Genomic DNA, 111,729 nt, shown 5'->3' with positions numbered 1-111,729 from the left:
CACACCCCGGCTCCAGAAACCGCTGCCGACACGGTCGATGCATCCACCACCACGGATGCCAAGGCGCCTGTCCCGGCCTTTGCCTTCCCGTTCAAGCCTGCTGACTTTGCTCAGTCCAAGGACAAGCAGCCCTGGTATCAGAAGTCCAACAAGTCCAACCACGACAGCCGCCCCGGTGCCGCTCCGTCGGGGACTCGTCGGTCCATGGGCAAGCGCTAACCCTGCTGAAAGCGCTCTCGGTACTGAGTTGGCGTCACGCCCAGACGCTGGCTGAAAATCACCCGCATGCGGCTGGCACTGCCGAATCCGCAATGCCAGGCCACGGCCTTGATCGCCATTTCACTGCCTTCCAGCAGGCTGCGTGCCGCATCGATGCGGGCGCGCAGGACGAATTCAGCCGGTGTCACCCCAGCCTCCCGGGCAAAGACGCGGGCAAAGGTGCGCGGGCTCATGGCCACGACCTCGGCCAGACGTTCGACGGAAAACGCCTCGGCAATATGCTCCAGCACATAGCGCTGAATTTTCGCTACCGGTGAAGTGTCGTCGCTGGGGGCGTTGAGGTAGGGGCTGAATTGCGACTGGCCGCCCTGGCGCTGGGCCACCACCAACAGACGCTTCGCCACCTTCAGCGCAATCGCCGCGCCGTGATCCTCCGTCACCAGTGCCAGGGCCATATCGATCCCGGCTGTGACACCTGCTGATGTCATCAGCGATCCATCGCGCACGTAGATCCGGTCCGGCTCGACCAGTGCCTTGGGAAACTGCTCGGCCAGTTCCCCGGCATGACTCCAATGGGTGGTGGCCTGCCTGCCATCGAGCAGCCCGGCATGGCCGAGGATGAATGCGCCGGTGCAGATCGAGCCATAGCGCCCGGCCAGTGCCGTCGCTTTGTGCAGCCACACAGTAAGATTTGGGTCGGGCGGGCTGTAGGGCAGTTCCGGGCCGCCGGGCACTAGTACGATATCGAATTGTGCCGCAGCGCTATCGAGATCGAAATGCGCGCCAAGGGGCATGCCGTTGGAGGCGTTGACGGGGTAGGGCGTGCTGCTCAGGGTGACGATATGGTAGCCGCTGCCTTCGGCAACAAAGCGATTGGCCTCGGCGAACACATCCAGTGGCCCGGCGACGTCCAGAGCCTGGACGCCGGGGAAAATAACGATGGCGACACTCTTCAAGTGCGCGGCTCAACCGGCTTGCAGGGGAATGAACAGGTAGCGGGTTGGCGCTTCCCAGGCAAGGCTCGCGCCGGCGTGTTGCAGGGTCTGCTGGACGCTGTCGCCGGCGACATGGAAGGTCCAGTCCGCAGTGATGCTGCTGGCCTGAGTGTCATCGACCACCTGGGCAAGCGCCGAGGCAAAGGCGGCCATTTCCGGCAGATAGGCGACAAAACCGTTGCCTTTGAGGGCGGTGGTGTTGATCCCCAGCAACTGGCAGATCGACTCTTTGGCGGCGATATCATCGCGATCAGCCTGGCGCGACTGTTCGATCAGTTCCATGAGCTGCATGTCTACCAGCTTGTCGCCGACGATCAGGTCCGGGCCCTGGTCCCAGGACTCAGGCGGGCAGCCTTTGTTTTCCGGGCGCAGGGGAATATGCGGATTGATTTCCATGGGGTAGATACGGCACACCAACGGGCGGCGTTCGTAGATGCGACAGAGCTTTTCTTCGTCAAGATTCCGGCAAGGACCGACGTTGTAGGCGGCAAATGTAATGGCCACATGAGCTCGGGTCTGGCCGCTGTTGACCATGATTGAGCGCCGCGTGGCGTGGGTCGTCTGTTCGACGGGCAGGCCGTAGCCATTGTCGAGAAAGGCTTCGGTGAGCACGATCACATTGCCACCGTCCTCGGCCCATTGCCGGGCTTCGCCCAGGGTCAGGGGGACATGGTGGTCGGTGCAGCAGCTGCCGCAGCCTACGCAGGAAAATCGAGTGTTCATGAATGCGCCAATACCCTGACTAAGGCGAGTGTTCAAGCAAGTTATGCGCCATGGACCTGTTATGCGTCGTCAGTAGGAGCGGCTTTAGCCGCGAGGGCGCCCTCCCAGCTAAAGCCGGTCCTGCGGCGTTGGGTTCGCAGCCTCCGGCAGCTCCTGCAAGGTCTCAAATTGGTGTTATTTCTTCGGCAGCGTCGTGACTTTATCCCACTCGGTCACGGTCGCTTTCTTGCTCTGGCGCTGATACAGACACAGCTCGGTGCCCGCCAGGTTTTTCATGTGCGGTTGCGGGTAGCGGCCCTTGAGCAGCAGTGCGGTGTAGCCGACGCTGTCGTCGAACATCGCGGGGCTGCCTGCGGGTTTGGTGTTTTTCAGTTGGCTGGCCTTGAGACAGCTGTCGATCATGGCCTTGTCCATCGTATTCCAGGCTTCGCTGGTAGAGGCATTGGCGTGGGTGGTGATGGCGGCCAGGGTGATCAGCAGCACGGTGGATGCTTTCATGGGCGTTCTCCGGTGACATGAAGTCGGCCGGTGATTATGCCAGATCAGTTGCGGACCAGCGCCGAGCGGCTGATGTAACGCATGCCTGCCTGTTCATAGAGATGGCGGGCGGGCAGGTTGTTTTCCATCACCTTGAGGTCCAGCCAGCCTTCGCTGCGGCGGGCGAAAGTGGCCAGAGCCTGTTGCAGCAGCAGGCGGCCGATGCCTTGGCGCCGGGCTCGGGGATGGACGCCCAAGTGACGGATGAAAGCACTGGTCCAGCATTGCGCCACGCCGACGATGCCGTCATGATCGGCGACGATGATGCACAGATTGACGTCATATTCTGGATCGCGTTCGAGCGCCTGCAGCCAACTGGCGAAATCGCCGACGCCTGGGTCGGTCAATATCAGCAGTTCATGGACGTTGGCCGCAATTTCATGATTGAAGTCGACCAGTTTCAGGTGTTTTGGCCAGACTGGCGCAATGGCGGGCAAGCACTCACGACGCATCAGCCAATAGTGCTCGGCTGAAGTGTCGCGAGGGCTTAAATGCCCCTCGCGCTCACGTCTCTGGCAGCTGCGATCAAGCATTTGGTCAGTTCAGGCGAGGAGAATTTGGTCAGCACTGCGTTGGCCCCCGCAGCCTGGGCTTTTTCGCTGTTCATGGCGCTGTCCAGAGAGGTGTGCAGCAGGATGTACAGCTCCTGGAAGTCCGGGGTTTCGCGCAAGGTGCGGGTCAGGGCGTAGCCGTCCATTTCCGACATCTCGATATCGGAAACGATTACGTTGATTTGCCGCGCCGTGCCCTGCAATTCCAGCAGTACATCGATGGCTTCCTTGGCACTGCGTGCGGTATGGGCTTCGATGCCCAAGGCGCGCAAGGTGTGCAGGGATTGTTGCAGGGCGACCTGGCTGTCATCGACCACGAGGATACGCGCGGCGCCCAGCAGGTCGGCTTCCTCCATGGTCAGTTCTTCTTCCAGGACTTCAACGTTCGGCGGCGCGATGAAGTGGATGACCTTTTCGATATCCAGGACCTGCACCAGCGTGCCGTCAACCTGGGTTACCCCAGTGATATAGGACTTATTACCCCCGGCACCAAAGGGCGGCGGACGAATATCGGTGGTCAGGCAATGCACGATCTTGCTCACCGCCTGTACGTGCAGGCCCTGTTTCGAGCGGCTGACGTCAGTGACGATCAGGCAGCCGCCGTCCGGGTCGGCCAATGGTCGCTCGCCAATCGCCCGGCTCAGGTCAATAACCGACAGCGAGGCGCCGCGCAGGGTGGCGACACCTTTGACGTGGGGGTGGGATTCCGGCAGGTGGGTCAAGGGCGGGCAGGGAATGATCTCGCTGACCTTGAGCAGGTTGATGGCCATCAGCTTGCCGCTGCGCAATGTGAACAGCAGCAGCGAGAGTGAATCTGCTCGAGCGTTCTTGGAGGACATAGAAACCTTCTGGCAGGAGGTGCTGCATTGCATCAGGCAAGTGCAAACAGCTTTCGATAACGGGTTATCGACTCAGTGGGGGCAGGCTTTAGATTTTTCATCTGACGAACGGAAAAAACAACTGCATACAGAATTTTTGGCTTGCTAGTCAAAAAGACTCTTTGTAGTCGAAATAACACCTTGCACACCTGTGTCATTTCGACTCTGTTATTTTAACTATATGATTCTAAACAAAAAAATAACTGGCATGGTTCCTGATAAATACAGGTTGATTGTAAATAACCTGATGCAGGAGATACCCCATGCTCAATGCCGACGACCGTGCCATCGTCAAAGCCACTGTACCCCTGCTGGAAAGCGGTGGCGAGGCGCTGACCACCCACTTCTACCAGAAAATGCTCAGCGAGTATCCGCAAGTGCGGCCGCTGTTCAACCCCGCGCACCAGTCCAGCGGTGCCCAGCCTCGAGCACTGGCCAACGGCCTGCTGATGTACGCCCGGCACATCGATGAGCTGGAGCAACTGGGCGACCTGCTGGCCAAGATCATCAACAAACACGTCGCCCTGCAGATTCTTCCCGAGCATTACCCGATTGTCGGCACCTGCCTGTTGCAGGCGATTGTCGAGGTGCTGGGCGCGGACATTGCCACGCCTGAAGTGATCGCTGCCTGGGGCAATGCCTATCAGCAACTGGCCGATATCCTGATTGGCGCCGAGGCTGAGGTTTACACCGCCAAGGCCGAGGCTCCGGGTGGCTGGCGCGGCGTGCGTGAATTCAAGCTGGTCAACAAGGTGCAGGAAAGCGCCGAGATCGTCTCCTTCTACCTGGCTCCGGCCGACGGCGGCGCGATTCTGGATTTCGCCCCAGGGCAGTACATCGGTTTGCAGTTGATGATCGACGGCGTCGAGATGCGTCGCAATTATTCGCTGTCGGCGGCGGCGAACGGCAGCCAGTACCGCATCAGCGTCAAGCGCGAGCCATTGGGCAAGGCGTCGAACTACTTGCATGACCGGGTTCAGGTCGGCGACAGCCTGCAGCTGTTCCCGCCGTCAGGGGAGTTCACCCTGACCCATAGCGACAAGCCGCTGGTATTGATCAGCGGCGGCGTGGGCATCACGCCGACCCTGGCGATGCTGAGCCACGCCCTGCAGTCGCAGCGTCCGGTGCATTTCATTCATTGTGCGCGTAACGGCCAAGTGCATGCGTTCCGCGACTGGATCGATGCCCTGGCCGCCGAGCATCCCCGGCTCAAGCGTTTTTATCTGTATGGCGAAGAGGACGGGGTCAGCCGGGCCGCCCATGCCATCGGCCTGCTTGATCAGGCGCAACTGGAGCGGTGGTTGCCTGAGGATCGCGACCTGGATGCGTACTTCCTCGGGCCGAAAGGCTTCATGGCAGCAGTCAAGCGTCAGCTCAAGGCGGCCGGCGTGCCCGAGGCGCAAAGCCGTTACGAGTTCTTCGGTCCGGCATCCGCGCTGGAATGATCCGCTGCGACAAATGGCCGCATCCCTTCTATATATAGAAGAGGTGTGTGCGACAAATGGCCGCATCCTTCCATATATATAGAAGGGTGTGGTTTTCGGCTGCCCGGCGATTGGCAGGCGCAGGCGAACTGAGACGGTGTTTGTGCCGGGACAGTTCCCCTCGCGGCGGGCGGCATGCCATCGAGCGACCAAATGTATCCGTATGGCGGTTTCGTCCTTGAGTTGTCGGCAGGTGCGCCTGATCATGACCGGCTGTCGGGCGCCGGGTGCGTCTGCCGTCACCCTCAACGGGAAACCTTCGGAAGGTATGGGAATGAGCAACAACACGTTGTACCTAAAACGCGAGAAACGCTTTCTGGTCCTGCTGGGGCTGATCTGCCTGGCCCTGATCGGCGGCGCGTTGTACATGCAGGTGGTGCTGGCTGAAGCGCCGTGCCCGCTTTGCATCCTGCAGCGCTACGCCTTGCTGCTCATCGCCATCTTCGCGTTCATCGGCGCCGCCATGCCGGGCAGCCGCAGCGTCACGCTGTTTGAAACTTTGGTCGTACTCAGTGCTTTGGGCGGTATCGCGGCGGCGGGCAACCATGCCTGGATTCTTGCCCATCCGAGCGAAAGCTGTGGCATCGATGTGCTGCAACCGATCGTCGATGGTCTGCCCCTGGCCAACCTGCTGCCGATGGTGTTTCAGGTGAGTGGTTTCTGCACGACTCCCTATCCGCCGATTCTCGGTCTATCCTTGGCGCAGTGGGCGCTGGTCGCATTCGTTCTGACCGCTGTGCTGGTTCCGCTGGGGGTTATTCGCAATCGTCTAAAACCACGCGGCTTGCAAGGGCTTTAACTGCGAAAAAAACCCGCTGCACGTTAAAAAAAGCGGGTTTTTTTCAAGGGTTGAACCAAGATTATTTTCTTATTGTTGCCAATCCTGTAAATTACTGTTGCAAAATAAGGCATAGTCAACAAAATCTTACGTATCTACAATCGCCAGCACTTATCGGCCAGCCTGGCTTGGCGATCAGCAATTTTCGAGGTTTCAGGCGTTTCTGCATACGCCCGCAACCCCCGGTAGACAGCGGCTTCAGCGGATATTTTCGATGTCTGCGCCAAATGGAATTGGCCCCTCAGACAGGCTCGTTGCCCACCAATCGAATAAGAAATCATCGCAATAACCGGATTTGTCGTAACGCCCGAGTGTGTGTCGGCAGGCCCCTGTTCAATTCAAAAAAACATGCCAACACGGCAGGGTGAAGTGTTGGCGGTCGAAACCCAACTGCACTGCGCGAGCTGCTTTAGAGGTTGTGAGATGAGTAAAAAAAGGTACCCCAGATTGTTTGGCTTCTTGGCCCTTTTCAGCATGCTTTTGCTTAGTGGTTGCGGGATGACCCTGCTTGAACCGAAAGGGCAGGTCGGTATGGCCGAAAAGGATCTGATCATCACGGCAACTTTGCTGATGCTGGTCGTGGTCGTTCCGGTCATCCTGATGACTATCGCGTTCGCGTGGAAATATCGCGCATCCAACACCAAGGCCACTTACCTGCCTGACTGGTCGCACTCCACCAAGATCGAAGTTGCGGTCTGGGGCGTGCCACTGATCCTGCTGATCTTCCTGGGCATCATCACCTACAAGTCGACCCACGCACTGGACCCTTATCGTCCGCTTGAGTCCGACGTCAAGCCGGTTACCATCCAGGTTGTCTCGCTGGACTGGAAATGGCTGTTCATCTACCCGGAACAAGGGATCGCCACGGTCAACAAGATCGTCTTCCCGGCCAACACTCCGGTCAACTTCCAGATCACTTCCGACTCGGTGATGAACTCGTTCTTCATCCCGGCGCTGGGCGGCCAGATCTACGCGATGGCGGGCATGCAGACCAAACTGCACCTGATCGCCAACGAGAAGGGTGAATTCGACGGTATCTCCGCCAACTACAGCGGCGAAGGTTTCACCGGCATGAAGTTCACGGCCACCGCCACTTCCCAGGCTGATTTCGACGCCTGGGTCGCTGATGTCAAGAAATCACCAAAACGGCTTGAAACGGCTGAATACGCCGCACTGGCCAAACCAAGCGAACGCAATCCTGTCGAGCTCTATTCTTCGTACACGCCAGACCTGTTCAAGATCATCGTCGATAAGTACGAAGGCATGAAACGGGGCACGCCGCACCACGAAGGCAAAGAAGTCGCCGGGATGGAAGGGATGGACATGGGTAAGCATTCAGCTGCTGGGGCAGAGGAGTAAACGATGTTTGGTAAATTAACGCTCGACGCGGTACCGTTTCACGTACCGATCGTCATGATCACGCTATCGGTGGTCGCGCTTCTCGGCATATCGCTGGTTGCTGCCATCACCTATTTCAAGAAGTGGAATTACCTCTGGTCCGAGTGGCTGACGTCCGTCGACCACAAGAAAATCGGCGTGATGTACATCGTCGTTGCCATGGTCATGCTGCTGCGCGGTTTTGCCGACGCCATCATGATGCGTGCCCAGCTCGCCGTGGCTACCAACGGTAACGAAGGCTACCTGCCGCCTGAACACTATGACCAGATCTTCACCGCTCACGGTGTGATCATGATCATCTTCATGGCGATGCCTTTCTTCACCGGCCTGATGAACATCGTTCTGCCGCTGCAGATCGGTGCCCGTGACGTGGCATTCCCGTTCCTCAACTCGTTGAGCTTCTGGCTGCTGGTTTCCGGCGTCGTGCTGATCAACCTGTCCCTGGGCGTTGGCGAATTCGCCCGTACCGGCTGGGTTGCCTATCCGCCGCTGTCGGGTCTGGCCTATAGCCCTGGCGTGGGTGTCGACTACTACATCTGGGCTCTACAGATATCCGGTATCGGGACAACGCTGACGGGGGTCAACTTCCTGGCCACCGTGCTGAAAATGCGTACCCCTGGCATGAAAATGATGGACATGCCGATCTTCACCTGGACCTGCACCTGGGCAAACGTCCTGATCGTGGCTTCGTTCCCGATCCTGGCTGCAACCATGGTTCTGCTGACCCTTGACCGTTATCTGGGCTTCCACATCTTCACGAATGAATTGGGCGGTAACCCAATGATGTACGTGAACCTGTTCTGGGCCTGGGGTCACCCTGAGGTTTACATCCTGGTACTGCCTGCGTTCGGTGTCTTCTCTGAAGTCATCTCGACGTTCACCGGCAAGCGCCTGTTCGGTCATACCTCCATGGTCGTGGCCAGTGGTGTCATCACTGTCCTGGGCTTCATGGTCTGGCTGCACCACTTCTTCACCATGGGTTCGGGTGCCAACGTCAACGCCTTCTTCGGTCTGGCGACGATGCTGATTGCGATCCCGACGGGTGTGAAGCTGTTCAACTGGCTGTTCACCATCTACCACGGTCGCCTGCGCTTCACCGCGCCAGTGTTCTGGACCCTGGGCTTCATGATCACCTTCTCCATCGGTGGTATGACCGGCGTACTGCTGGCTATCCCGGGTGCTGACTTCGTTCTGCACAACAGCCTGTTCGTAATCGCTCACTTCCACAACGTCATCATCGGCGGTGCGGTCTTCGGTTACATCGCTGGCTTCGCGTTCTGGTTCCCGAAAGCGTTCGGCTTCAAGCTGCACGAAGGCTGGGGCAAGGCTGCGTTCGGTTTCTGGTTCGTCGGCTTCTTCGTCGCGTTCATGCCGCTCTACGCTCTGGGCTTCATGGGCATGACCCGTCGCCTGAACATGACTGACAACCCACTGTGGACCCCGTACCTGCACGTTGCCTTCTTCGGTGCGTTGCTGATCGCCTGTGGTATTGCCTGCCAGCTGATCCAGCTGTACGTCAGTATCCGTGACCGCGAGCAGAACCGTGACCTGACCGGTGACCCATGGAATGGCCACACCCTGGAATGGTCCACTTCGTCGCCACCGCCGTTCTACAACTTCGCTGAATTGCCGAAAGCTACCGATATCGACGCTTTCACCGCAATCAAGCGTGCTGGCGAGGCGTACAAGGTTCCAGCCCAGTACAAGCCGATCCACATGCCGCACAACACCGCCACTGGCCTGGTGATGGGCGCGCTGATCACCGTCTTCGGTTTTGCCATGATCTGGCACATCTGGTGGCTGGCTGGCGTAAGCCTGGTCGGTACCCTTGTCTACTTCGTAATTCATGCTGCACGTGATGACCAGGGCTACATGGTTCCTGCTTCCGAAGTGGCGCGTATTGAAGGTGAGCAACAGAAAGTGCTGGCGTCGGTTGGCGCAATCACTCCTGTCAAATCCTCGCTGGGGCAGGTGTAAAACATGTCGAACTTAGTAATGAATGCTGACGCCCACGGTCACGATCATGACCATGATCACGATGAGCACCACGACAGTGGTCCAATGACCGTATTCGGTTTCTGGCTCTACCTGATGACCGACTGCGTGTTGTTCGCGTCGATCTTCGCAACTTACGCGGTGCTGGCGAATAACTTCGCCGGCGGCCCGTCGGGTCATGACATCTTCGAACTGCCGTATGTACTGGGCGAAACAGCGTTCCTGCTGTTGAGTAGTATCACCTACGGCTTCGCCATGCTGGCGTTGTTCAAAGGCAAGAAGAGCCAGGTGCTGGGTTGGTTGTTCATCACCTTCCTGTTCGGCCTGGGCTTCATCGTCATGGAGGTCAACGAGTTCCACAAGCTGATCTCCGAAGGCTTTGGTCCTCAGCGCAGCGGCTTCCTGTCGGGCTTCTTCACCCTGATCGGTACCCACGGTCTGCACGTGACCAGCGGTCTGATCTGGATGGCAGTCATGATGTATCAGGTCTGGAAAAACGGCCTGACCCCAACCAACACCACGCGTCTGAGCTGCCTGAGCCTGTTCTGGCACTTCCTGGACGTGGTCTGGATCTGTGTATTCACCGTTGTTTATCTGATGGGGACCTTGTAAATGGCGAACCATGACGCTCATCACGACGACGCCAGCCACGGCAGCGTCAAGTCGTACGTAATCGGCTTCGTACTGTCGATTATCCTGACCGCCATTCCTTTCGGCCTGGTGATGTACCCGTCGCTGTCCAAGGCTGCGACCCTGTGGATCGTGCTGATCTTCGCAGTGGTTCAGGTTATGGTCCACCTGGTTTACTTCCTGCACCTGGACCGCTCGGCAGCTCAGCGTAACAATGTCACGGCGCTGGCTTTTGCCGCGCTGGTGATTGTCCTGCTGGTCGGTCTGTCGCTGTGGATCATGTTCAGCATCCACACCGAAATGATGGCGCACTGAGGAAAACCGCATGTCCCTGAAGCACTTTATCCAAATCACCAAACCGGGGATCATTTTCGGTAACGTGCTTTCGGTGGCGGGTGGCTTTTTTCTGGCTTCCAAAGGGCATATCGACTTCGTCGTGTTCCTGGCGGCAGTCATAGGCACTTCTCTGGTTGTGGCGTCCGGTTGTGTTTTCAACAACTGCATCGACCGCGACATCGACGTGAAGATGGAGCGCACGCGTAATCGTGTTCTGGTTCAGGGCCTGGTTTCAGTGAAACTGGCCCTGCTCTATGCCACGGTGCTCGGCCTTGGCGGCGTCGGCCTGCTGTACACCTACGCAACGCCCCTGGCGGCGTTGTTTGCGGTGATCGGTTTTGTCATCTACGTGGGCTTGTACAGCCTGTGGCTGAAGCGCAAATCCGTGCACGGCACCCTCGTCGGCAGCCTGTCGGGGGCCATGCCTCCGGTAATCGGCTATGTCGCGGTGAGCAATCACTTCGACCTCGCGGCGCTGACCCTGCTGGTGATGTTCAGTCTGTGGCAGATGCCGCATTCCTACGCCATCGCGATCTTCCGCTTCAATGACTACCTGGCTGCCAAGATTCCGGTTCTTCCGGTTGAACGCGGCATCCCGGTGGCCAAGCGTCATATCCTGATCTACATCCTGGCGTTCCTAATTGCCACACTGATGTTGACCTTCGGCGGCTATGCCGGCCTTAACTACCTGGCCGTTGCGGCAGGCATGGGCATGTACTGGTTGTACATGGCCTGGAAAGGCTACAAGGCTGTCGATGACACCGTCTGGGCACGCAAGCTGTTCGTGTTTTCCATCTTCACCATCACTGCCCTGAGCGTGATGATGTCGGTGGACTTTCAGGTAACCAAAGAGTTGTTGCTGACGTACGCACCGTAACCTGAAGCAGAAAGACCCGGGCCCCGTTCCTTGTTGAGGAGCGGGGCTTTTTTGTGGGCCTTGTTTTTAATATCCGCGATCTCCCTGTGGGACCGGCTTCAGCCGGGAAGGCGTATTCCCGGCTGAAGCCGGTCCCACAGGAGGGTCTGTGTATTCGAAATGAAAGCGAGCCCGCGGTACCTCCCGCTCATACGCCTGCATCACGCTCTTGAGTATGCCCGCCGAGGTCTGATCGGTGGCATAGAACGCTACGGTGTCACCGGCTGCAGCGATCTTCGGTGTGCTCATCTTCAGTTCCCCGACCTTGATCCAGTTGGCCGGTCGCTGCGGGAACCACTCTTCATAGACCATCGCGTAATGCACGCCCTTGCGTGTCATCAGCGCCTCGATCCAGCCCGGACCCTGTTCCGTTTTACGCAGCCTCAACGCTTCCAGGCTGCCCAGGCCCCACAGATCGAGCACGTAATGGCGGTTGTTCAGTGCCACCAAGCCAAGGTCGTTGACCGCGACCGGGGCGTCCAGCCGGTGCGCGACCTGAGCCATCGGGTATTGCTGGTTGTAGATCGCCGCCGACGCCAGAGGCGTAGCCAGGGTGGTGTAGACCAACTGGACGAAGGCTACAGGCAACAGGCCGAAGATCAGGGCGACGCTGCGCACCGATAGATGACGCAGACCCAAGTGGAGGAAGAACACGCCGAGAAAGCTCAGCCAATAGATCTCGTAGCGGCCGAACCAGCCGAACTTGCCGAACAGCAGGTGCAGGCCCGTGACTGTCAGCAGCAGTAAGGCCAAAGGCTTGCGCCGCGACAGCAGAGCGCAGGTGACCAGCAGTGTGAGGATCACCCAGCCGTATTTGTCGAACTGGCTGATCAGGTTACGCAGGATCGAGGCGATTCCCGTGGTGTCCGACTTGGCAATGACCGAGGAGGGCAGGTAACCCAGACCAAGGTGTGCCAGAAACAGCGAGAACGCTCCCACAAGCCCGATCAGCAGTGCGCCACAGCGCAGCGACCGCAGGTATTCACCGCGATAGAACAGGTACAGCAGCACTGGCAGTGAAACGGCCATGCCTTCGTAGCGCACCAGAGGCAGTATCAGCAGCGCCGCATACAGGCCGTGGCTGCTGACTTCGAGTTGTTCGTATTCCTTGCGCAGCACGCCACAGGCAATCACCACGACCAGATAGACCTGCAGGCAGTGTTCCATGCCATTGAAGATCAGGCCGTAGAAGTTGGTAGCCAGAAGCCAGCCGCCAAGGATAATCAGTCGATGGACGAAGCCCAGTTCCTGCAGACGTTGGCTGAGCAACGAGAATGTCAGCCAGGAGAACAGCAGGTTAAGGAGTAAAGGCACCCAGAGCTGCACGTTGCCCAGTGGCGTGAAGGGCGCCAATAGCAAGGGCCACAGCACACTGGATGATGGCGCGGAGAACTCGTCCGGGTTAATTCCGTAATGACCACTGAAGATCTGCCGGGCCAGGTCGATATGAATGTAGGGATCGTCCAGCGTATAGATCAACTGGCCATGATTGATGACCAGTGCTGCCAGCAACAGCAGGCCGACCGGCAGAATGAACAGCAATACGGTCAGCCGTCGGTCGATAACGGTGGCAACGAGGGGGGATGAACTGGGAATGCCTGCTTCCATGGCGTACTGACTCATCTACGATGAAGTAACAGTGTGTGCCGTCAGGGACGAGCACATGAATCTTCACCTTAATAGAGTAATCCCTGTAGTCAAATTAATGACTTTAATGGCGGTTTGTTAGAGCGACTTATTCTCCCCTGTCAATTAAATATCGCCCACGCTTTACCATTACTCCAACCCGCGTGGACTATGGCGTCCAGACATCCGATTGAATGTCGAATGTAGATTTTTTTAGCTTTTGCATGGGATACAAACCATGACAAGAGATAGGTGCTTGCCTCATCATGTGTTTGGTTTGTAGGCAAATGGTAAGCAGATTCTGCCTTGGCCGGCCCTTTGGAAGGTTTTGATAACACTGAACTATGACTGAAGAACTCACTTCTCTAAGAACGCGGGCTGATATACCGCCCTTGGTCTCGATCATTGCCCCTTGTTACAACGCCGAGAAATTTCTTGAGGGGGCGATTGCCAGCATCTTTGCGCAGAACTACGAAAACTTCGAAGTGATCATCGTCGATGATGGTTCCACCGATAACAGTTTTGCGATGCTCGAAGACCTGCAAAAACACTATGCCTTCCAGCTCTACCGCCAGGAAAACCAGGGTGTCAGCGCGACCCTCAATCACGGCCTGCGCTACGCCAAGGGCGTCTATGTCGCCACGCCTGACCTGGATGACCTGATGCTGCCGGATTCGGTGCGGCTGCGCGCCGAGTATCTGGACAACCATCCGGATGTCGGTTGTGTTGGCGCGCTGATCATTTACATGGACAGCGAAGGCAACACCACCAAGCATCAGAAACTCGACCAGATCAAGCATCTGCACTTCGACGAAATCCTCAGCGACGCGGTGGTAGTCGGTGCGCCGGTGTCGCTGTATCGCATGGATGCCCTGAAGGCTGCGGGGTTCTATGACCCGAATATCAAGGTCCAGGATTTCCAGATCACCCTGAAGATTGCCCATCAGGGCTATGGCATCGATGTGCTGCCGGTCAGCGTCACGCGCTATCGGCGCCACCCCAACAACCTTTCGCGTAAATACAAGGTTCTGCTCGACGCCGACTTGCAGACCATCGCCCCTTACAGCAGCCATCCGTCGTATCAGAGCGGACGCACGGCGATCCTCAACAAGGCGCTCAAGTACGCCGTGGTGGTGGACAAAAAGCATGCATGGAGCCTGTTGCGTTCCATTCCCATGCGCCAGTTCAACATGACCACTTTCCGCCGCTTCAAGCGCTTTCTGCTGCACCGCCAGGAAGGCTGACGCCTGCGGCGACTGATACGGGCATCCCATGAAATTCCTCGAAATGCTGAAAAATCGTGCCACCCGCAAACGTCTGCGGCGCATGGACAAACTGGAGCGGGCACCGGAAAAGATCCGCCTGCAATACCCGCGCTACACCGTGGGCGTGGGCACGTATGGCATTCCGGAGGTATTCGAATTCGGTGATGACACGGTGCTGCGTATCGGCTCCTACACCTCGATCGCGGCGGGTGTACGCATCCTGCTTGGCGGCGAGCACCGTACCGACTGGCTCACTACCTATCCGTTCCCCGCCATGATGAAAGGCCTGGAAGACATCAAGGACTACGCGCCAAGCAAGGGCGATGTGGTCATCGGCAGCGACTGCTGGATCTGTGCCGGGGCCATGATTCTCTCCGGCGTGACCATCGGCCATGGCTCGATTGTAGCGGCCAGCGCCGTAGTCACCCGGGACGTTGCGCCGTTCTCGGTGGTCGGCGGCAATCCCTGCAAGTTCATTCGCTTTCGCTTCGATGAACACATACGCCAGCAACTGCTCGACGCCGCCTGGTGGGATTGGCCCATGGACGAGGTCAAGTCCATCGCCCGCACCCTGAGCAGCAATGACCTGCCTGCGCTGCTGGAATATATCCAGGTTCGCCAGGGCGGGCAGGCAGCTTCACCGGCTTGATCCCCTTCCCCCGGCGGGAGCGCCTCTGCTCCCGCTGCACACTTGTATTCGAATCATTTCAATAACGACACAATTCATCTGTATGTTTCAGATGAAATGATGGCTATTTGATGTCATGTCCATTTAAGAAAAAACGATTCCCGCGTATATTTCGTGCTCTCAAAGCAAAAATAGGTCGCTTCTCATGAATCTGAGATCGCTGAACATCGCCCCACGTGCACTGGTCTGTTTCGGTTTCTTCGCGCTGCTGGTAGTCGCTCAAGGGCTGTTTTCGCTGCAGCAGTCAACCGACCTCAAAAGAAGTCAGGAGCGTGTCGAGAGCAATGTGCTGCCTTCGGTGTCGGGTATTGATGATATTCGTGCCGACTTGATCAGCATGCGCCTCTACAACACCTCCTTACGTCTGGCCAAGACGCCGGAAAGTGACAAGGCTGTCAGTGCCAAAATCAGTCAGGCAAGGGCCGATCTGCAAACTCATATCGATGTGATGAAGCCCTTGCTGGACTCCGACGAAGGCAGATCCATCTTCAGTGAAATGCAGGCCGCAGCGAACAGTTACCTGGGGGTTCACAGCCGCTTTGTCGACGCTGCAAGGCAGAACCGCGATGACGTGGTCAACGCCCTGAGCGCTCCCGACGGCGAGCAGACTCAGGCAGCCAACCGTCTGGCCAAGGTCATCGAACGGGCCAGTAACCTGACCGATGCCAAGGCCGCCCAGGCTACGGCGGCCTCAACTGCCACTTATGAGCAGGCGCGCACCATCACCATCATTGCGATTATTGCCTCGCTGATAGCCACCTTGCTGCTTGCGGCAATGTTTACCCGCAGTCTCACCGCACCCATCGCCAAGGCCTTGGCCGTGGCCGAAGCGATTGCCGACAACGACTTCAGCCGCCCGGTCGCATCGGATGGCAAGGACGAGGCAGGGCGCCTGTTGACCGCCCTAAGCGTGATGCAGGAAAACCTGCGCACGACTATCTCCCACCTCGGCCACTCCTCCAATCAACTGGCTTCGACCTCCGAGGAAATGACCGCGGTTACCGAAGACTCTCTGCGCGGCATTCAGCGTCAGAACGACGAAATCAATCAGGCCGCCACCGCCATCAATCAGATGAGCGCGGCCGTTGAAGAAGTGGCCCGCAATGCCGCCGAAGCCTCCACTGCTGCCAAGGAATCCAGCCAGTCGGCCGAAAAGGGCCATTTGCGGGTGGCCGAGACGGTCACGGTGATCAACGAACTGCACAGCGCAGTCGGTGTGACGGCGACGGAAATCGACGGCCTGGCGGTACAGGTGCAAGGCATCAGCGGCGTGCTCGATGTGATTCGCGGTATTGCCGAGCAGACCAACCTGCTGGCCCTGAACGCGGCCATCGAAGCGGCGCGTGCAGGCGAGGCCGGGCGCGGTTTTGCCGTGGTCGCCGATGAAGTGCGCGCACTGGCCCATCGCACCCAGCAGTCCACAGCGGAAATCGAGCAGATGATCACCTCGATCCAGGCTGGCACCGGCAAGGCCGTCAACGCCATGAGCAGCAGCAGCGAACGGGCCAAGGCCAGCCTGCAAGTCGCCGAAGCCGCTGGCCAGGCCCTGGTGGAAATCAACGCGGCCATCGTGCTGATCAACGAACGCAACCTGGGCATCGCCTCGGCCACTGAAGAGCAGGCTCAGGTCGCCCGTGAAGTGGATCGAAACCTGACCAGCATCCGTGATCTGTCGATGCAAAGTTCGGCAGCCGCCAACCAGACCTCCGCCGCCAGCAGCGAGCTGTCGCAACTGGCTGTGGGGCTTAATCAGGTGGTGTTGAAATTCCGGGTGTGACAGTAGGCACTGTACACATCTTGTGGGACCGGCTTTAGCCGGGAAGAGGCCAGTGACATTCAATGCCTGTTTATGGCGTTGAATACCGTCTTCCCGGCTGAAGCCGGTCCCACATTTGTAAAAGCCTGTTCCGCTGAGTATCAGAGGATCTTATTTTTCCCGACCTTTGAGTCGTCTGTGTGCAGCGATTTTTTTCGTTACAGGTTATCTTGCTTGCTTGCGACTACGCCGATGTCGGGTCGATCTGGCAGAATCGGTTCCTGGCCTGACTCAAGCAGGCGATGGCTAAATCAACGAGGGTGTTATGGGTCACGAAAGCATCAACTGGGACACATTGGGTTTCGATTACATCAAGACAGACAAGCGTTATCTGTCGCACTGGCGTGATGGCGCCTGGCAGGAAGGCACCCTGACCGAAGACAACGTCCTGCACATCAGTGAAGGGTCGACCGCGTTGCACTACGGCCAGCAGTGCTTCGAGGGCCTGAAGGCCTACCGCTGCAAGGATGGTTCGATCAACCTGTTCCGTCCCGACCAGAACGCCCAGCGCATGCAGCGCAGCTGTTCACGCCTGTTGATGCCCCATGTGCCTACCGAGCAGTTCATCGAAGCCTGCAAGCAGGTGGTCAAGGCCAACGAACATTTCATCCCGCCATATGGTTCGGGTGGCGCGCTGTACCTGCGTCCGTTCGTGATTGGCGTCGGTGACAACATCGGCGTGCGGACTGCGCCTGAGTTCATCTTCTCGATCTTCTGCATTCCGGTCGGCGCTTACTTCAAGGGCGGCCTGAAGCCGAACAATTTCGTGATCTCCAGCTACGACCGCGCCGCGCCCAACGGCACGGGTGCCGCCAAGGTCGGTGGCAACTACGCGGCCAGCCTGATGCCAGGTTCCGAAGCCAAGAAAAACAGCTTCGCCGATTGCATCTATCTGGATCCGCAGACCCACTCGAAAATCGAGGAAGTCGGTTCGGCCAACTTCTTTGCGATCACGGCTGATGGCAAGTTCGTTACACCGAAGTCGCCATCCGTGCTGCCAGGCATCACTCGCCTGTCGCTGATCGAACTGGCACAAAGCCGCTTGGGTCTTGAAGTGGTCGAAGGCGATGTGTTCATCGACAAGATCGACGAATTCAAGGAAGCCGGTGCCTGCGGTACTGCTGCTGTGATCACCCCGATTGGCGGCATTTCCTACAAGGACAAGCTGCACGTCTTCCACAGCCAGACGGAAGTCGGCCCGGTCACTCAGCGCTTGTACAAAGAGCTGACCGGCGTGCAGTCCGGTGACGTTGAAGCGCCGGCGGGCTGGATCGTCAAGGTCTAACAACGGCCTTGGTTGCTTGACAGTGGGACCGGCTTTAGCCGGGAAGGCGCCTTCCCGGCTAAAGCCGGTCCTACTTGTTTATTGCGTCGCCATTCAACTTTTATAGTCACTCCCGATCCGCTCCAGCTTGCGCAGCAGCGCCGGCCATACGAATTCCCCGCCCTGACCTTCGGTCTGCACCTTCATGACGTGGGCCACGCCCTCGACAATCGCATCATGCACATGAGTCAGCTCGCCACCGGCCTGGGCCGATAGCTGAATCTGACAGGTGCTCTCAAACAGATACATCGCCAGAAATGCCTCGGCAATCGAACGCCCAACCGTCAACAGGCCGTGATTGCGCAGCATCAGGAAATTCGCCGTACCCAGATCGGCTTGCAGGCTGACGCGCTCCTCATCACGAATCGCCACGCCTTCGTAATCGTGATAACCCAAAGACGCCAGGACAAAGGTGGACTGTTGGGAAATCGGCAGCACGCCGCACTTCTGCGCGCTCACGGCAATCCCGGCGCGGGTGTGGGTGTGTAGCACGCACTGGGCATCTTCCCGGGCCGCGTGAATGGCGCTGTGAATGACGAAACCGGCGCGATTGACGTTGAACGGCGAGTCATTGAGCTTGTTGCCTTGTTGATCGACCACAATCAGTGACGAGGCAGTGACCTCTTCGAAGAGCATGCCGTAGGGGTTGATCAGAAAGCGATGATCATCACCGGGCAGGCGCGCGCTGATATGGGTGAAGATCAGATCGGTCCAACCGTGCAGCGCAACCAGCCGATAACAGGCGGCGAGATCGCAACGGATTTTCCACTCTTCGGGGCTGACCTGGTCTTTGAGCGAGGGGATATTCATCAGGGGTTCCTTTTTATTGTTATTGGCGGAGCACATCCCTGTAGGAGCTGCCGAAGGCTGCGAATGGGTTTATCTGACGGACCGATTTCGCAGCCTTCGGCAGCTCCTACAGAGGACGGCGTTGTTAATGGCAAGCCTAGCCTTTTGTATCCCCCCACACTGCAAGGTATCTTGCATTTCCCGGTCAGGAGACAGCGTGAGCATGGATATCCAGCAACAGATGAACCGTCATTCCTGGTTCGCCGGATTGGGCGCCAATCTTCAGGGCGAGCTATTGGCCAACAGTCGCGTGCAACGCCTTGGGGCGGGCGAGTTCCTGTCGCGTCAGGGTGATGTATCAGGCTGTTTCTATGGCCTGGTCCAGGGCACGCTGAAGGTCTCGACTCTGCGCGAGGACGGGCGCGAGGCGATCCTGACCCTGTTCGAAGCCGGTAATTGGTTTGGCGAAACGTCGCTGCTCGATGGCCTGCCGCGCATCCACGACGTCAGTGCGATCACTGCGGCCGAGGTGTTGTGCGTCGATCCGCCGGTATTTGATCGTTTGATGCTCGACGCCGGTTTTGCCCGCGCCGTGGCCCTGTTGCAGGCCATTCATACCCGGCTGGTCTACACCATGCTTGAAGACGCCATGCTGCGCTCGACCCGCGTACGGATTGCCCGGCGTCTTGAGCACCTGGCCAGGGGCGATGCGACCCTGGCGACCAGCGAGCGTCAGATCCTCAACGTCACTCAGGACGATCTGGCCATGATGCTTGGCATCACACGCCAGACACTCGCGCTTGAGCTCAAGGCCATGGCCGCTGAAGGCGCGGTGGTGCTCAAGTACGGCAAGGTGGAAATCGCTTCGTTGAGTGCACTCAAGGCGATTGAGTCGGCTCGCTAGTATCGCCTGACGCTTTTTCCGGCCCCAGCACGATCGCCAGATGACGCAGGTCTTGCACTTCTACGCTGACGCTCTTGCCCGATGGGCTCTGCACCAGTTTGCCCAAGGCATACAGGGTGAAGAACTTCACCTCGTCGGCATGGCTGAGCAGCTCGCCGAGGTAGCGACTGGAACGGTAGGCCTGCATCTGCGCCGGTGACACATAGAGCGTCACCTGCTTGCCGTTCAGGCGGTCGAAGAACTTGAACTTGAAGCCCGCCCCATAACGCTCGACCAAGCCGCCGCCGTAGACGATCCGCCCGCTGTCGCCCACCTGCGCGTACTTGATATGCCGAAAGTATGAACGCAGGGTCATCTCGCCCTGACCGGGTACCCGTAGCTTCAGCAGATTGAAATCTTGCGCCTCAAGCTGCGCCTTGGCCTGGCGGTAGGCATCCACCAGACGCTCGAGATTGCTGGTGCGGGTTTCACTGCGCACCGGCGTTGCGCTTGGCACTTTTTCTTCGGCTGCCCGTTCGGGGCCGGGTTTGGCTTCGACGATTGCTTGCGTGGCTGTGGCTGTTTCCTTGTCCTTGGCAGGCGTGCGAAGGGTCGGGTCGAACACGTCGATATAGTCATCGAGCTTGCGCCGGGCCTTGCGTAGACGGGCTTCGCCTTCGGTCTCGTTGGCAGGGGCGGTGGCTTCTTTTTCGGCATCGACTTCGACCCACTCGCAACCGGGGTCATGCTCATAGTGTGGGTTGGCGCGGAAATGCGCGGCGACGAAGGTCGGGTTGTCCTGAGGTTTGACGTCGTAGCGCACCCCGGTAATCTTCGCGCCCAATGCCCGGCAAGCTTCGCTGGAACAGAGAAACTCAAAGCGCTGGCGCGGCGGCTCCAGGGAAAAGTACTCGCGCCGCGCGGCGGTGATAGACAACTCTCGTTGCAGCTCGACGCAGAAGGCGCGGGTGATGGTTTTACTGGTTTTCACAATGGGCTCCGTTCCCTGGCGGGTGTAGGAAGAACCTTATCACCGGCTAGAGAGTCAGTGCACGACGCGTATGAATGATCCGCAGCACCTGTAGACGACCTTGGCGCACGCGGTAGGGAATAAGGTAAGGCCGGTCGATCACCGTCCACTCCCGGGTGCCGACGATGCGGCCTTCACGGCCTTGCTCGGGCAAGCGCGCCAGTTGCTCGACCCGGTACTTGATGGCTGCAATGAACTCCGCCGCCGCCCGGGGGTTGTCCCGGGCCAGGTAGGTGGCTTCTTCCTGGAGATTGTTCAGCGCGTTTTTCAGCCATTCAACGCGCATTGTCCAGCCACTTTTCCATGACCGTGTTGACCTCGGCCTCGCTGGCGAAGTCCCCGGCATCGGCTTCCTTGACGGCTTTCTCGATCTGCGCCACCTGCCAGGCTTCCCTGGCCAGGTACTCGCGCAGCGCCTCTACGGCATGAAACGACTTGCTGCGGCCGGTGGCCTTGGCCAGGGCCGTCAGCAGCTCGGACAGATCATCCGGCAGGCGCAGGGAGAGCATTGTCATACCTCATCCTCCAGTGTAATCAGATGTAATACACCGTAGTACAAGGTCACACAATGTGCGACACGCCGGGGTTTATTCCCCCGGCACCGCCAGCCATTCACCGACCACTTTCTGGTACGCGCCGTTGGCTTTGCTCAGGTGCAGCCATTGATCGACGTAGCTTTTCCAGGCCATGTCGTCCCGTGGTAGCAGGTAAGCCTTTTCGCCGTACTGCATGTATTTGCTCGGATTTACCGCACACAGGCCGGGCAGGCGCTTTTGCTGATAGAGCGCTTCGGAAGCGTCGGTGATCATCACGTCGGCCTTCTTGTCGAGCAACTGCTGAAAGATGGTCACGTTGTCATGCAGGGCCAATTGCGCCTTGGGTGCATAAGCGTGAACAAAGGCTTCGTTGGTGCCGCCCGCCGGTTCGACCAGACGTACTTCGGGGCGATTGATCTGTTCCAGGGTCTGGTACTGCGCCTGTTCTTCACAGCGCACCAAGGGGATCTTGCCGTCGATATCCAGAATATTGCTGAAGAAGGCCTTCTTCTGCCGCTCCAGGCTCACCGAAATACCGCCCACGGCGATATCACACTTGCCCGCGAGGAAGTCCGGCATCAGGGTTTTCCAGGTAGTGGGCACCCACTGCACCTTCACGCCCAGGCTCTTGGCCAGGTTGCGTGCCATCTCGATATCGATGCCTTCGTATTCGCCGTCCGGGCGCAGGAACGAGTAGGGCTTGTAATCGCCCGTGGTGCACACGGCCAGTTGGCCCTGTTGCTGGACGCTGTCCAGATGGGAGGTGGACTCCTGAGCATGGGCGATGGTGCCACTAGCCAGTAAAGCGAGGGTCAGGGTCAAGCGCTGCATGGGTTTCAGCTCTCTCTTTTCCAGTTACGACGACTGATTTCGATACTGCCGTCCGTGGATTGGCGGTAGATGGTGTAGGGCAGGGATACGGTGTCCAGGACACCGGAGGCTGCGGCATCAATGAATAGGATTGGAAACGCGGAGCTACCAGACGCGGTGCTTCTGCTGTTGTTCGCAGGCTCGCCATAGAGCATGCAGAAGTCGAATATCACGCCGCTGTAGACTCGCGGCACGGCACCACAGGAGGAACCCTGATCCAGCAGAAAGTTACTGGTCTTTGCGTCTCCCATGTACACCGTGACGATGTTGCCGCAGCCACTCAGGGCGAGTGCCAGGGCCAATAAAACGATATGTTTCATAATCAGCGTCCTTGCGCGAAAGCAGGCAGCATAAGGCCTGCATCGGCACACCGCTACCCGTAGGACCGGCTTTAGCCGGGAGGGCGCCCTCGCGGCTAAAGCCGCTCCTACGGCGAGTCAGTCTCAAGCTTCCCAGTCTGCCTTGGCAATGTGCAACCCGTGCAGGCCTTTATAGGCAGCGCGCTCTGGCTGCTGCCAACCCTGCAACAACGCGTCATCCAGTTGATAAATCTCTACCCCCAGCGGACGGCAGACCGTCAGCGGATCCTGGGCATCCGGCCCCCACATCGGCAGCGATAGATCACCGCCGGGGCAGGTGGAGAGGGCGCAGAGCAGGTCGATTTCGGCGAAGAACTCCAGGTAGTCGCCCTGCCTGGCCGGGCAGGCTTTCATGAAATACATGTCGTCATGATTCAGGCCGGTGCACTGGAAGATATTCAGCACGTCATGCACGTCGAACTCGGTCAGGCCATGGGGCAGTACGGCGCGGGTCAGGTTGGAGTGGCAGTGATGATGGAAGTCCTCGCCGGTGAGCATGCGATTCACGTACGGATCGCAGCGGGTGCCGAGCAGGTCATGCAGGCGGCCGCCGTGTTCGTCGATGCCGTAGCTGGCCAGGCTGTCATCGGTGATGGTGACCAGCGGGCGCAGGAACGGCAGGTTCGACCACAGTCGGTCATAGGTGCTGACATGGGCGCCCTGCAACTGCCGGGTGCGGGCGGCCCACATGCGTTCGCGCGGGTCGTTGGCGTTCCACACGTTGAAGTCGCCGACCTGAGGGCCGACCGGCGTGGTCACGCGAAACACATGGCCGGCCGGGACTTTCCAGGCCCGGCCGGTGCGGATCGGCACTTCGAACTGTTCGATCAGCGTGCGCTGGCCCTTGCCTTCGCGCACCCGGTCATAGAACGCCTGATCGACCTGCAGGGCGCTGCCCTTGCTGACCTGGTAAGCGGCGGGATAGTCCTTATACATGGTGAATCCTCGTTCAGGGTTTGGCGGCGCGGCTGAAGACGTCCAGCAGCTCGCGTTCGGAATCTTTGAGGTAGAGGCGCAGGGCCTCGTGGGCGTCCTGGCGACGGCCTTCGGCGAGCAGTTCATGGATTTGCCGGTCGCGGTCCAGCCAGGGTTTCTGGAAGCGCTCTTCGCTGCCGGCACTGGAAAATACCAGGCGCAACTGGGCGGCGACCTGGGTGAAGAACTCGTCGAACAACGGGCTGCACAACAGCCCGACGATATGTTGGTGAAAGCGCAGACTATGAGTGCCGAAGGCCTGCCAGTCCTCGCGCTCCTGAGCCAATTCGGCGGCTTCGATGGCATCGCCCATCAGCGCCAGGCGGGATTCGTGCAGCGCCTGACTGCCCGCCAGTGCAGGCAGTTCCAGGGTGCGCCGGACCTGGAAAATATCCCGCACATCCGCAACGCCCATGCGCCGTACCATCACCCCCTTGTTGCGCACATAGCGCGCCAACCCTTCGCGGCCAAGATGATGCAGCGCCTCGCGTACGGTATTGCGCGACGCGCTGTAGGATTTGACCAGCTCGCTCTCGACCAGCGCCATACCAGGCAATAGCCGCCCACCGATAATGTCGGCGCGCAACTCCATGGCCACGCGGTCGGCCAGGGACAGATCATTTTCCGGGGCAGGGGTCATAACGGGGGTTCCCAAAGATTGTTCAACAACTCAGTGGGTAAACAATAGCGGGAAGCGTGCCAGGTTCGGGGAGCGCCGTAGAACCATTGGAGCGGGCGGCCAGCCGACTCGCCAGCGAGCTGGATAGCGCGGTGTTTCAGGCCGGACGCTTCGCCAACAAGTTCGGTCCTAGCGCAGACGTCGCTGATTCACGCGTTAGCTATTGAATTTTTACCGTAGCGAGTTAAGAAAAAATCGGGATAATCGACGTTTATTAAGATTTTCTTGGCTGAGTGAAGAAAAACTGCGGCCTATCGTTAAAAATCAGGATTTGTCATGACCTCAGCTGGATATGCCTGGCTGCAAGAGACTCTGCGACTCTCGGCCTTCCCCTTGCGCCGCCCTGCGCACATCAAGCCAGTCACGCGGCTTGAATGGATTGCCGAGACTTTGGCCGTCCCTCCAGGCATGGCCCCGGCGCAAGATGATCTGCTGGGGCATCTGTTGTTTGCTCTGAAGCATGAAGGCATCAACCTTGCCATCCTCGCCCAGGCTCTGCCGCAGATTCCGACCGCCGCACTCGAAGCCGAACTGGAAAAAGCGCCGAACGGGATCTATATCCGCAAGGCCTGCTTTCTGCGTGAAGCCTTTACCGGTGAGCAAGTCCGTCAGCGCGCTCCTGTAAAAGGTCGGTTCATACCGCTTTTCGATCCGCAGCAATACCTGACCATGCCCGGTGAGCGCAATTCGCGCTGGCGTGTGGAGTTCAATGGCATCGGTACGCTGGCCTATTGCGCGACGGTCGAGCGGACGCCACAGCTTGTGGAACTGCTGCAACACGACATTCTCGGGCGTGCGCAGGCATTCATACAAAGCCTGCCGTCGGCCATGATGGATCGGGCTATCAACTGGGCCTATCTGCACGAGACCCAGGATTCCTTCGCCATCGAAAAAGAATCCCCCAGCGAAGACAAATCCCGACGTTTCATCAAATTGCTCAGGCAGGCCCATGAGCGCATTCCACTGAGCGAAGATTATTTGGTCGCCTTACAGAACGCGACGATTTCCAACCCGTACGATATGGCCGCTGCGTTCCGCCATGAACAGAACCATCTGGCCAGCGGCCTGCACGGCGCTGCTGGCGTTACCTACGTGCCGCCTGCCCCTGAGCTATGCCGTGAGTTGATGGAACAGCTTATGGACCTGGGTAACCGGGCTGCCGGGCAGATCGATCCGCTGGTCGCCGCTGGCGTCATTTCTTTCGGTTTTGTCTTCCTCCATCCGTTCATGGACGGTAATGGCCGTCTGTCCCGTTTCCTCATCCATCAAACGTTATGCCGCGCCGGCGCCCTGGAAAATGGCTTGCTGTTGCCCGTTTCGGTTGCCATGAAGCGTGAAGAGCGCCTGTACCTGGAAACCCTGCAACAGTTCTCCAGGCCTGCACGTGAATTCTGGGATGTGCGCTGGATCGATCAGGGCAACCTGTCCTTTGACTTCACCGGCCATTCGGCGATCTATCGCTTCTGGGACGCCACCCCCGGTGTTTGCTTCACCCTGGAGATGGCCAAGCGCGCACTGGAAGTCGAGCTTCGCGAAGAAACGCTGTTCCTGGACAACTACGACAAGATCGTAAAAGCCGTGGATGAGCGTTACGACGTACGCGGCAGCGACTTATCCAACCTGGTGATGATGTGCCTGGCGCAGAACGGCACGGTTTCAGCCAACCGGCGCAAGCAGTTCAGGTATGTGGTGCAGGATGAGGTTTTTGATTATATCGAGCAGATGGCGCAGGCGGTGCTTAGGACTCATGAAGAACAATAGCGGGCGAGTTTTTGTTGGGCTGCCTGTTCGGCGGTGAACTACCACGAGATTCACGTGGGTAAAGCGAAGTGTTTCTGAGCTGCCTACACGGCAGTGAACGCGGGGCTTTTTATTGGTGTCGGATGTGCAGTTTTCTAAGCTGCCTACACGGCAGTGAACTCCATTTACTCGCAGCGCCCCGGTGACGGCATTTTCTAAGCTGCCTATACGGCAGTGAACGGGCAGGGCGCCCAGTGGCGTCAGAGCTTCGCTTTCTAAGCTGCCTACACGACAGTGAACATGGGCATTCCAGCTGGCAGTGGCGGGCATGTTTTCTAAGCTGCCTATACGGCAGTGACTTTACCAGTGTGGTAAATGGCGATAACCATATTTTCTAAGCTACCTATACGGCAGTGAACATGGTTGGGGCGGTGCTGGTAGTGCCCAGCTTTATCTAAGCTGCCTACACGGCAGTGAACGACCCGACGAACAATCGTAAAATCTGGAGCAATTTCTAAGCTGCCTACATGACAGTGAACCAGTGCTGAGCCTGTTTCCAGGCGGCGCGATATTTCTAAGCTGCCTACACGGCAGTGAACGTTTCGAAGATGGCCCCGAGGCGGCGGCGGATTTTCTAAGCTGCCTATACGGCAGTGAACGAGCCTGCCGCGCCATCGTTGCCTCTGTACTTTTTCTAAGCTGCCTATGCGGCAGTGAACACCTCACCCCCTTGACCTCTGCCCCCCGGCGATTTCTAAGCTGCCTATACGGCAGTGAACGCGCGTGCGGCGGCGGCTTGGCTCTTTTTCATTTTCTAAGCTGCCTACACGACAGTGAACAGCTGCATCGCCGTTGCGACCGAGAATATTCTTTTCTGCCTATACGGCAGTGAACCGATGACCAATCACACAGCGAGGGCCGGACATTTTCTAAGCTGCCTACACGGCAGTGAACTCGGCAGGATTAACGCCCGTCACTGTTACATCTTTCTAAGCTGCCTATACGGCAGTGAACAACGTCGTCGTCGCGGTACTTGCTCCAGAACTTTTCTAAGCTGCCTACACGGCAGTGAACACTGCTTCGGTGGGGGATACATACAAAATCACTTTCTAAGCTGCCTACACGGCAGTGAACGTGATCCAGCGCTTCTAGATCGGCTTGGCTCAGTTTCTTAGCTGCCTACACGGCAGTGAACACTGTCCAGGCCAGTACCATGGTGACCATCCTTTTCTTAGCTGCCTACACGGCAGTGAACACGCGGTCAAGGCTCAAGGCCTCGATCATGATTTTCTTAGCTGCCTACACGGCAGTGAACAGCGAGAAGCGGGCCACGGTCGAGGCGAGCTGTTTCTTAGCTGCCTACACGGCAGTGAACCCAGCGACGAACGCCGAGGCCGGAAAGTCGGTTTTCTTAGCTGCCTACACGGCAGTGAACCAGACCATCTTCTATTCAACCCATTGCCCTGAAACACAAATCCTCCAAAACCCCGCAAAAACCCTCTTTTTACAGCTCCTCGTAACTCATTGATTCACAAGGGGCCGTATTTCGTTGAAAAAAGAGGGTCAGAACCAGGGAATAGTGGCGGTCGTGCTCAGGCCGTAACTGTTGAAGGTGCCTTGTTGCGCAACTTCCAGTATCGGTCCATGACGGATAAATAGCGGAAAGGCCTGGCCGCTGCCGTTGCTGCGCAGGTAAGCGAAGGGCAGGTTGCAACGTTTGGCGGCGCTGTCGGGGATGCGTTCGCGGGCCTCGGCTTCGCTGATGCCGTGGCGTTTGATCAGGCGTCGGCGACTGCGTTCCGGGTTGCTGTCTACCTGCACGCGGCTGACGAGGCGGTAGCGCACGTGTTCAGGCACGCCGTTCACAGCGCTGACCTGCACATGGTCGCGCATACCGGTCAACCAATTCAGGGCCTGCAACTGGTTCAGGGCTTCTTGCGGTCCATGCAGGCGCAAGCTGTTGCCCAGGTGATGACGGGCGGTTTCGATTTCGGGGAAGCTGATCCCTACGTCGCCACGTCGCAGGTCATGCAGGCCGCGGTGCAGCTTGGATAGCAGCGCACTCATCAACTGAGTGGCTGCGAACTCCGGGTCGGGCAGCAGTTTCAGGTCGATGTAGTGATCCATGTTTCAACCCGCCTCGCCAAATACGCCACCACGAATCAGCGTGGCAATCACGAAATGTTGCTGATCCAGTTCCGGCACTTTGTCCTTAAGCACCCAGCCATCGAGCAGTGTGTAGAAGTCGTCTTTGCTGCTGCGCGGCTGACGGTAGGCTTTGCCTTGAGTGGTCACTGAACCGTAGGGTTCGATGGCAATCGGGCCATTGACCTCAGCCTCTTGATACCAAGTGTCGATGCTGCGAATGGCGTTGCCGACTTTCTGCGAATGCAGGCCTGCAATATGGTTGACGTGGTAGAGGGTTTTGCTTTTCTTGTCATCGCGATCGAGGATCAATTCCTGGGACGGAAACACCTCCTGCCCGGCCCCCATGCGTACATACGCGGTTACCCCAAGAAGCACATGCTGATTGCCCGCCAGGCCGTTGGCGATCAGTTGTGTCAGCTCATTGATCGCGTTTGTATTTTCGGCAGAGCTGTCGAAGTTGCGCAGGGACAAAGCCAGGCCATCAAAGCTCCATTGTGCGGCAGTCTTGCCGTCGACCAGGTGGGAAACGTCCACTTGTACTTGTTCGGCGCCAATGCGGTTGCGCCACAGGAAGCGACCGTTGGCCAGGTTATGTGTATAGCGACGTGCCAGCTCATTGAAGCCATGGCTATCTACGTAACTCTTTACGGTTTCCAGCAGCTTCTGACGATAGTCACTGTCGTTGCACGCTGAGGGTTGGCCGGTGCCTGACAGAACTCGCAGGGTAAAGCTGACGCGCAAAGTGTCGGCGTCGTGAGGCAGGGTTGCGACATCCACGGTTTGCAGGTTGGGCTTCTCGATTTGTGCATCGAGTTTGGCCGGGTCGATATCTTTGGTTTTCATCCGGTTGGAAATGGTCCCGCGCACGGATTTTTCGCGAATGACTACCGGCACCCAGTTATCCCGTGACTGCCAGTCACCGGCATGGAACAAAGCATCGGACGGATCGAGTTTGCGTTCAAAAGCGAGAACAGAGGCGGTCTTGAGGGCGTCTTTGGCCATGGTCGAATTCCTTTCAGTAAATGGGCTGGGTGTCAGTTGAAGTCGTAAATCAGAGGCTGGGTCGCTTGGTAATCGTTGCGGCAGCGATAGCAGCCTTCGACGGATTTGGCATCGGCGTACCACAGCAGTTGTTCGACGCTGTGCAGGCGATGCGGGCTTAGCCATTCGCCCACGCTGTACAGGCTTTCAACGAAGCGGAACGGCGTATGTCCATCACGGCTATGGGCGACTGAGCCAGGGGCCTGCAATTCACTGAGTGCGCTATAGCCAACCGGGATCGGCACAATCCAGCCGAGGCCCTCTCGATCGTTAAACCAGCGGGTTTTGCCGGAGTCGTCAGTTTCGCTGGTCCAGTTGATGCGTGACAGCGACAACCAGGCCTCCAGTTTTGAGGTTTGCGGCGCAGGCGCCTGTTGCGTTTGATGGTGTTGCTCCAGCAGGTCGGTGCGATCCACCAGTACGAAACCTGGCAACAGGCGCAACTTGATCTGGTTGAACAACTCTTGCCGAGAGTCATCATCGACCATGGACACCATAAACGGGCGTTGCTTGCGCAACGGCGCACTGGAAGGAATCACTGTTCCGCCAGCGATGCGCATCTGCGCAAGGATGTCGCGCACCTGGCTGGCCAGCGCATAAGCGGCATTGCTATCCATGCTGTCGTCGGCGCGTAACGCGGTGCTTTGCACTGCAAATACCAGGCTGATATCCAGATGAATCCGACCTTCCTCGACAATTGCTGCGGTACTGCCGTCGCGGTTGAGCGGATTGCGGGTCAGGCGCAGGGTACTGACATAGCCGCTGGTGGTGATCTGCTCTTCATGATCATGAGCAACCACGGTTGTTGCTTTGAATTTCAGGTCCAGCCCGGCCTCTCGGACCTTGCGTTCCAGTGCCCACATCAAGCCAAGAAATGCCGTCATCGCCGGGAAGCCATGAGTCAGCGGGCCGGACAGGGCATTGGCGTTTTGCACGCGAATACGCGGGATGACCAATAGATAATCGAACTGCGGGCATTCATCCGCCATGGCGGGCCTCCGGGTCTTTTTTGGACGGAGCCTTGAATGGCATGGGCAACTCGGCCTCCCTGAGGGCTTGTTTGGTCCAGTGGGTTTGTTCGACATCGCCTACTGGCAAATTTCGCTCGCGCAAAATGCCATTGAGCCAGTGGCCGAAGCGTTGGGCGACTTGTTCAGGCCAGTCCTGTTGGCTGTACTCGCGGATAAAGGCTTGATCGTCTTCAAGGTGATCTTCACGCAAAGGGAGGTCGGCTCTATCAGGATCCAGCCAGATCTGCTCGCACAGCGGCAATTTGCAGTTGGGATTACGGCTCCAGCCGGGCTCGAATAATTCGCGACTGGCAAGACCGAAGGCGGTCAGGTGTCGGGCTAGCTCTTTTTCGATGAGTTTGCTTTTATCGCGGGTTTCGAGAGTTTGCTTCGGATCGCTTTCCAGGAGTATGCAGAGAGCCCTGAGCTGTTCTGGAACGCCCTCAAAGTATTGAAAACGCCTAAGCGCCGATTCGATATGCAGGAGATTGCGCGACCTTTCCGGGGTCTGTTTCCAGATCGGCGGTAACGACGCCAGCAGGTAATTCACCCCGCCACGCTCACTGTTGAGCTGGCTGATGTTTTGCGGCTTGGTACCGCCCAGCTTACGCAGCACCAGATTGCGATAATCACGATAAGTCTCGTCGTGAGGTTTACTTTTGCGTCGGGCCTGACGGGCAAGCTTGTTGTCTTCGCCAAAGCGCGCCGAGGTGATGTCCTGATGTACCGCGTGGGCCAGGCTGCTGGGGAACAAGGGTTGCAATAGATGAAAGCTGGCATCGTCGGTGGGGTCGTCTTCGATACTCCAGTACATCTGCTTGGCAATTGTGTGAGAGGCAAGGCTGGCAACCGGACGAATCAGCCCTTTGAAAGCCGTAGCCCATTCATGTGCGGTGGCCGGGTCGCTATTCAATGCCGAAAGCAAGTCCGCATCGTTGTCCAGCAGCCAGTCCAGCAGACGCTGCCCATCCACTTCCAGCTTGAGAAACTTGTACACATCCAGTGCCGCCGCGTTGCCGACAATATCGTCGGCATACTCCTCGCCCAACACATGAGTACCGATTTCGGCATGCTGCGCCAGCGAATCGGGCGCTACATGCAGACTGCTGCCACGAGCATCGGGATGAGTCGCCTTGAGCACATGGGTGACCGCCTGAATCTGTGATACCCGCCGCGCCGCATCAGCCAGCCAGGTGCTGTAGTCGTACTTGGCGGCTAGCGTTGAGTCGGTGTCGCCGTCCTTGAGCTTGGCTGCTTTGCGCTCGTTGATGAAGGTGGCGATGGTGGTACGAAACAAGATAATGCGTGAGCTTTGATCTGGTTTTTCATCCATGTGGATTATCCGTAAAAAATAGACGTGGCGAATGCCATGCCTGGGTATTCCGTGTTGTTTCAGGCCGATGACTCTTTTTATCTGTATTTGGCGAACCCCAACACCGGGTGATACCGCCATCCATCCGCACTCTCATACATACTGACCGCCGTGAATTTCTCGGCGCAGGCTCGCAATGGCCAGCCTCGGGCTTCTGCCTGTTCCATCAGCAAGGCCATCAGGTCGTGCTGACCCCAGGGCTGAATACGCGGACCGAGCTGGCTATCAAGATCGACAGGGGTAAGTGACTTCTGAGCCGCGGTGTAAATGGCAGGCACGCCTCGCTGTGCTTCTTGATGAATGCGGTGCAGCACCAGGCTTTCTTCGTCGTCATCGGGCAGAAATACCAGTTCGGTTTCCCGGGCGTTGTTGGCGCGAAAGGGTTGTTGCTGGGGCAAGGCCCAGGTCAGCGCCGCTTGTGGGTATTGCCAGGCGCTGGCTGCGTTCAGGCGTCTGGCGGGGCGGGATTGCAAGGGCAGCATTTCGGCGTCCAGCCGGGCATGTTCCAGATCAACCAGATTATTTTTTGCCTGCCTGTCCTGCTGTGCCCGCGGTTGAATGCGTGGACGGGCGGTCAGGGTCTGGTATTCGTGGGCATGCAACAGCTTGCCAAGGCGATGACTGGTCAGGCGATGAGGATCGATCAATGCCCCATTGGCGTTCTCAAAACCCGGCCTGATAAACGCCGCAGCAGGTTGGCGCTGGCTATCCAGTGGCTTTTCAAAGTGCCGCAGATTGGTGTCGAAGATAAAAATATTCGCAGACTCGCAAGGCCGGTTGCGATGTCGCTGCACTCGTCCGGCCAACTGGATCAGCGAGCGCATGGAAGAAGGCTCGACGACGGCCCAGTCATAGTCGTGGTCGCGCCCCACTTCAGTCACCGGCGAGCCCAATACCACAAACAGCTGGTTAGTCTCCGGGTGGTCGTCGATAGCGCGACGAATCTCCGGCAAGTCATACACGGCTTCTGCCGTTCGTCGATTCAGTGCGCGGTCCAGCTGGGCTTCGATGGCGGAACGTATCAGCTGCGGAAAGCGCGAGTGATAAACGCACAAATGGATGCGCTGGCCACTGTCGGCACCGGCCTTGAACAATGCCTGGGCGACATCAAACAGAGGTTCGATATTGGCCATGCGCACGAGGCCAAAGCTGATACGTTTGGCGCTCCTGGGGCAGATTTCGTGGTGCCGGGCATGGGCGTGGAACATAGCATCACGTACCTGCATGGCAAACTCATGGCGAATGGCATCGATGCTTTTGATGGTGATATGCAGCGGCAATAACTCACCACGACGACGCGGCTCTTGCTTGTCGAGAGCCTTGACCCTGCCGTCGACAAACTGGCTGTGCTGTTCGATGAAGTCAGGTGCGTCTGCGCAGTTCGCTGACTGAGCGGTGAACTCATCTACCCACAGGCAGGCGATATCAGGCATAGCGCTCTGTGCACCAGGCACCCCACGATTACGCTGATAATATGCTCGCCCGGCGCGGTACGCCTGGAACATACCGTCCAGCAATGCCGGCGGCAGGGTTGCCGAGGACAGCAGCACCCGCGTACCAAGCAAACCGGCCCAGTGGACAAGTCGAGTCAAGGCGGGCAGGTCGGTCAGATCGAAGTCGTCCAGTTCATCCAGGACCAGGTCGCTGCTGAGCAGGCGCAACATCGGCGCGATTTGTCGCCCTGCGCGCTGCGCTTCGGTCGCGGGCATCAGGTGATCAATGGTGCAAACCAGCACAGGGGCCGCCAGCAGCGAATGGATGTCGGGATTGTCCATGGCCTTGGCCAGCAGACCGTGATCGGCGATCTGCCCTTCATAAAGCACGTGACTGTCTTCGTCGATCAGGGCTTGTGTCGAGGCAGAGCCGCTGGCTTCAGCCTTGTCCTGATAAAACTCGAACAACGCTCGGCTGGCTGCCCCGCCGACCCGTACCGCCAGTTCGTCTTTGAGGTGCAGGTCCTGGCGATAGCTGCTGCCGGTTTGCTGGGTCAAAGTGCGCAAGCCCAGGGCAAAGGTGCAGCGCATGCCGTGTTGCGGATCTGCCAGGGCATACATGATGCGTGCGTTGGCCAGGGTCTTGCCGCAACCGGTCGAAGCCATATTGACGATAAACGCGCCTTGTTCCTGCGAGCGGCTACGCAGGCTGACAGCGGCATCGGCGGCTTTGTCCTGCCAACGGAAACGCTCGTTGGCGCTGCGTTTGCGCAGGCCTTTATGCCGCGCGAGACGTGGCAGGTGGCGCTCAAACCCCGGCAGACTGTGGACGATAGTCGCACTCAAGCGCGCCACGCCAAGCAGATGCTCGTCCAGTGATTGCTTGAGCTTTCCGTCCTTGTGGGTGTTGGCGTAGATCCGGTAGCCAGGATCCCCTTGCACCCGTTGAGCCGAGTCAGGTGTCAGCGCTGAATAATGGTGGTCGGCCAGCATCAGGCTCATACGTGCCAGATGCATGACGTAAGGGTTGGATAACCAGTCGCCCTTGCCCGGTTTATTACGTAACGCCAATAAGTGCCTCGCCACTTTGGCTGCCTGAGTACGCCATTTGGGCAGGGTGACCGGCAGGGCATCTGCAAGCTGCCAATAGGGGGCCATCTCGGCATCTGTGGCTGTGCGTTTTACCTCGTTCCATTCATGGCCGAGACCGGCGAGCAGGGTGCCGATTTTTGCCGGGTCGAGGGTTTTGCAGCGACTACCCAATGGCAGTTGTTGCTGATGGTTATCCCAGGCCGGTAACACTGGCAAACGATGATGTGTCACCACCAGCCAGGCAATGGCCGCAGCCAAGGGAGGCAACCGACGAAACGGTGGCGTGGCATGAGCGTCCAGGCCATCACGCAAATAACGCTCGCTATGCAACCAGCTGGCATCGTCCTCTGCGCTCGGCTGGGCAAGGCGTTGCAGCCATACCTCGTCGGCATCCTGTCCGACAAACGCCAGGAACAAGCGCAACGAAACCCACTCATGGCGATACAGGTTCTTCTCCTGCACGGGTTTTCTCAAACGAGCCTGAAACGCCACGCTGGCCTTGCCCAGGTCATGCAGCAAGGCGGCCATCTGAGCTAAAAGGCGGATGTCCTCGGCGGTGTGCCAGTCGTTTTCATCTTCCTTGCGCAGCACATTGCGCCGGGTGGTGTTGGTCGGCACCGCGCCTTGTTCGTTGAAGCGGCTGGCGTCACCGACAATCCACAGCAACTCGCTATGATCCAGCCCCCGAATCCAATGGCAGGCCACGGCGGTATTACGTCGGGCGGTCTTTTTCAATAATCGGCGCAGGGTATCCAGCCCGGCCTGGGTGATCGGCGTTTGCCAGGTGCGTTCACCCCGGCGTTCGGCGAACTGATCGAGGATGCGACGGGTTTGCGCCAACGCGCGCTTATCGCACCGGCAAATCAGCAGGATATTCAAACCAGTGGCGTCCCCAATTGTTCGGCGATGCCCTTGAGGCTGTCGATCATGAAATCCAGGGCTTCGCTGCGAGTCAGGTTTTCGATACAGGCTTGCCGAAACGCCTGCTCGTCATCGCCACTCATGGCGCTGATAAATGCCTGCGGAAGGATCAAGCCATCCTTGACCAGATCGGCTACATCGAACACCAGGCCGCCACGCCGGGTCTTGCCATGCAGCACCGCCAAGCCATGGGGCAGGCCCAGCACCCAGGTCGCCGTGGCCGCCAAGCCATAGGCAAGATAATTACCATGATCGAGAAACGCATTGGCCGGATCGCCACCCGTGCCGCGCTTGGCCCGGGTGAAGTCGCCGTAGTTCATGGTGGTGGCCGCGAGCTTGAACAGGCGTTTGGTCAGGCGCGCCTCTTCGGTCAACAGAAAGGTATGGTCGGGAGCATGGTTCAGGCTGGCAAGAGACTGCGTCAGGGCGTTGGACAACTCGGTCGGGTCGACCTGAAAGCCGGCTTTGCCGAACGCCGGATGCTTGCACCATTGCTGCTGGATGTATTGCCGGCGCAAACGCTGAAACGCCTTGGCCGCCTCCAGGCGTTTTGCATCATCGAACCAGAATGACACCCAGCGTTGCAGATACTCGGTAGGGCGGTATTCACTCTGCGGCGAAAACCAGGCCACTTCGATATCGATCCCGTTGGCGCTGAACAAAGGCGTCCCGCCGCCTCCGCAGAAACCCACCAACACCCCCGGCCGAGCCAGTTCCCGCATGGCCGCCTGTGTTACCGATGTACCAGTGCCAAGCAATACTGTCGTGGTATTGGCGATGGGGATATTCCAGTACAGCGATTGCTTGCCCGCATCAGTCACATATTCGACCCGTCCGCCATTGACCAGAACGCGGCAGTGCTGCAGGTAATAGATATTGGCGCGCTTGGAATGCAGGATCGTCTTGAGATCCGCAGAACGGATGTCTTCCATGGGAGAGGGCCGATTGTGTCCGTGTAATCGATGGGGAGGTTATAACTGAAGTTGATGGCAATGTGCTAGCTAGTCATTGGCCAATGACTCATATCCTCGCTGCGGCTGCCCTTTGTAGGAGCGAGGCTTGCCCGCGAAAGCGGTGGGAATGGCGCTGAAAATTATGTAGAGATTCAGGCGTTTTGATGTGCGGTCGAGTTGTGTGAGCTGCCTGTGCGGCAGTGAACGGGATTGCTGCAGCAGCAAACCTACGTGCTCATTTCTGAGCTGCCTACACGGCATTGAACGTCTTCAGATGATCGGCTCCTGGAAGGGTATGTTTCTGAGCTGCCTACACTGCAGTGAACAACTCATCGAAGTGAAGGTAAGCGAGCTGAGTTTTCTAAGCTACCTACACGGCAGTGAACGGGGTATCAAGAATTTCTCGCCCTGGGGCATTTTTCTAAGCTGCCTACACGGCAGTGAACGACCGTGCTGTGGCGGGTGTGGATACGGTCAATTTCTAAGCTGCCTACACGGCAGTGAACCGCATCTACGCAGCGGTGGCCAGACTTTCGCATTTCTAAGCTGCCTACACGGCAGTGAACAAGCAGGCCGCTGCAGTGCGCGTGTACGTGCATTTCTAAGCTGCCTACACGGCAGTGAACTCGCCGCCCATGAGCGTGCCGCGCCCGATGTTTTTCTAAGCTGCCTACACGGCAGTGAACTTACCGACCCGGCCCTGATGGAAAAGGCCCTGTTTCTAAGCTGCCTACACGGCAGTGAACGAGCTGTACAGATCGGTGTTGTTGTCGCTGACTTTCTAAGCTGCCTACACGGCAGTGAACGAGTTGGTCAGGGTCTTCAGCGTCTTACTGTTTTTCTAAGCTGCCTACACGGCAGTGAACTAGACCCATTGACATCTAAACCCTTGTACACAAAGCCTGATAACCCATAAACCCACGATTACCCCTCTTTTTACCGTCGTTCGCAACCCTTTGATTCTAAAGGGAGGCGCTGTTCATCAAAAAAAGAGGGTATGAGTAAGAGGGGCACGACGCTCCTAAAAGGTCATCGCAATAATGCTGTCATCCCACTATCTTCAGTGGGCCGCGATAGATCCATTTATAGCAGGACCGCATCACACGAGCCTGCCATAGCCAGCAACGATTTGATCAGCTCAGCGGTTCAGTGATCTGAAGCCCTGCCTGAATCCGCGCCATTAGCGTCACCTTGCCCTGAATCACTTCAAGCAGATGCACCACGGATAACGAATGATCCCGCTGACTGCCCTTGAGGTTGTCGGCGCTTTCATAGGCGGTAGCTTTGACACAGCGCAGCAGCTCATCAGTTTCGTCGATCAATTGTGCGAGAGTAGGTGTTTGGGTTTTGTTACTCATGGTCTTGCTCCTAGAAATAATGGAGCTGCCAAGAGCCTTCCTACGGGCTTGGGTGGCAGCTGTGCGCGGGGTAGGAATACCGGACTCTAGGAAACCGGCCACGCCGAAGCGTGCCCGCACACAGCTGCCATAACGAGCTGTATATACAGTCGAAATGGTTGACGCGTACGTCCTAGAATCTGGGTTCCTACACCCAGGCCGCTGATTTGGCAGCGACGGGCGCAAGGGTAGCGAGGTGGGGGCGGGGTCGCAAGGGGAAGCACGGTGTTGACTGTGCTGACAGGCATTTCAAGTGAGAGTTTGCGGTGGCTTCATGGACTCAGTGGACCGATGGATTTGGTCGCTGTGTGTCGGGGCGTCAATGGGCCGCTTTGCATCGGGTGATCGTATCGGGACTTGAGCGAGAGCTCTGAACCCTTTTTTTCAACGGGCTCTTGCATGTTATAGAAATCAATTACTTACGAGACTTGCGAAAAAGAGGGTAAAAAGCTCCGCAATTGCTAATTTCGCTTTGAAAACTGGGGGTTATTAAGCAAAGTGTCTACTTCACTGCCGTATAGGCAGCTCAGAAATCGAGCATGCGCTCGCCCGCAAGCTGATGGCCCTTCACTGCCGTATAGGCAGCTCAGAAATGATTGACCTTGCTCTGTGCTGACCCGATGGCCTTCACTGCCGTATAGGCAGCTCAGAAACGCAGAAAACCCGAACTTCGATGTCGAGGTCACTTCACTGCCGTATAGGCAGCTCAGAAATCTTCATCTTCCTTCGCATCCGCAGTCAATTCCTTCACTGCCGTATAGGCAGCTCAGAAAATCCAGTTCTTGAGGTTGTTGGCCGCCTCGTCCTTCACTGCCGTATAGGCAGCTCAGAAAACTTTGCGCCTGATGAAGCCTTTGCGGGGGAGCTTCACTGCCGTATAGGCAGCTCAGAAATTGTTAGGCCCTGGCGAGTCGCTGTGTAGTGGCTTCACTGCCGTATAGGCAGCTCAGAAAAGTAAGCGAGTCTGCGGAGGCGCTGGCGGGTCCTTCACTGCCGTATAGGCCAGAAAGACGGCGAGGCGCCGAAGAAGTCGCTGACCGACTTCACTGCCGTGTAGGCAGCTCAGAAATGGACGGCAGGCCCGTTGAGCAACGCCATGGCCTCCACTGCCGCTTAGGCCGCTCACAAAAATCGACCATTACCGACATAGCCCGTCCACCCAATCGAACCAGATAAACGGCGACCCCATACCATGCAACCCACCCCAGCTCTCCTATAGTGGAATCGTCGCCAACAGCGCCTTGGCGATTTCCCCTATAGCGGCGCGGGAGAACACCATGCCTACAGTCAGTGTTCAAGCAATGCAGTGGAAGCCCATAGAAGATATCGCAGCCGTTAGCCCTTTCTCGCCAGAAGATGCCGAGTGCTTCAGGGAGTTGCGTGATGTGCTTCTGAAGTATGGCGCCCTAGATCGTTTTGGAGTGTCTTTGATCCATCGGCATTTTGATATTGCCGAAGATGAAGAAATGATCGAGTACACGGATGTTGAAAACCGGACGCTCACGGTCATGCCGGTGAAGAAAAGCGAGATCGATTGGCAGCAGACGACCGTTACCAACTGGAAGTTGACGACGGGAGAAGAGGTGGCGATGACGCTATGCGTATGCGCCCATAATTCCAATGGTCATCTGGGCTACCATCGTGGCGCTTGATTAAAAGTCGTACCAAGTATGAGTCGACAGAAGTAGATTTCTTGTCTCTGTCGACTCATGGGTAGCAAGTCGTTATGCCGCCATGCCCTGACTCAAGGATTTTTTATAATCCGCTTTCATGGCTTCCATCTGCGCACCCAGTTCCTCGAGCTTGGCCTTGCCCAGCAGCTTGCGGGCCTGAGGGAACATCTCGGTTTCTTCTTCTTCGATATGGTGTTCCAGCAGCTCTTTGACGACCTTCACCCGGCCGGAAAACTCGGGCGTTGATGGGTCGGTCTGCTTGAGGTCGGGCAGCACCAGGGAGTCGACGGTGCGGTGCTCTTCCTTGGCCTCGTAATACATCACATCCTGCTCCTTGGCCCCGGCCGCCTTGAAGGCCGGATAGAGGATCTCTTCCTCGATCTGGGTGTGAATGGTGATTTCCATTTCCAGCTTGGCCAGCAGCTCGGTGCGTTTCTTGATGGCGCGCTCAGTGGACTCGCTCAGCTGGGTCAGGATGGCTTTTACGCGTTCGTGGTCGGCTTGCAAAAGGTCGATGGCGTTCATTTTTAGAGTTCCTCTGGTTTCACGGTTTTCAAGTCGGACATAAGCGTCGGTCCGGCTGATGCCTAGAGGTAATTGCAGCGGCTGTGCCAATCCTGGTTTAAGAATTTATTTGAATAAAATCATTGAGTTGGATGAGCGGTCAGCGATTTTTTTCGTGCATGTTGCATGAATGCTGTCGAATGAGGATTGCAGGACGCGGTAGGTAGCTGTCGACGAGCCTGGGAGGGAATTCATTCGCGAAAGCGATGTTTCAGACGATAAGAAATGTGCCGGTTCACTTTTCCGATGCCACCACGTTGTCGGCGAAACTGGGAGCAGTTGTCAGTGCGGTGAACACCGATGCTGCCGACACCGCCGTGACATTCACCGATGGTGCTGACAGTTACCTGTTTGTAGTGGGTGATGCTACGGCAGGGATTCAGTCAGGGGATGCGTTGATCAAACTCACCGGCGTTGCGGCGACGGGGCTGACGATCAACGTCGGGTGAGATATTACGGCGTTCTCGTAACAGAGCTGAAATGATAAACGCCCGGTGTCGCAGTGAGCGGCGCCGGGCGTTTTTGTTAGTGCGGCAAACACTGGGCAGCGGGTGAATACAAATCTTGTGGGAGCGAATTCATTGGCTCTGTCTGCGTTAAGTGTTGCGTACGAGGTATCGCGGATTTCGTGGGCGGATTTATCCGCGAAGAAGTCTGCACGATCATGATCTGTTCGCGGATAAATCCGCTCCCATAACATCTGAGCCTGATTCGAGAATGATGGCGCTGCAACTGACTGAATCCACTCGATAAATCACTAGCTGCAACACCTGACGCAGACAGAGCCAATTCATTCACGAATAGGCCAACGCATCCGATGCATTCGTATCGTTTGCAACATCACTTTCGCGAATGAGTTCGCTTCGGCCCCCCGGTGTCAGGATAGTTGTCGCCTCTGCGAATTCTTAAACGCATTCCGGGGGCGGCAAGAGTATGGTCATGTCTTTCTACTCACCCGAACGAAAAGCATCACTGCTGAGAATGATGCTCCCGCCCCTGAGTCTCTCTGTAAAAGAGGTCTCACGGCGTGAGGGGTGCAGCGATGTTTCTCTCTATCAATGGCGCAAACAAGCTGCGGCGCAAGGAACTCAATTGTCCGAAACCAAGCAACCGTCGGAGAATTGGTCAGCCGAATCCAAACTGACGGTGATCATCGAAACATCGCCCCTGTCTGAGCTGGAGCTGGGCGAGTACTGCCGTCGCAAGGGAATTTTTCCCGAGCAAATTGCGGCCTGGCGTAACGCGTTTATCACCAACAGCTCTAATCAGCCGACCGCTAAAAGAGCAGAGGTCGGACAAGCGCGCGAGGATAAAAATCGTATCCGTGTTCTGGAGCGTGAGTTGCGACGTAAAGACGCGGCGCTGGCTGAAACAGCAGCCTTGTTGGTACTGCGAAAAAAGCTCAATGCCTACTGGGGGAACGACGACGAGGACAGCTGACCTTGTTGCCAGAACGGTATTTACTCGTGAGTTGGCTCAATGAAGCCATTACCGCGGGCGCCCGAAGGGCGCCTGCTTGTCAGGAAGTCGGCATTTCCCTGAGAACTTTGCAGCGCTGGAGCTTGCCGCTGGAAGTCCTTGCCGATGGGCGCACCACGACGCTCAGGCCAACACCCCGTAATGCACTCAGCGAGCTGGAGCGCCAAGGTATCGTGACGCTGTGCAGCAGCAAGGCTTATGCGCATCTGCCACCGAGCCAGATCGTGCCGCAGCTGGCTGATGAGGGACGCTATCTGGCCTCGGAAGCTACTTTTTACCGGGTGTTGCACACAGCAGGTCAGCAACAGCATCGCTCGCGCGCCAAACGTCCACAGCACCGTGCAACCCCCACGACGTATGCAGCAACATCGGCCAATCAGGTGTGGTCATGGGACATCACCTACTTACCCTCGCCGGTTCGCGGGCAGTTTTACTACCTCTACCTGATTGAGGATATTTACAGCCGCAAAGCCGTGGGCTGGGAGGTCTACGAAGCAGAAAGCGGGGAAAAGGCAGCAGCGTTACTGCAACGAAGCGTGACCCAGGAGCAGTGCTGGCGCCAACCGTTGGTGCTGCACTCGGATAATGGAGCGCCCATGAAGTCGGTGACGCTTCTGTCCAAAATGCACGATTTGGGAATAACACCTTCGCGGGGACGGCCACGCGTCAGCAACGACAACCCCTATTCGGAGTCGCTGTTCAGGACGTTGAAATATTGTCCGCAATGGCCCGTGAATGGGTTTGGAGGCCTGGACGAGGCGCGTACCTGGGTCAGAGACTTCATGACTTGGTACAACACAGTGCATCGCCATAGCCGAATCCGCTTCGTCACACCGACCCAGCGGCATGACGGCAAGGACAAGGAAATACTTGCCCGCCGTCATGATGTTTACCGACTCGCCCGAGAGAAAAAGCCTGAACGATGGTCCGCTGAAACACGCAATTGGAGTCCGATCGGAACGGTCTATCTAAATCCTGAAAGGGAGCTCAGCGTGATCGTGAAAGTGGCATAGCAACACCGCCGACGCGACAACTACCTTGAAAAACGCCGCGGCCACAGAGCTCGGGTGATTCGAGTCACATATCGCTTCGCCAGGAAGCTGGCTCCTATCTTTGGTCGCGGGTCTCAGAGACTGGCCTGAACCAGAGTACTGCCATCAATCTGCTCAATCGAGGTCACGCCGGTCAAGGTCATCGCCACACGCATTTCCTTGGCGAAAATATCCAGCAGATTTTCTACCCCGCGTTGCCCGTCCGCCGCCAGGGCATAGGCCATCGAGCGGCCGAGCAGCACGCCTTTGGCGCCGAGGGCGAGCATGCGTACGACGTCGAGGCCTGAGCGAATGCCGGAGTCCACCAATACGGTCAGATCACTGCCCACCGCCTGAGCAATCGGCGGCAGGGCCTTGGCTGTGGACAGCACGCCGTCGAGCTGACGGCCGCCATGGTTGGAGACCACGATGCCATCGGCGCCGAAGCTCACCGCGTCCTTGGCGTCCTCGGGGTCGAGAATGCCTTTGATGATCATCGGGCCCTTCCAGAAATCGCGAATCCACTCCAGATCCTTCCAACTGATGGACGGATCGAAGTTGGCGCCCAGCCAGCCCACGTAGTCTTCCAGAGTGGTGGGCTTGCCCAGGTATTTGGAAATATTGCCCAGATCATGGGGACGACCGAGCAGGCCGACATCCAGCGCCCATTGTGGCTTGGTCATGGCCTGTAACATGCGCCGCTGCGCCCCGTATGGGCCGGACATACCCGAGTGAGCATCGCGATAACGGGCGCCTGGCGTCGGCATATCGACCGTGAACACCAGGGTCGTGACCCCGGCCGCCTGGGCACGCTCCAGGGCGTTCTTCATGAACCCGCGATCCTTGAGCACATAGAGCTGAAACCAGATCGCCCGGGAGCATTGCGACGCCACTTCTTCGATGGAACACACCGACACCGTCGACAGACACAGCGGGATGCCCTTGTTTGCTGCTGCATTGGCCGCCTGCACCTCGCCGCGCCGCGCATACATGCCGGTCAGACCCACGGGGCTGAGGATCATCGGCATGGCCATTTGCTCGCCGAACAGCGTGGTATTCAGGTTGAGGCTGTCGACATTCTTCAGGATGCGCTGGCGCAGGCTGATGCTGGACAGATCGGAAACGTTGGCCCGCAGGGTGTGCTCGGCATAGGCGCCGCCATCGATATAGTCGAACAGAAAGCGCGGCAGCTTGCGTTTGGCCACTGCGCGGTAGTCAGAGGCCGACGAGATGATCATGGCAGGTGTCCTTGGGTAGACGGATTTTTATGTGCATGCAGAGTAAAGAGGTATAGCGCATGGTAAAAACAACTTTTATAAATAGATTCCAGTCGGAAAGTGAATAGCGATGAACCTTCGCACATTACGCACCTTCGTCGAAGTGGTGCGCCAGGGCGGTTTTTCTCAAGCTGCCGAAGTGGTATCCCTGACCCAATCGACGGTGAGCAAAGCGGTCAAGACCCTGGAAGACGAACTGGGCACGCCGCTGCTCAACCGTATGGGCCATAAAAGCGAACTCACTGCCGCTGGCGCTATCGTCTACCGCCGCGCCCTGGTACTGCTGGCCGAACGCAGCGACCTGATCGCCGAAATCAACGACCTGCGCGGCCTTAAGGGCGGCGTCCTGCGCATCGGCCTGCCGCCGGTGGGCAGCGGCGCACTGTTCGCCGCAATGTTCGCCGAATACCGCGCGCGCTACCCGGATATCGAAATCGAACTGATCGAATACGGCGCCAAGAAACTTCTCGAATGCCTGGAGTCCGGCGAACTGGACGTCGCCGCGCTGCTGAAGCAGAAGCCCTATAACGAGGCCTTCGACTATCAGGACGTGCGCATCGAGCCCCTGGTCGTGGTCATGCCCGAACACCATCCATTGAGCGCCCGCAAAAGCGTCGACTTCGCGGACCTGGCCGACTCACCCTTCATCCTCTTCGAGGCCGGCTTTGCCCTGAACGCCGTGATCCAGGCCGCCTGCGATAAAAAAGGCGTTACCCCCAAAGTCACCGCCCGTAGCGGCCAGATCGACTTTATTGTTGATCTGGTTTCAGCAGGCCTGGGCGTGGCGTTCCTGCCGAGGATGCTGGCGCAGAAACATCAGCATGACGGTATTCGGTTGGTGACGCTGGATGAAGCGGATACGGATTGGCATATCGCGCTGGCGTGGAGGAAGAACGCGCATTTGTCGCCGGCGGCGGGGGCTTGGTTGGAGGTGGCTCGGGGGATTGGACGGTGACAGCTGATCCGTTGGAGCGAGGCTTGCCCGCGAATACGATTTTGCGGCTTGCGGTCATGTGGCGAATGGACCGGCCTCTTCGCGGGCAGCCACGCTCCTACAAAATAGCGTCATTGCTTGTGAGATTTGTGACTGCCGAAACCAGCTACCAACCCAGCCCCGGCTTTACCGCTTTTGGCGACCTACCTCATTCCTGCTGAACCAAAGCCAGATCTTCAACAATCGCCTTGGCCATTTCGTTCAGGTACACCGCCGCCCAAGGCACATGCTGCCCGCCATCGCCCATGGCCGAATCGGCCATCAGTTGGCTGGCAATGTGTTGCAGGTTGGCGCTGTGTTCGAGGGCGTGCCTGACGTCGATGCCCGGATTGACGCGCAGCAGCGGGGTGGCGTCGGGGCCGCATTCAGCGAAGGTGGTGATGCCGGGGGTTTTGTGTTGGTTTGTTGGATTGTCCATTTTGAGTAGTCCGTTCTGTGGAATAGACCATCACCGCCTGCCGCCAAGCAGGTTAGGGTGACGGATTGCACAAGGTTGGCGGACCGGCAGAACGAACCCGGCACTTGCGAACAAGTCCCTGCGCAACCCGCCATAAATCGACAACTCAGGCACGAAAAAGCTGCCTGCGATGAGGAAAACAACGAATTGCGCGTTCTGAATCGGGCCGCCAAGCCCGTCTCTGCATTCATTACGAATGCAGATAGGGCGGCAGGGTAGCGGGACTTTGGTGGGCAGGCAAATGTAACGCGGTCTCCCGGCAATCACTGGACCAATGTGGGACCGGCTTCAGCCGGGAAGGCGGTGTGTTGATCAAGAGGATGTAGCGGATGTACTGGCCTCTTCCCGGCTAAAGCCGGTCCCCCAGATCTCATTGCACTTCAGATTTGGGAGGGCTCAATACTTCCACGTCACCGAAGCCATCACCTTGCGCGGCGCGCCATAGTAGGTCGACCCCGCCGCCTGATACAGCGACGGCAGGTACTTCTGGTCCGTGACCTTGTTCATGTCCAGCGACGTGCTCCAGTGTTCGTCGAAGTCGCAGCCGGCCATCAGATTGACCAAAGCGTAGGCGTCCTGGCGGATACGGCTGTTGCTGTCGACTTCGGTCTCGCTTTGCCATTGCCCGCGGGTGCCGATCTTGGCCTGGGGCAAAGCGGGCAGGCGGTAGGTCAGGCTGCCGCGTACAGTGTGGGTGGGGATGTACTGGCGAGCCTTGTCGCCGTGGTTGTTGCTGATATCGACGAAGGTGTAGCCGCCGACCACCTTAAGGCCCGGCAAGGCTCCTACGGTTAGAGCGCTAATATCAAATGTCATCATCCGATTTGCGCATCGCAGGATTATCCGGCTCATCACGCAAAAGAGTGCCAGTCCCTTTTCTCGACACCCCTTTATCCAACCCCGACCCCGACCCCGACGCCATTGGCTCATTACTCCCCGGTAGCGACTCGGTGTCTGCGCCTTTCTTATGCCCCAGATCCCCTTGAGTATCGGGGTAAAGCCCGTCTTCGGTGTCGCCGGTTCTGGCTGCCGGGCCCTGATAAGCGCTTTCCGGTTCGTTGTCTTGCATGGTCATGACGGCTCTCCCGTTGCCTGCGCGGCACATCCGCACATGGCATTGAGAGATATTCGGCAACCGAGGAGTGCCTGCCAGCGGACGAACGGCGGCCCGTAAGTGCACCAATAACAACCGTACTTCACGCAAACGCCGCCAAACAGGGGCATTAATTCATTCACGTTTGTGAGCTTGAACGATTCAGTAACACTTTGGGTGATGGCATTGTGCTTGCAAGTCTCCTTGCAACCATCAGGAGAGACATGAATGTTGCTAATGCGCGCACGGAAACGCCGTCTTAAAGATGATGACGCTCTGAATCTGCTTTGTGACGACCTTGATCTGACAGTGCAGCTGTCCGGGCAACAGCCGTTCAATAACCGCTTGAACGGGTTTACCAAGACTCTGCATGAACGCCTGGCCGAAAGCCTTGCAGCGTCCGTGTCCATTGCCTCTCACGCGCCGGAACTGGCGCGCATCGCCACGGAAACCGAAGCCAGCGGCCAAACCCTGGCCCAGGCGTCGGAGCTGATTGCCAGTGCCAGCGAGCAGGTCAGCACTTCTCTGGATTCGGAACTGGTGCCCGGTGCCGTGCAGGTCGCCAAACTGGCTACCGAGGTCAGCGCCACGCTACGGCAATGCCAGCAGACCGGCAGCGAAGTACTAAGCCAGGTAGAGGCCATCGGCGCCAGTGAACTGAAACTTGAAGAGGTCATCGGCCAGTTATTCGGCCAACTGGAAGAGGTCAGCCAGGTCCTCGGTGTGATCGCCAGTATTTCTCAACAGACCAATTTGCTCGCCCTCAACGCTGCCATCGAAGCCGCGCGGGCAGGGGAGCATGGTCGCGGCTTCGCCGTGGTCGCCGACGAAGTCCGCCGCTTGGCCGGGCACACTACTGAATCGACTTCACGGGTCAGTCAGATCATCGAGCGCTTCCGCTCCGACATGGACCAACTCGGTGCCGCCGGGCAGAAAATGCACCTGGCCGTTGCCGATGGCCGCGAAGGCATGACCCGCATGGGCCAGGACCTCAACAGCACGCAAGTGGCCATGGAAGAACTGGACAAGCGCGTCGGTGGCATCGCCTCCGGCACTGAACACATCGGCATTGCCGTGCACGCGATCAATCGCGACGTGCAGAATATTGCCAGCGTCTCCGCCGATCTCTTGGGCAAGGCCGGACAAGTCCTGACCCACAGCGCCGCCGTGCGCGCCAGTGGCGATCACCTGTTGGCAGGCCTGGGCGGCTTCCGTCTGCAGATTCACAAAGACGTACAAGCCAGCGTCGAACGCCTGGCCATGGAAGCCGCCCTGCATGGCGACATCGCCAACGCCGAACGCTTCATGCGCGATACCCTGCAACGGGATAACCGTTTTGAACTGTTGTACCTGGTGGGCAGTGACGGCGTGCAGATCAGCGAAAACGTCTTCGCCGAAGCCGACCACGCCGGTGAAAGCTGCCGAGGGCGCAACTGGTCGCAACGGCCTTGGTTCAGGACGGTGGCGGAGCAGTTGAGCAGCTACATCACCCCGGTTTATCGCTCTTCGGCGACGGATCACTTCTGTTTGACGATTTCGGTGCCGGTGTTTGCCGCCAACGGGCAGTTGCAGCGGGTGCTGGCGGCGGATGTGCGCTTGTCGGTGTTGATTCAGGGGGATGGGTGAGCGCTGACGCCTGCGGAGGATGGGCGTCGGCGCCATGCTATGATTTGACGGTGAACAGAGGGATTTCCCATGACCCAAATAACAGCTATGAGTGTTGAAAGTCAGGTCCGCAGGCTTGCCGAGGCTCATAAAGTGACCGCCGAACCTGACAGCATGAGCCGCATGGCCGTGACTATTACCCGTCTGGCCGGTGATAGTGTCGAGCTGGATGGGGTCGAGCGGCTGCTGGTCAATCTCAAGAAGAAAGGCGTTCTGAACAAGGCAGAGATTCTGGCGCTACAAGGACGCTATCTTCAGGAGAAGAGGCTCTCCAAGAATCTCAGCGCATGAGTTTTGATCCGTTTGGCGACTTTGAAACCGCCGGATACCTGCAAAACGTACTTCAGCTTAAAGACCCTGCTGAAGTAAAAGAGTCAGAGCACCTTTCGTTCGAACTGAGTATCGAAGATGCCCTTGCCTATTTGGCGAGGAAGAAGCCCATCGATTACGGAGCAGTGCTTAAGGTCCACAAGATACTGTTCTCTGATTTCTATCCCTGGGCAGGCAAGGATCGCAACGAGGTTGCACCTCATCTGGCCGTCTTCAAGGGGGCGCTTGATGACCCTGATCGCACTGTCTTTGAGCGCCCCGACCTCATCAAGATGTCTGTGGACTATGCGCTCAAGCTCACAGCAGACAAGCAGCGTTTCAGAAAGCATCCTGGCGACGTCATTGGTCAACTGGCTTTTGCTCACCCATTTCTCGATGGCAATGGACGCACCATCCTGCTCGTCTTCATGGAACTCTGCTATCGGGCCGGGTTTGCCATTGACTGGTCCAGGACCAGTAAAAATGATTATTTACGGGCGCTCAGCGAAGAAATTCGCGAGCCTTTCAAGGGGCATCTCGATGGCTATCTGGAACCGTTCATCGTCGCTATATCGACTCGTGATGAGTGGCCAGAAACCATAGGTCGCATCAGGGGGCTGGATGGTCTGGATAAGGAAGGCATTACATATGAAAGTCTGGACGACCCGAAGGTCCAGCAGATCTACAAGACCTATAGGGCGCAGATACTCGGTGCTGAGGTGCTTCCTGAGCGGGATGACTCGAAAAACTAGCGGATCGATATAGCGGTTTATGAGAGGCATTTGAAGGCCTCGGCCGCGTTTTCAGCAGACAAAAAAAAGACCTTGAATTATCAAGGTCTTTTTCAATTTTGGTGCCCCGAGGGAGAATCGAACTCCCACTTCTTTCGAAAACGGATTTTGAATCCGCCGCGTCTACCAATTCCGCCATCAGGGCTCAATGGCGGCGAAGTATAGAGAGGGTCCGACCGTCGGTCAACCTTGATTCGTGAGGCTTTTTTACTAATTCCGTCAAACCGGCTAAACTCCCCGGCCCTGCGAGACGAACCCCATCATGCGCGTTGCTGACTTTACCTTCGATCTTCCCGATGCCCTGATCGCCCGCCATCCCCTGGCCGAGCGTCGTGGCAGCCGCCTGTTGACCCTGGATGGGCCGACGGGGGCGCTGGCTCACCGTCAATTCACTGATTTGCTGGAGCATGTGCGCCCCGGCGATTTGATGGTGTTCAACAATACCCGGGTGATTCCGGCGCGGTTGTTCGGACAGAAGGCGTCCGGCGGCAAGCTGGAGATCCTCGTGGAGCGGGTGCTGGACACCCATCGTGTGCTGGCCCATGTGCGCTCGAGCAAGTCGCCCAAGCCGGGCTCGTCGATTCTGATTGATGGCGGTGGCGAGGCCGAGATGGTCGCGCGCCACGACACCCTGTTCGAGCTGCGTTTTGCCGAACCGGTGTTGCTGCTGCTTGAACGGGTCGGGCATATGCCGTTGCCTCCTTATATAGACCGGCCCGACGAGAGCGCCGACCGCGAGCGTTATCAGACCGTGTACGCCCAGCGTGCCGGGGCGGTGGCGGCGCCGACGGCGGGGCTGCATTTCGATCAGGCGCTGTTGGATGCGATTGCCGCCAAGGGCGTCGAGAGTGCTTTTGTCACCTTGCATGTCGGCGCGGGCACGTTCCAGCCGGTGCGGGTCGAGCGTCTGGAAGATCACCATATGCACAGCGAGTGGCTGGAGGTCGGCCAGGACGTGGTCGACGCCGTGGCCGCGTGCCGTGCCCGGGCTGGGCGAGTGATTGCCGTGGGCACCACCAGTGTGCGTTCGCTGGAGAGTGCGGCCCGTGATGGCACCTTGAAGCCGTTCAGTGGCGACACCGATATCTTTATTTTCCCCGGGCGGCCGTTCCATGTGGTCGATGCCCTGGTGACCAATTTCCATCTGCCTGAATCCACATTGCTGATGCTGGTTTCGGCGTTCGCCGGTTATCCCGAGACCATGGCTGCCTATGCGGCGGCGGTCGAGCACGGTTACCGCTTCTTCAGTTACGGTGATGCGATGTTCATCACCCGCAATCCTGCGCCGACCGCTCCGAAGTCGTCGGACCCAGAGGATCTCGCATGAGTCGTATGTCTTTCGAATTGTTGGCCACTGACGGCAAGGCCCGTCGCGGCCGCCTGACCTTTCCCCGTGGCGTGGTCGAAACCCCGGCGTTCATGCCGGTGGGCACCTATGGCACGGTCAAGGGCATGCTGCCGCGGGATATCGAGGCCATTGGCGCGCAGATCATACTGGGTAACACTTTTCACCTGTGGCTGCGTCCCGGCACCGAAGTGATCAAGGCCCACGGTGACCTGCACGATTTCATGAAGTGGCAGGGGCCGATTCTGACCGACTCCGGCGGCTTCCAGGTGTTCAGCCTGGGTGCCATGCGCAAGATCAAGGAAGAGGGCGTGACCTTCGCCTCACCGGTAGACGGCTCCAAGGTATTCATGGGCCCGGAAGAGTCGATGCAGGTGCAGCGCGACCTGGGTTCGGACATCGTCATGATCTTCGACGAATGCACGCCGTATCCGGCCGATGAAGATGTGGCGCGGGTGTCCATGGAGCTGTCGCTGCGTTGGGCCAAACGCTCGAAGATCGCCCATGGCGACAATACGGCGGCGCTGTTCGGCATCGTTCAGGGCGGTATGCACGAGAATCTGCGCATGCGTTCCCTGGAAGGCCTGGACCAGATCGGCTTCGACGGCCTGGCCATCGGCGGCCTGTCGGTGGGCGAGCCCAAGCACGAGATGATCAAGGTGCTGGACTACCTGCCGGGCCAGATGCCAGCCGATAAGCCGCGCTACCTGATGGGCGTGGGCAAGCCGGAAGACCTGGTCGAGGGCGTGCGCCGTGGCGTCGATATGTTCGACTGCGTGATGCCGACCCGCAACGCGCGCAACGGTCACCTGTTCATCGAGACCGGCGTGCTGAAAATCCGTAACGCGTTCCATCGCCATGATGATTCGCCGCTGGACCCGACCTGCGATTGCTACACCTGCCAGAACTTCTCCCGTGCTTATCTGCATCATTTGGACAAGTGCGGCGAAATGCTGGGGAGTATGCTCAATACGATCCACAATTTGCGGCATTACCAGGTGCTTATGGCTGGTTTGCGCGAGGCTATTCAACAGGGTACATTGGCCGCCTTTGTTGATGCCTTCTATGCCAAGCGCGGGCTTCCCGTGCCACCAATGGCTTGATGCAACACGGTATTTCGCTTCTTATTTTAATATGTGCAATTGGAGTGCTACATGAGCTTTTTCATCTCTTCCGCTTTTGCGGATGCTGCTGCACCGGCTGCCGGTCCTGCGGCTTCGGGCTTTGAGTGGATCTTCCTGGTCGGCTTCCTGGTCATCTTCTACCTGATGATCTGGCGTCCACAGGCCAAGCGCGCCAAGGAGCAGAAGAACCTGCTCGGCAACCTGCAGAAAGGCGACGAAGTGGTCACCACCGGCGGTATTGCGGGCAAGATCACCAAAGTGACCGACGATTTCGTGGTCATCGAAGTGTCTGACACCGTTGAGCTGAAAATCCAGAAGGGCGCCATTGCTGCCACCCTGCCAAAGGGCACCCTGAAAGCGATCTGATTTGCGGTTCTTTTACCAATCGACGGGGCGCGCAAGGCGCCCCGCGTTATAAGCGGGCGGCGTGATGCTGAACAAATATCCTCTGTGGAAATACGTCCTGATCCTGGCGGTGCTGGCGGTCGGCTTCATTTATTCCGCACCCAACCTCTATCCTGATGATCCGGCGATCCAGATCAGCGGTGCGAGCACGGCGTTGCACGTCACTCAGGCTGATGTGGACCGTGCCAGCAAGGCGCTGACCGATGCGGGCATTACCGTCAAGGGTGCGACCCTGGCCGATACCGGCAAGGGCGGCCTGTTGCGTCTGAACAAGCAGGCAGATCAACTGCCGGCCAAGGACGTCGTGCGCAAGGCCCTGGGCGACGACTATGTCGTGGCGCTCAACCTGGCCCAGACCACGCCGACCTGGTTGCGTCACCTGGGTGCAAGCCCGATGAAACTGGGTCTGGACTTGTCCGGCGGTGTGCACTTCCTGTTGGAAGTCGACATGGACAAAGCCATCGACGCCCGCCTGAAAGTCTATGAAGGCGAAGTCAAAAGCCTGCTGCGCAAGGAAAAAGTGCGCTATCGCAGCCTGCCGCCGATTGCCAACGGCATTCAGCTGGGCTTCAACGATGACACCGAACGTGAACAGGCTCGTGGCCTGATCCGTAAGAATTCCACTGATTTCGATGTAGTCCCGGCCGACCTGAACGGTATTCCGGTACTGCGCCTGGCCATGACCCAGGCCAAGATCGCCGAAATTCGCGAATATTCGATCAAGCAGAACCTGACTACCGTACGTAACCGGGTCAACGAACTGGGTGTTGCCGAGCCGCTGGTACAGCGTCAGGGCGCCAACCGTATCGTGGTCGAGTTGCCGGGCGTGCAGGACACGGCCGAAGCCAAGCGTATTCTCGGCAAGACGGCCAACCTCGAGTTCCGTCTGGGCGCAGCGCCCGATGATTCGAAAGCCACTACCGAGATGTTCGAGTTCCGCGAAGGCGGTCGTCCTGCCGCAGCGGTCGAGCGTGGCCTGATCATCACGGGTGACCAGGTTACCGACGCCAAGGCTGGTTTCGACGAGCACGGCAACCCACAGGTGAATATCAAGCTTGATAATCACGGTGGCGATCTGATGAGTCGCGCAACCCGCAGCAATGTCGGGCGCAGCATGGCGGTGATCTTCATCGAGCAGAAGCCGGTCACCACCTACACCAAGCAGATGGTCGACGGCGTCGAGAAAGACGTACCGGTACAGACCTTCAAGGAAGAGAAGAAAATCATCAGTCTGGCGACCATCCAGTCGCCACTGGGCAGCCAGTTCCGGATTACCGGTCTGAATGGTCAGGGTGAGTCCTCGGAACTGGCGCTGCTGCTGCGTGCCGGTGGTCTGGCCGCGCCGATGTACTTCGCTGAAGAGCGCACCATTGGCCCGAGCCTGGGCGCCGACAACATTACCAAGGGTATCGACGCGTCCCTGTGGGGCATGCTGTTCGTGTCGCTGTTCATCATCGCCATCTACCGCTTCTTCGGTGTGATCGCGACGGTGGCACTGGCCATCAACATGGTCCTGCTGCTGGCATTGATGTCTCTGCTGGGTGCGACACTGACCCTGCCGGGTATCGCCGGTATCGTCCTGACCATGGGTATGGCGGTGGACGCCAACGTGCTGATCTTCTCGCGGATACGCGAGGAAATCGCCAATGGCATGACCATCCAGCGTGCCATTAACGAAGGTTTCGGTCGTGCCTTTACGGCGATCCTCGATGCCAACCTGACGACGCTGCTGGTCGGCGGCATTCTCTTTGCGATGGGCACCGGCCCCGTCAAGGGTTTTGCCGTGACCATGTCGCTCGGGATCTTTACCTCGATGTTCACAGCCATCATGGTGACCCGCGCAATGGTCAACCTGATTTATGGCGGTCGTGACCTCAAGAAGTTGTGGATTTAAGGGGCTGCCATGAAAACTACCATCAACTTCATGGGCATTCGCAACATTGCGTTTGCCTTCACCATGCTCCTCACGGCGATCGCCCTGTTCAGCTGCTTCCACAAGGGCCTGAATTACGGTCTGGACTTCACCGGTGGTACGCTCATCGAGCTGACCTACGAGCGTCCGGCCGATCTGGGCAAGGTCCGTGAAGAACTGGTCGGTGCCGGTTACAAGGAAGCTGTGGTGCAGAGCTTCGGCGCTACCACGGACTTGCTGGTCCGTATGCCGGGCAGTGACCCGCAGTTGGGTGCCCAGGTGGCCGATGCCCTGCGTAAAGCGCAGGCGGACAACCCGGTAACCGTCAAGCGCGTCGAGTTCGTCGGCCCGCAGGTCGGTGAAGAGCTGCGTGACCAGGGCGGCATTGGCATGCTTCTGGCGCTGGGCGGCGTACTGATTTACCTGGCTTTCCGCTTCCAGTGGAAATTCGCGGTCGGTGCCATTGTTTCGCTGATCCACGACGTGATCGTGACCGTGGGTATCCTGTCGTTCTTCCAGATCACCTTCGACCTGACGGTGCTGGCGGCGGTACTGGCGATCATTGGTTACTCGCTCAACGACACAATCGTAGTATTTGACCGGGTTCGTGAGAACTTCCGTCTGCTGCGCAAGGCGTCGCTGATCGAGAACATCAACATCTCCACCACCCAGACCCTGCTGCGCACCATGGCTACGTCTATCTCGACGCTGCTGGCTATCGTTGCCCTGTGGATCTTCGGCGGCGACAGCCTGCACGGTTTCTCCGTCGCGCTGTTCATTGGTGTCTTGGCGGGTACTTACTCGTCTATCTACATCGCCAACGTGGTGCTGATCTGGCTGAACCTGACCACTGAGGATCTGATTCCGCCAGTGGTAGCCGACAAGGTAGACGACCGTCCTTAACACTTGACGGTTATCTGTCTGTTAAAAAAGCGCGAGTGTGAACTCGCGCTTTTTTTTGTGCTCCAAGGCTAGGTATTGCGCAGAAATCTGCGCCTGAGATGGTCTGGAGGTTCACGTGAACAAGTCGTTGCTAGTTGGTGCTGTATTGGGTGCTATCGGTGTCACCGCCGGTGGTGCTATTGCCGCCTATAGCCTCGTGAAAAGCGGCCCTGAATATGCGGATGTCGTCGCAGTGGAGCCCATCAAGGAACAAGTCAAAACCCCTCGCGAAGTGTGCAAGGACGTGGCGGTAACCCGTCGTGCACCGGTCAAGGATGAGCATCAGATTGTCGGCAGTGTGATCGGCGCGGTGGCCGGCGGCCTGCTGGGTAACCAGGTCGGCGGTGGTAACGGCAAGAAAATCGCCACGGTGGCGGGTGCGGTCGGTGGTGGTTATGCCGGTAACAAGGTGCAGGAAGGTATGCAGAATCGCGACACCTACACCACCACGCAGACCCGCTGTAACACGGTCAATGACATCAGCGACAAGGTCGTGGGTTATGACGTGAAATACAAGTTGAATGACAAGTTCGGCCAGGTGCGCATGGATCGCGATCCGGGGAATCAGATTCCGGTGAACAAGGAAGGGCAGTTGATTCTGGGGCAGGCGCAGCAGCAGTAAGATTGCATCTTCGTAGGACCGGCTTTAGCCGGGAGGGCATTCTCGCGGCTAAAGCCGCTCCTGCGGGATTGGTGTTTGCCCGCAACAGACACAAAAAAACCGGCCTTGGCCGGTTTTTTTGTGGGCGCTATAAAATCAGCGCTTGAGCGATGCTGGCAGGTGCGGTGCGATGGCTGTCAGGACGGCCTTGAAGCACTTGGTGTTGCCCGCAACGATATGGCCTTTCTCGAGGAATTCGTGACCGCCGGTGAAGTCGCTGACCAGGCCGCCTGCTTCCTGGATCAGCAGGGCGCCTGCTGCCATGTCCCACTCGGACAGGCCCGACTCCCAGAATGCATCGAAACGACCGGCTGCCACGTAGGCCAGGTCCAGGCTCGCCGCGCCTGCGCGGCGGATGCCGGCGGTCTGGCCTACGAGGCTGCGGAACATGCCCAGGTAGTTTTCCAGGTTGTCCATCTGGTTGTCGCGGAACGGGAAGCCGGTACCCAGCAGGGCGCCTTCCAGGCTCTTGCGCGGGCTGACACGCAGGCGACGACCATTGAGTGCGGCGCCACGGCCACGGCTGGCGGTGAATTCTTCCTGGCGAACCGGGTCCAGGACCACGGCGTGTTCCAGGCGACCACGGTATTTGCAGGCGATGCTGACCGCGAAGTGCGGGATGCCACGGACGAAGTTGGTGGTGCCGTCCAGCGGGTCGATGATCCACAGGTAATCCGCGCCTTCGCCGCTGCCCGCGTGCAGGCCGCTTTCTTCGCCGAGGATGCCATGGGTAGGGTAAGCCTTGCGCAGAGCGGTGATGATGCTCTGTTCAGCTGCGCGATCGACTTCGGTTACGTAGTCTTTTGCGTCTTTTTCGTCGACCTTGATGGTATCCAGGCGCTCGATGGAGCGGAAGATCAATTCGCTGGCGCTGCGGGCGGCGCGCAGCGCGATATTCAGCATGGGCTGCATGGACGTTTCACCTGAGGTTGTTAAAGAGAGCCGGGCATTCTATTGATTGCGGCGGAATATTTCCAGCGTTGCGTTGTCGTTACAACCTGCGAGCGTCGTGTGAAATGACCGACGGCCATGCAGGCGTTCATGGCGTTACGCAGGGTGGTTCTGTAAGATTTGCCCCCCATGATCCATATATAGAGCGCCTTGCCTTGTTGCAGAACATTCGTGTTGTCCTGGTCGGAACCAGTCACCCCGGCAATATCGGTGGGGCTGCGCGCGCCATGAAAAACATGGGGCTGTCGCGCCTGGTGCTGGTTGACCCCAAGGTATTCCCGTCGCCGGAAGCGTCAGCACGGGCGTCGGGTGCCGACGATATTCTTCAGCACACGCAAGTGGTCGCCACCCTCGAAGAGGCGCTGGCCGGTTGCACCTTGGTGCTGGGTACCAGTGCCCGCGACCGCAGCCTGCCATGGCCATTGCTCGATCCCCGTGAGTCCGGTGTATTGGTCGCCGAGCAGGCGGGGCAGGATGCCGAAGTGGCTCTGGTGTTTGGCCGTGAACACGCCGGCCTGACCAATGACGAGCTGCAGCGATGTCATTATCACGTGCATATCCCGTCCGATCCGGCGTTCAGCTCGCTCAACCTGGCTGCTGCGGTGCAAGTCCTCAGCTATGAGGTGCGCATGTCGTGGCTGGCAGCCCGGGCCGAGGCAGCTCCGGATCAAAGCAATGCAGTGACGCCAGTGCGTAACGCCGATCTGGCGACGATGGATGAAATGGAAGGGTTTTACGGACACCTGGAGTCGACTCTGGTCGCCATCGGTTTCCTCGACCCTGAAAAGCCTCGTCACCTGATGGCGCGCCTGCGTCGACTCTACGGTCGCAGCGAAGTGGAAAAGTCGGAGCTGAGCATTCTGCGCGGCGTCCTGACCGAGACCCAGAAAGCTGCGCGTGGCGAACCTTACAAGCGCAAGGATCAATAATGTTTGAACGTCTGCGAGAAGATATCCAAAGTGTGTTTCATCGTGACCCTGCCGCGCGCAACGCCTTTGAAGTGCTGACCTGCTATCCGGGCATGCATGCCATCTGGCTGCATCGCCTGGGTCATATATTGTGGCGCAACAACTGGAAGTGGCTGGCGCGCGTGGTATCGAACTTCGGCCGCTGGCTGACGGGTATCGAGATCCATCCGGGGGCCAAGGTCGGTCGCCGCTTCTTCATCGACCACGGCATGGGCATTGTCATCGGTGAGACCGCCGAAATCGGCAATGACGTGACCCTCTATCAGGGCGTGACCCTGGGCGGCACCAGTTGGAACAAGGGCAAGCGCCACCCGACACTGGAGGATGGCGTGGTGGTGGGTGCGGGTGCCAAAGTGCTGGGCCCGTTCACCGTAGGTGCCGGGGCCAAGATCGGCTCCAATGCGGTGGTCACCAAGGCGGTGCCGGCGGGTGCCACGGCGGTGGGCATTCCGGGGCGCATCATCGTCAAGTCCGACGACGCCGTGGAAGCCAAGCGCAAGGCTATCGCTGAGAAACTGGGCTTCGATGCCTACGGTGTCAGTGAAGATATGCCCGATCCGGTGGCGCGGGCCATTGGCCAATTGCTCGATCACTTACAGGCCGTCGATGGTCGATTGGAGGGAATGTGCGCAGCCCTGACCAAGCTGGGTAGTGACTATTGCGCCGGGGAATTGCCCGAGCTGCGCGATGAAGTCTTCGATTGTGTAAAAGATGACACCGAAGCCAAAGTCGTCGAGGCCAAGGTCGGTTAGAGCGATGGCCGCAGCGCATGGGGCATGTCAATGTGCCCCATCGTTTGCTATGATACCGCCGCTCTTTTGCACCCAATCCCGACTATTTTGCTTGGTCTTATAGTTGACTTAAATACTCGGGAATAGCATACTCGCTCCCATCCCGAACCCCCGTGGTACACGCCATGCGACTGACTACAAAAGGCCGATACGCTGTGACCGCCATGCTCGATCTGGCGTTGCACGCGCAGCACGGGCCAGTGTCCCTGGCCGATATTTCCGAGCGACAGGGGATTTCCTTGTCCTACCTCGAGCAACTGTTCGCCAAGCTGCGTCGCAGCAATCTGGTTTCCAGTGTCCGTGGTCCGGGTGGCGGCTACCAGCTGTCCCGCGACATGCGTGGCATCCAGGTAGCGCAGGTGGTCGATGCGGTCAATGAATCGGTCGATGCGACCCGTTGCCAGGGTCTTGGCGATTGCCATGCCGGTGACACCTGCCTGACCCACCACTTGTGGTGCGACCTCAGTGCACAGATTCACGAGTTTCTGAGCGGTATCAGTCTGGCCGATCTTGTCACTCGCCGTGAGGTACAAGAAGTCGCCCAGCGCCAGGATCAGCGCCGTTGCTCAAGCAAGGTGCCGCAACTGGATAAGATTGAAACGTCCGCCGTCGAATGAACGCAGATGAATGAGCGGTGCGCCTGCCTGATAGGAGAGATTCAATGAGATTGCCGATTTACCTCGATTATTCCGCGACGACTCCGGTTGATCCGCGTGTCGCCCAGAAGATGAGCGAATGCCTGCTGGTGGACGGAAACTTCGGTAACCCGGCCTCGCGCTCCCACGTTTTCGGCTGGAAAGCCGAAGAGTCAGTCGAGAACGCCCGCCGTCAGGTGGCCGATCTGGTCAACGCCGACCCTCGCGAAATCGTCTGGACCTCTGGTGCCACCGAGTCCGATAACCTGGCGATCAAGGGTGCAGCGCACTTCTACGCCAGCAAAGGCAAACACCTGATCACCTCCAAGATCGAGCACAAGGCTGTCCTGGACACCATGCGCCAACTGGAGCGTGAAGGCTTCGAAGTGACCTACCTGGATCCGGGCGAAGACGGCCTGATCACTCCATCCATGGTCGAAGCAGCCCTGCGTGAGGACACCATTCTGGTGTCGATCATGCACGTAAACAACGAAATCGGCACCGTCAACGACATCGGCGCCCTCGGTGAGCTGACCCGCTCCCGTGGCGTGCTGTTCCACGTCGACGCGGCCCAGTCCACCGGCAAAGTCGAGATCGACCTGAGCAAGCTCAAGGTCGACATGATGTCCTTCTCGGCCCACAAGACTTACGGCCCTAAAGGCATTGGCGCGCTGTACGTCAGCCGCAAGCCGCGTGTGCGCATCGAAGCGACCATGCACGGCGGCGGTCACGAGCGCGGCATGCGTTCCGGCACCCTGGCGACTCACCAGATCGTCGGCATGGGTGAAGCCTTCCGTATTGCCAAGGAAGAAATGGCCGCTGAAAACGTGCGTCTGAAAGCCTTGAGCGATCGTTTCTACAAGCAGGTCGAAAACCTGGAAGAGCTTTACATCAACGGCAGCATGACCGCCCGTGTACCGCACAACCTGAACCTGAGCTTCAACTACGTCGAAGGCGAGTCGCTGATCATGGCGCTCAAGGACCTGGCGGTTTCGTCCGGTTCGGCCTGCACCTCAGCGTCTCTTGAGCCTTCCTACGTCTTGCGCGCCCTTGGTCGTAATGACGAACTGGCCCATAGCTCGATACGCTTCACCTTCGGCCGCTTCACCACCGAAGAAGAGATCGATTATGCCGCGCAGAAAGTCTGCGAGGCCGTTACCAAGCTGCGCGCTCTGTCGCCGCTGTGGGATATGTACAAAGACGGTGTCGACATCTCCAAGATCGAGTGGGCGGCGCACTAATTCAAGCCGCCTACCGAACGGGTCATGACGGTCTTGCCAGATTGAACATGGCCCGCAGAGCGGCACCCTGATGTGAGAGGAAACGAATCATGGCTTACAGCGAAAAGGTCATCGACCACTACGAGAACCCGCGCAACGTCGGCAAGATGGACGCGGAAGATCCAGACGTAGGCACCGGCATGGTCGGCGCTCCGGCGTGCGGCGACGTTATGCGCCTGCAGATCAAGGTCAACGAGCAGGGCATCATCGAAGATGCCAAGTTCAAGACCTACGGCTGCGGTTCGGCTATCGCCTCCAGCTCCCTGGCGACCGAGTGGATGAAAGGCAAGACTCTGGATGAAGCAGAGACCATCAAGAACACTCAGCTGGCCGAAGAACTGGCCCTGCCGCCAGTGAAGATCCACTGCTCGGTACTCGCCGAAGACGCCATCAAGGCTGCCGTTCGCGACTACAAGCAGAAGAAAGGCCTGCTGTAAGCAGCCGCTTTTCCCCACGCTTGCGCTAAGTAAGGAGTTTCCATGTCTATCAGCATGACAGAAGCTGCCGCCAACCACGTACGTCGCTCCCTCGAAGGGCGCGGCAAGGGTGACGGTATCCGTCTGGGTGTTCGCACCACGGGCTGTTCGGGTCTGGCCTATGTGCTCGAGTTCGTCGATGAGGCGGGCGGTGAAGACACCGTGTTCGAGATGTTCGGCGTCAAGATCATCATCGATCCGAAAAGCCTGGTCTACCTCGATGGCACCGAACTGGATTTCGTCAAGGAAGGGTTGAACGAAGGCTTCAAGTTCAACAACCCCAACTCGCGCGGTGAATGTGGCTGCGGCGAAAGCTTCAACGTCTGAGGCTGAGCGTGGGTACTCCTTGTCATTTCGCCCTGTTCGAGCTCCAGCCCGGTTTCCGCCTGGACCTTGATCAGTTGGCCACACGCTACCGCGAATTGGCGCGTAGCGTGCACCCCGACCGCTTTGCCGACGCTTCCGAGCGTGAGCAGCGCGTTGCGCTGGAGCGTTCCGCCAGCCTCAATGAAGCCTACCAGACCCTCAAGAGTGCGCCGAAACGGGCGCGTTACTTGTTGGCGATAGGGGGCAATGAGGTGCCGCTGGAAGTCACCGTGCAAGATCCCGAATTCCTCATGCAGCAGATGCAATGGCGTGAGGAGCTTGAGGAACTGCAGGATGATGCGGACCTGGCCGGCGTTGCCGTGTTCAAGCGGCGGTTGAAAGTGGCTCAGGAACAGTTGGGCGAAAGTTTTGCCGCCTGTTGGGATGATGCAGCGCAACGCGACCAGGCCGAACGCCTGATGCGGCGCATGCAGTTCCTCGACAAGCTCTCTTACGAAGTGCGCCAGCTGGAAGAGCGCCTCGACGACTAACCCCGTGCCGCCCTTGGGCGGCGCGCCTGTGATGTTCAGACAAGCATGGCTCTACTGCAGATCGCCGAACCCGGCCAAAGTCCTCAACCCCACCAGCGCCGTTTGGCTGTCGGGATCGACCTGGGCACCACCAATTCGCTGGTCGCTGCGTTGCGCAGTGGTCTTTGCGAGCCACTGGCTGACGCTGAAGGCCAGGTCATCCTGCCTTCTGCCGTACGCTATCACGCCGATCGCGTCGAAGTCGGGCAGTCGGCCAAGGCCGCCGCGTCCATCGACCCGTTCAATACCGTGCTCTCGGTCAAGCGCCTGATGGGCCGCGGCCTGGCCGACGTCAAACAATTGGGTGAGCAACTGCCTTACCGCTTTGTCGGCGGCGAGTCGCATATGCCCTTTATCGAGACCGTCCAGGGGCCGAAAAGCCCGGTGGAAGTCTCGGCGGACATCCTCAAGGTTCTGCGTCAACGCGCTGAACAGACCCTGGGCGGCGAGCTGGTCGGCGCGGTGATCACCGTGCCTGCATATTTCGACGACGCCCAGCGCCAGGCCACCAAGGACGCCGCGCGTCTGGCTGGCCTGAACGTGCTGCGCCTGCTCAACGAGCCGACTGCGGCTGCGGTGGCCTATGGCCTGGATCAGCATGCCCAGGGCGTCGTGGCTATCTATGACCTGGGCGGCGGTACTTTCGATATCTCGATCCTGCGCCTGACCGGCGGTGTGTTCGAAGTGCTGGCCACCGGTGGCGACAGTGCCTTGGGCGGCGACGATTTCGACCACGCCATCGCCAGCTGGATTGTCAGCTCGGCGGGTCTGTCCGCCGACATCGACCCTTCTGCCCAGCGCAGCCTGTTGCAGGTTGCCTGCGCGGCGAAAGAAGCCCTGACTGACGCATCGTCGGTTGAAGTTGCCTACGGTGACTGGAAAGGCGAGCTGAGCCGTGAAGCGTTCAATGCCCTGATCGAATCGATGCTGGCTCGTAGCCTGAAAGCCTGCCGCCGTGCGGTGCGCGATGCCGGTATCGAAATTGAAGAAGTCGAAGCCGTGGTCATGGTGGGCGGTTCGACCCGTGTACCGCGCGTGCGTGAAGCCGTGGGCGAATTGTTTGGTCGCAAGCCGTTGACCGAAATCGATCCGGATCAAGTGGTGGCCATCGGGGCCGCGATCCAGGCCGATACCCTCGCGGGCAACAAGCGCGATGGCGAAGAATTGTTGTTGCTGGACGTGATTCCGTTGTCCCTGGGGCTGGAAACCATGGGCGGCCTGATGGAGAAGGTGATTCCACGCAATACCACCATCCCCGTCGCACGCGGCCAGGACTTCACAACCTACAAAGATGGCCAGACGGCCATGATGATCCATGTCCTGCAGGGCGAGCGCGAGCTGATCAGCGATTGCCGCTCCCTGGCGCGCTTCGAGCTGCGTGGCATTCCGGCGATGGTGGCCGGTGCCGCGAAGATCCGTGTGACCTTCCAGGTCGATGCCGATGGATTGCTCAACGTCTCGGCCCGTGAATTGGGTTCGGGTGTCGAATCGAGCATCCAGGTCAAGCCGTCCTACGGCCTGACCGACGGCGAAATCGCCCGCATGCTCAAGGATTCGTTCCAGTACGCCAGCGATGACAAGGTCGCCCGTGTCCTGCGCGAGCAGCAGGTGGACGCCGAGCGTCTGCTGGAAGCTGTGCAGGGTGCACTGGAGGCCGACGGCGAGCGTCTGCTCGATGCCGAAGAGCGCATGGTCATCGAGCTGCAGATGGATGAACTCCGTGAATTGATGCAAGGCACCGATGGCCCGGCCATCGAGCAACAGACCAAGCGTCTGTCGCAAGTGACCGACGCATTTGCAGCCCGCCGCCTGGATTCGACGGTCAAGGCCGCGCTGGCAGGGCGCAATCTGAATGAAATTGAGGAATAACTGATGCCGCAGGTCATTTTTCTGCCACACGCCGAGCACTGCCCGGACGGTATGGTTGTCGAGGCCGAGGAAGGCAAGTCCATCCTCGAAGTGGCCCATGACAACCATATCGAGATCGAGAGCGCCTGCGGCGGTGTGTGCGCCTGCACCACGTGTCACTGCATCATCCGCGAGGGTTTCGACTCGCTGGAAGAGGCCGACGAGCTGGAAGAGGACTATCTTGATCGTGCATGGGGTCTGGAAGCGCAGTCGCGCCTGGCGTGCCAGGCCAAGGTCGGCAGTGAAGACCTGACCGTCGAGATCCCGAAATATTCGCTCAACCATGCGGCCGAAGCGCCGCACTGATCGAGATGCTGAAATGAGCTACGGTTGGAATGATGTACAACGCATTGCCGAAGAGCTGGCTGAAGCCAAACCGGGTGTCGACCCGTTTTCAGTCAATTTCGTGGTTTTGCAGCAATGGATCAAGGAATTGCCCGATTTTGACAATGAATCCGGGCGCGTCGGTGAGAAGGTTCTGGAAGCAGTCCAGACCCTCTGGGCCGAAGAAATCGACTGATCCTCTTTGCAGGTTAGGCAATACCAAGGAACCCGCGTATAATTCGCGGGTTTAATTTTTCGCTTTAATCACAGTTTCTGGAGTTTCACATGGCTGTTCAACGTACTTTCTCGATCATCAAGCCTGACGCCGTTGCTAAAAACGTAATCGGCGAGATCACCACTCGTTTCGAAAAAGCCGGCCTGCGCGTCGTAGCTTCGAAACTGAAGCAACTGTCCAAGGCTGAAGCTGAAGGTTTCTACGCTGAGCACAGCGCTCGCGGTTTCTTCGGCGACCTGGTTGCTTTCATGATCTCCGGTCCGGTTGTTGTTCAGGTTCTGGAAGGCGAAAACGCTATCGCTCTGAACCGCGAGCTGATGGGTGCTACCAACCCTAAAGAAGCTGCTGCCGGCACCATCCGCGCTGACTTCGCTGACTCCATCGACGCCAACGCTGTACACGGTTCCGACTCGGAAGCCGCTGCTGCCCGCGAAATCTCGTACTTCTTCGCTGCTACCGAAGTAACCGCTCGATAAGACCTGGGTCTTTGAGCGAAGGTGAATTCATGACTGAATCGATTGGCAAGACAAACCTGTTGGGGCTGACTCAGCTGGAAATGGAAAAGTTCTTCGACTCGATAGGGGAGAAGCGCTTCCGTGCCGGTCAGGTAATGAAGTGGATTCACCACTATGGCGTCGATGATTTCGACGCCATGAGCAATGTCGGCAAGGCCCTGCGCGAAAAGCTCAAGGCCTGTGCCGAGATTCGCGGTCCGGAAGTGGTCAGCGAGGACATCTCCAGCGACGGCACCCGTAAATGGGTGGTGCGCGTTGAGTCCGGCAGCTGCGTCGAGACCGTGTACATTCCCCAGGGCAAACGCGGCACCTTGTGCGTTTCGTCCCAGGCAGGCTGTGCCCTGGACTGCAGTTTCTGCTCCACCGGCAAGCAAGGCTTCAATAGCAACCTCACCGCCGCCGAAGTCATCGGTCAGGTGTGGATTGCCAACAAATCCTTTGGCAGCGTCCCGGCGACCGTCGACCGTGCCATCACCAATGTGGTGATGATGGGCATGGGTGAGCCGCTGCTGAACTTCGACAATGTCATTGCCGCCATGCATCTGATGATGGATGACATGGGCTATGGCATTTCCAAGCGCCGGGTGACCCTGTCCACCTCCGGCGTGGTACCGATGATCGATGAGCTGGCCAAGCATATCGACGTCTCTCTGGCTCTGTCGCTGCACGCGCCCAACGACGCGCTGCGCAATCAGCTGGTACCGATCAACAAGAAGTACCCGCTCAAGATGCTGCTCGAGTCCTGCCGCAACTACATGTCGGCATTGGGCGAAAAGCGTGTCCTGACCATCGAGTACACCTTGCTCAAGGATATCAACGACAAGGTCGAGCACGCGGTCGAGATGATCGAGCTGCTCAAGGACACGCCTTGCAAGATTAATCTGATCCCGTTCAACCCTTTCCCGCACTCCGGATACGAGCGTCCGAGCAACAATGCAATACGCCGTTTCCAGGATCAGTTGCATCAGGCCGGTTTCAACGTCACTGTGCGCACCACGCGCGGCGAAGATATCGATGCAGCCTGTGGCCAGTTGGTTGGCCAGGTCATGGACCGGACTCGTCGCAGTGAACGTTACATTGCTGTACGTGAGCTGAGTGCCGAGGCCGATGTGGTGCAAAGCGCCGCGCCGCGAAACTGACCGAGAGGGTACCCATGTCTGTGCGTGCTGCGCTGTTGCTGTTGTTCCTGACCTCGCTGGTTGGTTGCGTTTCATCGGGTAATATCGACCCCATGAGCACCAGCAAGGGACGCGACGAGGCACGCGCGGCCTACGTCCAGCTGGGCGTGGGCTACTTGCAGCAGGGGCAGACCGAGCGGGCCAAGGTGCCGCTCAAGAAAGCCCTGGAAATGAACAGCTCCGACCCGGACGCCAACGCCACCCTGGCCCTGGTGTTCCAGGCCGAGATGGAGCCGGACTTGGCCGAGCAGTACTTTCGCAAGGCCCTGTCCAACAGCCATAACGACGCCCGCATCCTCAACAACTACGGCAGCTTCCTGTACGAGCAGAAGAAGTACAAGGAAGCCTATGAGCGTTTCCAGCAGGCTGCCGAAGACAACCTCTACCCCGGCCGCTCACGGGTTTTCGAGAACCTGGGGCTGACCGCCATCCAGCTGGGCCAGCGCGATACTGCACGCGAACATTTCACCAAAGCACTGCACCTGGATCGTCAATTGTCCCGCTCATTGCTGGAAATGGCTGAGTTGTCTTACGAAGACGGGCAATATGTGCCGGCGCGCGAATACTACGATCGTTTCAGCAAGGTCAGCGAGCAGAACGCGCGCAGCCTGTTGCTCGGTACGCGACTGGGCAAGATCTATGACGATCGCAACAAAGTGGCCAGTTACGGGCTGCTACTAAAAAGACTCTATCCCGGTACGCCGGAATATCAGCAATACCTGTCGGAGCAATGATGAAAGCGGCGCATCCCGAAGTTGTGGCAACCACTCGCATGAATCCTGGAGAAACCCTGCGCCAGGCCCGCGAGAGCAGGAACTGGTCGCTGCCCGATGTGGCCACGAGGCTGAACCTCACCGTGACCTCCCTGAGCCACGTCGAGGCCGGTGAGTTCGACAAGTTGCCCGGCAATACTTTCGCCCGGGGCTATATCCGCGCCTACGCCAAACTGCTTGATCTGGATCAGGCCGCACTGGTCAACCAGTTCGACCAGACCACCGGCACCGACGGCAAGGGCAGTGCGGTACATGCCCTGGGCCGTATCGAAGAGCCTGTGCGCCTGTCTCACAATATCCTGCGCATCGTCAGCCTGCTGTTGCTGGTTGTGCTGGTGGGTGGCGGTTTTGTCTGGTGGCAGGATCAGACCTCGTCCCGTGGCAAGGATCAGGGCGGCCTGGCCCTTGAGCATGTGGAAGTGGAGAGCGCCGACGGCACCACGCAGATTCACCCTCTGGACGAGCCGGAAGAAGCGCCGAAACCTGTTCAGGATGCACCGCTGCCGCTGAATACCGCACCGGCTGCGGAAACCGCAACTGCTCCGGCTGCCACTACTGCGCCGACTGCCCCTGCAACTCCGGCTCACGGCACTGCAACACCGCTGGTGGCGCCTGCTCATGCACCGCAGCCTGTTGCGCCGACGGTTGCCACCGCGCCGACTGCTGCACCGACTACCAGCGAAGCAGCACCTGTGGTTGAAGTTCCGGCAGGTAATGGCCAATTGAAGCTGCAATTCGTTGCCGATTGCTGGACCCAGGTCACCGACGGCGGCGGCAAAGTGCTGCTTAGCGGCCTGAAACGCAAGGGCGATACCGTTGACGTCAATGGCAAGCCGCCGCTGACCGTACGCCTTGGCTTTGCTCGCGGCGCCCAGGTGACCTACAACGGTCAGGCAGTCGACGTCGCTCCATTCACCAGTGGCGAGACTGCTCGCCTGAAGCTGGGGCAATAAATCATGCACGGCGAATCTCCGATCAAGCGTCGCGAATCCCGCAAAATCTGGGTCGGCTCGGTCCCTGTCGGCGGTGATGCGCCGATTGCCGTACAGAGCATGACCAACAGCGACACCAACGATGTGGCTGCCACGGTCGCCCAGATCAACCGTCTGGAAGCCGCCGGCGTCGATATCGTGCGCATTTCCGTGCCGGACATGGACGCCGCCGAAGCCTTTGGCCGAATCAAGCAACTGGTCAAGGTGCCTCTGGTCGCTGACATCCACTTCGACTACAAGATCGCCCTGCGCGTGGCCGAGCTGGGCGTCGATTGCCTGCGCATCAACCCCGGCAACATCGGTCGCGAAGACCGTGTGCGTGCGGTGGTGGATGCCGCCCGTGACCGTGGTATCCCGATTCGTATCGGAGTCAACGCCGGTTCCCTGGAAAAAGACCTGCAGAAGAAGTATGGCGAACCGACCCCGGCTGCGCTGGTGGAGTCGGCCCTGCGCCACGTCGATCACTTGGATCGCCTGGATTTCCAGGACTTCAAGGTCAGCGTCAAGGCCTCCGACGTGTTCATGGCCGTTGAGGCCTACCGTCTGCTGGCCAAGCAAATCATTCAGCCTTTGCACCTGGGTATCACCGAAGCCGGTGGCCTGCGTTCAGGCACAGTGAAATCTGCCGTCGGCCTCGGTATGCTGCTGGCCGAAGGAATTGGCGATACTATCCGCATCTCCCTGGCCGCTGACCCGGTCGAAGAGGTGAAAGTCGGTTACGACATCCTCAAGTCGCTGCACCTGCGTTCCCGTGGGATCAACTTCATCGCCTGCCCGAGCTGCTCGCGGCAGAACTTCGATGTGGTCAAGACCATGAACGATCTGGAAGGGCGCCTCGAAGATCTGCTGGTGCCGCTGGACGTGGCGGTGATCGGTTGTGTGGTCAATGGTCCTGGTGAAGCCAAGGAGGCGCATATCGGCCTCACCGGTGGTACGCCGAACCTGATCTACATCGACGGCAAGCCGGCGCAGAAACTGACCAATGACAATCTGGTGGATGAGCTTGAACGCTTGATCCGGCAGAAAGCGGCCGAAAAAGTCGCAGCTGAAGCGGCGCTCATCGCCCGCGGCTGAGTGTGGCCAATAGAAGATTTCGCTAAGGATTTTTTGTGAGCAAGTCCCTGCAAGCCATTCGTGGCATGAACGACATCCTGCCGGAACAGACGCCGCTGTGGCGCTACTTCGAAGGCACCGTTTCGCGTCTGCTGGATAACTACGGTTATCGCCAGATCCGCATGCCGATCGTCGAATTCACCGAGCTGTTCAAGCGCTCCATTGGTGAAGTCACCGATATCGTCGAAAAAGAGATGTACACCTTCGAGGATCGCAACGGCGATTCCCTGACCCTGCGCCCTGAAGGTACGGCGGCCTGTGTACGCGCGGTGCTCGAGCACGGTATCACCGGCGGTGGCCAGGTGCAGAAGTTGTGGTACATCGGCCCGATGTTCCGCCACGAGCGCCCGCAGAAAGGCCGTTATCGCCAGTTCCATCAGATTGGCGTCGAAGTGTTCAACCTCGACGGCCCGGACATCGACGCCGAACTGATCGTGCTCACCTGGCGCCTGTGGGGCCTGCTGGGCATCCGCAATGCGGTCAAGCTCGAGCTGAACAGCCTGGGCACCAGCGAAGCCCGTGGTCGTTATCGTGACGCTTTGGTCGAATTCCTCTCCAGCCGCCTGAGCGAACTGGACGAAGACAGCCAACGCCGCCTGAAGACCAACCCCCTGCGCGTGCTCGATACCAAGAACCCGGAAACCCAGGCCGTACTGGTGGATGCGCCCAAACTGGCGGATTACCTGGACGAAGAATCCCGCGTGCATTTCGAAGGTCTGAAAGCGCGTCTGGATGCGGCAGGCATTCCTTATGTGATCAATCCCAAGCTGGTGCGCGGGTTGGATTACTACAGCAAGACCGTTTTCGAGTGGGTCACCGACCAGCTCGGCGCCCAGGGCACCGTGTGCGCCGGTGGTCGTTACGACGGTCTTGTTGAGCAGATGGGCGGCAAGCCGACCTCGGGTGTTGGTTTCGCCATGGGTATCGAGCGTCTGGTACTGCTGCTGGAAACCCTGGAGCAGATCCCGCAAGAGATCTCCCGTCAGGTCGACGTCTACCTCTGCGCCTTCGGCGAAGCGGCCGAACTGGCTGCTCTGGCCCTGACCGAGCGTGTACGCGACCAGTTGCCGGACCTGCGCCTGCAAGTCAACGCCGGTGCCGGTAGCTTCAAGAGTCAGTTCAAGAAAGCCGACAAGAGCGGTGCACTGTTTGCCCTGATTCTTGGCGAAGAAGAGCTGGCCCAGCAGATCATCGGGGTCAAACCCCTGCGTGGTCAGGGCGAACAACAAAGTATTGCCTGGGATGCTCTGTCCGAGCACCTGGCCGCCTGCGTCGTGCAGGGTTGAGAGCTGATTAACAGCCGATTTAGCGAATAGGAGTATTGGGGTGTCGCGTACCGAAGATGAAGAGCTGGCGGTAATGAAGGACTGGTGGCAGCGCAACGGCAAACCCCTGGTAACTGGCGGTCTGCTGGCGTTGATCGTGTTCTTTGGCTGGCAGGCCTGGCAGAAATACCAGGGCAACCAGACCCAGGGCGCTTCGGCGCTCTATCAGCAACTGCTCGAAACTGCGCTGACGCCAAGCGGCCAGGCTGATATCGGCCGTGTCGCCGACGTCGCCGGCAAGCTGAAAAGCGAATACGCTGGCACCGCCTATGCCCAATACGGCAGTCTGTTCGTCGCCAAGGTTGCCGTCGATGCCGGCAAGCTCGATGATGCTGCGGCTGAGCTGAAGACCGTACTCGACAAGCCGGTCAACCCGACCCTGGGCGAAATCGCCCGTGAGCGTATGGCCCGGATCCTGGCGGCACAGAACAAGGCCGAAGATGCGCTGAAACTGCTCGCGGGTGATGCTGACAAGGCATTCCTGGCCAGCCGTGAAGAGCTCAAGGGCGACCTGCTGGTGCAACTGGGTCGTGCTGATGAAGCTCACGCTGCATATCAGAAAGCTAAATCCGCGCTGTCCGAAGAGGCTGCTGTGGGTGACCTGCAAATGAAACTCGACGACCTGGCCAAAGGGGATGCGTGACGTGATCCGTTGGAAACATGCAGCATTGCTGGCCCTGGCCGTTATGGCCGTGGGTTGCAGCAGCAACAGCAAAAAGGAATTGCCGCCCGCCGAACTGACTTCTTTCAAGGAAGAAGTGGTCCTGCAGAAGCAATGGAGCCGTTCCATCGGTGATGGTCAGGGTAAAACCTACAACATGCTGGTGCCGGCCATTGATGGCCAGAACATCTATGCCGCCGACGTCAACGGCGAAGTCGTGGCGATGAACCGCATGAACGGCGACGTGATCTGGAAGAAAGATCTCAAGGTTCCGGTCTCCGGCGCCGTCGGCGTGGCTTACGGCATGCTGACCATCGGCACGCTCAAGGGCGAAGTCATCGCCATGGACGTGACCAACGGCGAAGAAAAATGGCGCGCCCACGTCACCAGCGAAGTACTGGCTCCACCGGTCAACAACGGTGATGTGGTGGTGGTCCAGACCCAGGACGACCGTGTGGTTGGCTTCGATGCTTCCACCGGCAACCGTCGCTGGATCTACGAGAGCACCCCGGCGGTACTGACCCTGCGTGGCACCAGTGCACCGCTGGTCACCAACCATCTGGCCATTGCCGGTCTTTCGACTGGCAAAGTCGTGGCACTGGATACCAGCAACGGCGTACCGGTCTGGGAGCAGCGCGTGGCTATCCCTCAAGGTCGCTCCGAGCTTGATCGCGTAGTGGATATCGACGGCGGCCTGCTGCTGTCCGGTAATACCATCTACGTCGCCAGCTATCAGGGCCGCGTTGCCGGTCTGGATCTGGAAAGCGGTCGTATTCTCTGGCAGCGTGATGCCTCCAGCTACTCGGGCGTCGCCCAGGGCTTTGGCAGCGTCTACCTGAGCCTGGCCAACGGTACGGTCGAGGGCGTCGATGAGCGCACCACTACCGGTCTGTGGACCAACGACCAACTGGCTCGTCGCCAGTTGGGTTCGCCAGAGGTTTACTCCAGCTATGTCGCCGTGGGTGACTTCGAAGGCTATCTGCACCTGCTTAGCCAGGTTGACGGTCGCTTCGTCGGTCGCGAGCGTATCGACAGCGACGGCCTGCGTGCCCGGCCGCTGGTGGATGGCAACATGATCTATGTCTATGGCAACAGCGGCAAACTGGAAGCCCTGACGATCAAGTAATGGCTGTCTATGCTCGATGTGAGCCTCCTGCCTAGTGGCGGAGGCAAGCGTCGGGCGGCCTTGCCCAGACAAGGCCTGCGACACTCGGTGTGTCGCGCCAAGCTCCGGCCGCTGCTGTGCAGCGGCTTTTGTATTTTCTGAAATAACGAAGTGGAGAGCCGCATGGTTCCCGTAATCGCCCTGGTGGGCCGACCGAACGTCGGCAAGTCCACCATGTTCAACCGCCTGACCAGGACTCGCGACGCCATCGTCGGCGACCTGTCCGGTCTGACCCGTGATCGCCAATACGGTGAGGCTAAGTGGCAGGGGCGCTCCTACATCCTGATCGACACCGGTGGTATCTCCGGCGATGAGCACGGCATGGACGAAAAGATGGCCGAGCAGTCGCTGCTGGCCATCGAAGAAGCCGATGTCGTGCTGTTCCTGGTCGATGCCCGCGCCGGTTACACCGCTGCGGACCAGATGATTGGCGAGCACCTGCGCAAGCGCAACAAGCGTTCCTATGTGGTCGCCAACAAGATCGACAATATCGATCCTGAGCTGGCCCGCGCCGAATTCAGCCCAATGGGCCTGGGTGATGCCATTCCGGTCGCCGGCGCCCACGGTCGTGGCATCAGCCAGATGCTGGAAATCGCCCTGCGCGATTTCCCCCGTGACGAGGAAGAGCCTGAAGAGGGCGAAGCCGAGCACGTCGCCGAAGGTGAGGAAGCCAAGCGCATTCCGGGCCCGAGCGAAAAAGATGGCATCAAGATCGCCATTATCGGCCGCCCGAACGTTGGCAAGTCGACCCTGGTCAACCGCATGCTCGGTGAAGACCGGGTCATCGTCTACGACGAGCCTGGCACTACGCGCGACAGCATTTACATCCCGTTCATGCGCAACGACGAGAAGTACACGCTGATCGACACCGCGGGTGTGCGCAAGCGCGGCAAGATCCACGAGGAAGTTGAAAAATTCTCGGTGGTCAAGACGCTGCAGGCGATCAAGGACGCCAACGTCGTCATCTTCGTCATGGATGCCCGCGAAGGCGTGGTCGATCACGACCTCAACCTGCTGGGCTTTGCTCTGGAAGCCGGGCGTGCCCTGGTCATCGCACTGAACAAGTGGGATGGCATGGTGCCGAGCGAACGTGATTACGTGAAGACCGAGCTGGAACGCCGGTTGTTCTTCGTCGACTTCGCCGATATCCACTTCATCTCCGCGCTGCACGGCACGGGCGTGGGTAACCTGTATCAGTCGGTGCAGAACTCGTTCAAGTCGGCGGTCACTCGCTGGCCGACCAGCCGTCTGACCCAGATCCTTGAAGACGCCGTCAGCGAGCACGCCCCGCCGATGGTTGGCAGCCGCCGCATCAAGCTGCGCTATGCCCACTTGGGTGGTGCCAACCCGCCGTTGATCGTGATCCACGGTAACCAGGTCGAGAAAGTACCGAAGTCGTATGTGCGGTATCTGGAAAACACCTATCGCCGTGTCCTGAAGCTGGTCGGTACGCCGATCCGCATCGAATTCAAGGGCGGCGAGAACCCGTACGAAGGCAACAAGAACACGCTGACTGACCGCCAGGTCAACAAGAAGCGTCGAATGATGTCGCACCATAAGAAGGCCGACAAGAAGCGCCGCGATAAGCGTTGATTCTGTAAAAGGCTTTCTCGGAAAAAGGCGCCAATGGCGCCTTTTTTTATGCTTGCGCTATGGGCTATCCTGCCTGACCCGTGCCGCTGTGGAGCCGGGTGTACCGCAGGGAAAAGGCTCGATGATCAGCAGCAAATTGCCCAACGTGGGCACCACCATTTTTACCGTGATGTCCCAGCTCGCCGCCGAGACAGGGGCGATCAACCTGTCTCAGGGCTTCCCGGATTTCGACGGCCCGCAGGCCTTGCGCGATGCCCTCAGTCGCCATGTTGCCGACGGCCATAACCAGTACTCGCCCATGACCGGCCTGCCAGCCTTGCGCCAGCAGATCGCGGCCAAGATCGCCCGTAGCTACGGCCGCCAGGTAGATCCGGACAGCGAAGTGACGGTCACCCCCGGTGCAACGCAGGCGATTTTCTGCGCCATCCAGACCGTGATCCGGCCCGGCGATGAAGTGATTGTCTTCGATCCTTGCTATGACAGCTATGAGCCTTCAGTCGAACTTGCGGGCGGTCGTTGCGTGCATGTGCAGTTGGGCCTCGATGATTTTTCCATCGACTGGCAAAAGCTCAGTGATGCGTTGAGCCCGCGTACGCGGATGATCATCATCAACAGCCCGCACAACCCCAGCGGTGCCCTGATTACCCGTGCCGAACTCGATCAACTGGCGGCTTTGATCGCCAATCGCGATATCTATCTGGTCAGCGACGAAGTCTATGAGCACCTGGTGTTCGACGGCGTCCAGCATGCCAGTGTGCTGGCCCATGAAGAGCTGTATCAGCGTGCCTTCGTGGTCAGTTCCTTCGGCAAGACCTATCACGTCACCGGCTGGAAAACCGGCTACGTGGTCGCGCCTCCGGCCTTGACCGCCGAGCTGCGCAAGATTCACCAGTTCGTCAGTTTCTGTGGCGTGACGCCGCTGCAATGGGCTTTGGCTGACTTCATGGCGGCCCATCCGGAGCACGTCGAAGAGTTACCGGCGTTCTATCAGGCCAAGCGGGATTTCTTCTGCGATCAACTGGCGTCGTCGCGCTTTACTTTCAATAGGGTCGGCGGCACTTATTTCCAATTGGTTGACTATTCGCAGATCCGTCCGGACCTCAATGATGTAGACATGTCTCTGTGGATGACCCGTGAACACGGTGTTGCCAGTATTCCCGTGTCGGTTTTCTACCAGAACCCACCCGAAGGGCAGCGGATCATCCGCCTGTGCTTCGCCAAGCGCGAGGAGACGCTGCGCCAAGCAGCAGAGAAACTATGCGTGATCTAAGCGAGTTACCCGATCTCAAGGTGGTGCTGGTCCAGACCACCCTGGCCTGGCACGACCGTCAGGCCAACCATGAACACTTCGACGCCTTGCTTGATCAGGCCGAAGGCGCTGACCTGGTGATTTTGCCGGAGATGTTCACCACCGGCTTCAGCATGGAGTCGGAGCTGCTGGCTGAGCCGGAGAACGGTCCGACGGCCGCCTGGATGCTGGCTCAGGCCAAACGTTTGAACGCGGTGGTTACGGGTAGTGTGATTGTCCGCGCCGCTGATGGCAGTCATCGTAACCGCCTCCTGTGGGCGCGCCCTGACGGTGAATTGCAGCATTACGACAAGCGCCACCTGTTCCGCATGGCCGGTGAGCACAAGCACTACAGCCCCGGCGAACGTCAGGTGCTGTTCGAACTCAAGGGTTGGCGAGTGCGGCCGCTGATCTGCTACGACCTGCGCTTCCCGGTCTGGAGCCGTTCCGCCCAGGACACCGACCTGCTGATCTATACGGCCAACTGGCCCGGCGCCCGTCGCCTGCACTGGAACCGTTTGTTGCCAGCCCGGGCCATTGAAAACCTCTGCTATGTCGCAGCGGTCAATCGTATCGGCACTGATGGCAAAGGCTTCGCGTACACCGGCGACAGTCAGGTGCTGGACTTCCAGGGTGAAAGCCTGTTTGGCGCAGGGGAGGCTGACGGCGTCTTCGAAGTTACTCTGAGCGCCACGGAACTCGCGGCCTACCGCTCAAGGTTTCCGGCATATCTCGACGCTGATACATTCGAGATACACTAATTAGCTATAGTTATGGGGAGCCAGGGTCGATATTAGCCATATCAATCAGGAGGCTCCCCAAGTGACCAGCATTAGTACCTCATCCCTCAGCTTGTACTCGTCTTCGTTCACCGTTTCGGTGAAGAGCAATACGACCGACGACACCACGGCGACTGACGCCAACAGCACTTCTTCGACCACGGCCACTGCCGATGTGAGCGGCGCCAAGGCGTCGTCGGGTGGTGGTGCGGCGGGGGGTGGCGGCGGTGGTGGTTCGTCGTCGAGCACCGCGACCCAGGACAGCATCGCGAAGCTGGAAGCCCAGATCAAGGAAACCCAGAAGCAGTTGCAGGAACAACAGCAGCAACTCGCTGCCGCCCAGGCGGCCAAGGGTTCCGACGAAGAGAAACAGGTGAAAGTCATGGCTGCTCAAAGCCAGATCGCCAGCACCACGGCCACCCTGTCGACCCAGCAGGCGGCCTTGATGCAACTGGAAAGCAGCGGCGGTATCGACACCACCGCCTGATTTGTTTTCAAGCGTTACCCAGTTCGATACAAGATGCTCGCAACCTCGGGTTGCGGGCTCTTTGTCTTGCCGCTGATTCAAGTTTTGCCGGTACTGGTCGATAGCCGCTCTACATAACAGGAGTTCGCCATGACCACTATCAACACGAGTTCGCTGAACCTCTACAGCAGCGCGTTCACGCTTGCGTCAAAAGCTGATCAGGATAAAGCCAACCCTGATGCCACTACAGTGGGTGTGAACCTGAAAGCCACGGTGTCCAAACCGGCCCAGAACACCAATGGCTCGGGTGCCAAGAGTTCCGGCGGTTCGCCTGCCGAGCAGGCCATCGAGCAGTTGAAAGAGCGGATCAAGGAAACCCAGAAGCGCCTGCAGGAACAGATAAAGCAACTGGCGGCCGCGCAGCAATCCAAGGCTCCCGAAGAGATCAAGGCGCAGCAGGTGATGGCGATCCAGCAGCAGATATCCGGAACTACCGCCGAATTGGGTGCCGAGCAGGGGGCATTGATGCAGATGATGCAGGCCGCGGCCAAAGGCAGCGTCAACACCACCGCGTGACCCAATAAGCGCGCTATCCGTAGGACCGGCTTTAGCCGGGAGGAGTCTTTCGCGGCTGAAGCCGCTCCTACAGGGACGTGACTGGCACAAAAAAAGGCCCTGAAAAGGGCCTTTTTTGTCACCGCAGCGTTTACGCCGCCTTGGCCTGAGCCTGGCTAAGCGCACGATTCAGGGCGCTGAACAGTGCCTTGAAGCTGGCCGTGGTGATGTTTTCATCGATACCCACGCCGTGCACCGCACGCTCGCCGTTGACCCGCAGTTCGATGTAGGCCGCGGCCTTGGCCGTGGTGCCCGCGCCGATGGCGTGTTCGTTGTAGTCCATGATCTCCACGGGCACCGGCAGACCGGCCACCAGCGCTTCCAGGGCGCCATTGCCCTTGCCGCGCCAGACCAGGTTGGTTTCGCCCTGGCCGATGCTGGACACTTCGACTTCAACGCTGCTATGGCCGTTTTCTTCCTGCAGGCGATGGCTGACCAGCGCGTACGGGGTATTGGCTTGCAGGTACTCGCTGTGCAGCAGGGCGTAGAGCTGCTGCGCAGTCATTTCCAGGCCCAGACGGTCGGTTTCACCCTGTACCACCTGGCTGAACTCGATCTGCATGCGACGCGGCAGGGCAATGCCGTATTCCTGTTCCAGCAGATAGGTAATGCCGCCCTTGCCCGACTGGCTGTTGACGCGAATCACCGCCTCGTAGCTGCGACCGATATCGGCCGGGTCGATTGGCAAGTAAGGCACTTCCCAGACGCCGTCTTCCTTCTGCTGGGCGAAGCCCTTGCGGATGGCGTCCTGGTGGGAGCCGGAGAACGCGGTGTGAACCAGGTCGCCAACGTACGGGTGACGCGGATGCACCGGAATCTGGTTGCACTCTTCAACGACCTTGCGCACGCCGTCGATGTCGGAAAAGTCCAGCTGCGGGTTAAGACCCTGGGTGTACATGTTCAGCGCCACGGTCACCAGGTCGACGTTACCGGTACGCTCGCCGTTGCCGAACAGGCAGCCTTCGACGCGATCGGCACCGGCCATCAGGCCCAGCTCGGTCGCGGCAACGCCGGTGCCACGGTCGTTGTGGGTGTGCAGGCTGATCAGCACGCTGTCACGACGGGTGATGTTGCGGCAGAACCATTCGATCTGGTCGGCGTAGATATTCGGCGTCGCCACTTCAACGGTGGCTGGCAGGTTGAGGATGACCTTGTTCTGCGGCGTCGCGTTCCAGACTTCGATGACCGCGTCGCAGACTTCCTTGGCGAACTCAAGCTCGGTTGCGCTGAAGGTCTCAGGGGAGTACTCGAACTGCCATTGGGTTTCCGGCTGCTGGGCGGCGTATTTGACGAACAGCTTGGCGGCGTTGACGGCGATCTCTTTGACACCGGCCTTGTCCTGATTGAAGACAATGCGGCGGAAGGACGGCGAGGTGGCGTTATACAAGTGCACGATGGCCTTTTTCGCGCCGCGCAGGGATTCGAAGGTGCGGGCGATCAGGTCTTCACGGGCCTGGGTCAGTACCTGAATGGTGGTGTCATCCGGGATATGACCGTCTTCGATCAGGGTGCGGACGAAGTCAAAGTCAGTCTGGGAGGCCGCCGGGAACGACGCTTCGATTTCCTTGACGCCGACCTGGACCAGGGTTTTCCAGAAACGCAGCTTTTTCACCGCGTCCATCGGCTCGATCAGCGACTGGTTGCCGTCGCGCAGGTCGGAGCTGCACCAGATCGGCACTTCGGTGATGGTCTTGGATGGCCAGGTGCGATCAGGCAAGTCGATGACAGGGAACGCACGGTACTTGGTCGAAGGGTCTTTGAGCATGGTCATGGAAGCAAATCCTTGGATACTGAAGAGGCCGAGAAGAGGCGGCCGCCGAATTAAACGAGACAGGGGCGAGGCACAGCGATCTAGCTTGGCAGTCGGGCACTGACCAGGCTGAGACAGCAATGCTGGCGCAACAGAATGAGGGTTTGAGCAGTTTTCATAAGACCAACCGTACCCATTGGGGTGAAAGTTGGCAAGCCGTTGCGAAAAATTGGCAAAGGCTCCTCAAAAATGCCTTATAACAGGATTTAATCGCGCCGTACTTCAGCTAATTGTAGATTTGTTGCGCGGTATTTTCAGGCCGCGCAACAGCGCCTTTATTTCAAGGCTGGAAGGCGCCAATAAAGATCGCCGGGTCAACCCGCGCATCATTGAGGCTGACATTCCAGTGCATATGCGGCCCGGTCGCGCGACCCGTTGAGCCGACGCGACCGACCACGCCGCCACGAGGTACGGCGTCACCGACTTTCACGTCGATCTTCGACATATGGCAGAACATACTGATAAAGCCTTGGCCGTGGTCGACGAATACCGTGTTGCCGTTAAAGAAGTAGTCGCCAATCAGAATCACCTTGCCAGCAGCCGACGACTTGATCGGTGTACCGGCCGGCACAGCGAAGTCCAGGCCCGAGTGCGGGTTGCGCTCTTCACCGTTGAAGAAGCGGCGCACGCCGAACTTGCTCGACAGCGGGCCATCCACCGGCTTGTCGAGGATCAGGTTGCTCGGGGTCACTGGGCTGAAGCTGCGATAGGCGGCGAACTGCAGCGCTTGCTCTTTCTCGATGCGCTTGAGGTCTTGGGGTTCGGGATTGACTTGGCGCTTGTTCTGCAAAGTGATGTGCTGCTCCGGGTATTTCTTGCTGCCGACCACGAAGCTCAGCTGGCGATTGCCGCTGCTGACTTGCTGATTGCCGGGCTTGAGGGTCAGCGGCAGGCCGACGATGGCCAGCCAGTGGTTGTCCTGTTCCTTGACCACCAATACCTGTTTGCCCTGGAACGTGGCCTTGGGTGCTTGGGCGGCAGCGCCAAGGTCGACCACTGCGACGCCGCCGGGCACCGGCTTGTTCAGCGCGCGGCTTATATAGCTGTCGGCGTAGGCGGGCAGGGCCAGGCACAGGGCGAACAGAGGGGCGATAACACGCAGCATGGCTTGGCTCAATCCAGTAGTGAGAGGGTGACGGGCGTCAGATGGTTGTCTTCGACCCGCACTTGCAGTTCGCCTTCGCCCAGACGCGCGGTCAGGCGCTGGCCGGGCTTTGTCTGTTCGGCGCGGCGGATGGCATGGCCGCGCTCGTCGAGCAGGATGCTGTAGCCCCGGCCCAGGGTCGCCAGCGGGCTGACCACATGCAGGGTTTGCACCTGATTCTGCAATTGCAGGCGGCGGGTCTTGAGGTTCTCGCGGATCGCTCGGGGCAGGCGCTCGGCCAGGACTTCCAGGCGCTGACGCAGGAAGGCCAGAGTGCGGCCCGGATGTTGAGCAGCGAGGCGGCTTTGCAGATGGGCCAGACGCACTTGGCGCTTATGGCCCTGCTGCTCGAAGGCGCGACGCAGGCGCAGGTCCAGGTCATCGAGGCGCTGAGCCTGCTGACGCAGACGTTCGCCGGGGTGGCGCAGGCGTCGGGATACACCTTCCAGGCGCAAGCGATCACGCATCAGGCGATCCTGCATGCGGCTGATCAGGCGGCGTCGCAGGTTTTCCACGCGGCGATGCAGGTCGCTGGTGTCGGGTGCCAGCAGCTCGGCGGCGGCCGAGGGCGTCGGCGCACGGACGTCGGCGACGAAATCGCTGATCGATACATCGGTTTCATGGCCCACCGCACTGACAATCGGCGTGACACAGGCATCGATGGCTCGGGCCACGGCTTCTTCGTTGAAGCACCACAGATCTTCCAGGGAGCCGCCGCCCCGGGCCAGGATCAACGCATCGAAGCCGCGGGCATCGGCCAGCTTGAGGGCGCGGACGATCTGGTTGATGGCTTCGCGGCCCTGAACGGCAGTAGGAATCAGGGTCAGTTCGACCTGAGGCGCGCGACGGCGAAACACGCTGATGATGTCGCGAATCACCGCGCCGGTAGCCGAGCTGACAATGCCGATGCGTTGCGGATGCTGGGGCAGGGCGACCTTGCGCTCGGCGCTGAACAGGCCTTCGGCGTTGAGCTTGTCCTTGAGCGCCTCGAAGGCCAGGCGCAGGGCGCCATCACCGGCCGGTTCGACGGTGTCGAGGATCAACTGGTAATCGCCACGACCTTCGAACAGCGAGACCTTGCCACGTACCTTGACCTGCAAACCGTCCTTCAAGGCCTGACGCACCCGCGCCGCACTCTGGCGGAACAGCGCGCAGCGCACCTGGGCGCCGGAGTCCTTGAGGGTGAAATAGACATGGCCCGAGGCCGGGCGCGACAGGTTGGATATCTCGCCCTCGACCCAGATATTGCTGAACACATCTTCCAGCAACACCCGTGCACGGCCGTTGAGCTGGCTGACGGTAAGGACTTCCCGGTCGAGGCCGAGTCTTGCGAAGGGGTCTTTAATCATGTGCGGCATCATAAAGGCATTGCCGGGGAATGGGTATAATCGCGCTGCTGGGTGGGCCGTAGGACCGGCTTTAGCCGGGAGGGCGTTCTCCCGGCTAAAGCCAGTCCTACCGATTTCCGGCCTAATGCTTCTTATATAGAAGAACAAACGCCATAGGTTTTTAAATGAACACCCAAAGCATTATCGTCCCGCAGATTTCCTCCTTCCCCGGCCACGAAGCCCGGGCGCGGTTGATCCTGCGCTGGCTGGTGAAACTCGATGTGGTCGAGGAACAGCTCAGTACCTGCGGGCGGACCTACAACAAGATGGCCTACGCCATCGCCCCCGGCGCCCGCCGTGTGGTGGAGCACCCCGACGCGCTGCCGTTCGGCCAAGTGGTCAATGGCCTGGAGATCGTCACCAAGCGCTGCATCTATACCCCGCTAAAGGATTTTGCCGAGGAAGCCGGCTGCCCGGAGTGCCGTCGGGAGATCGGCGAGGCGCTGTTCGACAGCCTGGAAGACTGGATGCCCGGCCATACCGATAACTTCACCTGCCCCGAATGCCGTCACGAAGATGACATCAATGGCTTTCTGTTTCTCGAGCCCTGCGGCTTTTCCAACCTCGGTTTTATCTTTAATGACTGGCTGCAAGCCTCGTTCAAGCAAAGCTTTCTTGATGAGTTTGCCGAGCGCCTGGACCGTCCGGTTTCCTGGGTAAAAGTATATTTATAAGGTAATCGTGAATTAGCCTGAGGTTTACATTGAGTGACAGGGGGTGTCTGGGTATAATGGCGCGCTTCCAATTTCCCGCCTGGGAGCCCCCGCGATGCTGCGTATCAGCCAAGAAGCCCTTACTTTCGACGACATTCTCCTTGTGCCCGGTTATTCCGAGGTACTGCCTAATGAAGTCAGTCTGAAAACCCGTTTGACCCGTGGCATCGAACTGAATATCCCCTTGGTCTCCGCTGCGATGGACACCGTGACTGAAGCCCGTCTGGCCATTGCCATGGCTCAGGAAGGCGGTATCGGTATCATCCACAAGAACATGACCATCGAGCAGCAGGCTGCCGAAGTTCGCAAGGTCAAGAAGTTCGAAGCCGGTGTGGTCAAGGACCCGATTACCATCGAGGCCGACGCCACAGTGCGCGACCTGTTCGAACTGACCCGTCAGAACAACATTTCCGGTGTTCCGGTGCTGCACAATGGCGACCTGGTCGGCATCGTGACGTCCCGCGACATCCGCTTCGAAACCCGTCTGGATATCCCCGTCCGTGAAGTGATGACGCCTAAAGAGCGTCTGGTCACCGTGCGTGAAGGCGCCGACAAGTACGAAGTGCGTGAGCTGCTGCACAAGCACCGCCTGGAAAAAGTCCTGATCGTTGACGGCAACTTCGCCCTCAAGGGCATGATGACCGTCAAGGACATCGAAAAATCCAAGGCCTACCCGCTGGCCAGCAAGGACGACCAGGGTCGTCTGCGCGTCGGTGCCGCTGTCGGTACTGGCAAGGACACCGGTGAGCGCGTTTCCGCTCTGGTTGCTGCCGGTGTTGACGTGGTGGTGGTCGACACTGCCCACGGTCACTCCAAAGGCGTGATCGACCGCGTTCGCTGGGTCAAGGACAACTTCCCTGAAGTCCAGGTCATCGGTGGCAACATCGCCACTGGCGCCGCTGCCAAGGCACTGGTTGCCGCTGGCGCCGATGCGGTCAAGGTCGGTATCGGCCCTGGCTCGATCTGCACCACGCGCATCGTTGCCGGTGTCGGCGTGCCGCAGATCAGCGCCATCGCCAACGTTGCCGAAGCCCTTGAAGGCACCGGTATTCCCCTGATCGCCGACGGCGGTATCCGCTACTCCGGCGACCTGTCCAAGGCCATCGTTGCCGGCGCAAGCTGCGTGATGATGGGTTCGATGTTCGCCGGTACTGAAGAAGCACCGGGCGAGATCGAACTGTTCCAGGGCCGCTCCTACAAGGCTTACCGCGGCATGGGCTCGCTGGGCGCCATGTCCCAGGCCCAGGGCTCTTCGGACCGCTACTTCCAGGATTCGTCCGAAGGCGCCGAGAAGCTGGTGCCGGAAGGTATCGAAGGCCGTGTTGCCTACAAAGGCTCGTTGTCGGCGATCATCCATCAACTGATGGGTGGCCTGCGCTCCTCCATGGGCTACACCGGCAGTGCCGACATCGAAGAGATGCGCACCAAGCCTGAGTTCGTCCGCATCACCGGTGCCGGCATGGCCGAATCCCATGTGCATGACGTACAGATCACCAAAGAAGCGCCCAACTATCGGGTCGGCTGACGCCTCCAGTTCTAAGCTACGAGCTACGAGCTACGAGCTACGAGCTACGAGCTACGAGCTACGAGCTACGAGCTTCAAGCGGTAGTTGCACGATGCAGCTACCGCTCAGATATCGCTAATCTTGCAGCTCGCGGCTCGAAGCTCGCAGCTGCTCTTCAGAGCCTTTCCCATGTCCCTCGACATTCACGCTCACCGTATCCTGATCCTCGACTTCGGTTCTCAGTACACCCAGCTGATCGCTCGCCGCGTGCGCGAGATCGGCGTGTACTGCGAACTGCACCCGTTCGACATGGACGATGAAGCCATTCGCGAGTTCGCGCCCAAAGGCGTGATCCTCGCCGGCGGTCCCGAGTCCGTGCACGAGGCCAACAGCCCGCGCTGCCCACAGACGGTGTTTGACCTGGGCGTGCCGGTCTTCGGTATCTGCTACGGCATGCAGACCATGGCCGAGCAACTGGGCGGCAAGGTAGAAGGTTCCGACCTGCGTGAGTTCGGTTACGCCCGTGTCGACGTGGTCGGCAAGAGCCGCCTGCTCGACGGCATCGAAGACCATATCGACGCCGACGGCCTGTTCGGCCTCGACGTATGGATGAGCCACGGTGACAAGGTCACCAGGATGCCGGAAGAATTCCACATCCTGGCCAGCACCCCGAGCTGCCCGATCGCCGGCATGGCCGACGACACCCGTGGCTACTACGGCGTGCAGTTCCACCCGGAAGTGACCCACACCAAGCAGGGTGGCCGCATCCTGTCGCGCTTCATCCTCGATATCTGCGGCTGCGAAGCACTGTGGACCCCGTCGAAGATCGCTGAAGACGCCATCGCCACCATCCGCGCCCAGGTCGGCACCGACAACGTCCTGCTCGGCCTGTCCGGTGGCGTTGACTCCTCTGTCGTCGCGGCCCTGCTGCACAAGGCCATCGGCGAGCAACTGACCTGCGTCTTCGTCGACAACGGTCTGTTGCGCCTGCACGAAGGTGAGCAAGTGATGGCCATGTTCGCCGAGAACATGGGCGTCAAGGTGATCCGCGCCAACGCCGAGGAGCAGTTCCTGGGCAACCTGGCGGGCGAGAGCGATCCAGAGAAGAAGCGCAAGATCATCGGCCGTACCTTCATCGACGTGTTCGATGCCGAATCCTGCAAGCTGGACAACATCAAGTACCTGGCCCAGGGCACCATCTACCCGGACGTGATCGAGTCGGCTGGCGCGAAAAGCGGCAAGGCCCACGTGATCAAGTCGCACCACAACGTGGGCGGCCTGCCGGAAGAAATGAACCTGAAACTGGTCGAGCCCCTGCGCGAACTGTTCAAGGACGAAGTCCGTCGTCTGGGCCTGGAGCTGGGTCTGCCGTACGACATGGTCTACCGCCACCCATTCCCGGGCCCGGGCCTGGGCGTGCGTATCCTCGGTGAAGTGAAGAAGGAATATGCCGACCTGCTGCGTCGCGCCGACCATATCTTCATCGAAGAACTGCGCAAAGCCGACTGGTACCACAAAGTCAGCCAGGCCTTCGTCGTATTCCAGCCGGTGAAATCCGTTGGCGTTGTAGGCGATGGCCGTCGCTATGCGTGGGTAGTTGCACTGCGCGCTGTAGAGACCATCGACTTCATGACCGCACGTTGGGCGCACCTGCCTTACGAACTGCTGGAAACCGTCAGCGGCCGCATCATCAATGAGATCGAAGGCATCTCCCGCGTGACTTATGACGTGTCGAGCAAGCCGCCTGCGACGATTGAGTGGGAATGATGCGCATCCGGCACTGACCGGCAGCCATTAGCAACAAACACCCTGAAGCCCGCGTAATTGCGGGCTTTTGGCTTTTTGGGGCGGGCGTAAGCTACCGCTAAGCCAAAGCATCCTGCTCAGCAAAGATACTCGCCATTTGCACCGCATTCTCCGTGCCCCAGGTGCACAGCGGGATGATCGCTTCAGCGAGGCTGCGGCCGAGTGGGGTGAGGGCGTAGTCGACGCGTGGGGGTACTTCCTTGTAGTCGGTTCGCGACAGTACGCGATCGGCTTGCAGATCTTTCAAGGACTGGATCAGCACCTTGTCGCTGACGCCGGGGATCAGGCGTTTGAGCTCACCGTAGCGTACCGGACCGTTGCGCAGGAAAAACAGGACCAGCGGTTTCCACTTGCCCGAGATGATGCGCAGCGTGGCGTTGAGCCCGCAGCCGGTGTCGCAGATTTCCGGAGAATTTGTCATCTTTTTCCATACTTACCAAAATGTGCATACTGGTCGATAGGTTATCAGCTCTGCATACTCGTCCTCAAGCAAGCAGCACCTGTTTGCGCACAATTCCAACGAGGATGCATGACATGACCAGATTGAATGGCAAGACCGCGGTGATCACCGGTGGCGCGACCGGCATCGGCCTGGCGGCGGCAAAGCGCTTTATTGAAGAGGGGGCTTTTGTCTTTATCTTCGGCCGTCGCCAGGAAGCCCTCGACGCTGCGGTGGCCGAACTCGGGCCCAATGCCCGTGCGGTGAAGGGCTCGGTCGCCGATCCGGATGACCTCGACCGACTCTATGCGGCGGTGAAGGCCGAGCGTGGGAGCCTCGATATCGTTTTCGCCAATGCCGGGGCGGGCAGTCCGCTGGCGCTGGGCAATATCACTGGCGAGCACATTGACGAGATCTTCGATACTAATGTGAAGGGCTCGGTCTTCACGGTGCAGAAGGCTTTGCCGCTGATGGGCGAGGGCGGTTCGATCATCCTCACCGGCTCCAGCGCCGGGACCACGGGCGCCCCGGCATTCAGTGCCTACAGCGCGAGCAAGGCGGCCGTGCGTAACCTGGCGAAGTCCTGGGCGGAAGACTTGAAGGGCACTGGCATTCGGATCAACGTGCTGTCGCCTGGGCCGACCGCGACTGAACTGGCCAAGGCCGCGCTGGGCGAAGAAGGCATGAAGGTCTTCGCTGCGATGAATCCGTTGCAGCGTATGGCTGAGCCTTCGGAGCTCGGCGCGGCGGCGGCGTTTCTTGCGTCCCGGGACAGCAGTTTCATGACCGCCAGTGAACTGGCTGTTGATGGTGGTTTGGCGCAGATCTAACGCCAAGCCAACCTGAGGAGGTTTTATGAGTTACGCAATTATCGGCTTCGGCAATATCGGCCAGGCCCTTGCCAAGGCATTTGCCCGAAGTGGCATTGAAGTATCCGTTGCAACCACGCGCGAGCCGCAAAGCTTTGCATCCGCAGCGGCTGTGATTGGTCCTGGGATCATCCCCACAACACTGGAGCAAGCCATTGAGGCGGACATCATCTTTTTGGCTGTCCGTTACGAGTCGCACGAGGAGGTCGCGAAGGCGCTGCCGAGCTGGAAGGACAAGATCATCGTCGATGTGACCAATGCCTATGGCGTGCCCCCTGAGGCGTTGGGAGATCAGCCGTCTTCCAGGGTCGTTGCGCAGGCCTTCACCGGTGCAAGACTGGTCAGAGGTTTCAACCATCTGGCCGCTGCCGTTCTTGAGCAGGATCCGGCCGTACAGGGCGGCCGGCGAGTCGTGTTCCTGGCGAGCGACGATGACGGCGCCGCAGTGGAGATTGCTGCTCTTGCAGAAACTCTCGGCTTTTCGCCAATCAAACTGGGCGGGCTATCGGACGGTGGACTGCTCGTGCAGGCACGGGGAAATAGCTGGGGGCAACTGATCTTCAAGGACCTGATCAAGTTCGACTGATGAGTCGCGAGCGCAGATTTCCTTGCGATCCTGCCCCATCTTCGATGTAGCGCTGTCCAGCAGCAAACACTTGGCAGATGTGTGAACAGTCCTGTGGCAGCGGATTCATTGGCTCTGTCTGCGTCAAGTGTTGCGTGCGGTATCGGCAACTCTGTGGGAGATTCTATGTCCGGGGGGAACCTGCAAACATAGAATCTCCCGCGCAGTTTCATTGATCCATGTCATCTTTTGGAGCTGAAATACATGTAACACTGCGCGCGGAACATCCAGAGCCGCTTGTGCTCACGCCATTCATTCGTTGTCGCCACGCGCAATTCCCGCCTCTCAAAGCCATGTCCCATAAGGCTTGAGCTTCCTTACCGTTCTATCGCTTTTCTCCTGACGCAGCCTGATCCGCCTTTGGCGCAATCAACGTCTACGCCATTTCCCTCATTCAAGAGCAGGATTTCATGGCACTTCACCAGACCGCAGAGACTCAAGACCAAGCCATCGAAGATGTCTATTCGAGTGGTTCTTCCCAGCACACGTTGCCCAAATACCGTCTTCCGGACCATTCGACGACGCCGTCGTCCGCCTACAACCTGGTACGGGACGAGCTGCTGCTCGACGGCAACTCCCGGCAAAACCTGGCGACGTTCTGCACCACTTGGGTCGAGCCTGAGGTGAAGCAGTTGATGGCTGATGCCCTCGACAAAAACATGATCGACAAGGACGAGTATCCGCAGACGGCCGAGATCGAAAACCGTTGCGTGCATATCATCGCCGACCTGTGGCATGCGCCGAAGTCCTGGCAGACCGTGGGCTGCTCGACCACGGGTTCCAGCGAGGCAGCGATGCTCGGTGGCCTGGCGCTCAAGTGGAGCTGGAAAAAACGTCGGGAAGCCGCTGGCCTGCCGACGGACAAGCCGAACTTCGTGTGTGGTCCGGTACAGATCTGCTGGAAGAAATTCGCTCGCTATTTTGATGTGGAAATTCGCGAAGTGCCGTTGCGCGGTGACGCCCTGGGGCTACGCCCGGCGGATCTGCGTGAGTACTGCGATGAGAACACTATTGGCGTCGTCGCGACTCTGGGTGTGACCTTCACCGGTATCTACGAGCCGGTCGCCGCACTGGCCGCCGAACTGGACGCGATGCAGCGCGACCTGGGCCTGGATATTCCGATTCATGTTGATGCGGCCAGCGGTGGTTTTATCGCGCCCTTCATTCAACGTGAGTTGCAGTGGGACTTCGTCATCGAGCGGGTCAAATCGATCAATGCCTCGGGCCACAAGTACGGCCTGGCGCCATTGGGCGTGGGCTGGGTGATCTGGCGTTCCATTGAGGATCTGCCAGAAGAACTGATCTTCTACGTCGATTACCTGGGCGGCAATATGGCCACCTTTGCCCTGAATTTCAGCCGGCCAGGCGGCGAAATCATTGCGCAGTACTACAACTTCCTGCGGCTTGGGCGCGACGGTTACACGCGTATCCAGCAGGCCTGTTCCGATACGGCGCAGTGGCTGGCGGCGGAGATCGTCAAGTTCGCGCCCCTGGAGTTGGTCTACGACGGCAAGGATGGGCTGCCGGCGGTCTGCTACAAGCTCAAGGACGGTGTCGACCACGGCTTCAGCCTCTATGACCTGTCTGAGCGTGTCCGTATGCGGGGCTGGCAGATTGCTTCCTACCCGTTGCCGTCGGATCGTCAGAATATCGTGGTGCAGCGCATTCTCATACGCCATGGCGTGAGTCGTGACCTGGTCGCACTGTTGCTCGACGACCTGCGCAAGGCCATCGATTTCCTGCAGAAAAATCCGGTGGTGCATTCCGACGCCGGGCCCAGCTTCAGCCATGGTGCCATCGCCGCACCGGTGATCCCGGCCGACACCCCTAACCTCGCCTGAACGCATTGCCCACACACCGGGCCTTGAGGTCCGGTGCCTTCAGCGTTTCATCGCGGGGTACGAATCATCGTGACGGCCTTTTTTACTTTTCTGCATGACAACCCCTACATTCTTCTATTCCTTGTGGTCGGCCTGTCCGTCTGGGTCGGGCGCGGCACCATCAAGGGCTATGGCCTGGGCGCGGTGGCGGGAGCTATCGTTATCGGCTGCGCTATTGCGACTTGGGCGTCGTATTACGGCGTGCATTTCGCGCTCGATAACTTCACCAAGAGCCTGTTTTATTACCTGTTCATGTACGGCGTCGGGCTGCGGGTCGGTCCTTCCTTTATTAACAGTCTCAAGGGCGACGGGCTGAAGTTCACCTTCCTGGCGATTCTGTCGTCGTTCCTCGGGCTTGGCATCGTGGTTCTGGGTGTACGCCTGTTATCGCTGCCGGTGGGCGCGGCGGGCGGCATTCTTGCCGGTTCGCAAACCATGTCGGCGGCCATCGGTTCAGCCGAACAGGCCATTACCTCCGGCGTAGTGCCGTTGCCACCGGGCACCACCGCTGCGGCGGCGACGGCGATGATCGCGCTGTCCTATGGCATCACCTATATCTGGGGCACGGTCGGCATCATTCTGATCTGCAAATATCTGCCGCGCTGGTGGGGCGTCGATGCGCGCAAGGCGGCTAAGGAGTATGAGATCGAGCACGGTGTGCCGAACGTCGATGATGCCGGGCTTAGCGGTTATCGGCCCTTTGATCTGCGGGCGTATCGACTGATGAATGCAGAGCTGGTCGGGCAGAGCATCGCGCAATTTCGCGAGCGGTTTGCGCAGTACCAGATCGAGAATGTCGAGCGGGGCGATCAGTTGCTCGGTGCCGACCCGGCCCTGGTGTTGCAACAGGGCGATGTGATTGCCTTGGGCGGCAGCTTGGACGCGCTGACGGACCACATGGGCCTGATCGGGCCGGAAGTGCCGGATGCCCGTGCGCTGAATATACCGCTGGATGAGGCGGTGATTCTGGTCACCCATCACGACGCCATCGGCAAGGCGCTCAAGGAATTCAGCCAGTCGCCGATTGCCGGGCAAGTGCAGTTGGTCGGCATCGAACGCGGTGGTGCGCCTATCCCTGTTGGTCTGGAGACGCGCCTGCAACGTCTGGATGTGATGCATCTGGTCGGCCTGCGCAGCGCCATCGACAAGGCCACGGCATTGCTCGGCAAAGTGGCGCGGCCGAGCACTGCGACCGATCTGCTCACGCTATCGCTGGGTATGGTGTTGGGGCTGTTGATCGGTCTGATTCAAGTCCCGGCATTTGGCGCGGCAGTAGGACTGGGCAATGCCGGTGGCTTGCTGGTGTCGGGGATTATCGTCTCGTCGCTGGTCTCGCGGGTGCGCTTCTTCGGCAATACACCGAATGCTGCACGCAACATTCTTGAAGACATGGGGCTGATTTTCTTTGTCGCGATTGTCGGAGTGAATGCGGGGGCGAATCTGGTTTCACAGATCAGCGCGATCATTGCCCTGAAGATCTTTGTCCTGGGTTTTGTCGCCTGCACGATTCCGCCGTTTATCGTCTGGGCGGTGGGCTTTCATGTGTTCAAGATCAACCCGGCAATTCTCATGGGGGGGGTGGCAGGGGCGCGAAGCCATTCTGGCCCGGCGCGTGAGGCGGCCAAGGAGATCGATAGCACAGTGCCCTGGATCGGCTTTCCGGTGGCCTATGCGGTCTCCGGGATTCTGCTGACGGTGTTCGGTTACTTCGCGATGATTCTTGCGCGCTGAAGGCGTGATAACGGGGGGGCGTCGCTATTCCACGGAGCTGCGACCTTGCGTTCCCTTAATTTTTCACAAGCGCACCTGTATCCTATTCGCCCCTCGCATCGACTCTCAGGTGCGTCTCTTTCTCGTTTTACAGGTGCGCGCGTTTATGTCCTTTACCCGTCGACAAATTCTCGGAGGTCTGGCCGGGCTTGCCGTGGTGGGGCTCGGCGCCGATGGTTTTTCGCGCTATTGGCTGGGGCGCAGCGGTCCCGGGAAAGGGCATGACTTCGAGTTAATCGCCGCGCCGCTGGATGTGGAGCTGGTCACCGGCCATCAGACCCCGGCCTGGGCCTTTGGCGGTTCGGCGCCAGGCACCGAGCTACGGGTGCGTCAGGGCGAGTGGTTGCGCGTGCGCTTTATCAATCAGCTGCCGGTGGAGACCACCATTCACTGGCATGGCATCCGTTTGCCGCTGGAGATGGACGGCGTGCCTTATGTCTCGCAGTTGCCGGTCAAGCCGGGCGAGTATTTCGACTACAAGTTCCTGGTGCCTGATGCAGGCAGCTATTGGTATCACCCCCATGTCAGCAGCAGCGAAGAGCTGGGGCGTGGCCTGGTCGGGCCCTTGATTGTCGAGGAACGCCAGCCCACGGGCTTCCGCCATGAACGCACCGTGAGTCTGAAAAGCTGGCATGTCGATGAAGTCGGCGCCTTTACCGAGTTCAGCGTGACCCGCGAAGCGGCGCGCGAGGGCACGGCGGGGCGGCTGTCGACCCTCAATGGCGTGCCTCAGGCGGTGATCGACCTGCCTGCGGGGCAAATCACCCGTGTGCGTATTCTCAACCTCGACAACACCGTGACTTATCGCCTGAACTTGCCGGGTGCCGAGGCGCAGATCTATGCGCTGGATGGCAATCCGGTGGCGCCGCGTCCGCTGGGTGAGGATTACTGGCTCGGGCCGGGTATGCGTATTTGCCTGGCGATCAAGGCGCCGCTTGCGGGTAAGGAGTTGTCGCTGCGTAATGGCCCGGTGCGCCTGGGCACGTTCCGTTCGGTGGCCAATAGCGATGCGCCGGGTGATTGGCCGCCCGCGTTGCCCGCCAATCCGATTGCCGAGCCGGATATGGAGAACGCCGAAAAGCTCAACTTCAACATCGAGTGGGCGGGGGCGGTGTCGGTCAATGTGGAGAACGGTAAGCCGCCGAGCCTGTGGCAGATCAATGGCCAAGCCTGGGACATCACCGACAAGACCTGCGCCGACCGACCCATCGCCAAACTGGTCAAGGGCAAGAGCTATATCTTCGAGCTGAAGAACATGACCCAGTATCAGCACCCGATCCATTTGCATGGCATGAGCTTCAAGGTGCTGGCGTCGAATCGGCGGCCGATCATTCCGTATTTCACCGATACCTTTCTATTGGGGCGCAACGAGCGTGCCCGCGTGGCGCTGGTAGCGGATAATCCCGGCGTGTGGATGTTCCACTGCCATGTGATCGATCATATGGAAACCGGGCTTATGGCCGCTATCGAGGTGTCCTGATGAGGCAGCCACCGATCATTGATCGTAGCAACGACCAGCATTTCATGCGTGAGGCATTGGCCCTGGCCGCCGAGGGCGCGCTATTGGGCGAGGTGCCAGTGGGCGCCGTGGTGGTGCAGGACGGAGTCATTATTGGCCGCGGCTTCAACCGGCCGATCAGTGGCAATGACCCGAGCGCCCATGCCGAGATGGTCGCCATTCGTGACGCCGCCCAGGCACTGAGCAACTATCGCCTGCCGGGCACCACTCTTTATGTGACCCTGGAACCGTGCAGCATGTGCGCCGGCTTGATCGTCCATTCGCGGATCATGCGCGTGGTGTATGGCGCCCTGGAGCCCAAGGCCGGGATTGTGCAGAGTCAGGGGCAGTTCTTTGCCCAGGGCTTTCTCAATCATCGGGTGCTGTATGAGGGCGGGGTACTGGGGGAGGAGTGCGGGGCGATGTTGAGTGAGTTTTTCAGGATGCGTCGGGCGAAGGTTTAAGGTCGGCTGGCATCAATTTAAAGTCTCGCTCCAACGAATCAGCTGACTTACAACTTCGGCGCCTGCTCCGGCGGCTTCTTGTCCACCCCCGGTACATGCAGGTTGCCATCGGCGACCTGGCTGCCTTCCAGTTGCGGCTGGGTTACCCAGGTGAGGATGTCGTAGTAGCGGCGAATGTTGGCCACGAAGCTCACCGGTTCGCCGCCACGGGCGTAGCCGTAGCGAGTCTTGCGATACCACTGTTTCTGCGACAGGCGGGGCAGCATTTTTTTAACGTCGAGCCATTTATTTGGATTCAGGCCCTCGTTTTCCGCCAATTTACGTGCATCGTCGAGATGACCGCTACCGATGTTGTAGGAAGCGAGAGCGAGCCACGTACGATCCGGCTCTTCTATCTTGTCGTCCAGTTGTTCCTTTATGTAGGCAAAGTACTTGGCCCCACCCTGAATGCTTTGTTTGGCATCCAGGCGGTTAGCCACGCCCATGGCCTGGGCGGTGTTCTGAGTCAGCATCATCAGGCCACGCACGCCGGTTTTTGACGTGACGTCGGGCTGCCACAGCGATTCCTGATAGCCAATGGCCGCAAGCAATCGCCAGTCCACCTGGGACTGTTTGGCCGAGGCCTGGAAGTTCTTCTGGTATTTGGGCAGGCGTTCCTGCAAGTGCTGGGCGAAGGTGTAGGCGCCGACATAGCCCAGAACATCGACATGGCCGTAGTAACGGTCCTTGAGCTGTTGCAGCATGCCGTTCTTCTGCACTTTGTCGAGGTAGGCATTGATCTCGTTGAGCAGGCTGTTGTCTTCACCCAGGGCCACGGCCCAGCGCTGGTTGCGCGCTTCACCGAGGTCGAAGGCGACGCGCACGTTGGGGAAGTAGACTTGGTTCATCGCCAGCTCGTTGGAGTCGACCAGGGTCAGGTCGATCTGCCCTTCGTCGACCATGCGCAACAGGTCGACCACTTCCACCGCGTCGGACTCTTCATATTCGATGGCCGGATTCTTCGCTTTCAACGCCGCGAGCTGTTCAGCGTGGCTGCTGCCTTTGAGCACCACGATGCGCTTGCCCACCAGATCGCCAGCGTCAGTCGGGCGGGACTGGCCGTTGCGATAGATGATCTGCGGGGTGACTTCCAGATAAGGATGGGAGAAACGCACCTGCTGTTTGCGTTTCTCCGTGTCGATCAGGCCGGCCGCCGCGAGGACCGGGCCGCCGGGCTTGTGCATCTGGTCGAACAGGTCGTCGAGGTTGTCAGCGGTTTCGATCTTCAGTTCCACGCCGAGATTTTCGGCGAAACGCTTGACCAGTTCGTACTCGAAACCGGTTTCACCGTTGCGATCTTCGAAATAGGTGGCCGGGCTGTTGCGGGTGATCACGCGCAGTACGCCGTCCTCCTTTACTCGCTCCAGTGTGTTGGGTTTATCCACACAGGCGCTGAGCATCAGGAAGAGTCCGGTGGCGATGAGCCATTTGGCGCAACGAGGGCGGAAATCTGATCGGGAAAACATCGGTGCAGTATACGCAAAGGACACCCGTCGCCATATCTCGACAGCGAGGCTCGCGTCTGCTAGAGAATTGCCGTTCAGATGCCGGACAGGTACGAGCGATAACCGCCTGGCTCGGATTCAGCCGTTTCGGGTGCCGAAAGGGTCGGTTTAGGCTAGAATGCACGGCCTCAAAGCACACCCCCTTCCCGAGGCTGTCCCGAAGATGTTGATCCTGCGCGGTGCTCCTGCCCTTTCCGCCTTCCGCCACAGCAAATTACTTGAACAACTGAAACAAAAAGTTTCGGCTGTCAGTGGCTTGTACGCTGAATTCGCCCACTTCGCTGACGTCTGCGGCGTCCTGACCGGCGAAGACCAGCAGGTGCTTGCCCGCCTCCTGAAATACGGCCCGAGTGTGCCGGTTCAAGAGCCGCGCGGTCGCCTGTTCCTGGTACTGCCGCGTTTCGGCACGATTTCGCCGTGGTCGAGCAAGGCCAGCGATATTGCCCGTAACTGCGGCCTGAGCAAGATTCAGCGCCTGGAACGCGGCATTGCCTTCTATGTAGAAGGTCAATTCAGCGAAGCCGAGGCCCAGCTGATTGCCGACGGTCTGCACGACCGCATGACCCAGCTGGTGCTGGCGTCCCTGGATCAGGCCGAAGGGCTGTTCAGCCATGCCGAGCCCAAGCCCCTGACGGCGGTGGACATTCTCGGTGGCGGTCGCGCCGCGCTGGAAAAAGCCAACGTCGAGCTGGGCCTGGCCCTGGCCGAAGACGAAATCGATTATCTGGTCACCAGCTTCAATGGCCTGGGGCGCAACCCCCATGACATCGAGCTGATGATGTTTGCCCAGGCCAACTCCGAACATTGCCGTCACAAGATCTTCAACGCCAGTTGGGATATCGACGGCGAGAGTCAGGAAAAAAGCCTGTTCGGCATGATCAAGAACACCTACGTCATGCACAGCGAAGGCGTTTTGTCGGCTTACAAGGACAACGCATCGGTGATCGTCGGCAGTGTTGCCGGACGTTTCTTCCCGAATCCTGAGACCCGCCAGTACGGCGCGGTGCAGGAGCCGGTGCATATCCTGATGAAGGTCGAGACGCACAACCACCCGACCGCAATTGCTCCGTTCCCGGGCGCTTCCACCGGTTCCGGTGGCGAGATCCGCGACGAAGGCGCAACCGGTCGTGGCGCCAAGCCGAAAGCCGGCCTGACCGGTTTCACCGTTTCCAACCTGAACATCCCCGGTTTCGAACAGCCTTGGGAAGTGCCTTACGGCAAGCCCGAGCGCATCGTCACGCCCCTGGACATCATGATCGAAGGCCCACTGGGTGGCGCCGCGTTCAACAACGAATTCGGTCGTCCGGCCCTGACCGGCTATTTCCGTACCTTCGAGCAGTCCATCAGCACCCCTCACGGTGATGAAGTGCGCGGCTATCACAAGCCGATCATGCTCGCTGGCGGTATGGGCAACATCCGCGAAGAGCACGTGCAGAAGGGCGAGATCCTGGTCGGCTCCAAGCTGATCGTACTGGGTGGCCCGGCCATGTTGATCGGCCTGGGTGGCGGCGCAGCTTCCTCCATGGCCACCGGCACCAGTTCGGCGGACCTGGACTTCGCTTCCGTACAACGGGAAAACCCCGAGATGGAACGCCGTTGCCAGGAAGTCATCGACCGTTGCTGGCAGCTGGGTGACAAGAACCCGATCAGCTTCATCCATGACGTCGGCGCGGGCGGCCTGTCCAATGCCTTCCCTGAGCTGGTCAACGACGGCGGCCGTGGCGGTCGCTTCGAACTGCGTAACGTGCCCAACGACGAGCCGGGCATGGCACCGCTGGAAATCTGGAGCAACGAATCCCAGGAGCGTTATGTCCTGGCGGTCGGCGCGGCAGACTTCGAGCGCTTCAAGGCCATCTGTGAGCGCGAGCGCTGCCCGTTCGCGGTAGTGGGCGAGGCTACGGCCGAGCCGCAACTGACCGTGACCGACAGCCACTTCGGCAACAGCCCGGTGGACATGCCGCTGGAAGTGTTGCTGGGCAAGGCGCCACGCATGCACCGTTCAGCGGTCCGCGAGCAAGAGCTGGGCGATGACTTCGACCCAAGCGCCCACGCGCTGGAAGACTCCGTGCAGCGCGTGCTGCATCACCCGGCCGTGGCCAGCAAGAGTTTCCTGATCACCATCGGCGACCGTACCATTACCGGCCTCGTGGCCCGTGACCAGATGGTCGGCCCGTGGCAGGTGCCGGTGGCTGACTGCGCCGTGACCGCCACCAGTTTCGACGTCTACACCGGCGAAGCCATGGCTATGGGTGAGCGCACGCCGCTGGCCCTGCTCGACGCTCCGGCGTCCGGGCGTATGGCGATCGGCGAGACCCTGACCAATATCGCGGCCTCGCGCATTGGCAAGATTTCCGATATCAAGCTGTCCGCCAACTGGATGTCCGCTGCCGGTCACCCTGGTGAAGACGCACGTCTGTACGACACCGTGAAAGCCGTCGGCATGGAGCTGTGCCCTGAGCTGGGCATCACCATTCCCGTGGGCAAGGACTCCATGTCCATGAAGACCCGCTGGAGCGACGAGGGCGCCGAGAAGAGCGTAACTTCGCCGCTGTCGCTGATCGTCACCGGTTTCGCTCCGGTCACTGATATCCGCAAGACCCTGACCCCGCAACTGCGCATGGACAAGGGCGAGACCGATCTGATCCTGATCGATCTGGGCCGGGGCCAGAACCGCATGGGCGCTTCGATTCTTGCCCAGACCCACGGCAAGCTCGGCCGCGTCGCGCCGGATGTCGATGATGCCGAAGATCTCAAGGCGTTCTTCGCCGTGATCCAGGGCCTCAACGCCGACGGTCATCTGCTGGCCTACCACGACCGTTCCGATGGCGGCCTGATGGTCTCCGTGCTGGAAATGGCCTTCGCCGGTCACTGCGGCCTGAACCTGCACCTCGATGGCCTGGCGCAAACCTGCGCCGAGCTGTCCGCGATCCTGTTCAACGAAGAGCTGGGCGCGGTCATTCAGGTTCGTCAGGACGCCACGGCCGAAGTGCTGTCGCAGTTCAGCGCGGCCGGTCTGGAAGATTGCGTTGCGGTCATCGGTCAGCCGGTGAACAACGACGAAGTCGCCATCAGCTTCAATGGCGAGGCGGTCTTCACCGGCCAGCGCCGTCTGCTGCAACGCCAATGGGCAGAAACCAGCTACCAGATCCAGCGCCTGCGCGATAACGCCGAGTGTGCGGATCAGGAATTCGACACGTTGCTGGAAGAAGACAATCCGGGCCTGAGCGCCAAGCTCGGTTTCGACGTCAACGACGATATCGCTGCGCCGTACATCCGCAAGGGTGTGCGTCCGCAAGTGGCGGTGCTGCGCGAGCAGGGCGTCAATGGTCAGGTGGAAATGGCTGCGGCCTTCGATCGCGCCGGTTTCAATGCCATCGACGTGCACATGAGCGATATCCTCGCCGGTCGCGTTGACCTGAACGAGTTCAAGGGCCTGGTTGCCTGCGGTGGCTTCTCCTACGGTGACGTGCTCGGCGCCGGTGAAGGCTGGGCCAAGTCGGCCCTGTTCAATGCCCGTGCCCGTGACGCCTTCCAAGGCTTCTTCGAGCGTACCGACAGCTTCACCCTCGGCGTGTGCAACGGTTGCCAGATGTTGTCCAACCTGCACGAGCTGATCCCGGGTACAGAGTTGTGGCCGCACTTTGTGCGTAACCGCTCCGAGCAGTTCGAAGCGCGCGTGGCCATGGTTCAGGTTCAAGAGTCGCCATCGATCTTCCTGCAAGGCATGGCCGGTTCGCGTATGCCGATCGCCATCGCCCACGGTGAAGGCCATGCCGAGTTCGCCAATGACGAGTCTCTGCTGCAGGCCGACGTGTCCGGCACCATTGCCGTACGTTTCGTCGACAACCACGGCAAGGTCACCGAAGCCTACCCGGCCAACCCGAACGGTTCGCCGCGTGGCATTGCCGGTCTGACCAGCCGCGACGGTCGCGTCACCATCATGATGCCGCACCCTGAGCGGGTCTTCCGTGCCGTGCAGAACTCCTGGCGTCCGGATGAGTGGAGCGAAGATGCGGCGTGGATGCGCATGTTCCGTAACGCTCGGGTGTGGGTGAACTAGGCAGCCGATGTACAAGCTCGCTTTCTTCGTGCCACCGAGTCATGTGGAGCAGGTCAAGGACGCCGTATTCGCCGCTGGAGCAGGGCGGATCGGCGACTATGACCGCTGCGCCTGGCAGGTGCTCGGCCAGGGCCAGTTTCGCCCGCTGGACGGTGCAACGCCGTTTATCGGGCAGGCTGGCGAGGTTGAGCGGGTGGACGAGTGGAAGGTCGAGCTGGTCGTGGCTGACGAGCTGATTCAGTCGGTGGTGATGGCGCTCAAGCAGAGCCATCCCTACGAAACCCCGGCTTACGAGGTTTGGCGGCTGGAAAACTTCTGATCTGTCATGAATTATGGGCGTTCTGTAGGAGCGAATTCATTCGCGAAGAGGCCGGTACATTCAGCGCATACTATGTCGCCTGTAACACCGCTTTCGCGAATGAGTTCGCTCCCACCAAATGCGCTCCCACATTATTCGCGTCGAACCTCATCCAATCCCTAAGGCCTGATCTCAATCATCGTGCCGTCCTTCACCAGATCCCAGACTTCGCGCATATCGGTGTTTTTCATCGCGATGCAGCCGTTGGTCCAGTCCAGGGTATGGAAATACCACTCCGGATATTCCTCATCGATCGGCGTGCCGTGAATCATGATCATGCTGCCCGGCTTGACACCTTCGCGGCGGGCACGGGCCGAGTCGCTGACGTTGGGGTAGGAAATGTGCATCGACAGGTTGAAGTTGTTGCTGGGCTTGCGCCAGTCGAGCCAGTAGAAACCTTCCGGCGTACGCTGGTCGCCTTCCTGCAGCTTGGCGCCCTTGGGCTGTTTGCCCAGGGAAATACGATAGGTTTTCAGGGCTTCGCCGCCGCTGATCAATTGCAGCTGATGGGCGGACTTGAGGATCAGCACTTTCTCGATCTTGCGGTCGGCAATGTTCTCGGTGTTGATCACCTTGTTGCCGATGAATGCCTGCTCGCTGCCCTTGGGCACGATTGTCTGGGTGAAGGCGGCCTGAGACAGCGGAATAAATGAAAAGCAGAAGAGGGCGAGCAACCAGCGCATCGAAAAGGTATCCCCAAAAAACAGCTGTAAAATCGATATATCGGCGCTTTGCCCGGTAAGTTAAATGGGCCGTGAAGGTGGTAGCGCGTCGGTGCGCACAGGATATACCTCAAGCTTGCGGTCAGCGAAGAAGCATTCCAGGGTTTTGTGCACCGTCATGAAAGCAAGCTCGGACCAGGGAATGTCGGCTTCGTCGAACAGCCGTACTTCCATACTCTCGGGACCGGCGGCGAAATCCAGGCTGGCCAGTTCGGCGCGGTAGAACACATGAACCTGGCTGATGTGCGGGACGTCCACCAGCATATAAAGCTGCAGGTCTTTCAGGTTGGCGCAGGCTTCTTCTAATGTTTCCCGGCGTGCGGCCTGTTCCATGGTCTCGCCGTTCTCCATGAAGCCGGCGGGCAGGGTCCAGTAGCCCAGGCGCGGCTCGATGGCACGGCGACACAGCAGCACTTGACGGCCCCAGGTCGGCAGGCTGCCGGCGACGATATTCGGGTTCTGGTAGTGAATGGTCTGACACTGTTCACAGACATAGCGCAAGCGGCTGTCGCCCTCGGGAATGCGCTGTATGACGGTATGGCCGCACTGGCTGCAAAATTTCATGGTGGCTTTCTTGTCCTTGGTCAGCTGCTATCTTGGCGTGTCCTGTCACGACTCGGCAAGTTGTCCTACAAGGACTTGGGCGCTGGCTCGCTTTGGTGCATGATGCGGGGTAGGCAACAAATCGAGATTTCCCATGCTGGACGAGCTACTTCGACGAGTAAGCAGTCATACGCCGAGTACTCTGGAGACGGATCGACGTTTTCCCGAGGCTGCGGTGTTGGTGCCCATTACCCGCAGTGACGACCCCGAGCTGATCCTGACCCTGCGCGCCAGCGGTTTGTCGACCCATGGCGGCGAAGTGGCGTTTCCCGGTGGCCGCCGCGACCCCGAAGACCCTGACCTGGTCTTCACCGCACTGCGCGAAGCGGAAGAAGAGATTGGCCTGCCGCCAGGGCTGGTCGAAATCATCGGCCCGCTGAGCCCGCTGATCTCCAAGCATGGGATCAAGGTCACGCCTTATGTCGGGGTGATTCCGGATTTCGTCGAATACCGGCCCAACGACGGCGAAATCGCTGCGGTGTTCAGTGTGCCGCTGTCATTCTTTCGCCAGGACGTGCGCGAACATACCCATCGCATCGATTACCAGGGCCGTAGCTGGTATGTGCCCAGTTATCGCTTTGGCGAGTACAAGATCTGGGGCCTGACCGCGATCATGATCGTCGAGCTGATCAATGTGCTCTATGACAGCAAGATCAGCCTGCATCAGCCGCCCGCACACTCGATTACCCTATAAAAAGCGCCAGCCGTTCGAGCATGGCCTGCCTGAGGACAACCGTATGAAATACCGACTGGGTGATGCCTGCGTCGAAACCGACCCGCAAAGCTGGGTGGCGCCCAACGCCACGCTGATCGGCAAGGTCAAGCTGGAAGCCGGTGCCAGTGTCTGGTTCAACGCGGTATTGCGCGGCGACAACGAACTGATTCATATCGGCGAGAACAGTAATGTGCAGGATGGCACCGTGATGCACACGGACATGGGCTCGCCTCTGGACATCGGCAAGGGCGTGACCATTGGCCATAACGCCATGCTGCACGGTTGCAGCGTCAACGATTACAGCCTGATCGGCATCAACGCGGTGATTCTCAACGGCGCAAAGATCGGCAAGTACTGCATCATCGGCGCCAATTCGCTGATCGGCGAGGGCAAGGTGATTCCCGACGGTTCCCTGGTCATGGGCTCGCCCGGCAAGGTTGTACGCGAACTGACCGACATCCAGAAGAAAATGCTTGAGGCCAGCGCTGCCCACTATGTCCACAATGCCCAGCGCTATGCGCGGGACCTGGCGCCCCAGGACGAATGATGACGACGGAAAAACCGGTTCGCTCGCCCTGCGTGAGCATTTGTGCCCTGGATACCGACGATATCTGCATCGGCTGCCAGCGCAGCGTCGCGGAAATTAGCGGCTGGGGACGCATGAGCAGCGACGAGCGGCGTGCAGTGCTCGTGCTTTGTCATGAGCGGGCCAAGGCCAGTGGCGTGCTGTGGACGGTGGCGCCCGTCGGATAAGGTGCCAACATCTCAACTGTAGTGAGATTTTTGTAGGAGCTGCCGAAGGCTGCGATAGCGGTGTATCAGGTCGATCCATTCGCAGCCTTCGGCAGCTCCTACAGGTCTGTGTTTGCGGCGCGATAACGTTGTGCAGTCCGCAGCTCATCCGCCCCAAGGTCCAAATCGTGGGGGCTTCGTGGTAAATTGCGCGCCTTTCTCCACAGCGGTCGCTCGCGTACTGGCGGGCTGCCCTCGATATCTGCTCCACGAGGACCTGAGATGACTCAAATCGGAACTCCACTGTCGCCTACCGCGACCCGTGTTTTGCTCTGCGGCTGCGGCGAGCTGGGCAAGGAAGTGGTGATCGAACTGCAACGCCTGGGCGTGGAAGTGATCGCTGTCGACCGTTATGCCAATGCGCCAGCCATGCAGGTTGCCCATCGCAGCCATGTGATCAACATGCTCGACGGCGACGCCCTGCGTGCCGTGATCGAAGCCGAGAAGCCGCACTTCATCGTGCCGGAAATCGAAGCCATCGCCACCGCGACCCTGGTCGAGCTGGAGTCCGAAGGCTTCACCGTGATCCCGACTGCCCGTGCCGCACAGCTGACCATGAACCGTGAAGGCATCCGTCGCCTGGCCGCTGAAGAGCTGGACCTGCCGACCTCGCCTTACCATTTCGCCGATACCTTCGAAGACTATCGCAAGGCCGTGGAAGACCTGGGCTTCCCGTGCGTGGTCAAGCCAGTGATGAGTTCCTCGGGCAAGGGCCAGAGCCTGCTGAAAAGCACCGCTGATATCCAGACGGCCTGGGATTACGCGCAGGAAGGCGGTCGTGCCGGCAAGGGCCGGGTGATCATTGAGGGCTTTATCGATTTCGACTACGAAATCACCCTGCTGACCGTGCGTCATATTGGCGGCACCACTTTCTGCGCGCCGGTCGGCCATCGTCAGGAGAAGGGCGACTATCAGGAGTCGTGGCAGCCACAGGCCATGAGCCCGGTGGCCCTGGCCGAGTCCGAGCGCGTTGCCAAGGCAGTCACCGAGGCCCTGGGTGGTCGCGGCCTGTTCGGCGTGGAGCTGTTCATCAAGGGCGATCAAGTGTGGTTCAGCGAAGTCTCGCCGCGCCCTCACGATACCGGCCTGGTGACCCTGATTTCCCAGGACCTTTCACAGTTTGCCCTGCACGCCCGCGCCATCCTCGGCCTGCCGATCCCGTTGATCCGTCAGTTCGGCCCGTCGGCTTCGGCGGTGATCCTGGTCGAAGGCAAATCGACCCAGACCGCGTTCGCCAACCTCGAACAGGCTCTGAGCGAACCGGACACCGCTCTGCGCCTGTTCGGCAAGCCGGAAGTCAATGGTCAGCGCCGCATGGGCGTTGCTCTGGCGCGTGATGAGTCGGTGGAAACCGCTCGTGCCAAAGCCACTCGCGCTTCGCGTTCGGTCAAGGTTCAGCTGTAAGGAACACGTTTCAGCCAGCCCGTCATTGTCTTGATGCAATGTCGGGCGGGCTGCTCCTCGCTTGAAGAAGGTCGCAACCTGCGATCAGCAGGCCAGCCGGGTTTGCTGACGAATATAGGCGGCGACTTCGCCCGGTTCGTTCCACATCAACACATCAAGGATTGAAAGATTCTCGATGAACGGGAACGGGCCAGTGGCATAAATAAAGGTCGACAGGTCGAGAAAACGCAGCTCGATTCCGCGTTCCTGCCACTCGCTGGCAACAAAAATCTCCCGGCCTCCCGGTGCATTGATATAGCGACTGGCTTCCAGCTGGCTGCTGATTTCCAATGCCCATTGTCCGGGATGCTCGATGGGCGGTAGTTGCAGGTTCATGGCTGAATGATGGACCCAGTCGAAGCCCAGGTTCAGATAGCCACAAGCAACTTTCAGCGACTGAGTATTCAGATCGCTGACGCTGTTGTTCGTGACCGCGCCAAATGCGCCTTTTACCAGTTCGACAACCTGTCGGTAGAACGGCGCCTTGCCCCGGTACAGTTCCAGTTGGCCGAGGATGCGCTGTTGCGCGGCGCGGTGGTCAATCACTATCGTCTCTTGAATCGAGGTGCCGAGGGTCGTACTCACTGGCACATTTATATATTGCCAGCCGCCCTTGCCATCAAGGATCCGGTTACGGTTCATCCAGCTTTTGCGGCTGTATTGCGCGGTATCGAAGATCACTCCCCGTTCTACCGAGGCAATCAACTGGAAATAACCTAAATAAGGAAAGAAGTAGGGTTGCATGATGCCCAGTGTATTGATCATGTGGATGTGTCGGCTGCTGTTCGGTTGCTGTTGATTGGATCAGCGCACAGATACAACGGACATGGTCATGGGGAATGGCTTGACCCATGGGGAGTGCAAGAGTGCGTGGCATGGTTTATTCGTCACGCTGAGTTTAGCTGTGATGTCGCTGGACACAGGTGCCACCCGATGGGCGTCCGGGTGTCGCTTCTGCGTGCTTGCTTGATCAAATATTGCATTTCACAGAGTGGCTGTAACTGGGGAGGGCGTGTGTCGCGGCGGGTGATCGCGCCGCTGGGACCGGTTTTAACCGGTCCCGCTGCAGATATTTTACGATCAGGCAATCGTATCCAGATCGGTATGGCGGGTTTCTTTCAGGCACAACACGGCGATCAGGCTGATCAGCGCGGCCGCCGAGACATAGCCGCCGACCCAGCTCAAGCCACCCATTTCCACCAGTTGCTGGGCGAAGAACGGTGCCACCGAGGCGCCGACTATGCCGCCGATGTTGTAGGCCGCCGAGGCGCCGGTGTAGCGCACGCGGGTTGGGAACAATTCAGGCAGCAGGGCGCCCATCGGGGCGAAGGTCACGCCCATCAGGAACAGCTCAATGCTCAGGAACAGCGTCACCGCCCAGGTGGTGCCGTGGGTCAGCAGTGGTTCCATGAGGAAACCGGAGAGAATCGCCAGCACGCCACCGATGATCAGCACCGGTTTGCGCCCGAAGCGGTCGCTGGCCCAGGCTGACAGCGGCGTGGCGGCGGCCATGAACAGTACGGCGAAGCAGAGCATGGCGAGGAAGGTCTCGCGGCTGTAGCCCAGGCTCTTGACCCCGTAGCTCAGGGAAAACACCGTCGAGATGTAGAACAGTGCGTAGCACACCACCATCGATGCCGCGCCCAGCAACATCGGCGCCCAGTATTGCGAGAACAGTTCGGCAATGGGCATTTTCAGGCGTTCGTGACGGGCGATGGCCTTGGCGAAAACCGGCGTCTCTTCCAGCTTCAGGCGAACATACAGACCGATCACTACCAGCAAGGCGCTGAGCAGGAACGGAATGCGCCAGCCCCAGCTGCGGAACTGCTCGTCTGTCAGGGTCATTGCCAGGGTCAGGAACAGACCGTTGGCCGCCAGGAAGCCGATGGACGGGCCCAGTTGCGGGAACATGCCGAACCAGGCGCGCTTGCCCTTGGGCGCGTTTTCCGTCGCCAGCAGCGCGGCACCTCCCCATTCACCGCCCAGTCCCAGGCCCTGGCCGAAGCGAAGCACACAGAGCAGGATCGGGGCCCATGAGCCAATCACCGCATAGCCCGGCAACACGCCGATCAGTGTGGTGCAGATACCCATCAGCAACAGCGAGGCCACCAGGGTCGATTTGCGGCCGATGCGGTCACCGAAGTGGCCGAACAGCGCCGAACCCAGCGGGCGAGCGAGGAAGGCGATACCGAAGGTAAGAAAAGCCGACAGCATCTGTGCGGTGCTGGAGGTCTGCGGAAAGAACACCGGCCCGATCACCAGTGCGGCGGCGGTGGCGTAGACGTAGAAGTCGTAGAACTCGATGGCGGTGCCGATAAAACTGGCGGTGGCGACGCGAGCGGCGGAGTTGGCCGGAGCGGCCTGCTCGCTGTGCTCACCCAAGGCGGAGGTGGTGGTCATGCGGATATCCCTGACAGTCGTCTTGCCTGTCAGCGCTCGTCGAGAGACGGGTCACTGCGGCAATGGTTAATTATTCTGGTTACAGCGCGATCAGGTTGGCCCGGATGAGGGCCGAGGGCGTTGGTTCGCGCTCAGGGTGTGAGCGGACGCCAGGAAACGATTGGCTGGTGACTGGCCGTATCACGCTCAGTGCGGGTAGCACGCGGATCGGCGGGGCTGGGTAAGCTGTCGGCGATTATAGGAAGGGCGCAACGCTCAGAACAAGTGCCCAATGCCCGTCAATTGACGGGACGGACCATGGATTTCTGCCACATCATCACCCGCGTCACCCGATTGTCTTCGGTTTGCAGGATTTCCAGGCGATACGGGCCGATCTTCAGGCACACCGAACTGTCCGGGATGGTTTCCAGGGCTTCGGTAATCAGGCCGTTGAGGGTCTTGGGGCCATCGGACGGCAGGTGCCAGCCCAGGCTCTTGTTCAGCTCGCGGATCGATGCGGCGCCATCCACCACCAGGCGGCCATCGGCTTGAGGGTGGATGTGCGGGTTATCCAGGGAATGCTCGCTTTCGAATTCGCCGACGATCTCTTCGAGGATGTCTTCCAGGCTGACGATGCCCTGCACTTCACCGTATTCATCCACCACCACGCCCAGGCGGCGCTGCTGCTTGTGGAAATTCAGCAGCTGCAATTGCAGCGGCGTGCTTTCCGGGACGAAATAGGGTTCGTAGCAGGCGGCCAGCAAGGTTTCCTTGGTCAGTTCGCGCTTGGGTAGCAGATGGCTGATCTGCCGGGTATTGAGCACGCCCTGCACCTGGTTGATGTCGTTGTGATAGACCGGCAGGCGCGTATGACGGGAGATCATCAGGCGGTCGGTGATCTGCTCGATGCTGTCGTCCAGGTTGACCCCGTCGACGTCGTTGCGCGGCACCAGGATGTCATTGACGGTGAAGGTGTCCAGGGCATGGATGCCGGACAGAACGTGGGCGCGACCGGGGTGGTGGTCCATGACGCCATCGTGGTGGGACTTGGGTGTCGGCTCGTCTTCATCCTGCGGCGTGCCCGGGGCGGCCTCGCGCGGCAGGAACGGGCGCAACAGGCTGCGAGCGATACAGTTGAACAGCCAGGTCAGCGGCCACAGCAGCTTCATTGGCAGGCGCAGCACGCCATTGCCGAGCAGGACGACGCCTGCCGGGTAGCGCGCAGCCAGGCGGCGCGGGATCAGTTCGACGAAGATCAGCAGCAGGGCGGTCGTACCGAGCCAGGCCACGGTGGCACCGTGGTAGAACCACTGATTGAGTGCCAGCAGCGTGATGATCACGGTGATCAGCACTTTGATCAGGGTGTTGCCCAGTATCAGGCTGTTCAGCTCGAACGCCGGTTGTGGCAGTACAGCTGCTGCGGAGCGGCCGGGGTTTTGCCGAAATTTGAGCCGATAGTGGGCGATCTCGACGGCGGTCAGCAGCCCCGACCAGAGTGTCAGCAGGGCCAGCACTCCCAGCAGTGGACCAATGGGCAGGTTATCCATAATCAACGCCCGTCAGATGTGCAGGATGAATTCGCGTACCAGCTTGCTGCCGAAATAGGCCAGCATCAGCAGGAGAAAGCCGCCCAGGGTCCAGCGAATGGCCTTGTGTCCGCGCCAGCCCAGGCGGGTACGGCCCCACAACAGCACGCTGAACACGATCCAGGCCAGGCAGGCCAGCAGGGTTTTGTGCACCAGATGCTGGGCAAACAGGTTCTCGACGAACAACCAGCCGGAAATCAGCGACAGCGACAGCAGGATCCAGCCGGCCCAGAGAAAGCCGAACAGCAGGCTTTCCATGGTCTGCAGTGGCGGGAAGTTCTTGATCAGGCCGGCCGGATGCTTGTGCTTTAGACGGTGATCCTGCACCAGCAACAACAGGGCCTGGAACACCGCAATGGTGAACATGCCGTAGGCGAGGATCGACAGCAGGATATGGCTGAGGATGCCGGGCTCTTCGACGATAGTCTGCACGGTGCCGGTCGGCGCGAACTGGGAAAACAGGACGGTGAGGAAGCCCAGGGGAAACAGCAGCACCAAAAGGTTTTCCACCGGGATGCGCAGGCAGGCGATCAGGGTCACCGCGATCACCGCAAGGGCGATCAGGCTCGAAGCGCTGAAAAAATCCAGGCCCATGCCGATAGGGCGCACGAGTTGGGTGAACAGACCGATGGCGTGGGCAATGACCGCGAGCGTGCCGAGCAGGCCCAGCAGGCGTTTGTCGACCTTGATGGCCTGACGCAGGCGCATGCCCTGGTAAATAGTCGCAGCGGCATAAAGGATAGCGGCGGCGATGCTGGGGAGCAGACTGGGTGGTAGAGGGAACATAGATCCTGATGGACGGGCCCGAAAGGCGCTGAGTTTGGCATAGAACCGACGCTGCACGAAAGACCGATGGTGTCCGCCGCGCAGAGTCTTCGCTATAATCCGCGACCTGCTCAAGCCGCAGGCTCGCCGAGCGCCATTTTTCACGGGCCGGGCCGCATCAACCGGGGTTCTTCGAGAACCTGAAAGGATCGCGCATGTTTGAAAATCTAACTGACCGTCTCTCGCAGACGCTGCGCCATGTCACCGGCAAGGCCAAGCTGACCGAAGACAACATCAAAGACACCCTGCGTGAAGTGCGGATGGCGCTGCTGGAGGCCGACGTCGCCCTGCCGGTGGTCAAGGACTTCGTCAACAAGGTCAAGGACCGTGCGGTGGGCACCGAGGTGTCGCGCAGCCTGACGCCGGGCCAGGCCTTCGTAAAGATCGTCCAGGCCGAGCTGGAAGAAATGATGGGGGTGGCTAACGAAGAACTGACCCTCAACGTGACTCCGCCTGCCGTGATCCTCATGGCCGGTCTGCAGGGCGCGGGTAAAACCACGACTGCCGGCAAGCTGGCGCGCTTCCTTAAAGAGCGCAAGAAGAAAACCGTCATGGTGGTCTCGGCCGACGTTTACCGTCCGGCGGCGATCAAGCAGCTGGAAACCCTGGCCAGCGACATCGGCGTGACCTTCTTCCCGTCCGATATCAGCCAGAAGCCGGTGGATATCGCCAACGCGGCTATTAAAGAAGCCAGACTCAAATTCATCGACGTGGTGATCCTCGACACCGCCGGTCGTCTGCACATCGACGCCGAGATGATGGGCGAGATCCAGGCCCTGCACGCCGCGGTCAAGCCGGCCGAGACGCTGTTCGTGGTCGACGCCATGACCGGCCAGGACGCCGCCAACACGGCCAAGGCCTTTGGTGACGCGCTGCCCCTGACCGGCGTGATCCTGACCAAGGTCGACGGTGATGCCCGTGGTGGTGCGGCGCTGTCGGTGCGGGCGATTACCGGCAAGCCGATCAAGTTCATCGGTATGGGCGAGAAGAGCGACGCTCTCGAGCCTTTCCACCCGGATCGGATCGCCTCGCGCATCCTTGGCATGGGCGACGTGCTCAGCCTTATCGAGCAGGCCGAACAAGGCCTCGATAAAGAGAAAGCCGACAAGCTGGCGAAGAAGCTGAAGAAAGGCAAAGGCTTCGATCTCGAAGACTTCCGCGACCAGCTGCAACAAATGAAGAACATGGGCGGCCTCGGCGGCCTGATGGACAAGCTGCCGAACATGGGCGGTGTGAACCTGGCGCAGATGGGCAATGCCCAGGGCGCGGCCGAGAAGCAATTCAAGCAGATGGAAGCCATCATCAACTCGATGACCCCGGCCGAACGTCGTGACCCGGACCTGATCAGCGGTTCGCGCAAGCGTCGTATCGCCATGGGTTCCGGCACCCAGGTGCAGGACATCGGGCGTCTGATCAAGCAGCACAAGCAGATGCAGAAGATGATGAAGAAGTTCTCCGCCAAGGGCGGAATGGCCAAAATGATGCGCGGCCTGGGCGGAATGATGCCTGGCGGCGGCATGCCAAAAATGTAATTGACCGGTGCGCAGATTCGTCTGCGTGCCTTTCATCCGGGGCGCAATCCCCGGCAGGCCCGCTCTGGCGGGCTTTTATCTGCCGTTTTAATCGACGGCTCCATAGCAGATCTGGATGGCATGCCGATAGGCGCCGGAAAAAGTCATTTGCAAAAGTCTGGATATTCCTTAGAATATGCGGCCTTTCGGGCACCCATGCCCGCTGTGCATCTTAGATTTGCAGCACCGACTACAGGAACGATGTTCAATGCTAACTATTCGTCTTGCCCTGGGCGGCTCTAAAAAGCGCCCGTTCTACCACCTGACCGTAACCGACAGCCGCAATGCGCGTGACGGTTCGCACAAAGAGCAAATCGGTTTCTTCAACCCGGTTGCCCGTGGTCAGGAAATCCGTCTGTCCGTGAACCAAGAGCGCCTCAACTACTGGCTGAGCGTTGGTGCACAAACTTCCGAGCGCGTTGCACAGCTGCTCAAGGAAAACGCTAAGGCTGCGGCCTGAGCAATATGAACGCGACGCCAGCCTCTGCCGACGATTTGATCGTTATCGGCAAAATCTTCTCAATACATGGCGTTCGCGGCGAAGTGAAGGTGTATTCCTTTACCGATCCAATTGGAAACCTGTTGGACTACACGAACTGGACGCTTCGGCGCGAAGGGAGCGTAAAACAGGCAGAGCTGGTCAGCGGACGCTTGCAAGGCAAGTTCCTGGTCACAAAGCTCAAGGGTCTCGATGATCGCGAGGAAGCTCGTCTTCTGTCCGGTTATGAGATCTGCGTGCCGCGTAACCTGTTCCCTGATCTGACCGACGGCGAGTACTACTGGTACCAGCTCGTAGGTCTGAAGGTCATCGACCAACTCGGGCAACTGCTCGGGAAAATCGATCATCTTCTTGAAACCGGCTCGAATGATGTAATGGTGGTAAAGCCCTGCGCGGGCAGTCTGGATGATCGCGAACGCCTGTTGCCCTATACCGAGCAATGCGTGTTGGCCGTCGACCTGGGTGCTGGCGAGATGAAGGTGGAATGGGACGCGGACTTCTAGGCCATGGCTAGCCTGCGCATAGAAGTGATCAGTCTGTTTCCCGAGATGTTTTCTGCCATCAGTGAGTACGGGATTACCAGTCGTGCGGTGAAACAAGGGCTGTTGCAGCTGACTTGTTGGAACCCGCGGGACTACACAACGGATCGACATCACACTGTGGACGATCGCCCGTTTGGCGGTGGTCCGGGCATGGTGATGAAGATCAAGCCCCTTGAGGATGCTCTGGTTCAGGCCAGGCAGGCGGCGGGGGAAGCGGCGAAGGTGATTTACCTGTCGCCACAAGGCCGCAAGCTGGATCAGTCTGCGGTACGCGAACTGGCGAAGGAAGAAGCACTTATCCTGATCGCAGGTCGCTATGAAGGCATTGACGAGCGTTTTATTGATGCTCATGTCGATGAAGAGTGGTCGATTGGTGACTACGTACTGTCTGGTGGCGAGCTGCCGGCAATGGTACTGATCGATGCGGTTACGCGACTGCTGCCTGGAGCTTTAGGGCATGTGGATTCCGCGGAGGAAGATTCCTTCACGGATGGTCTGCTGGATTGCCCGCATTACACCCGACCGGAGGTGTATGCGGATCAGCGTGTTCCCGACGTGTTGCTGAGTGGCAACCACGCACACATCCGGCGTTGGCGTTTACAGCAGTCCCTTGGAAGGACCTTTGAACGACGCGCCGATCTTCTGGAAAGCCGCTCGCTTTCTGGAGAAGAGAAGAAGCTGCTGGCGGAATACATCCGCGAGCGGGACGATAGTTAACGTATCGATGGTTGATCCAGACGGATTACCTTAGGAGCACAGCATGACTAACAAAATCATTCTTGCACTCGAAGCAGAGCAGATGACCAAAGAGATCCCTACCTTTGCCCCGGGCGACACTATTGTCGTTCAGGTGAAAGTGAAGGAAGGCGACCGCGCACGTCTGCAGGCGTTCGAAGGCGTAGTAATTGCCAAGCGTAACCGTGGCGTGAACAGTGCTTTCACTGTTCGTAAAATCTCCAACGGTGTTGGCGTAGAGCGTACTTTCCAGACCTACAGCCCGCAAATCGACAGCTTGGCTGTGAAACGTCGCGGTGACGTTCGCAAGGCCAAACTGTACTACCTGCGTGACCTGTCCGGTAAAGCAGCTCGCATCAAGGAAAAACTGGCTTAAGTCCAGCTTCCGATGCAAAAAAAGGCAGCCTGCGGGCTGCCTTTTTTGTTGCCTGAAAACATTGGCCCCTGCGTCCGGTGGGACCGGCTTCAGCCGGGAAAGGGCCGTTACGTCCACTGCATTTCTTTGATCAGTGAAGACGCCTTCCCGGCTAAAGCCGGTCCCACGGTGATTGCTGTGCGGTTGAACGAATGCGGTATCCTCCTTGCTCTTTTTCGTAATCCCTCGAACCAACCATGCCCGCCATCGATCACCCCCTGATAGACCAATTCCTCGACGCGCTCTGGCTGGAAAAAGGCCTTTCGGACAACACTCGTGATTCCTATCGCAGCGACCTGGCGCTTTTCAATGGCTGGTTGCAGGAGCGGGGCATCGAGCTGGTCGGTGTCAGTCGCGATGCCATTCTCGATCACCTTGGCTGGCGCCTGGACAATGCCTACAAACCTCGCTCCACCGCGCGTTTCCTCTCCGGCGTACGTGGCTTTTATCGCTATCTGCTGCGGGAAAAACTGATCGCCATTGACCCAACCTTGCAGGTCGACATGCCGCAACTGGGTCGGCCACTGCCCAAGTCGCTGTCTGAAGCAGATGTGGAGGCCCTGCTGGCGGCGCCTGACCTGAGTGAAGCCATCGGCCAACGTGACCGGGCCATGCTTGAGGTGCTGTATGCCTGCGGCCTGCGGGTCACCGAGTTGATCAGTCTGACTCTGGATCAAGTCAATCTGCGCCAGGGCGTGTTGCGAGTCATGGGCAAGGGCAGCAAGGAACGCCTGGTGCCCATGGGTGAGGAGGCGATTGTCTGGGTCGAGCGCTATCTGCGCGACGGTCGCAGCGAGCTGCTCAACGGCCGCCCCAGCGATGTGCTGTTCCCCAGCCAGCGCGGTGAGCAGATGACCCGGCAGACCTTCTGGCACCGCATCAAGCATCAGGCGAAAGTGGCGGGTATCAGTGCCGCCTTGTCACCCCATACCT

At 59.1% G+C, this 111,729-nt stretch carries 109 protein-coding genes, 1 tRNA gene, 1 pseudogene and 2 CRISPR repeat arrays (2 of these 113 only partly in view); of the genes and pseudogenes, 72 read left to right on the top strand and 39 right to left on the bottom strand.

Translation table 11 applies throughout. The features are described from left to right. Positions 1 to 219: the 3' portion of a hypothetical protein gene (locus AC1Z24_RS25500; RefSeq protein WP_483743196.1), read on the top strand. Its footprint begins 15 nt before the window's first position; 219 of the gene's 234 nt are visible here — the last part of the coding sequence; its start codon lies beyond the left edge, outside the window; it ends in the stop codon at positions 217 to 219. On the opposite strand, the gene AC1Z24_RS25495 is transcribed toward AC1Z24_RS25500, so the two are convergent. From AC1Z24_RS25495 to AC1Z24_RS25475, 5 genes are all read right to left on the bottom strand, one after another. Further along, positions 216 to 1,175, bottom strand: coding sequence for a GlxA family transcriptional regulator (locus tag AC1Z24_RS25495; protein WP_483743195.1), 960 nt, complete (start codon positions 1,173 to 1,175; stop codon positions 216 to 218). The genes AC1Z24_RS25500 and AC1Z24_RS25495 overlap by 4 nt on opposite strands. 9 nt (positions 1,176 to 1,184) lie before the next feature. Beyond that, the gene (locus AC1Z24_RS25490; protein ID WP_483743194.1) at positions 1,185 to 1,937 is read right to left on the bottom strand and encodes a YkgJ family cysteine cluster protein; all 753 of its coding nucleotides are present in this window, start codon (positions 1,935 to 1,937) and stop codon (positions 1,185 to 1,187) included. 174 nt (positions 1,938 to 2,111) lie between these two features. Further along, on the bottom strand, positions 2,112 to 2,435 hold the full coding sequence (locus AC1Z24_RS25485; protein WP_483743193.1) for a hypothetical protein: 324 nt from the start codon (positions 2,433 to 2,435) through the stop codon (positions 2,112 to 2,114). A 44-nt stretch (positions 2,436 to 2,479) separates the two neighbouring features. After that, positions 2,480 to 3,007, bottom strand: a complete 528-nt coding sequence (locus tag AC1Z24_RS25480) for a GNAT family N-acetyltransferase (RefSeq protein ID WP_483743192.1) — start codon at positions 3,005 to 3,007, stop codon at positions 2,480 to 2,482. Further along, positions 2,962 to 3,864, bottom strand: a complete 903-nt coding sequence (locus tag AC1Z24_RS25475) for a chemotaxis protein (RefSeq protein WP_259105937.1) — start codon at positions 3,862 to 3,864, stop codon at positions 2,962 to 2,964. The genes AC1Z24_RS25480 and AC1Z24_RS25475 overlap by 46 nt, the downstream gene beginning before the upstream one ends. A 302-nt stretch (positions 3,865 to 4,166) precedes the next feature. Between AC1Z24_RS25475 and hmpA the strand changes: the two genes are divergently transcribed. The 7 genes from hmpA to cyoE all read left to right on the top strand — a co-directional run bounded on the left by hmpA (position 4,167) and on the right by cyoE (position 11,461). Next, positions 4,167 to 5,348, top strand: a complete 1,182-nt coding sequence (gene hmpA / locus AC1Z24_RS25470) for an NO-inducible flavohemoprotein (RefSeq protein WP_483743191.1) — start codon at positions 4,167 to 4,169, stop codon at positions 5,346 to 5,348. Positions 5,349 to 5,661: 313 nt separating this feature from the next. Then, positions 5,662 to 6,186, top strand: coding sequence for a disulfide bond formation protein B (locus tag AC1Z24_RS25465; RefSeq protein WP_483743190.1), 525 nt, complete (start codon positions 5,662 to 5,664; stop codon positions 6,184 to 6,186). A gap of 462 nt (positions 6,187 to 6,648) precedes the next feature. Then, the gene (gene cyoA, locus AC1Z24_RS25460; RefSeq protein WP_259106011.1) at positions 6,649 to 7,584 is read left to right on the top strand and encodes a ubiquinol oxidase subunit II; all 936 of its coding nucleotides are present in this window, start codon (positions 6,649 to 6,651) and stop codon (positions 7,582 to 7,584) included. 3 nt (positions 7,585 to 7,587) lie between these two features. Further along, the gene (gene cyoB, locus AC1Z24_RS25455) at positions 7,588 to 9,600 is read left to right on the top strand and encodes a cytochrome o ubiquinol oxidase subunit I (protein ID WP_483743189.1); all 2,013 of its coding nucleotides are present in this window, start codon (positions 7,588 to 7,590) and stop codon (positions 9,598 to 9,600) included. Positions 9,601 to 9,603: 3 nt separating this feature from the next. Then, a complete protein-coding gene (gene cyoC, locus AC1Z24_RS25450; RefSeq protein WP_259105933.1) occupies positions 9,604 to 10,230 on the top strand; it encodes a cytochrome o ubiquinol oxidase subunit III in 627 nt (208 codons plus the stop codon). Next, positions 10,231 to 10,563, top strand: coding sequence for a cytochrome o ubiquinol oxidase subunit IV (cyoD, locus tag AC1Z24_RS25445; RefSeq protein WP_483743188.1), 333 nt, complete (start codon positions 10,231 to 10,233; stop codon positions 10,561 to 10,563). 10 nt (positions 10,564 to 10,573) lie between these two features. Then, positions 10,574 to 11,461, top strand: a complete 888-nt coding sequence (gene cyoE / locus AC1Z24_RS25440) for a heme o synthase (RefSeq protein WP_259105931.1) — start codon at positions 10,574 to 10,576, stop codon at positions 11,459 to 11,461. A gap of 66 nt (positions 11,462 to 11,527) precedes the next feature. Here cyoE and AC1Z24_RS25435 read toward each other — a convergent pair whose 3' ends face one another. Continuing rightward, positions 11,528 to 13,108, bottom strand: coding sequence for a hypothetical protein (locus AC1Z24_RS25435; protein WP_483743187.1), 1,581 nt, complete (start codon positions 13,106 to 13,108; stop codon positions 11,528 to 11,530). 362 nt (positions 13,109 to 13,470) lie between these two features. Between AC1Z24_RS25435 and AC1Z24_RS25430 the strand changes: the two genes are divergently transcribed. The 5 genes and pseudogenes from AC1Z24_RS25430 (at position 13,471) to AC1Z24_RS25410 (ending at position 18,180) form a co-directional block, all read left to right on the top strand. Further along, positions 13,471 to 14,370 carry a glycosyltransferase family 2 protein gene (locus AC1Z24_RS25430; RefSeq protein WP_483743186.1) on the top strand — a complete coding sequence of 300 codons (900 nt, stop codon included), beginning with the start codon at positions 13,471 to 13,473 and terminating at the stop codon, positions 14,368 to 14,370. Between the two features lie 28 nt (positions 14,371 to 14,398). Beyond that, positions 14,399 to 15,040 carry a CatB-related O-acetyltransferase gene (locus AC1Z24_RS25425; protein WP_483743185.1) on the top strand — a complete coding sequence of 214 codons (642 nt, stop codon included), beginning with the start codon at positions 14,399 to 14,401 and terminating at the stop codon, positions 15,038 to 15,040. Positions 15,041 to 15,224: 184 nt separating this feature from the next. Then, a pseudogene (locus AC1Z24_RS25420) lies at positions 15,225 to 15,953 on the top strand (MCP four helix bundle domain-containing protein); the annotation flags it as partial. A 39-nt stretch (positions 15,954 to 15,992) separates the two neighbouring features. Beyond that, positions 15,993 to 16,856 (top strand): methyl-accepting chemotaxis protein, encoded by an 864-nt coding sequence (locus AC1Z24_RS25415; RefSeq protein WP_483746716.1) that lies wholly within the window; start codon positions 15,993 to 15,995, stop codon positions 16,854 to 16,856. A 304-nt stretch (positions 16,857 to 17,160) separates the two neighbouring features. Then, positions 17,161 to 18,180 carry a branched-chain amino acid aminotransferase gene (locus tag AC1Z24_RS25410; protein ID WP_483743184.1) on the top strand — a complete coding sequence of 340 codons (1,020 nt, stop codon included), beginning with the start codon at positions 17,161 to 17,163 and terminating at the stop codon, positions 18,178 to 18,180. Between the two features lie 93 nt (positions 18,181 to 18,273). Here AC1Z24_RS25410 and AC1Z24_RS25405 read toward each other — a convergent pair whose 3' ends face one another. Continuing rightward, positions 18,274 to 19,029, bottom strand: coding sequence for a class II aldolase/adducin family protein (locus AC1Z24_RS25405; protein ID WP_483743183.1), 756 nt, complete (start codon positions 19,027 to 19,029; stop codon positions 18,274 to 18,276). Positions 19,030 to 19,231: 202 nt separating this feature from the next. Between AC1Z24_RS25405 and AC1Z24_RS25400 the strand changes: the two genes are divergently transcribed. Next, positions 19,232 to 19,912, top strand: coding sequence for a Crp/Fnr family transcriptional regulator (locus AC1Z24_RS25400; protein ID WP_483746715.1), 681 nt, complete (start codon positions 19,232 to 19,234; stop codon positions 19,910 to 19,912). On the opposite strand, the gene AC1Z24_RS25395 is transcribed toward AC1Z24_RS25400, so the two are convergent. The 7 genes from AC1Z24_RS25395 to AC1Z24_RS25365 all read right to left on the bottom strand — a co-directional run bounded on the left by AC1Z24_RS25395 (position 19,887) and on the right by AC1Z24_RS25365 (position 24,301). Next, positions 19,887 to 20,882, bottom strand: coding sequence for an ATPase (locus tag AC1Z24_RS25395; protein WP_483743182.1), 996 nt, complete (start codon positions 20,880 to 20,882; stop codon positions 19,887 to 19,889). The genes AC1Z24_RS25400 and AC1Z24_RS25395 overlap by 26 nt on opposite strands. A gap of 46 nt (positions 20,883 to 20,928) precedes the next feature. Further along, positions 20,929 to 21,207, bottom strand: coding sequence for a type II toxin-antitoxin system RelE/ParE family toxin (locus AC1Z24_RS25390; protein WP_483743181.1), 279 nt, complete (start codon positions 21,205 to 21,207; stop codon positions 20,929 to 20,931). Beyond that, complete coding sequence (gene relB, locus AC1Z24_RS25385) at positions 21,197 to 21,436, bottom strand: type II toxin-antitoxin system RelB family antitoxin (RefSeq protein ID WP_483743180.1); 240 nt, start codon at positions 21,434 to 21,436, stop codon at positions 21,197 to 21,199. Before relB ends, AC1Z24_RS25390 begins: the two co-directional genes overlap by 11 nt. Positions 21,437 to 21,508: 72 nt before the next feature. Then, on the bottom strand, positions 21,509 to 22,288 hold the full coding sequence (locus AC1Z24_RS25380; protein ID WP_483743179.1) for a transporter substrate-binding domain-containing protein: 780 nt from the start codon (positions 22,286 to 22,288) through the stop codon (positions 21,509 to 21,511). A gap of 5 nt (positions 22,289 to 22,293) precedes the next feature. After that, the gene (locus AC1Z24_RS25375; protein ID WP_483743178.1) at positions 22,294 to 22,647 is read right to left on the bottom strand and encodes a YceK/YidQ family lipoprotein; all 354 of its coding nucleotides are present in this window, start codon (positions 22,645 to 22,647) and stop codon (positions 22,294 to 22,296) included. Between the two features lie 123 nt (positions 22,648 to 22,770). Next, on the bottom strand, positions 22,771 to 23,622 hold the full coding sequence (locus AC1Z24_RS25370) for an urea carboxylase-associated family protein (protein WP_483743177.1): 852 nt from the start codon (positions 23,620 to 23,622) through the stop codon (positions 22,771 to 22,773). Positions 23,623 to 23,635: 13 nt separating this feature from the next. Then, on the bottom strand, positions 23,636 to 24,301 hold the full coding sequence (locus AC1Z24_RS25365; RefSeq protein WP_483743176.1) for a GntR family transcriptional regulator: 666 nt from the start codon (positions 24,299 to 24,301) through the stop codon (positions 23,636 to 23,638). 315 nt (positions 24,302 to 24,616) lie between these two features. On the opposite strand from AC1Z24_RS25365, the gene AC1Z24_RS25360 reads away from it, so the two are divergent. Further along, complete coding sequence (locus AC1Z24_RS25360) at positions 24,617 to 26,101, top strand: Fic family protein (RefSeq protein WP_483743175.1); 1,485 nt, start codon at positions 24,617 to 24,619, stop codon at positions 26,099 to 26,101. Positions 26,102 to 26,771: 670 nt separating this feature from the next. Next, a CRISPR array of direct repeats spans positions 26,772 to 27,515; the repeat unit is 28 nt; unit sequence TTTCTAAGCTGCCTACACGGCAGTGAAC. Between the two features lie 128 nt (positions 27,516 to 27,643). Here AC1Z24_RS25360 and cas6f read toward each other — a convergent pair. The 7 genes from cas6f to AC1Z24_RS25325 all read right to left on the bottom strand — a co-directional run bounded on the left by cas6f (position 27,644) and on the right by AC1Z24_RS25325 (position 37,408). Continuing rightward, entirely contained in the window at positions 27,644 to 28,207 is a 564-nt protein-coding gene (gene cas6f, locus AC1Z24_RS25355) for a type I-F CRISPR-associated endoribonuclease Cas6/Csy4 (RefSeq protein WP_483743174.1), read from the bottom strand. A 3-nt stretch (positions 28,208 to 28,210) separates the two neighbouring features. After that, positions 28,211 to 29,230: a type I-F CRISPR-associated protein Csy3 gene (gene csy3, locus AC1Z24_RS25350; protein ID WP_483743173.1), complete on the bottom strand. Its 1,020-nt coding sequence runs from the start codon at positions 29,228 to 29,230 to the stop codon at positions 28,211 to 28,213. Between the two features lie 32 nt (positions 29,231 to 29,262). Beyond that, the gene (gene csy2, locus AC1Z24_RS25345) at positions 29,263 to 30,258 is read right to left on the bottom strand and encodes a type I-F CRISPR-associated protein Csy2 (protein ID WP_483743172.1); all 996 of its coding nucleotides are present in this window, start codon (positions 30,256 to 30,258) and stop codon (positions 29,263 to 29,265) included. Continuing rightward, positions 30,248 to 31,612, bottom strand: a complete 1,365-nt coding sequence (gene csy1, locus AC1Z24_RS25340) for a type I-F CRISPR-associated protein Csy1 (protein ID WP_483743171.1) — start codon at positions 31,610 to 31,612, stop codon at positions 30,248 to 30,250. The genes csy2 and csy1 overlap by 11 nt, the downstream gene beginning before the upstream one ends. Before the next feature lie 77 nt (positions 31,613 to 31,689). Beyond that, positions 31,690 to 35,055: a type I-F CRISPR-associated helicase Cas3f gene (gene cas3f / locus AC1Z24_RS25335; RefSeq protein WP_483743170.1), complete on the bottom strand. Its 3,366-nt coding sequence runs from the start codon at positions 35,053 to 35,055 to the stop codon at positions 31,690 to 31,692. Further along, positions 35,052 to 36,029, bottom strand: coding sequence for a type I-F CRISPR-associated endonuclease Cas1f (gene cas1f, locus AC1Z24_RS25330; RefSeq protein ID WP_483743169.1), 978 nt, complete (start codon positions 36,027 to 36,029; stop codon positions 35,052 to 35,054). The genes cas3f and cas1f overlap by 4 nt, the downstream gene beginning before the upstream one ends. 259 nt (positions 36,030 to 36,288) lie before the next feature. Beyond that, positions 36,289 to 36,916: a CRISPR direct-repeat array (repeat unit 28 nt; unit sequence TTTCTAAGCTGCCTACACGGCAGTGAAC). A gap of 267 nt (positions 36,917 to 37,183) precedes the next feature. Next, the gene (locus AC1Z24_RS25325) at positions 37,184 to 37,408 is read right to left on the bottom strand and encodes a DUF6124 family protein (protein ID WP_483743168.1); all 225 of its coding nucleotides are present in this window, start codon (positions 37,406 to 37,408) and stop codon (positions 37,184 to 37,186) included. 1,316 nt (positions 37,409 to 38,724) lie between these two features. Between AC1Z24_RS25325 and AC1Z24_RS25320 the strand changes: the two genes are divergently transcribed. After that, positions 38,725 to 39,099 carry a hypothetical protein gene (locus AC1Z24_RS25320; protein ID WP_483743167.1) on the top strand — a complete coding sequence of 125 codons (375 nt, stop codon included), beginning with the start codon at positions 38,725 to 38,727 and terminating at the stop codon, positions 39,097 to 39,099. A 72-nt stretch (positions 39,100 to 39,171) separates the two neighbouring features. Here AC1Z24_RS25320 and AC1Z24_RS25315 read toward each other — a convergent pair whose 3' ends face one another. Further along, a complete protein-coding gene (locus AC1Z24_RS25315) occupies positions 39,172 to 39,645 on the bottom strand; it encodes a PA2171 family ribosome-binding persister protein (RefSeq protein ID WP_483743166.1) in 474 nt (157 codons plus the stop codon). Positions 39,646 to 39,911: 266 nt separating this feature from the next. Between AC1Z24_RS25315 and AC1Z24_RS25310 the strand changes: the two genes are divergently transcribed. After that, positions 39,912 to 40,133, top strand: coding sequence for a bluetail domain-containing putative surface protein (locus AC1Z24_RS25310; RefSeq protein WP_483743165.1), 222 nt, complete (start codon positions 39,912 to 39,914; stop codon positions 40,131 to 40,133). Positions 40,134 to 40,623: 490 nt separating this feature from the next. Continuing rightward, a protein-coding gene (locus AC1Z24_RS25305; RefSeq protein WP_483742864.1) for an IS3 family transposase occupies positions 40,624 to 42,176 on the top strand; the annotation gives its coding sequence in 2 pieces (ribosomal slippage) (positions 40,624 to 41,086 and positions 41,086 to 42,176; 1,554 coding nt in all). A gap of 113 nt (positions 42,177 to 42,289) precedes the next feature. Here the strand turns inward: AC1Z24_RS25305 and lldD are convergent. Further along, positions 42,290 to 43,432 carry an FMN-dependent L-lactate dehydrogenase LldD gene (gene lldD, locus AC1Z24_RS25300; RefSeq protein ID WP_483743164.1) on the bottom strand — a complete coding sequence of 381 codons (1,143 nt, stop codon included), beginning with the start codon at positions 43,430 to 43,432 and terminating at the stop codon, positions 42,290 to 42,292. 109 nt (positions 43,433 to 43,541) lie between these two features. On the opposite strand from lldD, the gene AC1Z24_RS25295 reads away from it, so the two are divergent. Next, complete coding sequence (locus AC1Z24_RS25295) at positions 43,542 to 44,426, top strand: LysR family transcriptional regulator (protein WP_483743163.1); 885 nt, start codon at positions 43,542 to 43,544, stop codon at positions 44,424 to 44,426. Between the two features lie 187 nt (positions 44,427 to 44,613). On the opposite strand, the gene AC1Z24_RS25290 is transcribed toward AC1Z24_RS25295, so the two are convergent. The 3 genes from AC1Z24_RS25290 to AC1Z24_RS25280 all read right to left on the bottom strand — a co-directional run bounded on the left by AC1Z24_RS25290 (position 44,614) and on the right by AC1Z24_RS25280 (position 45,997). Then, entirely contained in the window at positions 44,614 to 44,883 is a 270-nt protein-coding gene (locus AC1Z24_RS25290; protein ID WP_483743162.1) for a DUF3077 domain-containing protein, read from the bottom strand. Positions 44,884 to 45,318: 435 nt separating this feature from the next. Next, the gene (locus AC1Z24_RS25285; protein ID WP_483743161.1) at positions 45,319 to 45,741 is read right to left on the bottom strand and encodes a TonB-dependent receptor domain-containing protein; all 423 of its coding nucleotides are present in this window, start codon (positions 45,739 to 45,741) and stop codon (positions 45,319 to 45,321) included. Continuing rightward, on the bottom strand, positions 45,728 to 45,997 hold the full coding sequence (locus AC1Z24_RS25280; RefSeq protein ID WP_483743160.1) for a hypothetical protein: 270 nt from the start codon (positions 45,995 to 45,997) through the stop codon (positions 45,728 to 45,730). Before AC1Z24_RS25280 ends, AC1Z24_RS25285 begins: the two co-directional genes overlap by 14 nt. 246 nt (positions 45,998 to 46,243) lie before the next feature. Between AC1Z24_RS25280 and AC1Z24_RS25275 the strand changes: the two genes are divergently transcribed. The 3 genes from AC1Z24_RS25275 to AC1Z24_RS25265 all read left to right on the top strand — a co-directional run bounded on the left by AC1Z24_RS25275 (position 46,244) and on the right by AC1Z24_RS25265 (position 48,741). Beyond that, complete coding sequence (locus tag AC1Z24_RS25275; RefSeq protein ID WP_483743159.1) at positions 46,244 to 47,641, top strand: methyl-accepting chemotaxis protein; 1,398 nt, start codon at positions 46,244 to 46,246, stop codon at positions 47,639 to 47,641. A gap of 69 nt (positions 47,642 to 47,710) precedes the next feature. After that, positions 47,711 to 47,971, top strand: coding sequence for a hypothetical protein (locus AC1Z24_RS25270; protein ID WP_483743158.1), 261 nt, complete (start codon positions 47,711 to 47,713; stop codon positions 47,969 to 47,971). Further along, positions 47,968 to 48,741: a Fic/DOC family protein gene (locus AC1Z24_RS25265; protein WP_483743157.1), complete on the top strand. Its 774-nt coding sequence runs from the start codon at positions 47,968 to 47,970 to the stop codon at positions 48,739 to 48,741. Before AC1Z24_RS25270 ends, AC1Z24_RS25265 begins: the two co-directional genes overlap by 4 nt. Positions 48,742 to 48,840: 99 nt before the next feature. Here AC1Z24_RS25265 and AC1Z24_RS25260 read toward each other — a convergent pair. Further along, a tRNA-Leu gene (locus AC1Z24_RS25260) sits at positions 48,841 to 48,925 on the bottom strand. 117 nt (positions 48,926 to 49,042) lie between these two features. Here AC1Z24_RS25260 and queA point away from each other — a divergent pair. From queA to AC1Z24_RS25230, 6 genes are all read left to right on the top strand, one after another. After that, entirely contained in the window at positions 49,043 to 50,107 is a 1,065-nt protein-coding gene (gene queA / locus AC1Z24_RS25255) for a tRNA preQ1(34) S-adenosylmethionine ribosyltransferase-isomerase QueA (protein WP_483743156.1), read from the top strand. Between the two features lie 5 nt (positions 50,108 to 50,112). Then, positions 50,113 to 51,228, top strand: a complete 1,116-nt coding sequence (tgt, locus tag AC1Z24_RS25250; RefSeq protein WP_483746714.1) for a tRNA guanosine(34) transglycosylase Tgt — start codon at positions 50,113 to 50,115, stop codon at positions 51,226 to 51,228. A gap of 51 nt (positions 51,229 to 51,279) precedes the next feature. Then, positions 51,280 to 51,615: a preprotein translocase subunit YajC gene (gene yajC / locus AC1Z24_RS25245; protein ID WP_259105898.1), complete on the top strand. Its 336-nt coding sequence runs from the start codon at positions 51,280 to 51,282 to the stop codon at positions 51,613 to 51,615. Between the two features lie 64 nt (positions 51,616 to 51,679). Next, positions 51,680 to 53,548, top strand: a complete 1,869-nt coding sequence (secD, locus tag AC1Z24_RS25240) for a protein translocase subunit SecD (protein WP_483743155.1) — start codon at positions 51,680 to 51,682, stop codon at positions 53,546 to 53,548. Positions 53,549 to 53,557: 9 nt separating this feature from the next. After that, the gene (gene secF, locus AC1Z24_RS25235; RefSeq protein ID WP_483743154.1) at positions 53,558 to 54,469 is read left to right on the top strand and encodes a protein translocase subunit SecF; all 912 of its coding nucleotides are present in this window, start codon (positions 53,558 to 53,560) and stop codon (positions 54,467 to 54,469) included. Positions 54,470 to 54,584: 115 nt separating this feature from the next. Further along, the gene (locus AC1Z24_RS25230) at positions 54,585 to 55,130 is read left to right on the top strand and encodes a glycine zipper 2TM domain-containing protein (RefSeq protein WP_483743153.1); all 546 of its coding nucleotides are present in this window, start codon (positions 54,585 to 54,587) and stop codon (positions 55,128 to 55,130) included. Positions 55,131 to 55,265: 135 nt separating this feature from the next. Here the strand turns inward: AC1Z24_RS25230 and suhB are convergent, their stop codons facing one another. Then, positions 55,266 to 56,081: a type III secretion system regulator SuhB gene (gene suhB / locus AC1Z24_RS25225; RefSeq protein WP_259105894.1), complete on the bottom strand. Its 816-nt coding sequence runs from the start codon at positions 56,079 to 56,081 to the stop codon at positions 55,266 to 55,268. Between the two features lie 194 nt (positions 56,082 to 56,275). Between suhB and trmJ the strand changes: the two genes are divergently transcribed. The 23 genes from trmJ (at position 56,276) to AC1Z24_RS25110 (ending at position 76,057) form a co-directional block, all read left to right on the top strand. After that, positions 56,276 to 57,049: a tRNA (cytosine(32)/uridine(32)-2'-O)-methyltransferase TrmJ gene (gene trmJ, locus AC1Z24_RS25220; protein ID WP_483743152.1), complete on the top strand. Its 774-nt coding sequence runs from the start codon at positions 56,276 to 56,278 to the stop codon at positions 57,047 to 57,049. Further along, on the top strand, positions 57,049 to 57,840 hold the full coding sequence (gene cysE / locus AC1Z24_RS25215) for a serine O-acetyltransferase (RefSeq protein ID WP_483743151.1): 792 nt from the start codon (positions 57,049 to 57,051) through the stop codon (positions 57,838 to 57,840). The genes trmJ and cysE overlap by 1 nt, the downstream gene beginning before the upstream one ends. Positions 57,841 to 58,004: 164 nt before the next feature. Then, positions 58,005 to 58,496, top strand: a complete 492-nt coding sequence (iscR, locus tag AC1Z24_RS25210; RefSeq protein ID WP_259105891.1) for a Fe-S cluster assembly transcriptional regulator IscR — start codon at positions 58,005 to 58,007, stop codon at positions 58,494 to 58,496. A gap of 44 nt (positions 58,497 to 58,540) precedes the next feature. Continuing rightward, on the top strand, positions 58,541 to 59,755 hold the full coding sequence (locus AC1Z24_RS25205; protein WP_483743150.1) for an IscS subfamily cysteine desulfurase: 1,215 nt from the start codon (positions 58,541 to 58,543) through the stop codon (positions 59,753 to 59,755). 89 nt (positions 59,756 to 59,844) lie between these two features. Further along, on the top strand, positions 59,845 to 60,231 hold the full coding sequence (gene iscU, locus AC1Z24_RS25200; RefSeq protein WP_259105889.1) for a Fe-S cluster assembly scaffold IscU: 387 nt from the start codon (positions 59,845 to 59,847) through the stop codon (positions 60,229 to 60,231). 42 nt (positions 60,232 to 60,273) lie between these two features. Continuing rightward, on the top strand, positions 60,274 to 60,597 hold the full coding sequence (gene iscA, locus AC1Z24_RS25195; RefSeq protein WP_483743149.1) for an iron-sulfur cluster assembly protein IscA: 324 nt from the start codon (positions 60,274 to 60,276) through the stop codon (positions 60,595 to 60,597). Positions 60,598 to 60,605: 8 nt separating this feature from the next. Then, positions 60,606 to 61,127, top strand: coding sequence for a co-chaperone HscB (gene hscB, locus AC1Z24_RS25190; RefSeq protein WP_259105887.1), 522 nt, complete (start codon positions 60,606 to 60,608; stop codon positions 61,125 to 61,127). A gap of 45 nt (positions 61,128 to 61,172) precedes the next feature. After that, a complete protein-coding gene (gene hscA / locus AC1Z24_RS25185; protein WP_483743148.1) occupies positions 61,173 to 63,035 on the top strand; it encodes a Fe-S protein assembly chaperone HscA in 1,863 nt (620 codons plus the stop codon). A gap of 3 nt (positions 63,036 to 63,038) precedes the next feature. Beyond that, positions 63,039 to 63,380, top strand: a complete 342-nt coding sequence (gene fdx / locus AC1Z24_RS25180) for an ISC system 2Fe-2S type ferredoxin (RefSeq protein ID WP_259105885.1) — start codon at positions 63,039 to 63,041, stop codon at positions 63,378 to 63,380. A gap of 13 nt (positions 63,381 to 63,393) precedes the next feature. Further along, positions 63,394 to 63,594: a Fe-S cluster assembly protein IscX gene (iscX, locus tag AC1Z24_RS25175; RefSeq protein ID WP_259105884.1), complete on the top strand. Its 201-nt coding sequence runs from the start codon at positions 63,394 to 63,396 to the stop codon at positions 63,592 to 63,594. Between the two features lie 89 nt (positions 63,595 to 63,683). Beyond that, positions 63,684 to 64,109 (top strand): nucleoside-diphosphate kinase, encoded by a 426-nt coding sequence (gene ndk / locus AC1Z24_RS25170; RefSeq protein WP_002552482.1) that lies wholly within the window; start codon positions 63,684 to 63,686, stop codon positions 64,107 to 64,109. Positions 64,110 to 64,138: 29 nt separating this feature from the next. Beyond that, the gene (gene rlmN / locus AC1Z24_RS25165) at positions 64,139 to 65,287 is read left to right on the top strand and encodes a dual-specificity RNA methyltransferase RlmN (protein WP_259105882.1); all 1,149 of its coding nucleotides are present in this window, start codon (positions 64,139 to 64,141) and stop codon (positions 65,285 to 65,287) included. 14 nt (positions 65,288 to 65,301) lie between these two features. Continuing rightward, a complete protein-coding gene (gene pilW / locus AC1Z24_RS25160) occupies positions 65,302 to 66,060 on the top strand; it encodes a type IV pilus biogenesis/stability protein PilW (RefSeq protein WP_259105881.1) in 759 nt (252 codons plus the stop codon). After that, positions 66,060 to 67,052 carry a RodZ domain-containing protein gene (locus AC1Z24_RS25155; RefSeq protein ID WP_483743147.1) on the top strand — a complete coding sequence of 331 codons (993 nt, stop codon included), beginning with the start codon at positions 66,060 to 66,062 and terminating at the stop codon, positions 67,050 to 67,052. The genes pilW and AC1Z24_RS25155 overlap by 1 nt, the downstream gene beginning before the upstream one ends. A gap of 3 nt (positions 67,053 to 67,055) precedes the next feature. Continuing rightward, positions 67,056 to 68,165 (top strand): flavodoxin-dependent (E)-4-hydroxy-3-methylbut-2-enyl-diphosphate synthase, encoded by a 1,110-nt coding sequence (gene ispG / locus AC1Z24_RS25150; RefSeq protein ID WP_259105879.1) that lies wholly within the window; start codon positions 67,056 to 67,058, stop codon positions 68,163 to 68,165. A 35-nt stretch (positions 68,166 to 68,200) separates the two neighbouring features. Further along, positions 68,201 to 69,490: a histidine--tRNA ligase gene (gene hisS / locus AC1Z24_RS25145; protein ID WP_483743146.1), complete on the top strand. Its 1,290-nt coding sequence runs from the start codon at positions 68,201 to 68,203 to the stop codon at positions 69,488 to 69,490. Positions 69,491 to 69,530: 40 nt separating this feature from the next. Then, positions 69,531 to 70,172 (top strand): YfgM family protein, encoded by a 642-nt coding sequence (locus tag AC1Z24_RS25140; protein WP_483743145.1) that lies wholly within the window; start codon positions 69,531 to 69,533, stop codon positions 70,170 to 70,172. Further along, the gene (bamB, locus tag AC1Z24_RS25135; RefSeq protein ID WP_483743144.1) at positions 70,165 to 71,316 is read left to right on the top strand and encodes an outer membrane protein assembly factor BamB; all 1,152 of its coding nucleotides are present in this window, start codon (positions 70,165 to 70,167) and stop codon (positions 71,314 to 71,316) included. The genes AC1Z24_RS25140 and bamB overlap by 8 nt, the downstream gene beginning before the upstream one ends. Positions 71,317 to 71,478: 162 nt before the next feature. Continuing rightward, entirely contained in the window at positions 71,479 to 72,948 is a 1,470-nt protein-coding gene (gene der, locus AC1Z24_RS25130; protein WP_483743143.1) for a ribosome biogenesis GTPase Der, read from the top strand. A gap of 121 nt (positions 72,949 to 73,069) precedes the next feature. Beyond that, the gene (locus AC1Z24_RS25125) at positions 73,070 to 74,218 is read left to right on the top strand and encodes a pyridoxal phosphate-dependent aminotransferase (protein ID WP_483743142.1); all 1,149 of its coding nucleotides are present in this window, start codon (positions 73,070 to 73,072) and stop codon (positions 74,216 to 74,218) included. Then, entirely contained in the window at positions 74,206 to 74,997 is a 792-nt protein-coding gene (locus tag AC1Z24_RS25120; RefSeq protein ID WP_483743141.1) for an amidohydrolase, read from the top strand. Before AC1Z24_RS25125 ends, AC1Z24_RS25120 begins: the two co-directional genes overlap by 13 nt. A gap of 61 nt (positions 74,998 to 75,058) precedes the next feature. Next, a complete protein-coding gene (locus tag AC1Z24_RS25115; protein ID WP_483743140.1) occupies positions 75,059 to 75,502 on the top strand; it encodes a hypothetical protein in 444 nt (147 codons plus the stop codon). Positions 75,503 to 75,631: 129 nt separating this feature from the next. Then, entirely contained in the window at positions 75,632 to 76,057 is a 426-nt protein-coding gene (locus tag AC1Z24_RS25110; protein ID WP_483743139.1) for a hypothetical protein, read from the top strand. 130 nt (positions 76,058 to 76,187) lie between these two features. On the opposite strand, the gene leuA is transcribed toward AC1Z24_RS25110, so the two are convergent. The 3 genes from leuA to xseA form a co-directional block, all read right to left on the bottom strand. Continuing rightward, positions 76,188 to 77,867 (bottom strand): 2-isopropylmalate synthase, encoded by a 1,680-nt coding sequence (leuA, locus tag AC1Z24_RS25105; protein WP_259105870.1) that lies wholly within the window; start codon positions 77,865 to 77,867, stop codon positions 76,188 to 76,190. A gap of 319 nt (positions 77,868 to 78,186) precedes the next feature. Next, complete coding sequence (locus AC1Z24_RS25100) at positions 78,187 to 79,011, bottom strand: peptidoglycan DD-metalloendopeptidase family protein (protein ID WP_483743138.1); 825 nt, start codon at positions 79,009 to 79,011, stop codon at positions 78,187 to 78,189. Positions 79,012 to 79,019: 8 nt separating this feature from the next. Beyond that, positions 79,020 to 80,399: an exodeoxyribonuclease VII large subunit gene (gene xseA / locus AC1Z24_RS25095; protein WP_483743137.1), complete on the bottom strand. Its 1,380-nt coding sequence runs from the start codon at positions 80,397 to 80,399 to the stop codon at positions 79,020 to 79,022. Between the two features lie 164 nt (positions 80,400 to 80,563). Between xseA and AC1Z24_RS25090 the strand changes: the two genes are divergently transcribed. The 3 genes from AC1Z24_RS25090 to guaA all read left to right on the top strand — a co-directional run bounded on the left by AC1Z24_RS25090 (position 80,564) and on the right by guaA (position 84,423). After that, positions 80,564 to 81,112: a sugar ABC transporter ATPase gene (locus AC1Z24_RS25090; protein WP_483743136.1), complete on the top strand. Its 549-nt coding sequence runs from the start codon at positions 80,564 to 80,566 to the stop codon at positions 81,110 to 81,112. 94 nt (positions 81,113 to 81,206) lie between these two features. Beyond that, positions 81,207 to 82,676: an IMP dehydrogenase gene (gene guaB / locus AC1Z24_RS25085; protein ID WP_483743135.1), complete on the top strand. Its 1,470-nt coding sequence runs from the start codon at positions 81,207 to 81,209 to the stop codon at positions 82,674 to 82,676. A gap of 169 nt (positions 82,677 to 82,845) precedes the next feature. Next, on the top strand, positions 82,846 to 84,423 hold the full coding sequence (gene guaA / locus AC1Z24_RS25080) for a glutamine-hydrolyzing GMP synthase (protein WP_483743134.1): 1,578 nt from the start codon (positions 82,846 to 82,848) through the stop codon (positions 84,421 to 84,423). A gap of 97 nt (positions 84,424 to 84,520) precedes the next feature. Here guaA and AC1Z24_RS25075 read toward each other — a convergent pair whose 3' ends face one another. Beyond that, positions 84,521 to 84,883: a winged helix-turn-helix transcriptional regulator gene (locus tag AC1Z24_RS25075; RefSeq protein ID WP_483743133.1), complete on the bottom strand. Its 363-nt coding sequence runs from the start codon at positions 84,881 to 84,883 to the stop codon at positions 84,521 to 84,523. A gap of 113 nt (positions 84,884 to 84,996) precedes the next feature. Here AC1Z24_RS25075 and AC1Z24_RS25070 point away from each other — a divergent pair, with 113 nt between their 5' ends. The 6 genes from AC1Z24_RS25070 to tadA all read left to right on the top strand — a co-directional run bounded on the left by AC1Z24_RS25070 (position 84,997) and on the right by tadA (position 92,007). Further along, a complete protein-coding gene (locus AC1Z24_RS25070) occupies positions 84,997 to 85,731 on the top strand; it encodes an SDR family NAD(P)-dependent oxidoreductase (RefSeq protein WP_483743132.1) in 735 nt (244 codons plus the stop codon). A gap of 25 nt (positions 85,732 to 85,756) precedes the next feature. Further along, positions 85,757 to 86,356, top strand: a complete 600-nt coding sequence (locus AC1Z24_RS25065; protein WP_483743131.1) for an NADPH-dependent F420 reductase — start codon at positions 85,757 to 85,759, stop codon at positions 86,354 to 86,356. Positions 86,357 to 86,805: 449 nt separating this feature from the next. Next, positions 86,806 to 88,236 (top strand): glutamate decarboxylase, encoded by a 1,431-nt coding sequence (gad, locus tag AC1Z24_RS25060; RefSeq protein WP_483743130.1) that lies wholly within the window; start codon positions 86,806 to 86,808, stop codon positions 88,234 to 88,236. A gap of 69 nt (positions 88,237 to 88,305) precedes the next feature. Next, positions 88,306 to 90,006 carry an aspartate:alanine exchanger family transporter gene (locus AC1Z24_RS25055; protein WP_483743129.1) on the top strand — a complete coding sequence of 567 codons (1,701 nt, stop codon included), beginning with the start codon at positions 88,306 to 88,308 and terminating at the stop codon, positions 90,004 to 90,006. A gap of 145 nt (positions 90,007 to 90,151) precedes the next feature. Continuing rightward, positions 90,152 to 91,525 (top strand): multicopper oxidase family protein, encoded by a 1,374-nt coding sequence (locus AC1Z24_RS25050; RefSeq protein ID WP_483743128.1) that lies wholly within the window; start codon positions 90,152 to 90,154, stop codon positions 91,523 to 91,525. Then, entirely contained in the window at positions 91,525 to 92,007 is a 483-nt protein-coding gene (tadA, locus tag AC1Z24_RS25045; RefSeq protein WP_483743127.1) for a tRNA adenosine(34) deaminase TadA, read from the top strand. Before AC1Z24_RS25050 ends, tadA begins: the two co-directional genes overlap by 1 nt. A gap of 47 nt (positions 92,008 to 92,054) precedes the next feature. Here the strand turns inward: tadA and mltF are convergent, their stop codons facing one another. Continuing rightward, complete coding sequence (gene mltF, locus AC1Z24_RS25040) at positions 92,055 to 93,512, bottom strand: membrane-bound lytic murein transglycosylase MltF (protein ID WP_483743126.1); 1,458 nt, start codon at positions 93,510 to 93,512, stop codon at positions 92,055 to 92,057. A gap of 202 nt (positions 93,513 to 93,714) precedes the next feature. Here mltF and purL point away from each other — a divergent pair, with 202 nt between their 5' ends. Both purL and AC1Z24_RS25030 read left to right on the top strand, forming a co-directional pair. Further along, entirely contained in the window at positions 93,715 to 97,611 is a 3,897-nt protein-coding gene (gene purL / locus AC1Z24_RS25035) for a phosphoribosylformylglycinamidine synthase (protein WP_483743125.1), read from the top strand. Between the two features lie 7 nt (positions 97,612 to 97,618). Further along, positions 97,619 to 97,930 (top strand): NGG1p interacting factor NIF3, encoded by a 312-nt coding sequence (locus AC1Z24_RS25030; protein WP_483743124.1) that lies wholly within the window; start codon positions 97,619 to 97,621, stop codon positions 97,928 to 97,930. Positions 97,931 to 98,088: 158 nt separating this feature from the next. Here AC1Z24_RS25030 and AC1Z24_RS25025 read toward each other — a convergent pair whose 3' ends face one another. Together AC1Z24_RS25025 and AC1Z24_RS25020 are read right to left on the bottom strand one after the other, a co-directional pair. Continuing rightward, entirely contained in the window at positions 98,089 to 98,652 is a 564-nt protein-coding gene (locus AC1Z24_RS25025; RefSeq protein ID WP_483743123.1) for a L,D-transpeptidase family protein, read from the bottom strand. 60 nt (positions 98,653 to 98,712) lie between these two features. Beyond that, the gene (locus AC1Z24_RS25020; RefSeq protein WP_483743122.1) at positions 98,713 to 99,255 is read right to left on the bottom strand and encodes an NUDIX hydrolase; all 543 of its coding nucleotides are present in this window, start codon (positions 99,253 to 99,255) and stop codon (positions 98,713 to 98,715) included. A 133-nt stretch (positions 99,256 to 99,388) separates the two neighbouring features. On the opposite strand from AC1Z24_RS25020, the gene AC1Z24_RS25015 reads away from it, so the two are divergent. The 4 genes from AC1Z24_RS25015 to purT all read left to right on the top strand — a co-directional run bounded on the left by AC1Z24_RS25015 (position 99,389) and on the right by purT (position 102,205). Further along, positions 99,389 to 99,988 (top strand): CoA pyrophosphatase, encoded by a 600-nt coding sequence (locus AC1Z24_RS25015; RefSeq protein ID WP_259105851.1) that lies wholly within the window; start codon positions 99,389 to 99,391, stop codon positions 99,986 to 99,988. A gap of 43 nt (positions 99,989 to 100,031) precedes the next feature. After that, positions 100,032 to 100,556: a gamma carbonic anhydrase family protein gene (locus tag AC1Z24_RS25010; protein ID WP_483743121.1), complete on the top strand. Its 525-nt coding sequence runs from the start codon at positions 100,032 to 100,034 to the stop codon at positions 100,554 to 100,556. Then, complete coding sequence (locus tag AC1Z24_RS25005; RefSeq protein WP_483743120.1) at positions 100,553 to 100,762, top strand: DUF1289 domain-containing protein; 210 nt, start codon at positions 100,553 to 100,555, stop codon at positions 100,760 to 100,762. The genes AC1Z24_RS25010 and AC1Z24_RS25005 overlap by 4 nt, the downstream gene beginning before the upstream one ends. A gap of 261 nt (positions 100,763 to 101,023) precedes the next feature. Then, entirely contained in the window at positions 101,024 to 102,205 is a 1,182-nt protein-coding gene (purT, locus tag AC1Z24_RS25000; RefSeq protein WP_483743119.1) for a formate-dependent phosphoribosylglycinamide formyltransferase, read from the top strand. Positions 102,206 to 102,289: 84 nt separating this feature from the next. Here the strand turns inward: purT and AC1Z24_RS24995 are convergent, their stop codons facing one another. The 4 genes from AC1Z24_RS24995 to AC1Z24_RS24980 all read right to left on the bottom strand — a co-directional run bounded on the left by AC1Z24_RS24995 (position 102,290) and on the right by AC1Z24_RS24980 (position 106,995). After that, on the bottom strand, positions 102,290 to 103,009 hold the full coding sequence (locus AC1Z24_RS24995) for a WbqC family protein (RefSeq protein WP_483743118.1): 720 nt from the start codon (positions 103,007 to 103,009) through the stop codon (positions 102,290 to 102,292). Positions 103,010 to 103,324: 315 nt separating this feature from the next. Beyond that, positions 103,325 to 104,644 carry an MFS transporter gene (locus AC1Z24_RS24990; protein ID WP_483743117.1) on the bottom strand — a complete coding sequence of 440 codons (1,320 nt, stop codon included), beginning with the start codon at positions 104,642 to 104,644 and terminating at the stop codon, positions 103,325 to 103,327. A 278-nt stretch (positions 104,645 to 104,922) separates the two neighbouring features. Beyond that, the gene (locus AC1Z24_RS24985; RefSeq protein ID WP_483743116.1) at positions 104,923 to 106,170 is read right to left on the bottom strand and encodes an HlyC/CorC family transporter; all 1,248 of its coding nucleotides are present in this window, start codon (positions 106,168 to 106,170) and stop codon (positions 104,923 to 104,925) included. Between the two features lie 12 nt (positions 106,171 to 106,182). After that, positions 106,183 to 106,995, bottom strand: coding sequence for a cytochrome C assembly family protein (locus tag AC1Z24_RS24980; RefSeq protein ID WP_483743115.1), 813 nt, complete (start codon positions 106,993 to 106,995; stop codon positions 106,183 to 106,185). 194 nt (positions 106,996 to 107,189) lie between these two features. Here AC1Z24_RS24980 and ffh point away from each other — a divergent pair, with 194 nt between their 5' ends. From ffh to xerD, 6 genes are all read left to right on the top strand, one after another. After that, positions 107,190 to 108,566 carry a signal recognition particle protein gene (ffh, locus tag AC1Z24_RS24975; protein WP_259105841.1) on the top strand — a complete coding sequence of 459 codons (1,377 nt, stop codon included), beginning with the start codon at positions 107,190 to 107,192 and terminating at the stop codon, positions 108,564 to 108,566. A 247-nt stretch (positions 108,567 to 108,813) separates the two neighbouring features. Beyond that, positions 108,814 to 109,065, top strand: a complete 252-nt coding sequence (rpsP, locus tag AC1Z24_RS24970) for a 30S ribosomal protein S16 (RefSeq protein WP_259105840.1) — start codon at positions 108,814 to 108,816, stop codon at positions 109,063 to 109,065. A 5-nt stretch (positions 109,066 to 109,070) separates the two neighbouring features. Further along, positions 109,071 to 109,607: a ribosome maturation factor RimM gene (rimM, locus tag AC1Z24_RS24965; RefSeq protein WP_259105839.1), complete on the top strand. Its 537-nt coding sequence runs from the start codon at positions 109,071 to 109,073 to the stop codon at positions 109,605 to 109,607. Positions 109,608 to 109,610: 3 nt separating this feature from the next. Beyond that, positions 109,611 to 110,363 carry a tRNA (guanosine(37)-N1)-methyltransferase TrmD gene (gene trmD, locus AC1Z24_RS24960; RefSeq protein ID WP_483743114.1) on the top strand — a complete coding sequence of 251 codons (753 nt, stop codon included), beginning with the start codon at positions 109,611 to 109,613 and terminating at the stop codon, positions 110,361 to 110,363. Between the two features lie 43 nt (positions 110,364 to 110,406). Beyond that, on the top strand, positions 110,407 to 110,757 hold the full coding sequence (gene rplS, locus AC1Z24_RS24955) for a 50S ribosomal protein L19 (RefSeq protein WP_259105837.1): 351 nt from the start codon (positions 110,407 to 110,409) through the stop codon (positions 110,755 to 110,757). 236 nt (positions 110,758 to 110,993) lie between these two features. Further along, positions 110,994 to 111,729, top strand: partial view of a site-specific tyrosine recombinase XerD gene (gene xerD / locus AC1Z24_RS24950; protein ID WP_483743113.1) — the 5' portion only. It continues 161 nt past the right edge of the window; only the first 736 of its 897 coding nucleotides appear in the window; the start codon lies at positions 110,994 to 110,996; its stop codon lies beyond the right edge, outside the window.

The sequence above is a fragment of the Pseudomonas sp. JL23 genome, assembly GCF_056933585.1.
Note: the sequence above shows the minus strand (reverse complement) of the source record. Positions and strands in the feature narration are given on the sequence as shown.

Excerpts from the sequence above, each read along its gene's own strand:
- AC1Z24_RS25490 (WP_483743194.1), bottom strand. The coding sequence starts at position 1,937 with ATGAACACTCGATTTTCCTGCGTAGGCTGCGGCAGCTGCTGCACCGAC.
- AC1Z24_RS25485 (WP_483743193.1), bottom strand. The coding sequence starts at position 2,435 with ATGAAAGCATCCACCGTGCTGCTGATCACCCTGGCCGCCATCACCACC.
- AC1Z24_RS25480 (WP_483743192.1), bottom strand. The coding sequence starts at position 3,007 with ATGCTTGATCGCAGCTGCCAGAGACGTGAGCGCGAGGGGCATTTAAGC.
- AC1Z24_RS25475 (WP_259105937.1), bottom strand. The coding sequence starts at position 3,864 with ATGTCCTCCAAGAACGCTCGAGCAGATTCACTCTCGCTGCTGCTGTTC.
- hmpA (WP_483743191.1), top strand. The coding sequence starts at position 4,167 with ATGCTCAATGCCGACGACCGTGCCATCGTCAAAGCCACTGTACCCCTG.
- AC1Z24_RS25465 (WP_483743190.1), top strand. The coding sequence starts at position 5,662 with ATGAGCAACAACACGTTGTACCTAAAACGCGAGAAACGCTTTCTGGTC.
- cyoA (WP_259106011.1), top strand. The coding sequence starts at position 6,649 with ATGAGTAAAAAAAGGTACCCCAGATTGTTTGGCTTCTTGGCCCTTTTC.
- cyoB (WP_483743189.1), top strand. The coding sequence starts at position 7,588 with ATGTTTGGTAAATTAACGCTCGACGCGGTACCGTTTCACGTACCGATC.
- cyoC (WP_259105933.1), top strand. The coding sequence starts at position 9,604 with ATGTCGAACTTAGTAATGAATGCTGACGCCCACGGTCACGATCATGAC.
- cyoD (WP_483743188.1), top strand. The coding sequence starts at position 10,231 with ATGGCGAACCATGACGCTCATCACGACGACGCCAGCCACGGCAGCGTC.
- cyoE (WP_259105931.1), top strand. The coding sequence starts at position 10,574 with ATGTCCCTGAAGCACTTTATCCAAATCACCAAACCGGGGATCATTTTC.
- AC1Z24_RS25435 (WP_483743187.1), bottom strand. The coding sequence starts at position 13,108 with ATGGAAGCAGGCATTCCCAGTTCATCCCCCCTCGTTGCCACCGTTATC.
- AC1Z24_RS25430 (WP_483743186.1), top strand. The coding sequence starts at position 13,471 with ATGACTGAAGAACTCACTTCTCTAAGAACGCGGGCTGATATACCGCCC.
- AC1Z24_RS25425 (WP_483743185.1), top strand. The coding sequence starts at position 14,399 with ATGAAATTCCTCGAAATGCTGAAAAATCGTGCCACCCGCAAACGTCTG.
- AC1Z24_RS25415 (WP_483746716.1), top strand. The coding sequence starts at position 15,993 with ATGCAGGAAAACCTGCGCACGACTATCTCCCACCTCGGCCACTCCTCC.
- AC1Z24_RS25410 (WP_483743184.1), top strand. The coding sequence starts at position 17,161 with ATGGGTCACGAAAGCATCAACTGGGACACATTGGGTTTCGATTACATC.
- AC1Z24_RS25405 (WP_483743183.1), bottom strand. The coding sequence starts at position 19,029 with ATGAATATCCCCTCGCTCAAAGACCAGGTCAGCCCCGAAGAGTGGAAA.
- AC1Z24_RS25400 (WP_483746715.1), top strand. The coding sequence starts at position 19,232 with ATGGATATCCAGCAACAGATGAACCGTCATTCCTGGTTCGCCGGATTG.
- AC1Z24_RS25390 (WP_483743181.1), bottom strand. The coding sequence starts at position 21,207 with ATGCGCGTTGAATGGCTGAAAAACGCGCTGAACAATCTCCAGGAAGAA.
- relB (WP_483743180.1), bottom strand. The coding sequence starts at position 21,436 with ATGACAATGCTCTCCCTGCGCCTGCCGGATGATCTGTCCGAGCTGCTG.
- AC1Z24_RS25380 (WP_483743179.1), bottom strand. The coding sequence starts at position 22,288 with ATGCAGCGCTTGACCCTGACCCTCGCTTTACTGGCTAGTGGCACCATC.
- AC1Z24_RS25375 (WP_483743178.1), bottom strand. The coding sequence starts at position 22,647 with ATGAAACATATCGTTTTATTGGCCCTGGCACTCGCCCTGAGTGGCTGC.
- AC1Z24_RS25370 (WP_483743177.1), bottom strand. The coding sequence starts at position 23,622 with ATGTATAAGGACTATCCCGCCGCTTACCAGGTCAGCAAGGGCAGCGCC.
- AC1Z24_RS25365 (WP_483743176.1), bottom strand. The coding sequence starts at position 24,301 with ATGACCCCTGCCCCGGAAAATGATCTGTCCCTGGCCGACCGCGTGGCC.
- AC1Z24_RS25360 (WP_483743175.1), top strand. The coding sequence starts at position 24,617 with ATGACCTCAGCTGGATATGCCTGGCTGCAAGAGACTCTGCGACTCTCG.
- cas6f (WP_483743174.1), bottom strand. The coding sequence starts at position 28,207 with ATGGATCACTACATCGACCTGAAACTGCTGCCCGACCCGGAGTTCGCA.
- csy3 (WP_483743173.1), bottom strand. The coding sequence starts at position 29,230 with ATGGCCAAAGACGCCCTCAAGACCGCCTCTGTTCTCGCTTTTGAACGC.
- csy2 (WP_483743172.1), bottom strand. The coding sequence starts at position 30,258 with ATGGCGGATGAATGCCCGCAGTTCGATTATCTATTGGTCATCCCGCGT.
- csy1 (WP_483743171.1), bottom strand. The coding sequence starts at position 31,612 with ATGGATGAAAAACCAGATCAAAGCTCACGCATTATCTTGTTTCGTACC.
- cas1f (WP_483743169.1), bottom strand. The coding sequence starts at position 36,029 with ATGGAAGACATCCGTTCTGCGGATCTCAAGACGATCCTGCATTCCAAG.
- AC1Z24_RS25325 (WP_483743168.1), bottom strand. The coding sequence starts at position 37,408 with ATGAGTAACAAAACCCAAACACCTACTCTCGCACAATTGATCGACGAA.
- AC1Z24_RS25320 (WP_483743167.1), top strand. The coding sequence starts at position 38,725 with ATGCCTACAGTCAGTGTTCAAGCAATGCAGTGGAAGCCCATAGAAGAT.
- AC1Z24_RS25315 (WP_483743166.1), bottom strand. The coding sequence starts at position 39,645 with ATGAACGCCATCGACCTTTTGCAAGCCGACCACGAACGCGTAAAAGCC.
- lldD (WP_483743164.1), bottom strand. The coding sequence starts at position 43,432 with ATGATCATCTCGTCGGCCTCTGACTACCGCGCAGTGGCCAAACGCAAG.
- AC1Z24_RS25295 (WP_483743163.1), top strand. The coding sequence starts at position 43,542 with ATGAACCTTCGCACATTACGCACCTTCGTCGAAGTGGTGCGCCAGGGC.
- AC1Z24_RS25290 (WP_483743162.1), bottom strand. The coding sequence starts at position 44,883 with ATGGACAATCCAACAAACCAACACAAAACCCCCGGCATCACCACCTTC.
- AC1Z24_RS25285 (WP_483743161.1), bottom strand. The coding sequence starts at position 45,741 with ATGATGACATTTGATATTAGCGCTCTAACCGTAGGAGCCTTGCCGGGC.
- AC1Z24_RS25280 (WP_483743160.1), bottom strand. The coding sequence starts at position 45,997 with ATGACCATGCAAGACAACGAACCGGAAAGCGCTTATCAGGGCCCGGCA.
- AC1Z24_RS25275 (WP_483743159.1), top strand. The coding sequence starts at position 46,244 with ATGTTGCTAATGCGCGCACGGAAACGCCGTCTTAAAGATGATGACGCT.
- AC1Z24_RS25270 (WP_483743158.1), top strand. The coding sequence starts at position 47,711 with ATGACCCAAATAACAGCTATGAGTGTTGAAAGTCAGGTCCGCAGGCTT.
- AC1Z24_RS25265 (WP_483743157.1), top strand. The coding sequence starts at position 47,968 with ATGAGTTTTGATCCGTTTGGCGACTTTGAAACCGCCGGATACCTGCAA.
- queA (WP_483743156.1), top strand. The coding sequence starts at position 49,043 with ATGCGCGTTGCTGACTTTACCTTCGATCTTCCCGATGCCCTGATCGCC.
- tgt (WP_483746714.1), top strand. The coding sequence starts at position 50,113 with ATGTCTTTCGAATTGTTGGCCACTGACGGCAAGGCCCGTCGCGGCCGC.
- yajC (WP_259105898.1), top strand. The coding sequence starts at position 51,280 with ATGAGCTTTTTCATCTCTTCCGCTTTTGCGGATGCTGCTGCACCGGCT.
- secD (WP_483743155.1), top strand. The coding sequence starts at position 51,680 with ATGCTGAACAAATATCCTCTGTGGAAATACGTCCTGATCCTGGCGGTG.
- secF (WP_483743154.1), top strand. The coding sequence starts at position 53,558 with ATGAAAACTACCATCAACTTCATGGGCATTCGCAACATTGCGTTTGCC.
- suhB (WP_259105894.1), bottom strand. The coding sequence starts at position 56,081 with ATGCAGCCCATGCTGAATATCGCGCTGCGCGCCGCCCGCAGCGCCAGC.
- cysE (WP_483743151.1), top strand. The coding sequence starts at position 57,049 with ATGTTTGAACGTCTGCGAGAAGATATCCAAAGTGTGTTTCATCGTGAC.
- iscR (WP_259105891.1), top strand. The coding sequence starts at position 58,005 with ATGCGACTGACTACAAAAGGCCGATACGCTGTGACCGCCATGCTCGAT.
- AC1Z24_RS25205 (WP_483743150.1), top strand. The coding sequence starts at position 58,541 with ATGAGATTGCCGATTTACCTCGATTATTCCGCGACGACTCCGGTTGAT.
- iscU (WP_259105889.1), top strand. The coding sequence starts at position 59,845 with ATGGCTTACAGCGAAAAGGTCATCGACCACTACGAGAACCCGCGCAAC.
- iscA (WP_483743149.1), top strand. The coding sequence starts at position 60,274 with ATGTCTATCAGCATGACAGAAGCTGCCGCCAACCACGTACGTCGCTCC.
- hscA (WP_483743148.1), top strand. The coding sequence starts at position 61,173 with ATGGCTCTACTGCAGATCGCCGAACCCGGCCAAAGTCCTCAACCCCAC.
- fdx (WP_259105885.1), top strand. The coding sequence starts at position 63,039 with ATGCCGCAGGTCATTTTTCTGCCACACGCCGAGCACTGCCCGGACGGT.
- iscX (WP_259105884.1), top strand. The coding sequence starts at position 63,394 with ATGAGCTACGGTTGGAATGATGTACAACGCATTGCCGAAGAGCTGGCT.
- ndk (WP_002552482.1), top strand. The coding sequence starts at position 63,684 with ATGGCTGTTCAACGTACTTTCTCGATCATCAAGCCTGACGCCGTTGCT.
- rlmN (WP_259105882.1), top strand. The coding sequence starts at position 64,139 with ATGACTGAATCGATTGGCAAGACAAACCTGTTGGGGCTGACTCAGCTG.
- pilW (WP_259105881.1), top strand. The coding sequence starts at position 65,302 with ATGTCTGTGCGTGCTGCGCTGTTGCTGTTGTTCCTGACCTCGCTGGTT.
- AC1Z24_RS25155 (WP_483743147.1), top strand. The coding sequence starts at position 66,060 with ATGAAAGCGGCGCATCCCGAAGTTGTGGCAACCACTCGCATGAATCCT.
- ispG (WP_259105879.1), top strand. The coding sequence starts at position 67,056 with ATGCACGGCGAATCTCCGATCAAGCGTCGCGAATCCCGCAAAATCTGG.
- bamB (WP_483743144.1), top strand. The coding sequence starts at position 70,165 with ATGCGTGACGTGATCCGTTGGAAACATGCAGCATTGCTGGCCCTGGCC.
- der (WP_483743143.1), top strand. The coding sequence starts at position 71,479 with ATGGTTCCCGTAATCGCCCTGGTGGGCCGACCGAACGTCGGCAAGTCC.
- AC1Z24_RS25125 (WP_483743142.1), top strand. The coding sequence starts at position 73,070 with ATGATCAGCAGCAAATTGCCCAACGTGGGCACCACCATTTTTACCGTG.
- AC1Z24_RS25120 (WP_483743141.1), top strand. The coding sequence starts at position 74,206 with ATGCGTGATCTAAGCGAGTTACCCGATCTCAAGGTGGTGCTGGTCCAG.
- AC1Z24_RS25110 (WP_483743139.1), top strand. The coding sequence starts at position 75,632 with ATGACCACTATCAACACGAGTTCGCTGAACCTCTACAGCAGCGCGTTC.
- leuA (WP_259105870.1), bottom strand. The coding sequence starts at position 77,867 with ATGACCATGCTCAAAGACCCTTCGACCAAGTACCGTGCGTTCCCTGTC.
- AC1Z24_RS25100 (WP_483743138.1), bottom strand. The coding sequence starts at position 79,011 with ATGCTGCGTGTTATCGCCCCTCTGTTCGCCCTGTGCCTGGCCCTGCCC.
- xseA (WP_483743137.1), bottom strand. The coding sequence starts at position 80,399 with ATGATTAAAGACCCCTTCGCAAGACTCGGCCTCGACCGGGAAGTCCTT.
- AC1Z24_RS25090 (WP_483743136.1), top strand. The coding sequence starts at position 80,564 with ATGAACACCCAAAGCATTATCGTCCCGCAGATTTCCTCCTTCCCCGGC.
- guaB (WP_483743135.1), top strand. The coding sequence starts at position 81,207 with ATGCTGCGTATCAGCCAAGAAGCCCTTACTTTCGACGACATTCTCCTT.
- guaA (WP_483743134.1), top strand. The coding sequence starts at position 82,846 with ATGTCCCTCGACATTCACGCTCACCGTATCCTGATCCTCGACTTCGGT.
- AC1Z24_RS25075 (WP_483743133.1), bottom strand. The coding sequence starts at position 84,883 with ATGACAAATTCTCCGGAAATCTGCGACACCGGCTGCGGGCTCAACGCC.
- AC1Z24_RS25070 (WP_483743132.1), top strand. The coding sequence starts at position 84,997 with ATGACCAGATTGAATGGCAAGACCGCGGTGATCACCGGTGGCGCGACC.
- AC1Z24_RS25065 (WP_483743131.1), top strand. The coding sequence starts at position 85,757 with ATGAGTTACGCAATTATCGGCTTCGGCAATATCGGCCAGGCCCTTGCC.
- gad (WP_483743130.1), top strand. The coding sequence starts at position 86,806 with ATGGCACTTCACCAGACCGCAGAGACTCAAGACCAAGCCATCGAAGAT.
- AC1Z24_RS25050 (WP_483743128.1), top strand. The coding sequence starts at position 90,152 with ATGTCCTTTACCCGTCGACAAATTCTCGGAGGTCTGGCCGGGCTTGCC.
- tadA (WP_483743127.1), top strand. The coding sequence starts at position 91,525 with ATGAGGCAGCCACCGATCATTGATCGTAGCAACGACCAGCATTTCATG.
- mltF (WP_483743126.1), bottom strand. The coding sequence starts at position 93,512 with ATGTTTTCCCGATCAGATTTCCGCCCTCGTTGCGCCAAATGGCTCATC.
- purL (WP_483743125.1), top strand. The coding sequence starts at position 93,715 with ATGTTGATCCTGCGCGGTGCTCCTGCCCTTTCCGCCTTCCGCCACAGC.
- AC1Z24_RS25030 (WP_483743124.1), top strand. The coding sequence starts at position 97,619 with ATGTACAAGCTCGCTTTCTTCGTGCCACCGAGTCATGTGGAGCAGGTC.
- AC1Z24_RS25025 (WP_483743123.1), bottom strand. The coding sequence starts at position 98,652 with ATGCGCTGGTTGCTCGCCCTCTTCTGCTTTTCATTTATTCCGCTGTCT.
- AC1Z24_RS25020 (WP_483743122.1), bottom strand. The coding sequence starts at position 99,255 with ATGAAATTTTGCAGCCAGTGCGGCCATACCGTCATACAGCGCATTCCC.
- AC1Z24_RS25015 (WP_259105851.1), top strand. The coding sequence starts at position 99,389 with ATGCTGGACGAGCTACTTCGACGAGTAAGCAGTCATACGCCGAGTACT.
- AC1Z24_RS25010 (WP_483743121.1), top strand. The coding sequence starts at position 100,032 with ATGAAATACCGACTGGGTGATGCCTGCGTCGAAACCGACCCGCAAAGC.
- AC1Z24_RS25005 (WP_483743120.1), top strand. The coding sequence starts at position 100,553 with ATGATGACGACGGAAAAACCGGTTCGCTCGCCCTGCGTGAGCATTTGT.
- purT (WP_483743119.1), top strand. The coding sequence starts at position 101,024 with ATGACTCAAATCGGAACTCCACTGTCGCCTACCGCGACCCGTGTTTTG.
- AC1Z24_RS24995 (WP_483743118.1), bottom strand. The coding sequence starts at position 103,009 with ATGATCAATACACTGGGCATCATGCAACCCTACTTCTTTCCTTATTTA.
- AC1Z24_RS24990 (WP_483743117.1), bottom strand. The coding sequence starts at position 104,644 with ATGACCACCACCTCCGCCTTGGGTGAGCACAGCGAGCAGGCCGCTCCG.
- AC1Z24_RS24985 (WP_483743116.1), bottom strand. The coding sequence starts at position 106,170 with ATGGATAACCTGCCCATTGGTCCACTGCTGGGAGTGCTGGCCCTGCTG.
- AC1Z24_RS24980 (WP_483743115.1), bottom strand. The coding sequence starts at position 106,995 with ATGTTCCCTCTACCACCCAGTCTGCTCCCCAGCATCGCCGCCGCTATC.
- ffh (WP_259105841.1), top strand. The coding sequence starts at position 107,190 with ATGTTTGAAAATCTAACTGACCGTCTCTCGCAGACGCTGCGCCATGTC.
- rpsP (WP_259105840.1), top strand. The coding sequence starts at position 108,814 with ATGCTAACTATTCGTCTTGCCCTGGGCGGCTCTAAAAAGCGCCCGTTC.
- rimM (WP_259105839.1), top strand. The coding sequence starts at position 109,071 with ATGAACGCGACGCCAGCCTCTGCCGACGATTTGATCGTTATCGGCAAA.
- trmD (WP_483743114.1), top strand. The coding sequence starts at position 109,611 with ATGGCTAGCCTGCGCATAGAAGTGATCAGTCTGTTTCCCGAGATGTTT.
- rplS (WP_259105837.1), top strand. The coding sequence starts at position 110,407 with ATGACTAACAAAATCATTCTTGCACTCGAAGCAGAGCAGATGACCAAA.